109 protein-coding genes and 2 tRNA genes (1 of these 111 only partly in view) are annotated in these 110697 nt (G+C 71.8%); 67 read left to right on the plus strand and 44 right to left on the minus strand.

The features are described 5' to 3' along the window. From QE401_RS22955 to QE401_RS03840, 5 genes are all read right to left on the minus strand, one after another. The coding region (locus QE401_RS22955) for a universal stress protein (protein ID WP_373461417.1) at positions 1–234 on the minus strand (234 nt) is incomplete at its 3' end. Continuing rightward, positions 155–793, minus strand: a complete 639-nt coding sequence (locus QE401_RS03825; protein WP_307136944.1) for an LbetaH domain-containing protein — start codon at positions 791–793, stop codon at positions 155–157. The genes QE401_RS03825 and QE401_RS22955, both read right to left, overlap by 80 nt. Before the next feature lie 91 nt (positions 794–884). Continuing rightward, positions 885–1124, minus strand: a complete 240-nt coding sequence (locus QE401_RS03830; RefSeq protein ID WP_307136945.1) for a DUF3072 domain-containing protein — start codon at positions 1122–1124, stop codon at positions 885–887. 96 nt (positions 1125–1220) lie between these two features. Next, positions 1221–1760 (minus strand): biotin transporter BioY, encoded by a 540-nt coding sequence (locus QE401_RS03835; protein ID WP_307136946.1) that lies wholly within the window; start codon positions 1758–1760, stop codon positions 1221–1223. After that, on the minus strand, positions 1757–2881 hold the full coding sequence (locus QE401_RS03840) for an A/G-specific adenine glycosylase (protein ID WP_307136947.1): 1125 nt from the start codon (positions 2879–2881) through the stop codon (positions 1757–1759). The genes QE401_RS03835 and QE401_RS03840 overlap by 4 nt, the downstream gene beginning before the upstream one ends. Positions 2882–2883: 2 nt before the next feature. Here QE401_RS03840 and QE401_RS03845 point away from each other — a divergent pair, with 2 nt between their 5' ends. Next, a complete protein-coding gene (locus QE401_RS03845) occupies positions 2884–3456 on the plus strand; it encodes a DUF721 domain-containing protein (protein ID WP_307136948.1) in 573 nt (190 codons plus the stop codon). Here the strand turns inward: QE401_RS03845 and QE401_RS03850 are convergent. After that, positions 3453–4217 (minus strand): SDR family oxidoreductase, encoded by a 765-nt coding sequence (locus tag QE401_RS03850; RefSeq protein WP_475638068.1) that lies wholly within the window; start codon positions 4215–4217, stop codon positions 3453–3455. The two genes, QE401_RS03845 and QE401_RS03850, sit on opposite strands and share 4 nt — an antisense overlap. A gap of 232 nt (positions 4218–4449) precedes the next feature. Between QE401_RS03850 and QE401_RS03855 the strand changes: the two genes are divergently transcribed. Then, positions 4450–5475: an FHA domain-containing protein gene (locus QE401_RS03855; protein WP_307136950.1), complete on the plus strand. Its 1026-nt coding sequence runs from the start codon at positions 4450–4452 to the stop codon at positions 5473–5475. A gap of 253 nt (positions 5476–5728) precedes the next feature. On the opposite strand, the gene QE401_RS03860 is transcribed toward QE401_RS03855, so the two are convergent. After that, entirely contained in the window at positions 5729–7003 is a 1275-nt protein-coding gene (locus tag QE401_RS03860) for a solute carrier family 23 protein (RefSeq protein ID WP_307136951.1), read from the minus strand. A 515-nt stretch (positions 7004–7518) separates the two neighbouring features. Here QE401_RS03860 and QE401_RS03865 point away from each other — a divergent pair. From QE401_RS03865 to metW, 10 genes are all read left to right on the plus strand, one after another. After that, on the plus strand, positions 7519–8127 hold the full coding sequence (locus QE401_RS03865; protein ID WP_307136952.1) for a DsbA family protein: 609 nt from the start codon (positions 7519–7521) through the stop codon (positions 8125–8127). Between the two features lie 134 nt (positions 8128–8261). Beyond that, on the plus strand, positions 8262–12260 hold the full coding sequence (locus QE401_RS03870; protein ID WP_475638097.1) for an AAA family ATPase: 3999 nt from the start codon (positions 8262–8264) through the stop codon (positions 12258–12260). A 298-nt stretch (positions 12261–12558) separates the two neighbouring features. Next, the gene (locus QE401_RS03875) at positions 12559–12969 is read left to right on the plus strand and encodes a putative pterin-binding protein (RefSeq protein ID WP_307136954.1); all 411 of its coding nucleotides are present in this window, start codon (positions 12559–12561) and stop codon (positions 12967–12969) included. A 3-nt stretch (positions 12970–12972) separates the two neighbouring features. Continuing rightward, positions 12973–15621: a putative bifunctional diguanylate cyclase/phosphodiesterase gene (locus QE401_RS03880; protein ID WP_307136955.1), complete on the plus strand. Its 2649-nt coding sequence runs from the start codon at positions 12973–12975 to the stop codon at positions 15619–15621. Positions 15622–15687: 66 nt separating this feature from the next. Continuing rightward, positions 15688–15996, plus strand: coding sequence for an AtpZ/AtpI family protein (locus QE401_RS03885; RefSeq protein WP_271135949.1), 309 nt, complete (start codon positions 15688–15690; stop codon positions 15994–15996). A gap of 22 nt (positions 15997–16018) precedes the next feature. Next, positions 16019–16774 carry a F0F1 ATP synthase subunit A gene (locus QE401_RS03890; protein ID WP_307136956.1) on the plus strand — a complete coding sequence of 252 codons (756 nt, stop codon included), beginning with the start codon at positions 16019–16021 and terminating at the stop codon, positions 16772–16774. 85 nt (positions 16775–16859) lie between these two features. Then, positions 16860–17087 (plus strand): ATP synthase subunit C family protein, encoded by a 228-nt coding sequence (locus tag QE401_RS03895; protein WP_007434456.1) that lies wholly within the window; start codon positions 16860–16862, stop codon positions 17085–17087. 71 nt (positions 17088–17158) lie between these two features. After that, a complete protein-coding gene (locus QE401_RS03900) occupies positions 17159–17773 on the plus strand; it encodes a F0F1 ATP synthase subunit B family protein (RefSeq protein ID WP_307136957.1) in 615 nt (204 codons plus the stop codon). A 23-nt stretch (positions 17774–17796) separates the two neighbouring features. Next, positions 17797–18303, plus strand: a complete 507-nt coding sequence (locus QE401_RS03905; RefSeq protein WP_307136958.1) for a F0F1 ATP synthase subunit B family protein — start codon at positions 17797–17799, stop codon at positions 18301–18303. 220 nt (positions 18304–18523) lie between these two features. Continuing rightward, on the plus strand, positions 18524–19123 hold the full coding sequence (gene metW / locus QE401_RS03910) for a methionine biosynthesis protein MetW (RefSeq protein ID WP_307140178.1): 600 nt from the start codon (positions 18524–18526) through the stop codon (positions 19121–19123). 57 nt (positions 19124–19180) lie between these two features. On the opposite strand, the gene QE401_RS03915 is transcribed toward metW, so the two are convergent. After that, positions 19181–20287 carry a DSD1 family PLP-dependent enzyme gene (locus tag QE401_RS03915; RefSeq protein ID WP_307136959.1) on the minus strand — a complete coding sequence of 369 codons (1107 nt, stop codon included), beginning with the start codon at positions 20285–20287 and terminating at the stop codon, positions 19181–19183. A gap of 109 nt (positions 20288–20396) precedes the next feature. On the opposite strand from QE401_RS03915, the gene QE401_RS03920 reads away from it, so the two are divergent. Together QE401_RS03920 and QE401_RS03925 are read left to right on the plus strand one after the other, a co-directional pair. Continuing rightward, a complete protein-coding gene (locus QE401_RS03920; RefSeq protein ID WP_307136960.1) occupies positions 20397–21296 on the plus strand; it encodes a DMT family transporter in 900 nt (299 codons plus the stop codon). Positions 21297–21424: 128 nt separating this feature from the next. Beyond that, the gene (locus QE401_RS03925; protein WP_307136961.1) at positions 21425–21793 is read left to right on the plus strand and encodes a hypothetical protein; all 369 of its coding nucleotides are present in this window, start codon (positions 21425–21427) and stop codon (positions 21791–21793) included. Positions 21794–21906: 113 nt separating this feature from the next. Here the strand turns inward: QE401_RS03925 and pgmG are convergent, their stop codons facing one another. From pgmG to QE401_RS03955, 6 genes are all read right to left on the minus strand, one after another. Next, positions 21907–23319 carry a phosphoglucomutase/phosphomannomutase PgmG gene (gene pgmG / locus QE401_RS03930; protein WP_307136962.1) on the minus strand — a complete coding sequence of 471 codons (1413 nt, stop codon included), beginning with the start codon at positions 23317–23319 and terminating at the stop codon, positions 21907–21909. 155 nt (positions 23320–23474) lie between these two features. Beyond that, positions 23475–24344: a UTP--glucose-1-phosphate uridylyltransferase GalU gene (gene galU, locus QE401_RS03935; RefSeq protein ID WP_307136963.1), complete on the minus strand. Its 870-nt coding sequence runs from the start codon at positions 24342–24344 to the stop codon at positions 23475–23477. 134 nt (positions 24345–24478) lie between these two features. After that, on the minus strand, positions 24479–25177 hold the full coding sequence (locus QE401_RS03940; protein ID WP_307136964.1) for a J domain-containing protein: 699 nt from the start codon (positions 25175–25177) through the stop codon (positions 24479–24481). Between the two features lie 9 nt (positions 25178–25186). Beyond that, on the minus strand, positions 25187–25888 hold the full coding sequence (locus tag QE401_RS03945) for a vWA domain-containing protein (RefSeq protein ID WP_307136965.1): 702 nt from the start codon (positions 25886–25888) through the stop codon (positions 25187–25189). 147 nt (positions 25889–26035) lie between these two features. Beyond that, entirely contained in the window at positions 26036–28297 is a 2262-nt protein-coding gene (locus QE401_RS03950) for an NADP-dependent malic enzyme (RefSeq protein WP_307136966.1), read from the minus strand. A 90-nt stretch (positions 28298–28387) separates the two neighbouring features. Further along, positions 28388–28470 (minus strand) — tRNA-Leu (locus QE401_RS03955). 110 nt (positions 28471–28580) lie between these two features. Here QE401_RS03955 and lipB point away from each other — a divergent pair. The 3 genes from lipB to QE401_RS03970 all read left to right on the plus strand — a co-directional run bounded on the left by lipB (position 28581) and on the right by QE401_RS03970 (position 32194). Beyond that, positions 28581–29315 carry a lipoyl(octanoyl) transferase LipB gene (gene lipB, locus QE401_RS03960; RefSeq protein WP_307136967.1) on the plus strand — a complete coding sequence of 245 codons (735 nt, stop codon included), beginning with the start codon at positions 28581–28583 and terminating at the stop codon, positions 29313–29315. Positions 29316–29420: 105 nt separating this feature from the next. Then, on the plus strand, positions 29421–30500 hold the full coding sequence (locus QE401_RS03965) for an Ldh family oxidoreductase (RefSeq protein WP_307136968.1): 1080 nt from the start codon (positions 29421–29423) through the stop codon (positions 30498–30500). 140 nt (positions 30501–30640) lie between these two features. After that, positions 30641–32194 carry a UxaA family hydrolase gene (locus QE401_RS03970; protein WP_307136969.1) on the plus strand — a complete coding sequence of 518 codons (1554 nt, stop codon included), beginning with the start codon at positions 30641–30643 and terminating at the stop codon, positions 32192–32194. Between the two features lie 203 nt (positions 32195–32397). Here the strand turns inward: QE401_RS03970 and QE401_RS03975 are convergent, their stop codons facing one another. Beyond that, the gene (locus QE401_RS03975; RefSeq protein WP_307136970.1) at positions 32398–33147 is read right to left on the minus strand and encodes an alpha/beta fold hydrolase; all 750 of its coding nucleotides are present in this window, start codon (positions 33145–33147) and stop codon (positions 32398–32400) included. Beyond that, positions 33144–34301 carry a fumarylacetoacetate hydrolase family protein gene (locus QE401_RS03980; protein ID WP_307136971.1) on the minus strand — a complete coding sequence of 386 codons (1158 nt, stop codon included), beginning with the start codon at positions 34299–34301 and terminating at the stop codon, positions 33144–33146. The genes QE401_RS03975 and QE401_RS03980 overlap by 4 nt, the downstream gene beginning before the upstream one ends. Before the next feature lie 122 nt (positions 34302–34423). Here QE401_RS03980 and QE401_RS03985 point away from each other — a divergent pair, with 122 nt between their 5' ends. The 5 genes from QE401_RS03985 (at position 34424) to QE401_RS04005 (ending at position 39650) form a co-directional block, all read left to right on the plus strand. After that, positions 34424–35755, plus strand: a complete 1332-nt coding sequence (locus tag QE401_RS03985; protein WP_307136972.1) for an ABC transporter substrate-binding protein — start codon at positions 34424–34426, stop codon at positions 35753–35755. Then, a complete protein-coding gene (locus QE401_RS03990) occupies positions 35755–36678 on the plus strand; it encodes a carbohydrate ABC transporter permease (RefSeq protein ID WP_307136973.1) in 924 nt (307 codons plus the stop codon). The genes QE401_RS03985 and QE401_RS03990 overlap by 1 nt, the downstream gene beginning before the upstream one ends. Then, the gene (locus tag QE401_RS03995; RefSeq protein WP_307136974.1) at positions 36675–37493 is read left to right on the plus strand and encodes a carbohydrate ABC transporter permease; all 819 of its coding nucleotides are present in this window, start codon (positions 36675–36677) and stop codon (positions 37491–37493) included. The genes QE401_RS03990 and QE401_RS03995 overlap by 4 nt, the downstream gene beginning before the upstream one ends. 115 nt (positions 37494–37608) lie before the next feature. Then, the gene (locus QE401_RS04000; protein ID WP_307136975.1) at positions 37609–38742 is read left to right on the plus strand and encodes a glycosyltransferase family 4 protein; all 1134 of its coding nucleotides are present in this window, start codon (positions 37609–37611) and stop codon (positions 38740–38742) included. After that, positions 38739–39650, plus strand: coding sequence for a glycosyltransferase family 9 protein (locus tag QE401_RS04005; protein ID WP_307136976.1), 912 nt, complete (start codon positions 38739–38741; stop codon positions 39648–39650). The genes QE401_RS04000 and QE401_RS04005 overlap by 4 nt, the downstream gene beginning before the upstream one ends. A gap of 125 nt (positions 39651–39775) precedes the next feature. On the opposite strand, the gene QE401_RS04010 is transcribed toward QE401_RS04005, so the two are convergent. Further along, the gene (locus tag QE401_RS04010; RefSeq protein WP_307136977.1) at positions 39776–40228 is read right to left on the minus strand and encodes an Lrp/AsnC family transcriptional regulator; all 453 of its coding nucleotides are present in this window, start codon (positions 40226–40228) and stop codon (positions 39776–39778) included. Between the two features lie 170 nt (positions 40229–40398). Between QE401_RS04010 and QE401_RS04015 the strand changes: the two genes are divergently transcribed. The 3 genes from QE401_RS04015 (at position 40399) to QE401_RS04025 (ending at position 42920) form a co-directional block, all read left to right on the plus strand. Continuing rightward, positions 40399–41022: a glutathione S-transferase N-terminal domain-containing protein gene (locus QE401_RS04015; RefSeq protein ID WP_307136978.1), complete on the plus strand. Its 624-nt coding sequence runs from the start codon at positions 40399–40401 to the stop codon at positions 41020–41022. Next, positions 41012–41401: a hypothetical protein gene (locus QE401_RS04020; protein WP_307136979.1), complete on the plus strand. Its 390-nt coding sequence runs from the start codon at positions 41012–41014 to the stop codon at positions 41399–41401. The genes QE401_RS04015 and QE401_RS04020 overlap by 11 nt, the downstream gene beginning before the upstream one ends. 115 nt (positions 41402–41516) lie before the next feature. After that, positions 41517–42920 carry a M20/M25/M40 family metallo-hydrolase gene (locus QE401_RS04025; RefSeq protein WP_307136980.1) on the plus strand — a complete coding sequence of 468 codons (1404 nt, stop codon included), beginning with the start codon at positions 41517–41519 and terminating at the stop codon, positions 42918–42920. A 127-nt stretch (positions 42921–43047) separates the two neighbouring features. Here QE401_RS04025 and QE401_RS04030 read toward each other — a convergent pair whose 3' ends face one another. Beyond that, positions 43048–43485 (minus strand): cupin domain-containing protein, encoded by a 438-nt coding sequence (locus QE401_RS04030; RefSeq protein ID WP_307136981.1) that lies wholly within the window; start codon positions 43483–43485, stop codon positions 43048–43050. A gap of 97 nt (positions 43486–43582) precedes the next feature. Next, entirely contained in the window at positions 43583–44458 is an 876-nt protein-coding gene (locus QE401_RS04035) for a LysR family transcriptional regulator (protein ID WP_307136982.1), read from the minus strand. Between the two features lie 98 nt (positions 44459–44556). Between QE401_RS04035 and bla the strand changes: the two genes are divergently transcribed. Beyond that, positions 44557–45447: a class A beta-lactamase gene (gene bla / locus QE401_RS04040; RefSeq protein WP_307136983.1), complete on the plus strand. Its 891-nt coding sequence runs from the start codon at positions 44557–44559 to the stop codon at positions 45445–45447. Positions 45448–45454: 7 nt separating this feature from the next. Here the strand turns inward: bla and QE401_RS04045 are convergent, their stop codons facing one another. Both QE401_RS04045 and QE401_RS04050 read right to left on the minus strand, forming a co-directional pair. Beyond that, entirely contained in the window at positions 45455–46651 is a 1197-nt protein-coding gene (locus QE401_RS04045; protein ID WP_307136984.1) for a PP2C family protein-serine/threonine phosphatase, read from the minus strand. Continuing rightward, entirely contained in the window at positions 46648–48294 is a 1647-nt protein-coding gene (locus QE401_RS04050; protein ID WP_307136985.1) for a methyl-accepting chemotaxis protein, read from the minus strand. Before QE401_RS04050 ends, QE401_RS04045 begins: the two co-directional genes overlap by 4 nt. 222 nt (positions 48295–48516) lie before the next feature. Between QE401_RS04050 and QE401_RS04055 the strand changes: the two genes are divergently transcribed. The 4 genes from QE401_RS04055 (at position 48517) to QE401_RS04070 (ending at position 52422) form a co-directional block, all read left to right on the plus strand. Then, a complete protein-coding gene (locus QE401_RS04055; RefSeq protein WP_307136986.1) occupies positions 48517–49224 on the plus strand; it encodes an RraA family protein in 708 nt (235 codons plus the stop codon). A 2-nt stretch (positions 49225–49226) separates the two neighbouring features. Further along, the gene (locus tag QE401_RS04060; RefSeq protein WP_307136987.1) at positions 49227–49691 is read left to right on the plus strand and encodes a hypothetical protein; all 465 of its coding nucleotides are present in this window, start codon (positions 49227–49229) and stop codon (positions 49689–49691) included. A gap of 4 nt (positions 49692–49695) precedes the next feature. Next, complete coding sequence (locus QE401_RS04065) at positions 49696–50142, plus strand: thioesterase family protein (RefSeq protein ID WP_307136988.1); 447 nt, start codon at positions 49696–49698, stop codon at positions 50140–50142. Between the two features lie 84 nt (positions 50143–50226). Beyond that, positions 50227–52422, plus strand: coding sequence for a putative bifunctional diguanylate cyclase/phosphodiesterase (locus QE401_RS04070; protein ID WP_307136989.1), 2196 nt, complete (start codon positions 50227–50229; stop codon positions 52420–52422). Positions 52423–52520: 98 nt separating this feature from the next. Here the strand turns inward: QE401_RS04070 and QE401_RS04075 are convergent, their stop codons facing one another. After that, entirely contained in the window at positions 52521–54674 is a 2154-nt protein-coding gene (locus tag QE401_RS04075; protein ID WP_307136990.1) for an anthranilate synthase component I, read from the minus strand. A gap of 606 nt (positions 54675–55280) precedes the next feature. Here QE401_RS04075 and ffh point away from each other — a divergent pair. The 16 genes from ffh (at position 55281) to QE401_RS04155 (ending at position 70301) form a co-directional block, all read left to right on the plus strand. Further along, positions 55281–56666, plus strand: a complete 1386-nt coding sequence (ffh, locus tag QE401_RS04080; RefSeq protein ID WP_307136991.1) for a signal recognition particle protein — start codon at positions 55281–55283, stop codon at positions 56664–56666. Positions 56667–56697: 31 nt separating this feature from the next. Further along, positions 56698–57039: a 30S ribosomal protein S16 gene (gene rpsP / locus QE401_RS04085; RefSeq protein ID WP_307136992.1), complete on the plus strand. Its 342-nt coding sequence runs from the start codon at positions 56698–56700 to the stop codon at positions 57037–57039. A gap of 20 nt (positions 57040–57059) precedes the next feature. After that, complete coding sequence (gene rimM / locus QE401_RS04090; RefSeq protein WP_307136993.1) at positions 57060–57689, plus strand: ribosome maturation factor RimM; 630 nt, start codon at positions 57060–57062, stop codon at positions 57687–57689. Next, positions 57686–58420: a tRNA (guanosine(37)-N1)-methyltransferase TrmD gene (gene trmD / locus QE401_RS04095; protein WP_307136994.1), complete on the plus strand. Its 735-nt coding sequence runs from the start codon at positions 57686–57688 to the stop codon at positions 58418–58420. The genes rimM and trmD overlap by 4 nt, the downstream gene beginning before the upstream one ends. A 47-nt stretch (positions 58421–58467) precedes the next feature. Then, entirely contained in the window at positions 58468–58839 is a 372-nt protein-coding gene (gene rplS / locus QE401_RS04100; protein WP_307136995.1) for a 50S ribosomal protein L19, read from the plus strand. A 316-nt stretch (positions 58840–59155) separates the two neighbouring features. Beyond that, entirely contained in the window at positions 59156–60583 is a 1428-nt protein-coding gene (leuC, locus tag QE401_RS04105) for a 3-isopropylmalate dehydratase large subunit (protein WP_307136996.1), read from the plus strand. A gap of 13 nt (positions 60584–60596) precedes the next feature. After that, on the plus strand, positions 60597–61208 hold the full coding sequence (gene leuD, locus QE401_RS04110; RefSeq protein ID WP_307136997.1) for a 3-isopropylmalate dehydratase small subunit: 612 nt from the start codon (positions 60597–60599) through the stop codon (positions 61206–61208). 42 nt (positions 61209–61250) lie between these two features. Next, entirely contained in the window at positions 61251–62363 is a 1113-nt protein-coding gene (leuB, locus tag QE401_RS04115) for a 3-isopropylmalate dehydrogenase (RefSeq protein ID WP_307136998.1), read from the plus strand. Between the two features lie 343 nt (positions 62364–62706). Beyond that, positions 62707–62783: transfer RNA gene (locus QE401_RS04120), tRNA-Arg, on the plus strand. A 348-nt stretch (positions 62784–63131) separates the two neighbouring features. Continuing rightward, positions 63132–65033, plus strand: coding sequence for a ribonucleoside-diphosphate reductase subunit alpha (locus QE401_RS04125; RefSeq protein ID WP_307136999.1), 1902 nt, complete (start codon positions 63132–63134; stop codon positions 65031–65033). A 43-nt stretch (positions 65034–65076) separates the two neighbouring features. After that, entirely contained in the window at positions 65077–65793 is a 717-nt protein-coding gene (locus QE401_RS04130; RefSeq protein ID WP_307137000.1) for a hypothetical protein, read from the plus strand. A gap of 401 nt (positions 65794–66194) precedes the next feature. After that, positions 66195–67226: a ribonucleotide-diphosphate reductase subunit beta gene (locus QE401_RS04135; RefSeq protein WP_307137001.1), complete on the plus strand. Its 1032-nt coding sequence runs from the start codon at positions 66195–66197 to the stop codon at positions 67224–67226. 108 nt (positions 67227–67334) lie between these two features. Next, complete coding sequence (locus QE401_RS04140; protein WP_307137002.1) at positions 67335–68015, plus strand: SCO family protein; 681 nt, start codon at positions 67335–67337, stop codon at positions 68013–68015. A 168-nt stretch (positions 68016–68183) separates the two neighbouring features. Further along, positions 68184–68480 carry a hypothetical protein gene (locus QE401_RS04145; protein ID WP_307137003.1) on the plus strand — a complete coding sequence of 99 codons (297 nt, stop codon included), beginning with the start codon at positions 68184–68186 and terminating at the stop codon, positions 68478–68480. Between the two features lie 184 nt (positions 68481–68664). Next, entirely contained in the window at positions 68665–69300 is a 636-nt protein-coding gene (locus QE401_RS04150; RefSeq protein ID WP_307137004.1) for a peroxiredoxin, read from the plus strand. After that, positions 69300–70301, plus strand: a complete 1002-nt coding sequence (locus QE401_RS04155; protein WP_307137005.1) for a cysteine synthase A — start codon at positions 69300–69302, stop codon at positions 70299–70301. Before QE401_RS04150 ends, QE401_RS04155 begins: the two co-directional genes overlap by 1 nt. Before the next feature lie 30 nt (positions 70302–70331). Here the strand turns inward: QE401_RS04155 and QE401_RS04160 are convergent, their stop codons facing one another. Beyond that, positions 70332–71720 (minus strand): tetratricopeptide repeat protein, encoded by a 1389-nt coding sequence (locus QE401_RS04160; protein WP_307137006.1) that lies wholly within the window; start codon positions 71718–71720, stop codon positions 70332–70334. Between the two features lie 180 nt (positions 71721–71900). On the opposite strand from QE401_RS04160, the gene QE401_RS04165 reads away from it, so the two are divergent. Beyond that, a complete protein-coding gene (locus QE401_RS04165; RefSeq protein WP_307137007.1) occupies positions 71901–73442 on the plus strand; it encodes an acetolactate synthase large subunit in 1542 nt (513 codons plus the stop codon). A 911-nt stretch (positions 73443–74353) separates the two neighbouring features. Then, on the plus strand, positions 74354–74659 hold the full coding sequence (locus QE401_RS04170; RefSeq protein ID WP_307137008.1) for a YciI family protein: 306 nt from the start codon (positions 74354–74356) through the stop codon (positions 74657–74659). An 11-nt stretch (positions 74660–74670) separates the two neighbouring features. On the opposite strand, the gene QE401_RS04175 is transcribed toward QE401_RS04170, so the two are convergent. Then, a complete protein-coding gene (locus QE401_RS04175) occupies positions 74671–75519 on the minus strand; it encodes a hypothetical protein (protein WP_307137009.1) in 849 nt (282 codons plus the stop codon). Between the two features lie 171 nt (positions 75520–75690). Between QE401_RS04175 and QE401_RS04180 the strand changes: the two genes are divergently transcribed. Then, positions 75691–76314 carry a hypothetical protein gene (locus tag QE401_RS04180; RefSeq protein WP_307137010.1) on the plus strand — a complete coding sequence of 208 codons (624 nt, stop codon included), beginning with the start codon at positions 75691–75693 and terminating at the stop codon, positions 76312–76314. A 169-nt stretch (positions 76315–76483) separates the two neighbouring features. Beyond that, the gene (locus QE401_RS04185; RefSeq protein WP_307137011.1) at positions 76484–77422 is read left to right on the plus strand and encodes an FkbM family methyltransferase; all 939 of its coding nucleotides are present in this window, start codon (positions 76484–76486) and stop codon (positions 77420–77422) included. 43 nt (positions 77423–77465) lie between these two features. Here the strand turns inward: QE401_RS04185 and QE401_RS04190 are convergent, their stop codons facing one another. The 4 genes from QE401_RS04190 to QE401_RS04205 form a co-directional block, all read right to left on the minus strand. Beyond that, positions 77466–78044 (minus strand): histidine phosphatase family protein, encoded by a 579-nt coding sequence (locus QE401_RS04190; protein WP_307137012.1) that lies wholly within the window; start codon positions 78042–78044, stop codon positions 77466–77468. Next, entirely contained in the window at positions 78044–78664 is a 621-nt protein-coding gene (locus QE401_RS04195) for a glutathione S-transferase family protein (RefSeq protein WP_307137013.1), read from the minus strand. Before QE401_RS04195 ends, QE401_RS04190 begins: the two co-directional genes overlap by 1 nt. Before the next feature lie 207 nt (positions 78665–78871). Next, on the minus strand, positions 78872–79342 hold the full coding sequence (locus QE401_RS04200; RefSeq protein WP_307137014.1) for a GNAT family N-acetyltransferase: 471 nt from the start codon (positions 79340–79342) through the stop codon (positions 78872–78874). A 10-nt stretch (positions 79343–79352) separates the two neighbouring features. Next, complete coding sequence (locus QE401_RS04205) at positions 79353–80285, minus strand: ribose-phosphate pyrophosphokinase (RefSeq protein ID WP_307137015.1); 933 nt, start codon at positions 80283–80285, stop codon at positions 79353–79355. 199 nt (positions 80286–80484) lie between these two features. On the opposite strand from QE401_RS04205, the gene QE401_RS04210 reads away from it, so the two are divergent. Together QE401_RS04210 and zigA are read left to right on the plus strand one after the other, a co-directional pair. Continuing rightward, the gene (locus QE401_RS04210) at positions 80485–81120 is read left to right on the plus strand and encodes a DUF1826 domain-containing protein (RefSeq protein WP_307137016.1); all 636 of its coding nucleotides are present in this window, start codon (positions 80485–80487) and stop codon (positions 81118–81120) included. Then, positions 81117–82319 carry a zinc metallochaperone GTPase ZigA gene (gene zigA, locus QE401_RS04215; protein ID WP_307137017.1) on the plus strand — a complete coding sequence of 401 codons (1203 nt, stop codon included), beginning with the start codon at positions 81117–81119 and terminating at the stop codon, positions 82317–82319. The genes QE401_RS04210 and zigA overlap by 4 nt, the downstream gene beginning before the upstream one ends. Positions 82320–82428: 109 nt before the next feature. Here the strand turns inward: zigA and QE401_RS04220 are convergent, their stop codons facing one another. The 5 genes from QE401_RS04220 to rfaD all read right to left on the minus strand — a co-directional run bounded on the left by QE401_RS04220 (position 82429) and on the right by rfaD (position 87189). Continuing rightward, positions 82429–83433 carry a hypothetical protein gene (locus QE401_RS04220; protein WP_307137018.1) on the minus strand — a complete coding sequence of 335 codons (1005 nt, stop codon included), beginning with the start codon at positions 83431–83433 and terminating at the stop codon, positions 82429–82431. Between the two features lie 75 nt (positions 83434–83508). Then, positions 83509–84291 carry a peptidoglycan editing factor PgeF gene (pgeF, locus tag QE401_RS04225; RefSeq protein WP_307137019.1) on the minus strand — a complete coding sequence of 261 codons (783 nt, stop codon included), beginning with the start codon at positions 84289–84291 and terminating at the stop codon, positions 83509–83511. Then, positions 84288–85289, minus strand: coding sequence for a class I SAM-dependent methyltransferase (locus QE401_RS04230; RefSeq protein ID WP_307137020.1), 1002 nt, complete (start codon positions 85287–85289; stop codon positions 84288–84290). Before QE401_RS04230 ends, pgeF begins: the two co-directional genes overlap by 4 nt. A 97-nt stretch (positions 85290–85386) precedes the next feature. Beyond that, on the minus strand, positions 85387–86184 hold the full coding sequence (gene lgt, locus QE401_RS04235) for a prolipoprotein diacylglyceryl transferase (RefSeq protein WP_307137021.1): 798 nt from the start codon (positions 86182–86184) through the stop codon (positions 85387–85389). Positions 86185–86196: 12 nt separating this feature from the next. Then, a complete protein-coding gene (gene rfaD / locus QE401_RS04240) occupies positions 86197–87189 on the minus strand; it encodes an ADP-glyceromanno-heptose 6-epimerase (RefSeq protein WP_307137022.1) in 993 nt (330 codons plus the stop codon). 117 nt (positions 87190–87306) lie between these two features. Between rfaD and QE401_RS04245 the strand changes: the two genes are divergently transcribed. Then, on the plus strand, positions 87307–87633 hold the full coding sequence (locus QE401_RS04245; RefSeq protein WP_307137023.1) for an accessory factor UbiK family protein: 327 nt from the start codon (positions 87307–87309) through the stop codon (positions 87631–87633). Between the two features lie 91 nt (positions 87634–87724). Here QE401_RS04245 and QE401_RS04250 read toward each other — a convergent pair whose 3' ends face one another. Together QE401_RS04250 and purB are read right to left on the minus strand one after the other, a co-directional pair. After that, positions 87725–88072 carry a hypothetical protein gene (locus QE401_RS04250; RefSeq protein WP_307137024.1) on the minus strand — a complete coding sequence of 116 codons (348 nt, stop codon included), beginning with the start codon at positions 88070–88072 and terminating at the stop codon, positions 87725–87727. 138 nt (positions 88073–88210) lie between these two features. Further along, positions 88211–89548, minus strand: coding sequence for an adenylosuccinate lyase (gene purB / locus QE401_RS04255; RefSeq protein WP_307137025.1), 1338 nt, complete (start codon positions 89546–89548; stop codon positions 88211–88213). Positions 89549–89749: 201 nt separating this feature from the next. Here purB and QE401_RS04260 point away from each other — a divergent pair, with 201 nt between their 5' ends. From QE401_RS04260 to QE401_RS04270, 3 genes are all read left to right on the plus strand, one after another. Beyond that, on the plus strand, positions 89750–90400 hold the full coding sequence (locus QE401_RS04260) for a TerC family protein (RefSeq protein WP_307137026.1): 651 nt from the start codon (positions 89750–89752) through the stop codon (positions 90398–90400). A 236-nt stretch (positions 90401–90636) separates the two neighbouring features. Beyond that, complete coding sequence (locus tag QE401_RS04265) at positions 90637–91266, plus strand: YjbE family putative metal transport protein (RefSeq protein WP_307137027.1); 630 nt, start codon at positions 90637–90639, stop codon at positions 91264–91266. Then, positions 91263–91919, plus strand: a complete 657-nt coding sequence (locus QE401_RS04270) for a hypothetical protein (protein ID WP_307137028.1) — start codon at positions 91263–91265, stop codon at positions 91917–91919. The genes QE401_RS04265 and QE401_RS04270 overlap by 4 nt, the downstream gene beginning before the upstream one ends. Before the next feature lie 74 nt (positions 91920–91993). Here QE401_RS04270 and QE401_RS04275 read toward each other — a convergent pair whose 3' ends face one another. From QE401_RS04275 to QE401_RS04290, 4 genes are all read right to left on the minus strand, one after another. Continuing rightward, positions 91994–92401 (minus strand): hypothetical protein, encoded by a 408-nt coding sequence (locus QE401_RS04275; RefSeq protein ID WP_307137029.1) that lies wholly within the window; start codon positions 92399–92401, stop codon positions 91994–91996. A 4-nt stretch (positions 92402–92405) separates the two neighbouring features. Continuing rightward, positions 92406–93398: a GTP 3',8-cyclase MoaA gene (gene moaA, locus QE401_RS04280; RefSeq protein WP_307137030.1), complete on the minus strand. Its 993-nt coding sequence runs from the start codon at positions 93396–93398 to the stop codon at positions 92406–92408. Between the two features lie 128 nt (positions 93399–93526). After that, positions 93527–94282, minus strand: a complete 756-nt coding sequence (locus tag QE401_RS04285) for a sulfite exporter TauE/SafE family protein (protein WP_307137031.1) — start codon at positions 94280–94282, stop codon at positions 93527–93529. Continuing rightward, positions 94279–94500 (minus strand): DUF3553 domain-containing protein, encoded by a 222-nt coding sequence (locus QE401_RS04290; RefSeq protein WP_475638069.1) that lies wholly within the window; start codon positions 94498–94500, stop codon positions 94279–94281. The genes QE401_RS04285 and QE401_RS04290 overlap by 4 nt, the downstream gene beginning before the upstream one ends. 218 nt (positions 94501–94718) lie before the next feature. Between QE401_RS04290 and QE401_RS04295 the strand changes: the two genes are divergently transcribed. The 6 genes from QE401_RS04295 to QE401_RS04320 all read left to right on the plus strand — a co-directional run bounded on the left by QE401_RS04295 (position 94719) and on the right by QE401_RS04320 (position 101069). After that, positions 94719–95336, plus strand: a complete 618-nt coding sequence (locus QE401_RS04295; protein WP_307137032.1) for a histidine phosphotransferase family protein — start codon at positions 94719–94721, stop codon at positions 95334–95336. Positions 95337–95450: 114 nt separating this feature from the next. Further along, a complete protein-coding gene (locus QE401_RS04300; protein WP_307137033.1) occupies positions 95451–98132 on the plus strand; it encodes a hybrid sensor histidine kinase/response regulator in 2682 nt (893 codons plus the stop codon). Positions 98133–98142: 10 nt separating this feature from the next. Continuing rightward, a complete protein-coding gene (locus QE401_RS04305; RefSeq protein WP_307137034.1) occupies positions 98143–98637 on the plus strand; it encodes a chemotaxis protein CheW in 495 nt (164 codons plus the stop codon). A 13-nt stretch (positions 98638–98650) separates the two neighbouring features. Continuing rightward, positions 98651–99043 (plus strand): response regulator, encoded by a 393-nt coding sequence (locus QE401_RS04310; protein WP_307137035.1) that lies wholly within the window; start codon positions 98651–98653, stop codon positions 99041–99043. Further along, positions 99040–100266: a protein-glutamate methylesterase/protein-glutamine glutaminase gene (locus QE401_RS04315; RefSeq protein WP_307137036.1), complete on the plus strand. Its 1227-nt coding sequence runs from the start codon at positions 99040–99042 to the stop codon at positions 100264–100266. The genes QE401_RS04310 and QE401_RS04315 overlap by 4 nt, the downstream gene beginning before the upstream one ends. Next, positions 100263–101069 carry a CheR family methyltransferase gene (locus tag QE401_RS04320; protein ID WP_307137037.1) on the plus strand — a complete coding sequence of 269 codons (807 nt, stop codon included), beginning with the start codon at positions 100263–100265 and terminating at the stop codon, positions 101067–101069. Before QE401_RS04315 ends, QE401_RS04320 begins: the two co-directional genes overlap by 4 nt. 63 nt (positions 101070–101132) lie before the next feature. Here QE401_RS04320 and ctrA read toward each other — a convergent pair whose 3' ends face one another. The 4 genes from ctrA to QE401_RS04340 all read right to left on the minus strand — a co-directional run bounded on the left by ctrA (position 101133) and on the right by QE401_RS04340 (position 104762). Continuing rightward, positions 101133–101891 carry a response regulator transcription factor CtrA gene (ctrA, locus tag QE401_RS04325; RefSeq protein ID WP_307137038.1) on the minus strand — a complete coding sequence of 253 codons (759 nt, stop codon included), beginning with the start codon at positions 101889–101891 and terminating at the stop codon, positions 101133–101135. Positions 101892–102163: 272 nt separating this feature from the next. Continuing rightward, positions 102164–102277 carry a DUF2474 family protein gene (locus QE401_RS04330; RefSeq protein WP_307137039.1) on the minus strand — a complete coding sequence of 38 codons (114 nt, stop codon included), beginning with the start codon at positions 102275–102277 and terminating at the stop codon, positions 102164–102166. Continuing rightward, positions 102277–103341, minus strand: coding sequence for a cytochrome d ubiquinol oxidase subunit II (cydB, locus tag QE401_RS04335; protein WP_307137040.1), 1065 nt, complete (start codon positions 103339–103341; stop codon positions 102277–102279). Before cydB ends, QE401_RS04330 begins: the two co-directional genes overlap by 1 nt. Positions 103342–103352: 11 nt before the next feature. Continuing rightward, the gene (locus QE401_RS04340) at positions 103353–104762 is read right to left on the minus strand and encodes a cytochrome ubiquinol oxidase subunit I (RefSeq protein ID WP_307137041.1); all 1410 of its coding nucleotides are present in this window, start codon (positions 104760–104762) and stop codon (positions 103353–103355) included. Between the two features lie 246 nt (positions 104763–105008). Here QE401_RS04340 and QE401_RS04345 point away from each other — a divergent pair, with 246 nt between their 5' ends. From QE401_RS04345 to QE401_RS04365, 5 genes are all read left to right on the plus strand, one after another. Next, a complete protein-coding gene (locus QE401_RS04345) occupies positions 105009–105785 on the plus strand; it encodes an SDR family NAD(P)-dependent oxidoreductase (protein WP_307137042.1) in 777 nt (258 codons plus the stop codon). A 246-nt stretch (positions 105786–106031) separates the two neighbouring features. Next, a complete protein-coding gene (locus tag QE401_RS04350; protein WP_307137043.1) occupies positions 106032–106553 on the plus strand; it encodes a histidinol dehydrogenase in 522 nt (173 codons plus the stop codon). After that, a complete protein-coding gene (gene hisD / locus QE401_RS04355; RefSeq protein ID WP_307137044.1) occupies positions 106504–107319 on the plus strand; it encodes a histidinol dehydrogenase in 816 nt (271 codons plus the stop codon). Before QE401_RS04350 ends, hisD begins: the two co-directional genes overlap by 50 nt. Positions 107320–107329: 10 nt before the next feature. Beyond that, positions 107330–108331 carry a LacI family DNA-binding transcriptional regulator gene (locus QE401_RS04360; protein WP_307137045.1) on the plus strand — a complete coding sequence of 334 codons (1002 nt, stop codon included), beginning with the start codon at positions 107330–107332 and terminating at the stop codon, positions 108329–108331. 113 nt (positions 108332–108444) lie between these two features. After that, the gene (locus QE401_RS04365; protein ID WP_307137046.1) at positions 108445–110544 is read left to right on the plus strand and encodes a methyl-accepting chemotaxis protein; all 2100 of its coding nucleotides are present in this window, start codon (positions 108445–108447) and stop codon (positions 110542–110544) included. A gap of 42 nt (positions 110545–110586) precedes the next feature. Here the strand turns inward: QE401_RS04365 and QE401_RS04370 are convergent, their stop codons facing one another. Continuing rightward, a protein-coding gene (locus tag QE401_RS04370; RefSeq protein WP_307137047.1) for a GntP family permease crosses the window boundary here: on the minus strand, positions 110587–110697 show its end. It continues 1275 nt past the right edge of the window; the window shows 111 of its 1386 coding nt (coding positions 1276–1386); its start codon lies off the right edge, out of view; the stop codon is at positions 110587–110589.

Raw genomic sequence — 110697 nt, forward strand, 5'->3', positions numbered from 1 at the left:
GTCCAGCACCACGGCCGCGGTCAGCTGGGCGCCGCTGCGCCGGGCCAGGGCGATCGCCAGCTCGGCCGCGGCGGCGGCGCCCGGCGTGTCGTCCAGCGCGACCAGGATGCTGCGGATCATCGGCGCGGTCCCCCCTGCGATTGCGGGCGGGATGCTACACCGGGTCGTGCCGGCGGCAGAACTCCTCGGCCGAGAGGCGGCGGATGTCGGGCAGCGCCGCGCGCAGCCGCTCATCGCTCCACTGCCACCAGGCGATGCGCTTCAGCGCCGCCTGGATCTCGGGCGGGAAGCGGTAGCGCAGCACACGGCCGGGATTGCCGACCACGATGGCATAGTCCGGCACATCCTTGGTGACGACCGCGCCGGCACCGATGGCGGCGCCGATTCCCACCGTGACGCCGGGCAGGATGATGGCGCCATGCCCCACCCAGGCATCGGCGCCGAGCGTCACCGGCCTGGAGCGGCGCCAGTCGAAGAAGCCCGCCTCGTCCTCGCCCAGGCCATAGGCGCTGGCGCGATAGGTGAAATGGCTGAGCGCCACGCGGTCCAGCGGGTGGTTGCCGGGGTTGATGCGCACCTGCGCGGCGATCGAGCAGAAGGGCCCGATCTCCGTGTAGATGATGTCCGAGTCGTTCACGACATAGGCGTAGTCGCCCATGCTGGACTCGGCGATGCGCGTGCGTGCGCCGACCTCGTTGAAGCGGCCGAAGCGGCAATCGCGCACGCGGGCGCTGGGGTCGATGAAGGGCGCGTCGCTCAGCTGCTTGCGCGCGCTGTCGGGATCCTGGTGCATGGCCCGCCGGGTGCCATGCCAGGGCTACCGCAGGATGACGCTTCCGTGCCGGATCCATGACGTTCCGGCGCGGGGCGGGGCGAGGGCGCGATCAGTGATCCTTGCCGCGCCCGGTCTTCTCCTGCAGCTCGTCGATGCGGCGGGAGGCCTCGGCCTTGGTCAGCGCGGGGTCGAAGGCCTCGCCCGCCTCCTGGCACAGCGTCTTCAGGTAGCTGGCCTGGGCACCGGTCATGCTTTCCTCGCCGGTGGTCCACTCGGCGGGGTCCTTGACCGTGTTGTTCGGCAACTCAGCTTCGGGGGCGGCGTCGCTTTTCTGGCGCGGATCGGCCATGGCGGTGTCTCCTCTGCGGCCGTTCACGGCCTGTTCCAGGGAGAGAACCGCGCCGGGCGGCGCAGGTTGCGCCGCCCGGGTCTCGTCAGGAAACGCTCAGCCGCGGCGGGCGGCGCGCAGCGTGGCGAGCGCCAGCGCGGTCTTCACCGCGGTGCCGGGGATGAACAGCACGAAGCCCACCATCAGCGCCTTCTCCAGGCCGGTGAAGGTGGACAGCCACAGCACGCCGGGGACAAACATCGCCAGATGCGCGCCCAGCAGCACCGCGCCCTGGCGCAGCAGGCCCTGGCGCGGGGTGAAGCCGGCCAGCCAGGCGGAGAGGATGAAGCCCAGCAGGAAGCCCGCCGTCGGGCCCATCAGCGCGGCCGGGCCGGCGGCGCCGCCGGCGAAGACCGGCAGGCCCATCGCGCCCTCGGCCAGATAGGCCAGCATGGTGGCGGCACCCAGCGCCGGGCCGCCCAGCGCGCCGATCACCAGCACCACCAGCGATTGCAGCGTCGCCGGCACCGGCCACATCGGCACGGTGATCTGCGCGGCGGCGGCCATGGCGGCCGAGCCCAGCAGGGCGAGCGCGGCGAAGGTCAGGCCGCGGCGGAGCAGCCCAGGGCGGGCGCGGGTGGCGGTCAGGTGCATCATGCGAGGCGTCCCGGAGTCGGAGTTTTGGCGGCGCCCCGGGCTGGGGCGTCACCCGCGCGGCTTGCCACGACGCCGGCGGCTTCGGCAAGCGCCAGCAGCCGCTGCATGGCCCCGGGCAGGGCGGCGGCGGCGGCCTCCGGCGCCAGCCACTCCCCCTCGGCATTCAGCCCGGAAGGGGCGGTCGCGGTGTAGAGCGCCATGCGCAGCTCGAAATGGGTGAAGCCATGCCGCGCCTCGCCCGGCAGGCGGCGCCAGGGCAGGATGGCCGGGGCGTGGGCGAGCGCCTCCTCCTCCGCCCAGGCCTCCTCCCGCCAGGGCGTGCCGGGCAGGCCCAGCATGCCGCCCAGCAGGCCGGAGGGCGGGCGGCGCCGCAGCAGCAGCCGGCCCTCGCTGTCCAGCAGCAGAAAGTGCACGCCCTGCTTCACCGGGCGGGCGCGTTTCGGCGCCTTGCGCGGCAGGCTCTCCGCGATGCCCTGGCGCTGCCCGAGGCACTCGGCCCGCCAGGGGCAGAGCGCGCAGGCCGGGTTGCGCGGCGTGCAGATCGTGGCGCCCAGATCGAACAGCGCCTGCACGAAATCCGCCGGCCGCGCCGCCGCTTCCTGCTGCCGCATCCACCCTTGGGCCAGCGCGGCCAGGCGCGGCCGGGCGCCGGGCAGCGCCTCCTCCACCGCGGCGATGCGCGCCGTCACCCGCTCCACATTGCCATCCAGCGGCACCACGGCGCGGCCGAAGGCGATGGCCGCCACCGAGGCCGCCGTATAGGCGCCGATGCCGGGCAGGGCGCGCAGCCCCTCCACCGTGTCGGGGAAGCCGCCGCGCGCCGCCACCGCCTGGGCGCAGGCATGCAGATTGCGGGCGCGGGCATAATAGCCGAGCCCCGCCCATTCCTCGGCCACCTCCGCCCAGGGGGCGGCGGCCAGCGCCTCCACGCTGGGGAAGCGCGCCAGGAAACGCCGCCAGCGCGGCGTGACCGCGGCCACCGTCGTCTGCTGCAGCATGACTTCGGAGAGCCAGATGCGGTAGGGATCACGCGCGGCCTCGCGCCAGGGCAGGGCGCGGCGGTGGCGATCATACCATTCGAGCAGGGCCTGGGCCCTGGGCAGGGGAGCGGGAGCGAGCACGGGTGCAGAAAGAGGACGAAGCGCGCCGCGGATCAACCCCGCGAATCGCCGGCGCCGCGCCGGAAGCGAAGACCGATGCACCGAAACCCGCCCCAGGCGCCGCCCCCGGCCGGGCCGGCGAATGGCGCGCCGATCTGGGCCTGCGCCCGGTCTCCGCCCTGCTGCCACGGCTGACGCGGCCGGTCTTCCGCAAGCGCAGCCCGGCGGCGGCGCATCTGATCTCCGACTGGGCGGAGATCGTCGGCCCCGTGCTGGCGGCGCAGAGCGTGCCGCAGAAATTCTCCGCCGGCACGCTGACGCTCGGCTGCTCCGGCCCGGTGGCGATGGAGCTGCAATATCTGGAGCCGCAGCTGGTCGCCAAGATCAACACGGCGCTCGGCCAGAAGCTGGTCAACCGCATCCGTCTGGTGCAGGTGAAGCTGCCCGCCGCCGCCGCCCGCAAGCCGGCCCGCAAGCCCGCCCCCGCTCTGCCGCCGCAGCTCGCCGAGAAGCTGGAGCGCATCGCCGACCCCGACCTGCGCGCCGCGCTGGCCCGGCTGGGGCAGGGGGTCTATCGCGGCAAGCGGGCGGGCTAGCCCGCCAGCCAGCCGCCATCGACCAGGATCTCGCTGCCCGTGGTGAAGCTGCTGGCGTCGCTGGCCAGGAACAGCGCTGCCTCCGCCACCTCCTCCGGCCGGCCGAGCCGCCCCATCGGATGCCGCGCGATCGACGCCGCGCGCGGCACGGCCGGGTCCGCATGGCGGGCGAAGCTGCGCGCCAGCAGCGGCGTCTCGATGGCGCCGGGCAGGATGGCGTTGACCCTGATGCCCTCGGCCGCGAATTCCAGCGCCATGCTGCGCGTCAGGCTGAGAATGGCGCCCTTGGCGGCGATATAGGCGCTGTTGCCGCGCCCGCCCGCCCGCGCCAGCTGCGACGACACGGTGATGATCGAGCCGCTGCCCTGCGCCCGCATCGAGGGCAGCACCGCCCGCGCCCACAGCCAGGTGCCGCCGAGATTGGCGCGCAGCACGGCATCCCAATCCTCCGGCGTCGTGCTCAGCGCCGTGCCGCCCGTGGAGAACCCGGCCGCCGTCATCAGCACATCCACCCGGCCCCAGCGCGCCAGCACCGCCGCCGCATCCGCCTCCGCCGCGCCCGGCGCGCCGACATCGGAGGCGAAGACCATCACCTCCGCCCCCTCGGCCGACAGGGCGGCGGACGCCGCCTCCAGCGCCGCCGGATCGCGATCCACCAGCGCCAGCCGCGCCCCCTCCCGCGCGAACAGATGCGCACTGGCCAGGCCGATGCCGGAGGCACCGCCAGTGATCACGGCCACGCGGTTGGATAGCTTCATCATCAGCCCCCGAAACAAAGAGGCGTATCAAAGCAAAGATCCGGGGGAATGAATTCCCCCGGACCCCCATCTTTTTTCTGTCAGGCTGCCGCCATCCGGTGGAGAGGCGGGACGCTGCACTGGGCCGGAGAGGGCCGGTGCCATGTGGCGATGCTCATATGAACCCCGACCAGCCGTCTTCAGGACGTTCCAAGACATCGACTAGTATGGCGCGGCATGGCAGGGGCGCCTGAAGATGGGCCGTTTTCTCAGTGTCGGGTGCCGCGAACGGCTGTTCCTGCTCTCCCTCGGATTGGCAGCGCTGGCGCTCGCTGGCTGTGGCGGGGCCACGGATGCTGCCAGCACCTCCATGCCGCCGCAAAGCCAGGAGTCACGCTGCAGCTTCACGAGCGATGTCGAACTCCACGATGGAGCCTTTCAGGCTGCCGATGACAGTCTTGTCGCCGCAGCCGTGCGCCAGATGCACGCACTCGGCTCGGGCAGAATCTCCATCGGCACGCAGTTGCTGCCCGCAGACGACCGCACCCAGGCGCGCAGCTTTGCGGACCGCGTTAAAGCACAAATCGAGGGGCTAGGCGTTCCGCCAGAGCATATTCTTGTCAATGTACGAAATTTCGTGGGTCGCGATCGGATCATAACCCTCTATACGTGCTCTTCTGTGATGTATTTCGCGACTGAGAAGCGGGGGCCGGATTCTCCTGACTTTCGGGCGCCGATCCGTGTTGCTGGGCAACGCTTTGCCATTCCGCTGCGCTACATGAGCGCGGCCTATTGGCACGACATCCCAATCAGTGACCGGCGTGATACAGATTCTGTCAGTCTCAGGGTGCGCTGGCCAGGTTTCGGCGATATGCTGCCGCCAAAGCCTCCTCTGTGCGACACGCCCGGCGAGAACGTCGAAGGCTGCACCTATCTCATCCCCGTAGAGATCCTTCGCACCTCGATCCCCGCCGATGCCGTGGACCCCTGGCGCTACCGTCCGGAGCCCGGCTACGGCGCAGGCGAGGCGTATTACGGTGACGCCCGAATTCTCTGCACCTGGTTCGAGGTGCCGGGCGAGGGCCGAGGCGGACGTGCTGCCGCGCCGCGGATTTACGGGGGCGGCTCCTGCTCCGTCCATGCGCCGTCCATCGCGCCAGCGCGCATTCGGATGATCGTACCGCGGCAGCTGATCCACCAACGCTGGGAGATCGCGCGGACTGTGGCTGATTTTGTTCTTTCTTTTGCCGTTGCGCCGGCAGGGGCCAGCGCGGCCCCTTGAGAGAGGGCGGTCGCTGTCGCCCGATGCCTTTGCCCTCTGTCTCGCCCGTCGCCCCATGATCATGAAGCTTCAGACAGCCGCCGTCTGGTGGAGAGGCGGACACCACCCTGGGCCGGAGAGACCCGGCGCAGTGCAGCACCCGCCGTATTGGCCCTGACCGGCAGCCGACAGAAAAACGGGACACGACACTGGGCCGGAGCAACCCGCCCCAGTGCAACACCCGTCGTCTGAGCCCTGACCGGCAGCAGAAAGATTAACGGCGGAGGCCGAGGAGTTGGTAGAGGCCGATGGCGGCGACCGTCGCGGTGCCGATGCCGCCGATGGCGAAGCCGCCGATGTTCACCGTCAGGTCGCCGGCGCCGGCGATCAGGGTGACGCCCACGGTCAGCAGGTTGCGCGGGTCGGAGAAATCGACCTTGTTGTCGACCCAGATGCGCGCCATCGCGGCGGCGATCAGGCCGAAGACGGCGACCGCCAGCCCGCCCAGCACCGGGCCCGGCACGGTCTGCAACACCGCGCCGAATTTCGGCGAGAAGCCGAGCAGGATGGCGAACAGCGCCGCCACCACGAAGATCAGCGTGGAATAGACCCGCGTCATCGCCATGACGCCGATATTCTCGACATAGGTGGTGACACCCGTGCCGCCGCCGCTGCCGGCCAGCATGGTGGCGACGCCATCGCCCAGGAAGGCGCGGCCCATCCAGCGGTCCAGGCTCTTGCCGGTCATGGCGCCGACCGCCTTGATGTGGCCGAGATTCTCGGCGACCAGGATGATGGCGACCGGGGCGATCAGCAGCATCGCCCCCCCCTCGAAGCGCGGCGCCACGAAGTTCGGCAGGCCGAACCAGGGGGCGGCGGCGATGCCGGAGAAGTCGATCGCCGGGCCCATGCCGAAGCCATTGGCCATCACCAGGTAGAGCAGATAGCCGATGACCGTGCCGGCCAGGATCGAGATCCGGCGCAGCGCCGGCGGCGCGTAGCAGGCCAGCAGCGCGACGGAGAGCAGCGTCGCCAGCCCCACCGTGGTGACAAAGCCGCTGCCCTGCACGCCGCGCGCCGCGACGGGCGCCAGGTTCAGCCCGATCGCCGCCCCCACCGCGCCGGTGACGACGGGGGGCATCAGCTTCTCGATCCAGCCGGTGCCGGTGGCCATGACGATCAGCCCGATCACCGCGTAGAGCGCGCCGGCGGCGATGATGCCCCCCAGGGCGCCCGCGATGTTCGCGTTCGGCCCGCTGCCCGGATAGGCGGTGTAGGCCACCACCACGGCGATGAAGGCGAAGCTCGACCCCAGATAGCTCGGCACCCGGCCGCCGGTGAGGAAGAAGAAGATCAGCGTGCCGATGCCGGAGAACAGGATGGCGATGTTGGGGTCGAAGCCCATCAGCAGCGGGCCGAGGATGGTGGCGCCCGACATGGCGACCACATGCTGCAGCCCCATGGCGATGGTCGCGCCGGCGGGCAGGCGCTCCTCGGGGCCCACCACGGGGCCGCGCGCGAGCGTCCAGGCGGGGAACAGGCGGGCCATCGGCCTCTCCTTGATTGTCGTGTGGTCTGGCGTTGCCGCGGCTTTCCGCCAAAGCCGTGCCCCGTGCAAGCTTGCGTGAAGGGGGAGCAGCATTTCGCCCGCCGAACGTGGCAGGCTGGCCATGGCGGGGGAGGGGGGCACCGGCCCGTGGCAGAGCCCATCCTCCGCGGCTGCCTGGCCGCAGCGGCGTGTCCAGGTTGGGGCCAGGGGCGCCCTGCGTGGCGCTTGGCCTGCCGTCCCGGCCTCGCTCCTCATGGCCCCTGCGGCGCAGAGTGAGGCACGCCGGGCCCTGCGCCTGGCCGGCCGCCAGCGGCGGCCGGCGCCGGAAAAAAGTCCTGGCCGGCTGCCAGCGGCAGCCGGCGCTGAAAGAAAAGAAAGAAAGAGAAACAGGGAATGGACAGGGGGTGGGGGAGGCGGCATCTGCGGTGCAGCAACCGGGAATCGCGGCCGGGCGGGTTTCGCGCTAGAAGGCGCGCGACCGGCGGTCTTTCCCGCCAACCCTCCGAGGAGGTCTCATGTCGCTTTCCCGTCGCACCCTGCTGATGGCGCCTGCCGTGCTGGCCCCGGCGCTGGTCCTGCCCTCCCTGGCGCGGGCGCAGGACACCGATCCGCGCCTGGGCGAGCGCTCGGCCGGGCAGGAGGATGCGAAGGTGGTGGTGGAGTATTTCTCCCTCACCTGCTCGCATTGCGCCGCCTTCCACAAGGAGACCTGGCCGCGGGTGAAGCAGGAGCTGGTGGCGACCGGCAAGCTGCGCATGGTGTGGCGCGATTTCCCGCTGGACCAGCTGGCCCTGGCCGCCGCCCAGGTGGCGCGCGCCCTGCCGGCCGAGCGCTATGAGGGCTTCATCGGTGCGCTGCTGGGCAGCCAGGATCGCTGGGCCTTCAACCGCAATGGCGACCCGGTGGCGGAGATCGCCAAGGTGGCCGCCCTGGCCGGCATGAGCCGCGCCCAGGTGGACGCCGCCATCGCCGATGAGGGCCTGCGCCGCGGCATCCTGGAGAGCCGGCTGCGCGGCCAGCAGCAGCACAATGTGAACTCCACCCCGACCTTCGTCTTCGGCAACCGCGCCGTGCCCGGCGCGCTGCCCTTCGACCGCTTCGCCGCCGAGGCCGCGGCCAGTTGAGCGATCGGACCGAGGAGGCGGGCGGCCAGCTGCCGCCCGTCGCGGAGACCCCGGACGGCGCCACGCCGCCCGGGAATGAGAGTGAGGACACCGCCCGCGACGCCGCCGCCGAGGCCGCGGCGCGCGAGGCGGCCTTGCGCGCCGTGCTGGTGCGGCTGCGCATCGCCGGCTTCAAATCCTTCGCCGAGCCCACCACGCTGGAAGTGCTGCCGGGCCTGACCGGCATTGTCGGCCCGAATGGCTGCGGCAAGTCCAATGTCGTCGAGGCGCTGCGCTGGGCGATGGGCGAGACCAATGCGCGCGCCATGCGCGGCGGCGAGATGGATGATGTCATCTTCGCCGGCACCGCGCACCGGCCGGGGCGCAACCAGGCCGAGGTGACGCTGCTGCTGGAGGAGGCCTTCGGCCTGGCCCCGCCGCCCAACCAGTCGGCGGCCGAGCTGGAGATCACCCGCCGCATCGTGCGCGGCGAGGGCACCGGCTTCCGCATCAATGGCCGCGAGGCGCGCGGGCGCGACGTGCAGACCCTGTTCGCCGATATTGGCAGCGGCGCGCGCTCCTCCGCCATGGTCAGCCAGGGCAAGGTGGCGGCGCTGATCGCCGCCAGGCCGGAGGAGCGGCGCCAGGTGCTGGAGGAGGCGGCCGGCATCGCCGGATTGCGCGCCCGCAAGCACGAGGCCGAGCTGAAGCTGCGCCAGGCCGAGGCCAATCTGACCCGCGCCGAGGATCTGAAGGGCCAGCTGGATGTGCAGCGCCAGTCGCTGCAGCGCCAGGCGCGGCAGGCGGCGCGCTACCGCAACCTCTCCGGCCTGACCCGCCAGGCCGAGTCCGAATTCTTCTCTCTGTTGGTGGCGCGGGCGGAGCGGGATCTGCTGGCGGCGCGCGAGGGCTTCGCCACCGCCCGCGCCGCCACCCAGGCCGCCGAGCAGGCGGCCACCGCGGCCGCCACCCGCGCCTTCACCGCCGAGCGCGCCCTGCCGGCGCCGCGCGAGGCCGAGGCCGAGGCGCGCACCGCGCTGGAGCGCCGCCGCGTCGAGCAGGAGGGGCTGGAGGCCGAGGAGCGCCGCGCCCGCGCCGCCCTGGCCGAGGCCGAGGCGCGGCTGGCCCAGCTGAAGGACGATCTCGGCCACGCCACAAGGCTGGTCGAGGACGCCGCCGCCGCCGAAGGCAGGCTGGCCGGCGAGGCCGCCACGCTGGAGGAGTTTTTGTCGGTCCTGCCGGCGCGGCAGCAGGAGGCCGGCGAGGCGGCCGAGCGCGAGGAGCAGGCCGCCGCCAAGGCCGAGGCCGAGGCCGATGCCGCCGCCGCCCGCGCCGCCGAGGCCGCCGCCGAGCAGACCCGCCTGACCGGCGAGGCCGAGGCCGCGCGCGGCCGCGCCGCCCGGCTGGCCGAATCGCTCGCCCGGCTGGAGGCGCAGCGGAAGGAGGCCGAGGCCGGCATCCTCCCCGCCGAGGCGCTGCGCGAGGCCGAGTCCAGCCGCATCGCCGCCGAGGCGGCCCTGGAAGAAAGCCGCGCGGCGCTGGAACGGGAGGAGGCCGCGCGGGCGGCGGCGCAGGAGGCGCATGCCAGTGCCCGCCGCGCCGCCAGCGAGGCCGAGGCCGCGCGCAGCCGCGCCGAGGCCGAGGCCCGCAGCGCCCAGAATCGCGCCCGCCAGCTGGCCGAGCAGCGCGACCGCCTGGCGCGCGAGCGCGACGCCGCCCTGGCCGAGCGCCCAGACCCGGCCGCGCTGGAAGCCGCCCGTGCGGCGGTGGCGTCGGCCGAATCCGGCCTGGCCACCGCGCGGCAAGGACTGGCCGAGGCCGAGGCGGCGCGCGCCGCCTCGGCCTCGGCGCATGCCGCCGCCCGCGCCGCCGCCGGCACCGCCGAGGCCGCCCGCGCCCGCGCCGAGGCCGAGCGCCAGGGCCTGGCCGCGCTGCTGCGCCCGCGCGAGAAGGCCGCCGCCGCCCCGGTGCTGGACGCCATCACCGTGCCGCCCGGGCTGGAGGCGGCGCTGGGCGTCGCGCTGGGCGAGGCGCTGGACAGCCCGGCGGACGCCGCCGCGCCGCGCCATTGGCGCGGCCTGCCGCCGCTGGAGGTCTCTCTGTCGCTGCCGGAAGGCGCCCGGCCGCTGGAAGGGCTGGTGACCGCTCCGCCCGAGCTGGCCCGCGCCCTGGCCCGTATCGGGCTGGTCGAGGATGAGGCGGCGGGCGAGGCGCTGCTGCCGGCGCTGCTGCCCGGGCAATGCCTGGTCTCGCGCGGCGGCGCGCTGTGGCGCTGGGATGGGCATTGCCAGAAGGCCGGCGCCCCCAGCCCCGGCGCGGTGCGGCTGGAGCAGCGCAACCGGCTGCGCGCCGCCGAGCGCGCGCTGGACCAGGCGCAGGGCCAGGCGCGCGAGGCGGCGAGCGCCGCCGAGGCCGCGCGCGGCGAGGAGCAGCGCGCCGGCGCCGCCGAGGCCGCCGCCCGCCAGGCGCGCGGCCAGGCCGAGGGCGCCCTGGCGCGGGCGCGCGAGGCCGAGGCGAAGCTGGCGGCGACCGAGGCGCGCGCCGAATCCCGCCTCGCCGCCATCGGCCCGCAGCTGGAGCGGCTGCAGGCCGAGCACGCGGCCGCCGCCACCGCCCTGGCCGAGGCCGAGGCGGCCCTGGCCGGGTTGCCGGATGCCGCCGCCGCCCGCGCCGCGCGCGACGCCGCCGCCCGCCAGGAAGCCGCCGCGCAATCCGCCGAGGCCGCCGCCCGCGAGGCCCGCCGCCGGGCCGAGGCGGCGCTGGCCGCCGCGCGCGCGGCCGAGGCGAGCCTGGCCAGCCGCGCCGCCCAGGCGGAAAGCCGGCTCGCCGCGCTGGCGCCGCAGCTGGAGAATGCGCGCTCCGAGGCCATTCAGGCCGCCGAGCTGGCGCGCCAGGCGGAGGCCGCCCTGGCCCAGGCCCCCGATCTGGCCGCGGCGCGGGCGGCGGTGGAGGCGGCCCGTGCGGGGCTGGCCGCCCGCCGCGCCGCCGCCGCCGCCGCGCGCGATGCCGCCGCCGCGCTCACCGCCGAGGCCGCGCGCGCCACCGCCCGGCTGCAGGCGATCGCCGCCGAGCGGGCCTCCTGGTCCGAACGGCGCGAGGGCGCCGCCGCGCGTCTAGAGGAATTGTCGCGCCGCGCCGCCGAGGCGGAGGCCGCGCGCGAGGCCGCCGCCGCCGCGCCGGAGGAGGCCGCCGCCCGCCGCGCCGCCGCCGCCCGCATCCTGGCCGAGGCCGAGGCGCTGCATGCGGCGGCGGCCGGTGCGCTGCGCGCCGCCGAGGCCGAGGATCGCGCCGCCACCGAGGCGCGCCGCCAGGCCGACGCCGCCTTCGCCGCCGCGCGCGAGGCGCAGCTGCGCGCCGAGGCGCAGGCGCAAGGCGCGGAGGCCGCCGCCGGCACCGTCGCCGCCCGGCTGATGGAAAGGCTGGGCGAGAACCCCGAACTGCCCGCCCCGCCCGAGGACCTCTCCGACGCCGCCGAGGAGCGGGCGCGGAAGAAGGCCGAGCGGCTGGCGCGGGAGCGCGAGGAGATGGGCCCGGTCAATCTCCGCGCCGAGCAGGAAATGGCCGAGGTGGAGGAGCGGATCGGCTCGATCGACCGCGACCGCGACGAGATCGCCGCCGCCATCGCCAAGCTGCGCGGCTCGATCGGGCATCTGAACCGCGAGGGGCGGGAGCGGCTGCGCGCCGTGTTCGACCGCATCGATGCCGAGTTCCGCGCTTTGTTCGGCCGGCTGTTCGGCGGCGGGCGGGCGCATCTGGCGCTGGTCGGCAGCGACGACCCGCTGGAGGCGGGGCTCGAGATCTATGCCGAGCCGCCGGGCAAGAAGCTGGCGACGCTGTCGCTGCTCTCGGGCGGCGAGCAGGCGCTGACCGCGCTGTCGCTGATCTTCGCCATCTTCCGCTGCCAGCCCGCCCCCGTCTGCGTGCTGGACGAGGTGGACGCGCCGCTGGACGACGCCAATGTCGAGCGGCTCTGCGGCCTGCTGGAGGCGATGGCGGCGGAGGCGGGCACCCGCTTCCTGGTGGTCACCCACCACCCGCTGACCATGGCGCGCATGCACCGCCTCTATGGCGTGACGATGCAGGAGCGCGGCGTCAGCCGCTTGCTCTCGGTGGATCTGGGCGCGGCGGTGGAGATGGTCGAAGGGGGCGCTTAACAAAGCATTCAGATTGCCCCCCTTAATGCCGGGCCCTGGGTGCGCTAGGACCGAAGCTGCAGCTGGAGGAGAGGGGATGCGGCGTCGGGACAGCCTGGGGTTGTGTCTCGCCCTGGGGGCTGCCAGTGTAACGGGCGAATGGCTGGGCCGGGCGGAAGCCGGGCAGGTCGCGGGCGACACCGCCCGGGCAGGATCCGGTGGCCCGGAAGGGACGGCGCCGGTTGCGGGTGCGCCGGTTGCGGGTGCGCCGGGCCAGGATGCGCCGGGCCAGGCCGCACCCGACGGGGCGGCGGCGCCGGTGGTGCTCCGGGTCGGCGGGCTGATCGACCTGCCGCCGCATGGCGAGGCCGGCTTCACCCTGGCGGCGCTGGAGGCGCTCGGCATGCGGCGTTTGCGCACCACCACTCCCTGGACCCGCGGGGTGCAGGAATTCGGTGGCGTCACCCTGGCCAGCCTGATGCAGGCGGTGCGGCCGCGCGGCGCCCGGCTGCGGCTGGAGGCGATCAACCTGTTCCGCGCCGAGCTGCCGCTCGAGGATGCCTGGCAGCGCGGCGCCTTCCTGGCCACGCGGCAGGACGGGGCGCCGATGCGCATCCGCGACCGCGGGCCGGTCTGGCTGATCTATCCCTGGTCGGCGCGGCCGGAGCTCGACATCAGCACCTATCATGAGCGCGCGGTCTGGCAGCTGCGCCGGATCGAGGTGGTCTGAGCCATGCCGGCGCCGGACGCGGCCAGACCGCCCTTCCTGCGCCGTCTGGGGCGTCTGCTGCGCGGGCGGGAGCGGCGGCTGCAGCTCGGCCTGGCGGCGGCGGCGCTGATCTTCTTCGTCTCGCTCGGCTATTCCATGCTGCAGGCGCGCGGCCAGTACCGGCTGGAGGCGCGCATGCAGCGCAGCGGGCTGTGGATGGCCAGCCACGCCGCCATCGAGGCGGCGCGCTTCGAGGCGGCGCTGCATCGCCGCCAGGCCGGCGGGCTGGACGATGCCGGGCTGCGCGAGCAGTTCGAGGTGCTCTACAGCCGCATCCTGCTGCTGCGCGGCACCGACCGGCCCGAGGAATACGCCCAGATCGAGCGGCTGCGCGCCGCCACGCCCGAGCTGCTGCGCACCATGACAGTGATGGAGGAGGGGGTGGCCCGGCTGCTGGCCGGCCAGGCGGAGGCGCTGCCGCCGCTTCTGGCGCGGCTCGGCGCGCTGCAGGACCAGCTGCGCGAGGCCAACCGCCAGCTGCATCTGGAGCGCAACCACGCCGCCAGCGAGGCGGTGTCGGGCATGCGCAGCCTGACCTGGAGCTTCATCGCCTCCGGCATCGGGCTGGTGCTCTCGGCCGGGCTGCTGATGGGGCTGCTGGTGCTGGAATCGCGCCGCGCCCGCGCCGCCAAGCGCCATGCCGAGGCCGCGGCCGAGCGCCAGGCGGAGACCGAGCGCACGCTGCGCGCGCTGATCGACAGCCTGCCGGCGATGATCAGCGCCTTCGACCGCGAGGGCCGCTTCCTGTTCATGAACGAGGCGCATGCCCGCTTCCATGGCCCCGCCGCCCAGGCGGTGCCGGCCGGCGAGCAGGCGCGGCTGGCCCAGGCGCTGGCCAGCGCCGGGCCGCTGCCCTTCCAGGAGCGCACCCTGCGCGATGCCGAGGGGCGGGAGCGCACCCTGCTCTCCACCGCCGTCGCGGTGCCGGGCTTCTCCGCCGCCGACGCGGTTTCGGCACTCCCCGCCGCTGGCGCGGCGCCGGGGCTCTCCGCCGCTGGCGCGGCGCGGGGGCTCTCCGCCACTGGCGCGGCGCGGGGCGGGCGCGGCGCCGGGCGGGTGGTGTTCATCGGCCTCGACATCTCGGACCGCAAGGCGGCCGAGGAGCGGATGCGCCATCTGGCCGAGCACGACCCGCTGACCGACCTGCCCAACCGGCTGCTCTTCGGCCTGCGGCTGAACGCCGCCCTGGCCAAGGCGCGGGCCGGGCACAGCGCCGGCTTCGCGCTGCACTGCCTGGATATCGACCGCTTCAAGTCGGTCAATGACCGGCTGGGCCACCCGGTGGGCGACCGGCTGCTGGTGGCGGCGGTGGAGCGCATCCGCTCCTGCCTGCGCCGCGCCGACACGCTGGCGCGCATCGGCGGCGACGAATTCGCGGTGATCCAGGCCGATGTCAGCGGCCCGCAGGACGTCACCACCCTGGCGGCGCGGCTGGTGAAGGTGATGCAGGCCCCGTTCCGCATCGATGGCAGCCTGATCGAATCCGGCCTCAGCATCGGCAGCGCCATCGGGATTGTGCATGGCGGCCACGCCGAGCTGCTGCAGCAGCGCGCCGATGTGGCGCTGTACCGCGCCAAGGCGGAGGGGCGCAGCGGCGCCGTGCTGTTCGACCCCAGCATGGAGACGGCGCTGCAGCAGCGGCGCGAGATGGAGGGCGAGCTGCGCCGCGGCCTGGAGGCCGGGGAGCTGCACCTGCTCTACCAGCCGAAATTCTGCATCGCCAGCGGCCGGCCGATCGGCTGCGAGGCGCTGCTGCGCTGGGACCATGCCGGGCGCGGCGCCATCCCGCCGGCGCTGTTCGTGCCGGTGGCCGAGGAGGCGGGCATGGCGGCGACACTCGGCCGCTATGTGCTGCGCGCCGCCTGCACCCAGGCGCTGCGCTGGCGCGAGGCCGGGCTGGCCATGCCGGTGGCGGTCAATCTCTCGGCCATGCTGTTCGCCTCCGACCAGGCGGTGGCGCTGGTGCGCGAGGCGTTGGCCGAGAGCGGCCTGCCGCCCGACCTGCTGGAGATCGAGCTGACCGAGGGCGTGTTCATCCGCAATGCCGAGGCGGCGCGCGCCGCGCTGCAGGCGCTGCACCAGCTGGGGGTGCGGGTGGCGCTGGATGATTTCGGCACCGGCTATTCCTCGCTGGCCTATCTGCAGCGCCTGCCCTTCGACGTGCTGAAGATCGACCGCGCCTTCGTGCGCGACCTGACGGCGCCGGAGCACAACAGCATCCGCATCGTCGAGACCATCCTGCGCCTGGCGCATGGCCTGGGCGCCACGGTGGTGGCCGAGGGGGTAGAGACGCCCGAGCAGCTCTCGGCGCTGCGCCGGCTGGGCTGCGACGCGGTGCAGGGCTTCCTGCTGGGCCGGCCGATGCCGCCCGAGGCGATGGCGGCGCTGGCGCGCGGCGCCGGGGTGGAGCCATTGCGCGGCGCCGGGGTGGAGCCGTTGCGCGGCGCCGGGGCGGAGCCGCTGCGCCACGCCGGTGGCGAGGCCGCGGCCGCCCCCGGGGCGAAGGCGGGGGCGGAGGCGGGGGCGGAGGTCGGCGCGGAGAGCGCGGCAGGGACCGGCGGCGCGGCGCCGGAGGCCGGCGCCCGGGCGTGCTGCGATGCGCCACGCACTTGACACTCCATGAACGCCCCCTTACGAGCCGTCCAGCCTTCCGGCGGGGGGACCGCAACGGGAGCAAGGGTGAACGAACGCGACGATTTCGATGCGCGCCTGCGCGAGGCCCGGCAACGCCGCGGCCTGGACAAGGGCGCCGATGACGCTGCCGGAGGCGGCCCTGGCGGGCTGCCCGGGGGCGCGTTGCGGATCGGCCTGCGGGCGGGGATCGAGGTGGTGTCGGCCCTCATCGCGGGGGCGGGGATCGGCTGGCTCCTTGACCGCTGGCTCGGCAGTTTTCCCTGGCTCTTCCTGGTCTTCTTCGTGGTGGGTGGTGCCGCGGGGGTGCTGAACGTCTACCGACTGTTCAGCCCCCGGCGCGGCGCGCGCAGTTAGCACCGGATACGGGAGAGCCGCAGTGGCCGCCGAAGGCAAGACGATCGACGCGCTGAGCCAGTTCGAGCTGACGCACGCCTTCGGGCCGATTGGCGCGGCGGTGAACTTCACCCAGTCCAACGCCCATATGCTGGCCGCCTGCGTGGTGATCGTGCTGATCATGGCGATGGGCATGGCCCCGCGCGCCGTGGTGCCGGGCCGCTTCCAGGCCCTGGCCGAGACCTTCTACGAATTCGTCGAGAACCTGGTCACCGGCCAGGTGGGGCATGAGGGGAAGCGCTACTTCCCCTTCGTCTTCGCCCTGTTCATGTTCGTGCTGTTCGGCAACGTGATCGGCCTGCTGCCCTACGCCTTCACCTACACCAGCCACATCGCCGTCACCTTCGGCCTGGCCTTCCTGGTGTTCCTGGTGACGACGATCGTGGCGCTCACGCTGCACGGCAAGAAGTTCTTCGGCTACTTCTTCCCCGAGGGCGCGCCGCTCTGGCTCGCGCCCATCATCGTGCCGGTCGAGGTGGTGTCCTACCTCTCCCGTCCGATCAGCCTCTCGGTCCGTCTGTTCGCCAACATGGTCGCCGGCCACGTGCTGCTGAAGGTGTTCGCCACCTTCGTCGTGCTGCTGGGCGGCCTCGGCATCGTCGGGCCCGTCGTCGCGGCGCTGCCGCTGACGGTCAACGTGCTCCTGGTGGGGTTCGAGCTCCTGGTCGCCTTCCTGCAGGCCTATGTGTTCGCCATCCTGACCAGCATCTACCTGCACGACGCGGTGCACCTGCACTGACGGGGTCAGTCCCCACAAGGGGGCCACGTCTTTCCAGGACCCGCGTCTGGCGGATCAACATCAGATCAGCGAAGGGAATCTTCTGATGGAACTCGTGCTTGCTGCTAAGGCCATTGGTGCCGGCATCGCCGTCCTCGCCCTGTTCGGCGTGGGCCTGGCCCTCGGCAACATCTTCTCGACGCTGATCGCCTCGGTTGCCCGCAACCCGGCCTCGCGCGACACCGTCTTCCCGATCGGCATCCTGGGCTTCGCCCTGACGGAAGCCGTGGCGCTGTTCGCGCTGCTGATCGCCTTCCTGATCCTGTTCACCTGATCCCGGCTGGCGCGCGGGCCCGTCCCGCGCGCCATCGGATTGTCGGCCCGCCAGCTGGAGGGCCGAGCAGGATGAGCAGCCCGAGGACGCAGATGATGAAGCCCGGAAACACCCTCACCGCCCGGCTGGCGCTCGCCACGCTGGCGATGGCCGCCTCCACCACCGCCGCCTCCGCGGCCGAGGGCATGCCGCAGCTCGACTTCGGCAACCCGCTGATGCTGGCGCAGGTGGTCTGGCTGCTGATCATCTTCGGCGTCTTCTACTACGTGCTGTCCAGCATCGTGCTGCCGCGCGCCGCCTCCGTGCTGGAGGAGCGCCGCAGCCGCATCGAGGGTGACCTCGACGCCGCCCGCGCCGCCAAGGCCGAGGCCGATGCCGCCATGGCCGCACACCAGGCCGCGACCGCCAAGGCGCGCGCCGAGAGCCAGGCCGCCATCACCGCCGCCACCGAGGCCGCCCAGGCCGATGTCGCCGCCCGCAGCGCGGCGCTGAACGAGCGGCTGAACCAGCAGATCGCGAGCGCCGAGGCGCGCATCGCCGCCGCCCGCGACGCCGCCATGGGCGCGCTGCGCGAGGTGGCCACCGACACCGCCAACGCGCTGGTGCAGCGCCTGACCGGCAGCAGCAACGAGGCCGCCGTGTCCGCCGCCGTCCAGCGTGAGCTGGCCGCGCAGGGCAAGGCATAAGAGCCGGGCGAGAGGAGGGCAGCATGCACCACTACGAGCATTTCTGGCTGGACCCGAAATTCTGGGTCGCCGTCTCCTTCGTCATCTTCGTCGTCCTGCTGGGCCGCACGATGTGGGCCAAGGCGACCGAGGCGCTGGACGCCCGCGCCAACAAGATCCGCGCCGAGCTGGATGAGGCCGCGCGGCTGCGCGCCGAGGCCGAGGCGATGCGCCGCCAGGCCGAGGCCGACCGCGCCGCCGCCGCCGCCGAGGCCGAGGCCATGATCGCCCGCGCCAAGGCCGAGGCCGAGCGCCTTGCCGCCGCCGCGGCCGCCGATGCCGAGGCCTCCGCCAAGCGCCGCGAGCGCATGGCGATGGACCGCATCGCCGCCGCCGAGGCCGGCGCCGTGGCCGAGGTCCGCCAGGCCGCCGCCAGCATCGCCGCCAGCGCCGCGCGGGAGGTGATCGCCACCACCCTCGACGCCACCGGCGACGCGAAGCTGATCGACCAGGCGATCTCCGACCTGCCGCGCGCGCTGCGCGCCGCCTGATACCGCCTTCTCCAGGCCGGGATGAGCAGCGGGGGCCCTTGGGCCCCCGTTCGCGTTTTGCCTGCGCGCCAGCGTGGGACTAAAGGGGGAAGCAAGGGCGGGGGAAAGCCTTCCCCCGCGCCCCCTTCTTCTCTTCCAGGTCCGGCGGGCGCTGCCCGCCGGCGGGTCAGGAAACACCGTGCCCGATACCCACGCCCCGGTCCGCTACGTCGCCAAGAACATGCGCCTCGATCTGCGGCTGATCGCGGAAATGATCGCGCCCGGCACCCGCGTTCTCGATATCGGCTGCGGCGATGGCGCGCTGCTGGAACATCTGGAGCGCGAGAAGCACGCCGATGCCCGCGGCATCGAGATCGACATGGACCAGGCCACCGCGGCCGTCGCCCAGGGGCTGGCGGTGATCCATGGCGATGCCGACAACGACCTGGCCTTCTACCCCGACGGGGCGTTCGACTATGTGGTGCTGTCGCGCACGCTGCACGCGGTGGAACGCCCGCGCGAGGTGCTGCGGCAGATGCTGCGCATCGGCCGGCACGCCATCGTCTCCTTCCCCAATTTCGGCCATTGGGAGGTGCGGATGAAGCTGCTGCTGACCGGCCGCATGCCGATGACCGAGACCTGGGGCCGCCCCTGGCACGAGACGCCCAACATCCACCCCTGCACCATCCTGGATTTCTTCGACCTCTGCGCCGGCGATGGCTACCGGGTGGAGCAGTGGCTGGCCGTCGATGAGCGCGGCCTGCGCGCGCCCTGGAAGCGCTCGGTGCGGCTGGCGAACCTGTTCGGCGAGCAGGCGCTGTTCATGCTGACGAAGGGCTGAAGGCGGGTGCCGAACTGAAGGCGGGGTCCGGGGGGACCCTGTCCCCCCGGCCTTCCCTTACTGCATCGCGCCCCGCGCGGTGATCGGCCACAGGCATTCCACCCGCCCGTTGCGCACGCCCACGAACCAGTCATAGCGGTCGATGGTCGGGTCGCAATGGCCGGGCACCAGGCGCAGCTTCTCGCCCAGCTTCGGCGCCGGCCCGTCCTCGGCCAGCAGATTGCCATGCTCGTCCGAGGCGCCGGCATAGCGCAGCCCGGGCCGCTGCCAGACCTTGGGGAAGCCCGAATCGGTCGGCGCCGCCTTGTGCCCGGCATCCAGCACGGCGAAGCCCTGGCGCGGCGCGCTCATCACCTGGGCCAGCACAAACAGCGCATGGCGGAAGGGCGGGGCGTCCTCATTGGCGGCGTAATCCGCATCCATGAAGGCGTAGGAGCCGGCCTGCACCTCGTTGTAGACGCCGCTCGCCGCCTCATGCGGGAAGGTGCCGGTGCCGGCGCCGCCCACGATGGCGCAGGCCAGGCCCTGCTGGCGCAGCTGCTCGACGCTGCGGCGGGTCTGCCCGATGGCGGCTTCGATGGCAGCGGCGCGGCCCTCCGGGCTGCGGATATGCTGGGCGCTGCCGTGATAGGCCTGCAGCCCGCCGAAGATCAGATGCGGGCTGGCGGCGATGCGGCTTGCCAGCGCCACCGCCTCCGGCCCCGGCGCCACGCCGCAGCGGCCGGCGCCGACATCGATCTCCACCAGCACCGTGGCGCGCTGGCCGGCGGCCTCGGCCGCCTGCTCGATCAGCGCGACGCCGGCGGCATCATCGGCGCAGAGCGCCACCTTGCTGATGGCCGACAGCGCCAGCAGCCGGGCCAGCTTGCGCGGCGAGACCACCTCGTTCGAGACCAGGATGTCCGGCACGCCGCCCCAGGCGAGCGCCTCGGCCTCGGCCACCTTCTGCACGCATTGCCCGACCGCGCCGCGGCGCATCTGCTGCAGCGCGACCACCGGGGATTTGTGCGTCTTGGCATGGGCCCTGAGCTTCGCCCCCGTCGGCGCCAGGAAGGCCGCCATGGCGTCCAGATTGGCCTCGAAGGCGTCGAGGTCGAGGATCAGCGCCGGGGTGTCCACCTCCTCCTCGCGCATGCCGGGCTCGGCGGGGGGGCGTTGCAGCATGAGGCGGCCTTTCCTGCACGGCAGCGATGCCGAATTGTCACCATTCCCACCCTGGCGAGGGCGGCCCTGCTGCGTCACATGCGGCGCTGCACGACTTTTCGGGCTTCTCATGGACCGCACCTCGCCGCAAGGCATCCTGCTGGCCTTCCTGGCCTATGCCGCCTATGCGGTGAGCGACGCCTCGGTGAAGCTGCTGCATGGCAGCCTCAGCGCCTATGAGGCGGTGTTCTTCGGCGCGCTGTCCGGCGTGGTGGCGCTGCCCTTCCTGAAATCCCGCGGCGAGAGCTATCTGGGCATCTTCCGCGCCCGCAATGGCTGGATGTGGCTGGTGCGCGCCGCCGCGGCGCTGACCGGCAGCCTGGGCAGCGTCACCGCCTTCACCCATCTCTCGATGGCCGAGGCCTTCTGCCTGTTGTTCCTGATGCCGAGCTTCGTGACGCTGCTCTCCGTGCTGTTCCTGAAGGAGCCGGTGGGCTGGCGGCGCTGGTGCGCGGTGATCCTGGGCTTCGTCGGTGTGCTGATCGTGCTGCGGCCCGGCTTCCGCGAACTGAATATCGGCCATGTCGGCGCCGTGGTGGGCGGGCTGTCGGGGGCCGTCACGGTGGTGATGATGCGCGCCTATGGCCGCAGCGAGACGCGGCTGTCGCTCTATGGCGCCGGGCTGATCGGGCCGATTGTCGGCTGCGGCCTGCTGATGCTCCCGGATTTCGTCTGGCCGACGCCGATGCAATGGGTCTGGGTGCTGGGCTATGGGCTGCTGGCGGCGCTGGCCAATATCCTGGTCATGCTGGCCTCGCAGCGCATCCCGGCCAGCCTGGTGGCGCCGGCGCAGTACAGCCAGATGCTGTGGGCGATCGGCTTCGGCTATTGGGTGTTCGGCGACCATCTGGAGCCGATCATGGCGCTGGGCGTCGCCATCATCATCCTGTCGGGCGTGATGACCTTCCTGCGGGAGAAGGTGCGCAAGCCGAAGGGCTGGGCGCGGGCGCCGGCGGTGCATCCGCAATAGGGCGCAGGGGGGCCTTCGGGCCGGTGATGCGGCCTTGGTCGCCCGGGCTGCGGCACTGGCGTGGAAGCCCGCTTCCTGCCTCCTGATTCTCCCCTTATCGTTGCACCAGAGCCGGATGGAGCCGGGGGATGCGCAGGGGTCTTTCCGTCGCGGCAATCATCATCGGCGGTGTCGGTATGCTACCGCTCATCCCGGTGCTGCTGCTGCAGACGCCGCTCTATGCCTATGTGCCGGAATTCGTTTTCTTCCGCATCGAGCACTATCGGGCGCTCGCGGGGGTTTTCTTCCTGCTGGTGGCGCCGTGCCTGCTGCTGGCGGGCCTCATCCTGCTTCAGCCGAATGACAGGCGCCGCTGGCTGGTGATGATCTGGGCCGTGGGGGTTTGCGCCGTGACGGCGCCGTTCGGCATCGGGTTGATGCTCTGCATCCCCGTCCTGATCTGCGTGCTTCTGCCGATCATGCTGCGGTTCCGCGCCAGCGGCGCGGCCTCGGATTGACCGCCCGGTCAGCCCGACCCTGGCTGGCCTCGCCAGCCCCCTGATCGCGGGGGCCGGGGGGATCGTATCCCCCCGGCGGGTGTCCAGGGGGCAGCGCCCCCTGGCCAGGTCTCTCAGTGCCCCGCATTCTCCCCCGAGAAATCCGGGGCTTCCAGGCCGGACGCGGTCACCTGCTCCGCCAGCAGCGCCTTCAGCCGCTCCAGCCCGGCCTCGGTCTTGGCCTCGGCGCGGGCGACCAGCACGGCCTGGGTGTTGGAGGCGCGCAGCAGCCACCAGCCATCCTCGGTCAGCACGCGCACGCCATCGACATCCTGCACATTGGCGCCCGACTGGGCGAGGCGCTGCTTCACCTCCTGGATGACGCCGAACTTGCGCTCATCCGGGCAGTCGAAGCGCAGCTCGGGGGTGTTGATGACCTTGGGCAGGGCGTCGCGCATGGCGGCCAGCGACTGGTCGGCGCGGGCCACGATGCCGAGCAGGCGCACGGCGCCGTAGAGCGCGTCGTCGAAGCCGTACCATTTGTCGGCGAAGAAGATGTGGCCCGACATCTCGCCGGCCAGCGGCGACTTGGTCTCGGCCATCTTGGCCTTGATCAGGGAGTGGCCGGTCTTCCACATCAGCGGCGTGCCGCCGGCGGCGGCGACCTCGTCGAACAGCACCTGGCTGGCCTTGACGTCGGCGATGATGGTGCCGCCCGGATGCGCCTTCAGCACGTCGCGCGCCAGCACCACCAGCAGCTGGTCGCCGAACAGCATGTTGCCCTCGCCATCGACGGCGCCGATGCGGTCGGCGTCGCCATCGAAGGCGATGCCGAGATCGGCGCCCTCTTCCTTCACCCGCGCGATGATCTGGGCGAGGTTCTTGAGGACGGTCGGGTCCGGATGGTGGTTCGGGAAATTGCCGTCGATCTCGCCATTGATGACGCTGTGCTGGCCGGGCAGCTTCTGCACCAGGCGCTGGGTGATCTCGGCGCCGGAGCCATTGCCCGGATCCCAGACCACCTTCAGGGCGCGGTCGCCGCCATCATAATCCTGCACCAGCCGGGCGAGGTAGGCGTCGGAGACATCGACCTTGGTCGAGCTGCCGGAGGCCTCGGGCACCACATCGCCCTCGGCGGCCATGCGGCCGATCTCCTGGATCTGCTGGCCGAAGAAGGGCTTCTTGCCCAGCATCATCTTGAAGCCGTTGTAGTCCGGCGGGTTGTGGCTGCCGGTGACCATGACGGCGCCATCGGCGCCCAGCTCATAGGCGGCGAAGTAGAGCATCGGCGTCGGGCCGCAGCCGATGCGCGCGACCTCGAGGCCGCAGGCGACGAGGCCGGCGACCAGCTGCGCCTCCAGCTCGGGCGAGGAGAGGCGGCCATCATAGCCGACCGCGACCTTCTTGCCGCCCTGGCGCGCGACGATGCTGCCGAAGCAGCGGCCGATGGCGAAGGCGTCCGCGCCGGAGAGGGTTTTGCCCACCACGCCGCGGATGTCGTATTCGCGCAGCGAGGTGGCGTGGAAGCTGTGGCGGAAGGCGGTCATCCGGGGATCCTTGTCAGGGACGTCCGAGGGAAGGGCGGGCCAGGACGGCGAGGATTGATGCAGAACGGCGCGGCCTGTCCGGGCCGCGCCATCGCGAAGGGCCGGTCACACGGCCGGGCGGCCGGGCGTGGCGGGTCGCCGCCACGCCGCGCGCCTCAGACGTATTTCGGCAGGAAGTCGTGCACCGCCTGGGCGATGTCCGGGCGCTGCAGGGCGAAGGCGATCTGCGCCTCGAGGAAGCCGACCTTGTCGCCGCAATCGAAGCGGCGGCCCTCATAGCGCAGGCCGTGGAAGGGCTGGGTGCCGATCAGCTTGGCCATGGCGTCGGTCAGCTGCACCTCGCCACCGGCGCCCTTTTCCATCATCGCCAGGAAGGGCAGCACCTCGGGCATCAGCACGTAGCGGCCGATGACGGTGAGGTTGGAGGGGGCGTCCTCCGGCTTCGGCTTCTCCACCAGGCCCTTGACCGAGACCAGCTTGCCCTTGTCCTCGGCCACGTCCAGCACGCCATACTTGTTGACGCGCTCCATCGGGACTTCCTCGATGGCCACGACATTGCCGCCGGTCTCGTAATAGGCCTCGGCCAGCTGCTGGGTGCAGGAGGTCTTGCACAGCATCAGGTCGTCGGGCAGCAGGATGGCGAAGGGGTCGTCGCCGATGAAGGAGCGGGCGCACCAGATGGCGTGGCCGAGGCCCATGGGGACCTGCTGGCGCACCGTGGTGATGCTGCCCGGCATCTGCGCCTGGCGGCGGAGATCCTCCAGGATGTCGAGCTTGCCGCGCTCCTGCAGGGTGCGCTCCAGCTCATAGGCCACGTCGAAATGCTCGACGATCGCGGTCTTGCCGCGGCCGGTGACGAAGCAGAACTGGTCGATGCCGGCGGCGCGCGCCTCTTCCACCGCGTACTGGATCAGCGGCTTGTCGACGACCGGCAGCATCTCCTTGGCCAGCGCCTTGGTGGCGGGCAGGAATCGCGTGCCCAGGCCGGCGACCGGCAGCACGGCCTTCTTCAGGGGTTTCGTCACTCAGCAGGTCCTCCTGGCTGGGGTCGCATCATCAGGCCACCCGGAAGCGGCGGAACTAAGGCTGTCCTGACGGAGAGCATTGCCACGCCGTTAACGGTTGGGCAATTGATCGGCCCGAGCCAAAACGATGAACTTCACCCGAGCAGAAGATCGCGCGCCCGGTTCAGTTGCGCCGCGAGCTCGGCATTTCCGCCATGGTCGGGATGGGCGTGCCGCATCAGCCGCCGATGCGCCGCCCGGATTTCGTCCGGTGAGGCGCCTTCGGCCAGGCCGAGCAGGGCGAGTGCGGCGGCGCGGTCCATCGGCGCGTCGTCCGCGGCGGGGGGCGGCGTCGCGCGCCAGCCGGGATGGGCGCGGTCCAGCCAGGCTTCCAGCAGCGGCAGGCTCTCGGCATCGGCGGCCTGGCAATCAGCCAGCAATTCCAGCAGCGCGGGCAGGTCCAGCTCGGCCAGTTCGCGCCCGGTGAAGCGGCCGCGCTTCACCCGGCCGGAGAGGGTGCCGCTGGCATGGTCGAGGCGCATCGCCAGGGTGGGCGTTTCGAGCGTGCTGGTCTGCGGCGGCGGCGCGCGCATCTGCCGTGCGTTGCGCCAGCGCCGCCACAGCGCATGCGCGGCGGGCGCCAGGATCAGCAGCAGGGGCGCGGCCTGGACCAGCCGCCCGGCGATCGCCAGCAGCGGCACCAGGGCCAGGGTCAGCAGCACCAGCAACCCGCCCAGCACAACCATCAGCACGCCGCCATAGCGCCGAACCTGGGCGGTGCTGGCGCTGACAAAAAGATGCGCCAGCAGGCCGAGCAGCAGCAGCAGGCCGACGATGCCGAGCAGCCAGGGCATGGCGCGGCCTCAGCGCGCCGGGGGAGGGAGCTGGGCCAGCAGGCTGCGCGCTGCCGGGCCGGGCAGGCGGGACAGCGCCGCATGGCCGCCGGCGGCATAGACGGCCACCGCGCGCAGCAGCTCCGCCAGGCGCGCCGCGCTGCCGGGGCCGAGGCTGTGATGCGCGCCGCCCGAGAGCTGGGCGATCTGGCGGAAGGTGGCGGTCGCGGCCGGATCCTCGCCTTCCTGGAAGACAAAGACCGGCACCTGGCGCAGGCCGAGCTGGCCGGCGGCGTGACAGAGCGGGTCGGGTGCCTCCTCCATCGCGTCGCCGACGAAGACCAGGGCGGCCAGCCGCTCCTTCGCCGCCTGGGCGAGGGCGTGGTGCAGCAGCGCGCCGATCTGCGTCATGCCGCCGAGGCAGGTGATGCCGGCCATGCGGCGGGCCAGCTCCGCGCCATCCTCCAGGAAGGGGGTGGCGGCGAATTCCGCATGGCCGCGATAGTAGGCGAGCTGGATGGCCAGGCCGCCATGCGACGCGGCGGCCAGGAACATCTCGGCCTGGAGCTGGCAGGCGCGGTCCCAGCTGGGCTGGCGGCTGGCCGTGGCGTCGATGCCGAAGACCAGCCGGGCCGGGCGATGCGCCGTGGTGCGCAGCGCCGGCACCGCCTCCACCTGCTGGAGGAAGGCGGCGATCGCGCCGGTGGTGGGTCGGGCCGGTGGTTGCGCCATGCGGGGAAGATGGCCCCGCAGGGGCGCGATGTCACCGCCCCGGGGCAGCGGAAGGCCGCCCCCGCACCACCCGTGCCGCTTCCGGCCTGCCGCGTCCCACTTGGAAACGGGACGGCGGCAGCCCGAAAGAAATACAGCCCGAAAGAATCAAGCCTGGGCGGAGGCGAGGGCGGTCAGGTTGGCGATGCCGCGCGCGGTCACGCTCGGCACCAGGACGTGGATCGGCTTGTTCATGCCGAGCAGGATCGGGCCGAGCTGCAGCCCGTCCGCCGCCGCCTTCACCAGGTTGTAGGCGATGTTGGCGGAATCGAGGTTCGGCATGACCAGGAGGTTGGCCGAATCGGTCAGCCGGCTGTCATGCACCGCCTTGTCGCGGATGGCGGGGACGAGCGCCGCATCGGCATGCATCTCCCCATCCACTTCCAGATCGGGGGCGGCGGCCTGGATCAGGCGCAGCGCCTCGCGCATCTTGCGGGCCGACGGCGCCTGGGAGGCGCCGAAGGAGGAGTGCGAGAGCAGCCCGACCTTGGGCACCATGCCGAAGCCGCGCACCTGCTCGGCCGCCAGCAGCGTCATCTCGGCCACCTGCTCGGCGGTCGGGTCGACCAGCAGATGGGTGTCGACGAAGAACAGCGTGCCGGCCGGCAGGATGACGCCGGTCAGCGCATAGACGCGGTTGACGTCGGCGCGCTTGCCGATGACGTCGAAGGCCTGGTGCCAGTGGCGCATCCACTCGCCCTGGCCGCCGACGATGGCGGCGTCCACCTGGCCGGTCTCCAGCAGCAGGGCGGCGGCGACCGTCGGGCGGGTGCGGACGAAGCGGGCGCAGGCATCGGGCGGCACGCCGCGGCGATTGACCTTGGCGCGGTACAGCTCGACCAGCGGGCCGAACACCTCCTTGTCCTGCTCGGGGTCGAGCAGGCGCACGCTCTCCTCCAGGTCCATGCGCAGGCCCATGGCCTTCACCTTGGCCTCGATGACGTGGCGGCGGCCGATCAGCACCGGCTCGGCCATGCCGTCATCCAGCACGGACTGCACGGCGCGCAGCACGCGCTCATCCTCGCCCTCGCCGTAAGCCACGCGCTTCGGCGCCTTGCGGGCGGCGTGGATGACCGGGCGCATCAGATCGCCCGAGCGGTAGACAAAGCGCTCCAGCGTCTCGCGATAGGCGGCGAAATCGGTGATGGGGCGGGTGGCGACGCCGGAATCCATCGCCGCCCGCGCCACGGCCGGGGCGATCTCCAGGATCAGCCGCGGGTCGAAGGGCTTGGGGATGATGTATTCGGGGCCGAAGACCGGGGCATGGCCGCCATAGGCCGCCGCCACCACCTCGGAGGCCTCGATGCGCGCCAGCCGGGCGATGGCCTCGACGGCGGCGACCTTCATCGCCTCGTTGATGGTGGTGGCGCCGGCATCGAGGGCGCCGCGGAAGATGAAGGGGAAGCAGAGGACGTTGTTGACCTGGTTCGGGTAGTCCGACCGGCCGGTGGCCACGATGGCGTCGGGGCGCGCGGCGCGCACCGCCTCGGGCAGGATCTCGGGCTCGGGGTTGGCCAGCGCCAGCACCAGCGGGCGCGGGGCGAGCTTGGGCAGCCATTCCGGCTTCAGCACGCGCGGCGCGGAGAGGCCGAGGAAGACATCGGCGCCGGGCAGCGCGTCCTCCAGCGTGCGCGCCTCGGTCTCGCGCGCGTAGCGGTCCTTGTAGGGGTCCATCAGCTCGGTGCGGCCGACATAGACCACACCCTTGATGTCGGTGACGGTGATGTTCTCGCGCTTCGCGCCCATCGCCACCAGCAGGTCGAGGCAGGCCAGCGCCGCGGCGCCGCCGCCCGAGGTGACGATGCGCGCCTCGGCCAGCGTCTTGCCCTGCAGCAGCAGCCCGTTGCGCACGGCGGCGGCGACGATGATGGCGGTGCCATGCTGGTCGTCATGGAAGACCGGGATCTTCATCCGCTCGCGCAGCGTCTGCTCGATGATGAAGCACTCGGGGGCCTTGATGTCCTCGAGGTTGATCGCGCCGAAGGAGGGTTCGAGCACCGCGACCGCGTCGATGAATTTCTGCGGGTCGCGCTCTTCCACTTCCAGATCGATGGAATCGATGCCGGCGAATTTCTTGAAGAGGACCGCCTTGCCTTCCATCACCGGCTTGGACGCCAGCGCGCCGATGGCGCCGAGGCCGAGCACGGCGGTGCCATTGGTGATGACCGCGACCATGTTGCCGCGGGTGGTCATGTCATAGGCGGCGCGGGGGTCCTCGGCGATCGCCTCGCAGGCGGCCGCGACACCGGGCGAATAGGCCAGCGCCAGGTCGCGCTGGGTGGCCATGCGCTTGGTGGCCTCGACGCTCAGCTTCCCGGGGCGGGGCAGCCGGTGATAGTCGAGAGCGGCTTTGCGAAAATCCTCGTCCATTGGCACCTCCGTGCCCCGGACGATGACGGAGCCGGTGGCGGGCCACAAGGGACCTGGACCGGATGGCAAGCGGGGCGATTAGGGAAAATATGCGGCCAAGAAGATTCGAACTTCCACGGGGTTGCCCCCACCAGCACCTCAAGCTGACGCGTCTACCATTCCGCCATGGCCGCACAATGGTCATATCGACAGGGTCGGGCGTATAGCCGATGCGGCCCGGCCCGGCAACGCCCCGTGGCGAAGTTCCGGTGGATATTTCGCCGGGATGTGCCATCTCCGCCGCATGACGACCCAAGACCTGCCCGCCCCCGCCGACACCCCCGCCGCCGCGCCGCCGCCGGAATGGCGCGTGGCCGAGGGGCTGACCGACTACCCGGCGGCGCTGGCCGAGATGCGCGCCCGGATCGAGGCGATCCGCGCCGGCCAGGCGGCGGAGCGGATCTGGCTGGTCGAGCACCCGCCCACCTACACCGCCGGCACCTCCTCGACGCCCGAGGGGCTGGTCGATCCGCGCTTCCCGGTGTTCCAGGCCGGGCGCGGCGGGCAATGGACCTATCACGGCCCCGGCCAGCGCACCGCCTATGTCATGCTGGACCTGAACCGGAAGCACGGGCCCGTGCCGGCGCGCGACATCCGCGCCTATGTGCACGGGCTGGAGGAATGGGTGATCCGCGCCCTCGACCGCTTCAACATCCGCGGCGAGCGGCGCGAGGGGCGCGTCGGCATCTGGGTCGCCGATGGCGGGCGGGAGGACAAGATCGCCGCCATCGGCGTGCGGGTGACGCGCTGGGTCACCTGGCATGGCATCGCCATCAATCTGGAGCCGGACCTGTCGCATTTCGCCGGCATCATCCCCTGCGGCATCCGCCAGCACGGGGTGACCAGCCTGTGGAAGCTCGGCGTCACCGCCACGATGGAGGAGCTGGACAGCGCGCTGAAGGGCGCCTGGGGCGAGGTGTTCGAGACCCCTGCGCCCGAGGAAGCGGTGGCCGAGGCGGCGCTGCGCGGCGCCGTCTGACGGGCGGCTCCGGGGCAAGGCAGGGCGGTTTTCGCGGTCCCGCGAATTGCCCTCCCCCTCCACCCGTGGGATCATCCGACGAGTTGGAGGAAAGGAGAGCCGGGAATGGCCGCTGCTGCCCCGCCGCGCTTTGACGCGACCGCCCTGCAGGATTCCGCCGCCGCGCTGTTCCGCGCCGCCGGTGCCCCGGCCGACAAGGCCGCGGTGATGGCCGAGGTGCTGGTCGAGTCGGATCTGATGGGCCATGTGACGCATGGCCTCGGCCTGCTGCCCAAATATCTCGAGGATATCGAGGCCGGGCGCATGGCGCTGGAGGGCGAGCCCGAGATCATCGCCGACCGCGGCGCCTGCCTGACCTGGGATGGCCGCGCCCTGCCGGGCGGCTGGCTGACCATGCGGGCGCTGGATCTCGCCATGGAGCGGGTGAAGACCCATGGCACCGTCTCCATCGCCATCGGCAACAGCCACCATATCGGGTGCCTCGCCGTCTATCCGGCGCGGGCGGCGGAGCGCGGCCTGGTCTGCCTGCTCTACAGCAGCGCCCCCGGCTCGGCGAGCGTGGCGCCCTTCGGCGCCCGGCAGGGCGTGTTCTCGCCCAACCCCTTCGCCGCCGGCTTCCCGACCGGGGAGGTGCCGGTGGTGACCGATATCAGCGCCTCCATCACCACCAACAATATGAGCCAGCGCCTGGTGCGGCGCGGCGAGCGCTTCCCGCAGCAATGGCTGCTGGAGCAGGACGGCACGCCGACCGACGACCCGGCGGCCATCACCCGTGGCGGCACCATCCTGCCGGCGGGCGGGCTGGACCATGGCCAGAAGGGCTATGGCTGGGCGCTGGTGACCGAGGCGCTGACCCAGGGCCTGTCCGGTCATGGCCGGGTGGACAAGCCGGCCGGCATGCTGGCCAGCGTCTTCCTGCAGGTGATCGACCCGGAGGCCTTCGCCGGGCTCGATGCCTTCACCCGCCAGACCGGCCACACCACCGCGGCCTGCCGCGCCGCAGCACCCCGCCCCGGAATGCCGCCGGTGCGGCTGCCCGGCCAGAAGGGGCTGTCGCTGCGCGAGACGGCGCTGCGCGACGGCGTCACCCTGGCCCCTGGCATCATCGAGGCGATGCAGCCTTTGGCCGAACGCCTCGGCGTCACCCTGCCGCGGCCCCTGGCGGCCGAACCCGCCACGGCCTGACACGCGACCGGCCGGCGGCGCAGACCCCCCTGCCGGGAGGGTGCCGCCGGTCCAAACACCCCTGAACAGGGGCGCCCGCCGCCGGACGTCACGGCGCCCGACGGGCCAACCGAAAAAAAGAACGTCCAGGACCCTGCCCCATGTCGCTGATCGATCTGTCCGCCAAGCGCCTGAACGGCCCCGTCATCCGCCTGCATCCGGACGACAATGTCGTGGTCGCCCGCATCCCCGTGGAGGCCGGCACGGTCATCCCGGGCGAGAACATCATCGCCCGCGAGGCGGTGCCGGCCGGCTACAAGCTGGCCACCCGCGCGCTGCGCAAGGGCGAGCCGGTGCTGAAATACAACGTCACCATCGGCTTCGCCGCCGAGGATCTGCCGGCCGGCACCATGCTGCACGGCCACAACATCGCCTTCACCGAATTCGACCGCGACTACGCCATCGGCCAGGACTACCGCCCGCTGGAAATGGTGCCGGAGGCCGAGCGCGCCACCTTCCAGGGCATTGTCCGCCCGGATGGCCAGGTGGCGACGCGCAACTTCATCGGCATCGTCTCCACCGTGAACTGCTCGGCGACCGTGGTGCAGTCCATCGCCGACCATTTCACGGCGGAGCGGCTGGCGGAATTCCCCAATGTCGATGGCGTCGCCGCCTTCACCCACCAGACCGGCTGCGGCATGGAGCTGTCGGGCGAGCCGATGCAGCTGCTGCGCCGCACGCTGGCCGGCTATATCCGCCACCCCAACATCCATTCCGTGCTGGTGATCGGCCTGGGCTGCGAGCGCAACCAGATCGCCGGGCTGATGGAGGAGCAGGGGCTGCAGGCCGGGCCGAAGCTGCGCCACTACAGCATGCAGGAGATGGGCGGCACCCGGAAGAGCATCGAGGCCGGCATCGCCATGGTGCGTGAGCTGCTGGCGGACGCCAACGCCGTGACGCGCCAGACCGTGCCGGCCAGCCACATCAAGGTCGGGCTGCAATGCGGCGGCTCGGACGGCTTCTCCTCGATCACCGCCAACCCGGCGCTGGGCCACGCCATGGACATCCTGACGCGGCATGGCGGCACCGCCATCCTGTCGGAGACGCCCGAAATCTATGGCGTCGAGCACACCCTGACCCGCCGCGCCGCCAGCCAGGCGGTGGGCGAGAAGCTGATCGAGCGCATCCGCTGGTGGAAGGATGTCTACACCCCCGGCCGCGACACGCAGATCAATGGCGTGGTCAGCCCCGGCAACCAGGCCGGCGGCCTGGCCAACATCTTCGAGAAGTCGCTGGGCTCCTCGATGAAGGGCGGCACCGGGCCGCTGATGGAGGTCTATCGCTACGCCGAGAAGGTGACGCAGCCGGGCTTCGTCTTCATGGACAGCCCGGGCTTCGACCCGGTCTCGGCCACCGGCCAGGTGGCGGGCGGGGCGAACATCATCTGCTTCACCACCGGCCGCGGCTCGATGTTCGGCTGCAAGCCGGCGCCGTCGATCAAGCTCGCCACCAACACGCCCATGTACCGCCGGCTGGAGGAGGACATGGACATCAATTGCGGCGAGATCCTCGACGGCACCAAAAGCCTGCAGGAGATGGGGCAGGCGATCTTCGAGCAGATCCTGCGGGTGGCCTCGGGCGAGCGCAGCAAGAGCGAGGAGCTGGGCCTCGGGCGCCATGAATTCGCGCCCTGGAATATCGGCATCACCGGCTGAGGCGGCGCGGCGCGGCGGGGAGGGGGAGCCCCTTCCCGCCGGGATATTTAAGGGCCATTGCGGGCTTGAGGGGGCTTTGCCCCCTCAAACTCCCCCAGCAGGGGACAGGGTCCCCTGCACCCGCCATCCGTTGAAGACGTCAGACAAATGGACTTCCAAAGGCCTCAGGCCTTTGCTCGCTGGCGGCATTGTCAAACAGCGCCTTACAGGAACTCGGCCAGCGTCTCCGTCAACAGCGCCAGCTCCTCGGGCTCGGCCAGGCGGTGCTGGCCGGTCTTGACCAGGGTGATGCGCAGATCCCCGGTCGTCAGCGTGGCGGCGATGTCGGCGGCGGTGCCCCACGGCACCTCGGCATCGCGCATGCCCTGCAGCAGCCGCACCCGGCCAGCGAATTCCAGCGGCCGGTCCAGCACGCTCTGCCGGTCGCCATCCTCGATCAGCTTCCGGGTGATCGGCACCGGCGGGCCATAGGGGCTGTCCAGCCACAGCACGCCCTCCCGCATCAGCGTCTCGCGCTGCACATCGGAGAAGGCGGGCCACATCAGCCGCCGGGTGAAATCCGGCGCCGCGGCGATGCCGAGGAAGCCGCGCACCCGCTCGGGGAAGCGCCGCAGCATCAGCATGGAGATCCAGCCGCCCATCGAGGAGCCGACCAGCAGCAGCTCCCCCTCGGTCAGCCGCTCCAGCACGGTGGCCGCGTCACCGGCCCATTCGCCGATGCAGCCTTCCTCGAACACCCCGCCGCTCGCGCCATGGCCGGAATAGTCGAAGCGCAGGAAGGACTGGCCGCGCGCCGCGCAGGCATCGCGCAGCGCGATCGCCTTGCTCCCCTCCATGTCGGAGCGGAAGCCGGCCAGGAACACGACGGTGGGGCCGCGCCCGGGCAGCCGCGCCCAGGCCAGCTCGGTGCCATCGCCGCGATCCAGGCGGCCGGTCTCTTCCTTCAGGCTCATGCGGTCAACAATCCTCGTCTGGCAAGATTGGCCATCAGCGCGCCCAGGCCGAAGCGCCAGGGCGGGCAGGCATCGGTGCGGTCCACGACATTGGCCAGCGCGCCGAGGCGCGGGCTGGCGATGCGCACCGTATCGCCGATATGGTGGGTGAAGCCCATCCCCGCCGCGTCGCGATCCTTGGACGGCGAGAAGGGCGTGCCGAGGAAGAAGGCGGCGCCATCCGGATATTGGTGGTGCGGGTTGACCAGCTGGCCCACCAGCTCCGCCGGGTCGCGGCTGATGCTGCCGACCGCGCCGCGCTCGGAGAGCGAGAAGCCATCCGTGCCGGTGATGTCGAGGGTGATCTCGGCGCGGCGGATGTCTTCCAGGGTGAAGCCGGCATCGAACAGCCGGATCGCCGGGCCGATGGCGCAGGCGGCGTTGTTGTCCTTGGCGCGGCCGAGCAGCAGGGCGGAGCGGCCCTCGACATCGCGCAGGTTCACATCGTTGCCGAGGGCTGCGCCGAGGATCCGCCCCTCGCCATTGACCGCCAGCACCACCTCCGGCTCCGGATTGTTCCAGGCGCTGCCGGGATGGATGCCGATGCGCGCGCCCGAGCCCACGGCGGAGAGCGGCTGGCCCTTGGTGAAGATCTCCGCATCCGGGCCGATGCCGACCTCCAGATACTGGCTCCACCAGCCGCGCGCGATCAGGTTTTCTTTCAGTCGCATCGCCTCGGGGCTGCCGGGGCGGAGCGCGGTCAGGTCCTCGCCGATGATGGCGCGGAACTCGGCGCGCACCCCTTCGGCCTGGGTGGCGTCGCCGCGGCAGCGCTCCTCGATCACCCGCTCGATCATCGAGCGCACATAGGTCACGCCGCAGGCCTTCAGCGCCTGCAGGTCGAAAGGCGCCAGCAGGGTGAGGGGGCCGCTGCCCGCCAGCAGCGCCTCGACCTGAAGCTCGATCGGCCGGCCGCGCTCGGCGATGGCGCCCACCGGGTCCGGCGCGTTCAGCCAGGCGCTGGCGGTGGCGAAGGCGGGGGTCATGTCGTAGACGCGGCCGCCGGCCAGCGCCAGCACCAGCGGGCCCTGCTTCCCCTCGGCGCGCAGCGCGAAATGCCCCTCGCGCCAATCCTGCGGGAGAGCGGTTGGCAATCCATCCTCGGTCCGGCTCATGCGCGGCGTTCCCTTTTTCCCGGCCTCTGTCCTAGCGCCTTCCGTTCCGGCTTGCCATCCGCCGGCCGGCGGTGGAACGATAACGTCACACCCGGCGCAGTCCGGGGATGGAGGACAACGGTATGGTGAAGATCTCGCGGCGCAGCGCCCTGCGCCTGGGCGCCGGCGTGCTGGCGGCGCCCGCGCTGGTCCAGCGCGTGGGTGCCCAGCAGGCCTTCGACTGGCAGCGCTTCAAGGGCGAGAAGGTCGAGGTCAGCCTGACGGCCAATCCGCGCTCCGCCCTGCTGGTGCAGCACCAGCGGGAATTCGAGGAGCTGACCGGCATCAAGGTCGGCGCCGAGCAGATCCCCGAGCAGCAGCACCGCCAGAAATTCGCCATCGAATTCGCCTCCGGCCGGCCCTCCTTCGACGTGGTCGGCATCAGCCTGCACGTCAACAAGCGCCAGGTCGGCCGCGCCCGCTGGTGCGCCGACGTCAAGCCGCTGATCCAGGACGCGTCGATGACGGCGCCGGATTTCGACTTCGGCGATTTCGGGGAAGGAGCGGTGGCCTATTCCACCCAGTCGGATGGCCGCATGGACACGCTGCCGGAATTCACCGACTACTTCATCCTCTACTACAACAAGGATCTTCTGGCGGCGAAGAACATCGCCGTGCCGAAGACCTTCGACGAGCTCTACACGGCGGCGCGCGCGCTGACCGACCCCTCGAAGCAGCAATACGGCTTCGTCGGAAGGGGGCTGCGCAACGCCAATGTGGTGCTGTGGTCCTCCTTCCTGCTCGGCACCCGGCAGCGCGACACGGTCAGCGCCGAGATGAAGCTGCTGACCGACACGCCGGACGCGATCTGGGCCACCGAGATGTACCAGAAGCTGATGCGCGATTGCGCGCCGCCCGGCAATGTCGGCTTCAACTGGAATGAGTGCCAGACCACCTTCATGCAGGGCCGCGCCGCCTTCTGGATCGATGGCGTGGGCTTCGCCGCGCCGCTCGAGGACCGCACCCGCTCGCGCGTCGCCGGCAAGGTAGGCTATGCGGTGGTGCCGGCGGGTCCCGCGCATCATCATTGCTGCCTGTTCGGCACCGGCTTCGGCATCAGCGAGCAGAGCCGCCGCCGCGGCGCCGCCTGGCTCTATGTGCAATGGGCGACGGGCAAGCAGAACCAGCTGCGCTACCTGACCAGCGGCGCCGGCGCGCCGGCCCGCAGCAGCCCCTTCCGCAACGAGGAGGCGATCGCCTCCAGCCGCTTCCCGCGCGAATTCTTCACCACTCTGATCGAGAGCGCGCGCATCGCCCGCCCCGGCCTGCCGGAGATCGTGCCGGTCACCGAGTTCCGCGACACAATCGGCACCGCGCTCACCAACACCATCGGCGGCGCCGACCCGGCCACCGAGCTGAAGCGCGCCACCGACGCCTTCCGCCCGGTGCTGGAGCAGTCGGAGCGCGCCACCTGATGGGCAATGCCACCGCGGCCCTGCCCGGCGGCAGGGCGGCGGCGGGCACCACCCGCCGCCGCAACTACGCCCGCAACTATGTGTGGTTCATCGTGCCGGCCGGGCTGGTGGTGCTGGCCGTCATCCTCTTCCCCTGGGCCTTCACCCTGTTCATGTCGGCGCATGACTGGAAGATCGGCGGCGGCCACGCCTATGTCGGGCTCGACAATTACCGCAAGCTGTTCACCGATGAGCGCTTCCTCTGGTCGGTCGCGCGCACTCTCTACTTCACCGCGCTGGCGGTGGTGCTGCCGATGGTGCTCGGCGTCGCCGCGGCGCTGGTGTTCAACCGCAACTTCCCGCTGCGCGGCCTGGCGCGCACCATCTTCATCCTGCCGATGATGGCGACCCCCGTCGCCGTCGCCCTGGTCTGGACCATGATGTTCCACCCGCAGCTCGGCGTGCTGAACTGGATCCTGATGCAGTTCGGCATCCCGCCCAGCATGTGGATCTATGACGCGAAGACCGTCATCCCGACCCTGGTGATGGTCGAGGTCTGGCACTGGACGCCGCTGGTCATGCTGATCGTGCTCGGCGGCCTCGCCTCCCTGCCGCAGGACCCCTATGAGGCGGCGAAGATCGACGGCGCCAGCCCCTGGCAGAGCTTCCGCCACATCACCCTGCCGCTGCTGATGCCCTTCATCGTCGTGGCCCTCATCATCCGCGCCATCGACGCGCTGAAGGCCTTCGACACCATCTACGTCATCACCCAGGGCGGCCCCGGTACCAGCAGCGAGACCATCAACATCTTCCTCTACCTGCAGGGCTTCGCCTACTACAACATGGGCTATGCCAGCGCGGTGGTGGTGGTGTTCTTCCTGCTGATCGTCTCGCTCGCGGGGCTGCTGCTCTGGACCCGCAACCGGGTGAAGGACGCGCTATGACCCGCGCCCTCGAAAAGCTGGGCTTCGGCCTCGCGGTGCTGCTGCTGATCTCGCCCGGCGCGATGGTCTTCCTCTGGATGCTGTCCCTCTCCCTGAAGACCGAGCTGGACAACACCGACTGGCCGCCCGTCTTCATCCCCAACCCGGTGGTGTGGGACAATTTCCTGGCGGTGTTCGAGCGGAACGACTTCCTGCTCTACACCTGGAACAGCATCATCGTCTCCTTCACCGCCACCGGGCTGGCCATCCTGATCGGCGTGCCCGCCGGCTACGGCATCGCCAAGATGCGCGCCACGCGGGCGGCCATGCTCATCCTCATCGCCCGCATCACCCCGGGCCTGTCCTACCTCATCCCGCTCTTCCTGCTGTTCCAGTGGCTGGGGCTGACCGGCACGCTGACGCCCATCATCATCACCCACCTGGTCATCACCGTGCCCATCACCGTCTGGGTGATGATCGGCTTCTTCGAAGGCCTGCCCGCCGAGCTGGAGGAGGCCGCCCTGGTCGACGGCGCCAATATCTGGCAGGCCTTCCGCCACGTGGCCTTCCCGCTGGCCAGGCCGGGCATCACGGTCGCGGTGATCCTCTCCTTCATCTTCTCCTGGAACAACTTCATCTTCGCCATGGTCCTGGCCGGGCGCGAAACCCGCACCCTGCCCGTGGCCGTGAACAACATGCTGACCTTCGAGCAGATCTCCTGGGGGCCGCTCGCCGCCGCCGCCCTGCTGGTGACCCTGCCGGTGCTGCTGCTCACCCTGCTGGCGCAGAAGCAGATCATCGCCGGGCTCACCGCGGGGGGCGTGAAGGGGGGATAAAACAGGAAGAAAACCGGGGGAACTGAGTTCCCCCGGGCCCCCGCATCTGCGGCCCTTTCCAGGGCAGCGCCGATGCGGGCTGGTCAGGAACGGGGCGCGCCGGTAAGCGGGGGGCATGTCCGACCGGCCCGCCATCCTGCAGCTCCTGCCCGCCCTGAACAGCGGCGGCGTCGAACGCGGCACCCTGGAAATCGCCGAGGCCCAGGCCCTGGCCGGCTACCGCCCCATCGTCGCCTCCGCCGGCGGCCGGCTGGTGCCGGCGCTGGAAGCCCTCGGCGCCCGCCACGTCACCCTGCCGCTCGACCGCAAGACACCCTGGGCCATCCTGGCCAATGCCGCCGCCCTGCAGCGCCTGGTGGCCGAGCACGGCATCGCCCTGATCCATGCCCGCAGCCGTGGCCCGGCCTGGTCCGGCCTGCGCGCCGCCCGCGCCGCCGGCCTGCCCTTCGTCACCACCTATCACGGCACCTACAACGAGAACTTCCTCGGCAAGCGCCTCTACAACTCGGTCATGGCGCGCGGCGACCGTGTCATCGCCATCAGCCGCTTCATCGCCGAGCTGGTGCAGGCCCGCCACCACACCGACGCTGGTCGCATCCGCATCATCCCGCGCGGCGTCGACCCGCGCGTCTTCGACCCCGCCATGGTGGCGCCCGGGCGTGTGGCGAAGCTGCGCGCCGCCTGGGGCGTGCCGCAGGACCGCCCCGTGCTGCTGCTGCCCGCCCGCATCAGCCGCTGGAAGGGGCAGGAGGTGGCGCTGCAGGCGCTCGCCCGCCTGCCCGCGCCGCGCCCCTTCCTGATCCTGGCCGGCGAGACCGGCCGCGGCGCCTATGCGGCCGAGCTGCGCCAGCGCACCCAGTCGCTCGGCCTCGGCGCCGATGTCATCCTGCCCGGCCATGCCGAGGACATGCCCGCCGCCCTGCTGCTGGCCGATCTGGTGCTGCACGCCTCGACCGATGCCGAGGCCTTCGGCCGCTCGGTGGTGGAGGCCCAGGCCATGGCGCGCCCGGTCATCGCCGCCGATCTCGGCGCCCCGCGTGAGACGGTGGAGGAAGGCGTCACCGGCTGGCGAGTGCCGCCCGGCGATGCGGATGCGCTCGCCGCCGCCATCGCCCGCGCTTTGGCCTTGCCGGCCGAGGCGCGCGCGGCCCTCGGCGCCCGCGCCCAGGCCGTGGTGCGGCTGCGCTACACCACCGCCGCGATGCAGGAGGCGACCATCGCCGTCTATCGGGAGCTGCTCGGCGCATGAGGCGCATCCTGGTCATCAAGCTGGCGGCGCTCGGCGACGTCGTGCAGGCCTTCGGCCCCTTCGCCGCCATCCGCGCGCATCACCCGGGTGCCGAGATCACCCTGCTGACCACGCCGCCCTTTGCCGGGCTGCTGCGCCGCGCCCCCTGGTTCGACCGCATCTGGGCCGATGGCCGCCCCGCCTGGACCGACCTGCCTGCCGTGGCGCGCCTGGCCTGGCGCCTGCGCCGCGCCGGCTTCGACCGGGTCTATGATCTGCAGACCTCCTCGCGCTCCTCGCGCTACCGGCTGTTCACCGGGCCGCGCCCGGAATGGTCGGGCATCGCCCGCGGCGCCAGCCACCCGCACGCCAACCCGGCACGCGATTCCCTGCACACGCTGGAACGCCAGCGCGAGCAGCTGCAGGCCGCCGGCATCACCGCCTTCCCGGATCCGGCGCTGGACTGGCTGGAGGAGGACCTCTCCCCCCTGGGCCTGCCGCCACGCTTCGGGCTGCTGGTGCCCGGCGCCTCGCCGGGGCGCCCGGCCAAGCGCTGGCCGGTGGAGCACTTCGCGCAGCTCGCCTCTCGCCTGGACCTGCCGGTGGCCATCCTGGGCGGCCCCGCCGAGCGGCCCCTGGCCGAGGCCATCCGCGCCGCATCCCCCGCCGCCATCGACCTGACCGGCCGCACCAGCCTGGGCCAGATCGGCGCCCTGGCGCGGCGTGCCGAATTCGCCCTGGGCAATGACACCGGCCCGACCCATCTGCTGGCCGCCACCGGCTGCCCGACGCTCAGCCTGTTCGGGCCGGACAGCGACCCGGCCCTGGCCGCGCCGCGCGGGCCCAGGGCCGCGGTGCTGCGGCGGGTGCCGTTCGAGAGCCTGTCGCCGGACGAGGTTCTCCAGCGGCTGGAGAAGCTAAGGCATTGAGAATCTTCTTTTTCTGAAGAAAAAGAAGCAAAAAGACTTTTCCAGGCTGCCGCCGTCTCCCGTCCCGGCGGGACGCCAAACTGACAGAAGTTTTTTGGTTCTTTTTTTCAAAAAAGAACGAAGACTCACGGCAGCGGTGAGATCGTCCGCTTCAGGCAGCGCAGCGTGAAGGCCGTGCGGGTGTGGCGTACCCCGGGCAGGCGGTAGAGCTTCTCGCGCAGCAGCGCCTCATACCCCGCCGTGCCGCCGACCGCCGCCTTGATCAGGTAGTCGTATTCGCCGGTGGTCAGGTGGCATTCCAGCACTTCGGGCATGTCCTGCACCGCCTGCTCGAAGCGGGCCAGCGCCGTCTCGTCATGCTTCTCCACCATGATCTCGACGAAGACCGTGTCCGGCAGGCCGAGCTGCGCCTGGTCCAGCAGCGCCACATAGCCCTGGATGATGCCCGCCTGCTCCAGCCGCCGCACCCGCGTCCAGCAGGGGGAGGGGGAGAGGCCGACCTGCTCGGCCAGCTCGGCATTGGTCAGGCGCGCATTGCGCGCCAGCGCCCGCAAGATGCGGCGATCCGTCTGGTCCATGAACCTCCCCTTGCCCGATGCCACCCCCTGCTGGGGCGTGGCAATAATTTGGCCATTTTCCTGAGGCGATAAACCTCTGGACCAGGCTCTACAACCTGGACGTGAACGCCACGCTGGAAGATCGATGCGGTTCCGTGTATCTTCACGGTATCGGGAGGGAAGAACCCGGCATGCGCCTGCATGGCTACCGCCACTGCGCCGCGACCACGCGGGTCCGGATCGCCCTGTCCCTGAAGGGGGTGGAGACGGTCTCGGTCACCCTGCGCGATCCGCCTTGCAGCCCGCTGATGCTGGCCACCGCGCCGCAGGGCGGCCTGCTGCCGGTGCTGGAGCTGCCGGATGGCCAGGTGCTGCGCCAGTCGCTGGCCATCCTCGAATGGCTTGAGGAGATGTGGCCGAGCCCGCCGCTGCTGCCGCCCGACCCGATGACCCGCGCCCGGGTGCGCGCCTTCGCCCTGGCGCTGACCGCCGATATGGAACCGCTCTACAGCCCGCGCGTGCTGGAGCGGCTGCGCGGCACCGGCGCCTCGGAAGGCGAGGCCCAGCTCTGGGGCCGCCGCGCCATCGCCGAGGGGCTGGAAGCCTGCGAGGCGCTGCTCGACCATGGCGGGGAAGGGCCCTTCTGCTTCGGCGCCGAGCCGGGCCTGGCCGATATCTGCCTGGTGCCCCAGCTGCAGGAGGCGCGGCGCTTCGGCGTCGCCCTCGGTTTCCCGCGCCTGCTGGCGGCCGAGGCCGCCAGCCTGACCCTGCCCGCCTTCCAGGCGACCCAGCCCGAGGTGATCCATGCGTCGTGACAGCGCCTGCCTCAGGATCCTGCTCTGCGCCCTGGCGCCGCTCTGCCTGCCGGCCGGCGCCATGGCCCAGCTGCGCAGCGTGACCGTGCCGGCCGAATCCGGCGTGGTGGTGCCGCCGCGCGGCCAGGCGCAGCCGCGCCTGGTGGCCCCCCCCACCGCCCGCGCCGCGGCGCCCCAGGCCGCCGCCGCCGAGGCGGCGGAAGGCCCCGCCCCGGTGCAGCTGCCGGCCGGTGGCACCGGCCTGGCCGGGCCGCTCGGCGCCGTGCTGCCGCTGGCGGCGGCCGCGCTGCTGGGTGGCAGCCTGGCCGGCGGCGGCAGCGGCGGCGGTGGCGCCACCGCCACGACCACCGGCCTGGCCCCGGCCCGCACCAGCCGCTGAGCCGCGCGGCGCTCCGCCCGGCAGGGCCCAAGGCAGGACGTTGACGCGCCGCCCCGCTGGGGCCAATGCCTGTCTCCCAGGGCGCGGCATCGCCGCGACAGCAGGGGAGACGGCCATGGCCAGTCGCGAGGGCGCGCTGCGGCGCGCGGGGGAATTCTTCGACCAGGGTGGCTATGCCGCGCTGCTGGGCCAGATGGTGGGCATCGCCTCCACCTCTCAGGAGGAGCGCCACGCGGCCGAGCTGCCGCGCTACCTGGACGGGCTGATCCGCCCCTGGCTGGAGCGCATGGGCTTCAGCGTCTCCCTGCACGACAATCCCGAGCCCGGCTTCGGCCCGATCCTGATGGCCAGCCGCATCGAGGACCCGTCTTTGCCGACTGCGCTGCTCTACGGCCATGGCGACACCGTCGCCGGGCTGGACGCGCAGTGGAGCGAGGGGCTGTCGCCCTGGGTGCTGACCGATCGCGGCGATCGCTGGTATGGCCGTGGCACCGCCGACAACAAAGGCCAGCACGGCATCAACCTGGCGGCGCTGGAGGCCGTGCTGGCCGAGCGTGGCGGCCGGCTCGGCGCCAATGTGAAGCTGGTGCTGGAAATGGCCGAGGAGCGCGGCAGCAAGGGGCTGCGCGCCTTCGTCGCCGCCCATGCCGAGGAACTGGCGGCCGATGCGCTGATCGCCTCCGACGGGCCGCGCGTCATGCCGGAGGTGCCGACCATCGCCACCGGCACGCGCGGCACCTGGCATTGCGACCTGGTGGTGAAGCTGCGCGAGGGCGGGGTGCATTCCGGCCATTGGGGCGGGCTGACCACCGACCCGGCGGTGGTGCTGGCGCATGCGCTCTCCACCATCATGGACCGCAACGGCAAGATCCTGGTGCGCGACTGGCTGCCGGCCGGCGGCAGCGTGCCGGCGGCGGTGAAGGCGGTGCTGCAGGGCTGCCCGGTGGGCGGCGGCGACGGCGCCGCCACCATCGACGAGGCCTGGGGCGAGCCCGGCCTGACCGCGGCCGAGAAGATCTATGGCTGGAACAGCTTCATCGTGCTGGCGATGGAAAGCGGCGTGCCGTCCAACCCGGTGAACGCGGTGGCGCCCTGGGCCAAGGCCCATTGCCAGATCCGCTACACGGTGGACAGCGACCCGGCGCAGTTCGAGGGTGCGCTGCGCCGCCATCTGGACGCGCATGGGCTGCAGGTCGTGGCGATCGAGAACGCCTTCGTCCGCATGCCGGCCAGCCGCACCGCGCCGGACCACCCCTGGGTGCGCTGGGCGCAGGCCAGCATGGAGCGCAGCCTGGGCCGCAAGGTGCAGATCATCCCGAACAGCAGCGGCGGCCTGCCGGGCGACGTCTTCGTCGACCATCTGGGCGTGCCGCTGGTCTGGGTGCCGCACAGCTACAATGGCTGCAAGCAGCACGGCCCGGATGAGCATCTGCTGAAGGCGCCGGCGCGCGAGGGCATCCTGGCCTTCGCCGGCTTCTGGTGGGATCTGGGCGAGCCCGGCCTGCCCGCGCGCCGCTGATCTTTCTTTCGGTTTGGGCGGGGTGGGCATGGCCCGCCCCGCCCGGCGCCGCCGGTTGGCCCGGCACCGCGCCGGAGGCCCGGCGCCTGGGCACCGGGTTCCCGGGCGCCCCCCCGGCGGCAGCTTCCTAGTGCTGCAGCTCGGTGTTGCCGCCGCCGCCTTCGGTCTGGTCGATCACCAGCAGGCGCACGTTCTCCTCGCCCAGCGTCTCGCCCCAATGCCAGTGGTCGAGCATCTCCACCACCACATCGCCGGCCTTGTATTCCCAGCGCCGCCCCTCCGGCGTCGCCACCAGCAGCCGGCCTTCCATCACATAGGCGATGCGCTGCTGCGGATGGCGGTGCACCGGCAGCCGGGCGCCGGGCGGGATGTCGTAGGTGGTGATCACCAGCGTGCCGTCGCGCTGCGGGAAGCGCAGCGGCTGGCCGAGCGCGGTGGCGCTGCCGCGATAGATCTCCACCACCTTCGCCACCGGCGGGGCGGCGGGCGGGGTGGGCGGCGGCGTGGCGCAGGCGGCGGCGAGCAGCGCGGCCAGCACGGCGAGGCCGCTTGGGGCAAGGCGCATTCGGGGCGTTCCTCCGGCCGGTTGCGTCCGGCCATGCCTCAGCATGCCCGGTTTCGCGGCGCCTGGCCCGCCCGATCCAGGGCCCCGGCGCCGATTCTCAGCCCTGCGACTCCTCCAGCAGCCAGAACTGGAAGGCGCGCAGCGCCGGCCCCGGCGGGCGGGAGCGCAGCCAGCTCAGCCAATAGGCGCCGAGCGACAATTCGGCGGCGAAGGGCCGCAGCAGCCGCCCCTCCGCCAGCTCGCGCGGGAAGAGCCGCAGCGGCAGCAGCGCGACCCCCGCGCCCTGCGCCGCCGCCTCGGCCAGCACCAGGGAGGAATCGGCGATCATGCCGCGCGGCGGCGGGCAGGGCAGGTCGAGCGACGCGAACCAGCGCGGCCATTCATCGGCGCGGTAGGAGCGCAGCAGCACCTCGCCCGCCAGATCCTCCGGCCGGCGCAGCCGCGCCGCCACGCCGGGGGCGCAGGCGGGGGAGAGGGGCGCGCTGAACAGCCGCACCGCCTCCGTCCCGTGCCAGGCGCCATCGCCGAAGCGGATGGCGCAATCCAGCCCCTCGCCGGCCAGGTCGACGCGGTTGTTGTTGGTCAGCAGCCGCAGATCGATGAAGGGATGCGCCTGCCGGAAGCGCTCCAGCCGCGGCAGCAGCCAGCCCACCGCCAGGCTGCCCACCACGCCGACCGTCAGCACCTCGCGCACCTGCCCGGCCTCGAAGCGGTCCAGGCTGCGGCCGATGCGGCGGAAGCCCTCGGCGATCTCGGGCAGCAGCGCCGCCCCCTCATCGGTCAGCGCCAGGCCGCGCGGCAGCCGGCGGAACAGCGCGACCCCCAAATTTTCCTCAAGGCTCTTCACCTGATGGCTAATGGCGGCCTGGGTGACATGCAGCTCCAGCCCGGCCTTGGTGAAGCTCAGATGGCGCGCCGAAGCCTCGAAGGCGCGGAGCGCGTTCAGCGGAAGATGGCTGCGCATGCCGTTCATGCCCAAATTTTCCTGGGGTTTCGCCGCAAATCTCCCCGTTTGTCGAGGGGGCATCGCCCCGCCATGGTGCCGCCCGGAACGATACGGGAGACACCGCCATGACCCAACGCCGCCATCTGCTGCAGGGCCTCGCCCTCGGCGCCACGCTGTGGACCGCCATGCCCTGGCGCGCCGCCCTGGCCGCGCCCGACGCCACGGAGTTCGGCCGCCGCATGGCGGAGATCGAGGCGCGCAGCGGCGGCCGCCTCGGCGTCGCGCTGCTCGACACCGGCAGCAATTTCCGCGCCGGGCACCGCGCCGGGGAGCGCTTCCCGATGGCCTCCACCTTCAAGCTGCTGCTGGCCGGCGCCGTGCTGCGCCGGGTGGATGAGGGGAAGGAGCGGCTGGACCGCGTCATCCGCTTCACCCGCGACGATCTGGTGCCGCATGCCCCGGTGACCGGCCCGGCCGCCGGCGGGCCCGGCCTGACGGTCGCCGCCCTGTGCGAGGCGACGGTGACGCTGAGCGACAATCCGGCGGCCAATCTGCTGCTGGACACGGTCGGCGGCCCGGCCGGGCTCACCGCCTTCCTGCGCGGGCTGGGCGACGCCACCACGCGCCTCGACCGCACGGAGCCGGCGCTGAACGAAGGCCGCCCCGGCGACCCGCGCGACACCACCACGCCCGATTCCATGGCCTTCCTGATCCGCGCTTTGACGCTGGGCGATGCGCTGCAGCCGGCCTCGCGCGAGCGGCTGATGGGCTGGCTGCTGGGCAACCGCACCGGCGATGCGCAGCTCCGCGCCGGGCTGCCGCAGGGCTGGCGCGCCGCCGAGAAGACCGGCAGCAGCCCCTCGGCCGGCATCGCCAATGATGTGGGGCTGCTGCTGCCGCCCGGCCGCGCGCCGGTGCTGCTGGTGGCCTATCTCACCGAGGCCCGCATCGCCGCCGCCGAGCGCCCGGCGCTGCTGGCCGAGGTGGCGCGGGCGGCGGTGCGGGCGCTGGGCTGAGGCCGCCTCAGCTGCGCCGCAGCACCAGCACGGTGATGTCGTCGGCCTGCGGCGCGCCGGCGACGAAACCCTCCACCGCGCGCAGCACCGCCTCGACCACCGCGACCGGGGCGGCGCTGGCCTGCGGCGCCAGCGCCGCCTCCAGCCGCTCGCGCCCGAAGAAATTTTCTCCGGAATCCTCGGCCTCGGTCACGCCGTCGCTGAACAGCAGCAGCCCTTCGCCCGGCGCCAGGGCGAGCGGGTCGGAGCCATAGGGGTAGCCCTCCATCGCGCCCATCGGCGGCTGCCGGGTCAGGCCTGTGAGCGGCGCGATGCCACCGGCGGAGAGGCGGTAGGGCGCCTCATGCCCGGCGACGCAGATGCGGCCCTCGCCGGTGGCGGCATCGATGACGGCCAGCGCGATGGTGACGAAGGTCTGGCTCTCATTGTCGCGGGCCAGATCGTCATTGGCATGGGCGATGATGGCCGCCGGGTCCGGCCGTTCGCCGCCCGCCGAAAGAAGCGTGGCGGCAGCGCGGATCAGGCCGAGGCTGCGCGCCATGGTCAGCCCAGCCGGCGCGCCCTTGCCGGCGACATCGGCCACGGTGATCAGCAGCAATCCGGGCGCGATGCGGAAGGCGTCGTAGAGATCGCCGCCCACCTGCCGCGCCGGCACCATGGCGGCGCAGAGATCGAGCCCGGCCGGGGCGATGGCCGCGAAATCCCGCGGCACCAGGGAGAGCTGCGCGGCGCGCGCGCTTTCCAGCTCCGCCTCCAGCAGCGCCAGGCGCTGGTCGGCCAGGTCGCGCAGCCGCTTCTTCTCCAGCACCGCGCCGAGGCGGGCGCGCAGCAGCGGCAGGTCGAAGGATTTCGGCAGGTAATCCTCGGCGCCCAGCTCGATGCAGCGGACGATCTTGGCCATCTCGGTCAGCGCCGAGATGACGATCACCGGCGGCGCCGCGCCGCGCGCCGCGTGCAGCTGCTCCAGCACCGCGATGCCGTCGAGCCTGGGCATCTCCAGATCCAGCAGCACCACGTCGAAGCGCTGCCGCTCGATCGCGGCCAGCCCCTGCTCGCCATCCTCGGCCATGGTGATGTTGGTGTAGCCGAGCTCGCCCAGGCGGCGCTTCAGCATCAGCCGGTTGAAGCTGCTGTCATCGACCACCAGCAGCGCGACATCGGTGCTGGCGGCGGCGGCCTCGGCGGCGGGGGCAGTGTCGCTCACGCGCCGCGCCCCGCCATGCTCTCGACCGCGCTCTGCGTCTCGGAAGCCAGCTTCGCCAGGTCGATCATGGTCACGGTGATCTCCTCCGCCGCCGTCGCGTTGGACTGGCCGATGCGGGTCAGGGTGCCCACCCGGGCATGGATGTCGGTGACGGTCGCCTGCTGCTGTTCCATGGCGACGGCGATGGCGCCGGACAGGCGCGCGCCCTCGGCCACCAGCCGCTCCAGCGCGTCCATGTCCTCGCCGACCGCGGCGGCGGTGCCGCTGCCCTCGCGCGTGCGGCGGCCGGCCACCAGCACGACATCGGCGATCTCCTGCGCCAGCTGCTCGCTGCTGGCGGCCAGCGCGCGCACCTCCTCGGCCACCACGGCGAGGCCACGGCCATGCTCGCCGGCGCGCGCCGCCTCGATCGCCGCGTTGATCGCCAGGATGTTGGTCTGCGTCGCGATCTTCGAGATGGTGCCGGCGATGCGCGTCACCCGCTCGGTGTCGTCGCTCACCGCGTCGACCAGCCCGATCAGGCTGCGCACCTTGGTCAGGTTGGCGTCGAGCAGCGCCTTGGCGTCCTGCGCCCGGTCGCTGGAGAGCGCGGTGGAGCGCACCACGTCGCGGATCGCCTCGGCGGTCTGCGACAGCGCGTCGGCCACCTGGCGCAGCTCGGCCAGCTGGGTCATGGCGCCGTCGCTGACCTGGCCGATGGCGTCCGAGGCCTGGGTGGTGGCGATGGCGGTACGCCGCGCATTCTCCGCCGCCTGGTCGGTCAGGGTGTGGGTGGCCACCAGGCTCTGCTTGAACACCACCACGGCGCGCGCCATGCCGCCCAGCTGGTCGGAGCGCCCGGTCTCCGGCACCTCGGCCGCCAGGTCGCCGCGCGCCAGCGCCTCCATGGCGCGGGCGATGCGCGACAGCGGCCGCGCGATCAGCGAGACCAGCACCAGCAGGATCAGCCCCGAGCCGGCGAGGCCCAGCAGCGTCGCCACCAGCACGACACGTCGCGCCTGGGCGGCGAGCTCCCGCGCCTCGGCCAGCGACTGGTCGCCGCGCTTCTGCACATAGTCCCGCGCCGCATTGGCGATGCGGGTATAGGTGGTCATGTAGTCCAGCCATTCCTCGTGCAGCGGGCCGAAGCGGTCGCGCTGCCGGCCGGCGAAGGCGGCGCGCACCTGCTCCACCAGCTCCGGCATGCGGCCGGCCATGTCGCGGCCGCCGCCCATCAGGATCGGGTCCAGGCTCTGGCCCAGCAGCGTGTCGACGCGGGCGAAGCTGCGCAGGATCTGCTCGCCGCCGCGCACCATGCGCGGCGCCGCCGGCACCGGCTGCAGCACGCCGGCGATGACGCTGGCGAAGCCGGCCGAGAAATCGGCCACATGCTGGGTCAGCTCGTCCACCGCCGCATCGGCCTCGCGGTCGCGCACGCCGATCTGCTCGATGAAGTCGGATTGCCGCTGGTCGGTGACCAGCGCCGTGCCGCTGAGCAGCAGCACCACCGCCAGCATCAGCGCCGCCACCAGCGCGGCGCGGGTGCCGATTCGGCCGAACCAGGCGGGCAGCCGGGCCCGCCGCGCGCCGCCCTGCGGCGGGCCGCCGCGCAGGCTGGCCGCCTGCGGCGGGTCGGGAAGGGGGGCGGGCGGGGTCGCGGACATGGGGCTCCGGAGGCTACGCGCGCCACGCTACCGCCGGACATCCCCCGCCGCCAACCCCGCCTGGCCGCTCGGACCCCGGGGCGGCGGCCGGGCGAGGCCTGCCAGGGGCTGCGGAAGGTCCGTTCCGGACCCGTGCCGGTCGCCGGTTTGACGCGCGGGCCCCGGGCTGGCGATGCTGGCCGCGCAACGAGCCGGAAACCGGCCGGGAGCGAGGAGACCGCCATGGATGCCTATCCCTTCACCGCCGCCGATCTGGAAGCGCTGCGGGCCTATGACACGCCGACCATCTGCAACGCGCTGGAGCTGGTGGCGCCGGAGCGGCGCGGCCATGGCTACACGCTGCGCCCGCTGGTGGCGGCCGAGCCGGGGCTGAAGCCGATCTGCGGCCTGGCCCGCACCGGCACCATCCGCGCCGCCGCCCCCTCCGGCCGCCCGGCCGCCGAGGACCATGCGGTGCGCGTCGGCTGGTACGAATACGTCGCGGCCAGCGCCATGCCGAGCATCGTGGTGCTGCAGGATCTGGACGACACGCCGGGCTATGGCGCCTTCTGGGGCGAGGTGCATTCGGCCGTGCACCAGGCGCTGGGCGCGCAGGGCTGCGTCACCAACGGCTCCTTCCGCGACATCGACGCGCTGGCGCCGGGCTTCCAGATCCTGGGCGGGGTGGTGAACCCGAGCCACGCCTATGTTCACATGGTCGCCTATGGCCAGGAGGTGTCGGTTCATGGCATGGCCTGCCGGCATGACGCCGTGGTGCATGCCGACCGGCATGGCGCGGTGGTCATCCCGCATGCGGCGGTTCGCCAGCTGCTGCCCGCCATCGAGCTTGGCGCGCGGCGCGAGAAGGTGATCCTCGATCTGTGCCGGTCCGACCGTTTTTCCGTGGCGGCGCTGAAGGAGGCGCTGTCGCGTTCGCAGGAGATCCATTGAGCATGCGCCCAGCCACCCCTTGCCGCCTTGCCCACCGCCGCCCGGCGCGCCCCGCCCTGATGGGGGCCGCCCTGTTCGGGGTGGCGCTGCTGGCCCTCTCCGCCGCGCCCGTGGGTGCGGCGCGGGCGCAGGAGGATGGCTGGGCGCGCTTCCTGCCGCAGATCGCCCCCGGCATCGCCGCCTGCCTGGAAGGGGTCGAGGGCGGTGTCGCCACCGCGGCGCTGCCGCTCGGCGGCAACCGGGCGCTGGTGCGGCTGACCCGCGGCGATGGCGAGCGGCTGGAATGCACCGCCTCGCTGGGCGCGGCCGGCGAGCGCGCGCGGCGCGAGCGCAGCGTGCCGGTGGGGGCGGCGCCGCCGCTGCCGGGCGAGGATGCGCAGCGGTTGAGCCTGGGCGCCCGCTGCCCCGGCGCGCGGCCGGTGCCGGAGGCGCCGGGGCTGTTCGTCAACCTGCCGGGCTGCCGCTGAGCCGATGCCGGCGCGCCACGCCCTGGGCCCCGTCCGCCCGGAATGGGTCGACCATTACGGCCATATGAACCTCGCCTATTACGTCGTGGCCTTCGACCTGGCGACGGATGCGCTGTGGCCGGGCCTCGGCCTCGGCGAGGCGTTCCGGGCGCAGGGCCTCGGCACCTTCGCCGCCGAGAGCTGGGTGGGCTACCGGCGCGAGGTGCGAGAGGGCATGCCGCTCGCCGCCAGCAGCGAGGTGCTGGCGCATGACGAGAAGCGGCTGCTGCTGCGCCACCGCCTGTTCCAGGCCGAGGAGGGGTGGGAGAGCGCGGAGACCGAGCTGCTCTTCCTCTGCGTCGATCTGCAGCGGCGCAAGGTGGCGCCCTGGCCGGAGGCGGTGCGCGCCGCCTTCGCCGCGGCGCCCGGCGGGGCGCCGGCGCGGCGTCTCACCCTGCGCCGCACGGATTGAGGAAAAATTGACGCTCCGGCGTCACCGCTTCACCTTTCGGCAAGAGTCGGCCGTCTAAAGCAGGCGGGTCCCCCGGAACCGACGATGCACCGCCGTCTCCTGACCTATCCGCTCCGCCGCCCTGGGCCGCCCGATCCGGCGCCGGACCTGCCGCGCGGGGCGGGGCAGCGCCAGGCCGATCGGCCGCCCGCCCGGCCGCCGGCCGCGGCACCGGTGGCGGCGCCGGAAGGGCCGCCGCCCGCCGCCGCGCCGCCCTGGGAGGGGGACGGGCCGCTCGACCGGCTGAAGACCGCGCTCTGGGTCTATGACATCGACCGCTGCCGCATCCCCTGGGCCAATCCGGCGGCGCTGCGGCTGTGGCGGGCGGACAGCATGGCGGAGCTCGCGGCGCGCGATCTCGGCCGCGACATGTCGCCGGCCGTCGCCCGCCGGCTGCGCCAGTACCAGGAGGATTTCATCCGCCTGGACACCAGCTTCACCGAGCTCTGGACCGTCTATCCGCGCGGCGAGCCGCGCAGCCTGCAGGTCGCCTATCGCGGGCTGCGCCTGGCCGATGGCCGCATGGCCATGCTGTGCGAGACGGTCGATGATTTCGCCGCCGGCGCCGAGACGCTGCGCAGCATCGAGGCGCTGGTCCACACCTCGGTGATGATCGCGCTCTACGCGGCGGATGGGCAGATCCTCTACCGCAACCCGGCGGCGCGCGCCGCCCTGCCGGGCTGCGGCACCAGCTTCGGCAACCGCTTCGTCGATGCCGGGCAGCACGCCGATTTCTGCGCCCTGGTCGAGCGCGAGGGCGAGGGGCGGGCGGTGGTGCGCATGCGCACCGCGCGCGGCACGCGCTGGCACGAGGTGACGCTGCGCCGCTGCCACGACCCGGCCACCGGCCAGCCCGCCTGGCTGGTCAGCGAGGTCGATGTCTCCGAGCTGAAGGAGGCCGAGCGCAAGGCGGATTTCCTGGCCAGCCATGATGTGCTGACCGGCCTGCCCAACCGCGCCTCGCTGCACCCGGCCTTCGCCCGGCTGCGCGAGGGCGGCGGCGTCGCGCTGATGTTCATCGACCTCGACGGCTTCAAGCATGTCAACGACGCCTTCGGCCATCCGGTGGGCGACCGGCTGCTGGTCGAGGTGGCGCGCCGCCTGCGCGCCCTGCTGCGCGCCGAGGATGAGGTGCTGCGCCTGGGCGGCGACGAATTCCTGCTGCTGCTGCGCCGCCAGGACCAGCCGGGCGAGGTGGAAAGCGTCGCCGAGCGGCTGCGCGAGGCGCTCTCCCTGCCGATCGAGATCGCCGGCCAGCGCCTGCAGGTGACGCCCAGCATCGGCATCAGCCTCTGCCCCGAGCATGGCACCGATGTGGACGAGCTGGCCAAGCGCGCCGATCTCGCGCTCTACGTCGCCAAGGCCGCCGGGCGCGATGGCTGGTGCTACTTCGCGCCCGAGATGGACCACCGCGCGCGCGAGCGCCACACGCTGGAGGCCGAGCTGCGTCAGGCGCTGCAGCAGGGCGAGTTCGAGCTCTACTACCAGCCGCGCCTCTGCGTGCGCAGCGGAAGGCTGCGCGGGGCGGAGGCGCTGCTGCGCTGGAACCATCCGCGGCTCGGCCGCATCACGCCGGACCGCTTCATCGGCCTGTGCGAGGAGACCGGGCTGATCATCCCGCTCGGCCGCTGGGTGCTGGGGGCGGCGGCGCGGCAGCAGCGCGCCTGGGCCGCGCGCGGCCTGTACCTGTCCGTCTCGGTCAACATCTCGCCGCGGCAGTTCCGCGACCCGGATTTCCTGCCCGGCATCACCCGGCTGGTGCGCGACACCGGCTGCGACCCGCGCCAGCTGGAGCTGGAGATCACCGAGAGCACGCTGATGGGCGACGACCTGGCGACGCTGGAGCTGCTGATGGCGCTGCGCGGCCAGGGCTTCCGCCTGTCGATCGACGATTTCGGCACCGGCTATTCCAACCTCGCCTATCTGCAGCGCTATCCCGTCGACAGCCTGAAGATCGACCGCTCCTTCCTGGCCGGGCTGGAGACCGAGCGGCCGATCGCCGCCCTGGTCATCGCCATGGGAAGGCTGTTGAAGGTCAATCTGGTGGCCGAAGGGGTGGAGACCCAGGCGCAGCTCGACTGGCTGCGCGCCCAGGGCTGCGAGGAGTATCAGGGTTTCCTGTGCAGCCCGCCCTTGCCGGTGCCGGCCATGACGGCGCTGCTGCAGGCGGAGGCCGAGGCCACCGCCCGCCCCTCCGGCTATCCGCTGGACCGCCCGGCGCTGCGCCGCCAGGCCGGCTGAGCGGCCGGCGGGGCGGGTCTCGCCGCCCCGCCCCCTTCGTCCGCGCGGCTTACGCCGCGGCGTCTCCGCGCGGCTTAGGCCGGGCCCTTCCGCGCGGCTTACGCCGCGACGCTGGCGCGCAGCGTGCGCAGCGCGCCCTCGATCAGCGGCATGCCGATGCGGCCCGGATCGGTCATCAGCGATTCGGGGTGGAACTGCACCGCCGCCAGCGGCAGCGCGCGATGCTCCACCGCCATGATGACCCCATCCTCGGTCTCCGCCGTCGACAGCAGCTCCGCCGGCAGGGCGACGCGGCGGGCATGCAGCGAATGGTAGCGGCCCACCGTGAATTCCTCCGGCAGATGGCCGAGCAGCCGCCCGCCGGTGCGGCGGATCAGCGAGGGCTTGCCGTGCATCGGCTGCGCCAGCACGTCCAGCGCCCCGCCGAAATGCTCGACCAGCCCCTGCAGCCCAAGGCAGACGCCGAAGGCCGGCAGGCCGCGCTTCAGCAGCAACTCGATCGTCTCCGACATGGCGAAGTCGGACGGCTTGCCCGGGCCGGGGGAGAGCAGCACCAGATCGGCCGGCGCACCCTCGGCCAGGGCGGCGCGGGCCAGCTCGGGGCGCAGCGTGCGCACCTCCGCCCCGGTCGCCCGGACATAATTGGCGAGCGTGTGGACAAAGCTGTCCTCATGGTCGACCAGCAGCACGCGGGTGCCGCTGGCCGGCCGCGCCTCGGCCGCGGGCGCCGCCGCCTGGGGGGCGCCGGCGCCGCGGATGGCGGCGAACATGGCGCTGGCCTTCAGATGGCACTCCGCCTCCTCCGAGGCCGGGTCGCTGTCATGCAGCAGGGTGGCGCCGGCGCGCACCTCGGCCACGCCCTCCTTCAGCCGGATGGTGCGCAGCGTCAGCCCGGTGTTCATGTTGCCGTCGAAGGTGATGCGCCCGATGGCGCCGCCATACCAGCGGCGGGCCGAACGCTCCTCCGCCTCGACATGGCGGATCGCCCAGGTCTTGGGCGCGCCGGTCACCGTCACCGCCCAGGCATGCGAGAGGAACCCGTCCAGCGCGTCGCGCTCCGGCAGCAGCGTGCCCTCCACATGGTCCACCGTGTGGATCAGGCGGGAATACATTTCGATCTGCCGCCGGCCGATCACCTTGACCGAGCCGGGCACGCAGACGCGCGACTTGTCGTTGCGGTCCACATCCGTGCACATGGTCAGCTCGCTCTCCTCCTTGGCGGAGTTGAGCAGGGTGCGGATATTGGCCGCATCCTCCAGCGCGTCGCGGCCGCGCTTGATGGTGCCGCTGATCGGGCAGGTCTCGATGCGGCTGCCCTCGACCCGGACGAACATCTCCGGGCTGGCCGCCACCAGGAACTCGCCCTCGCCCAGATTCATCAGCGCGCCATAGGGGGAGGGGTTCACCCGCCGCAGCCGGTCGAACAGCGCGCTCGGCGCGTCGGGGCACAGCGTGGCGAAGGTCTGGCCCAGCACCACCTCGAACAGGTCGCCGCGGGCGAAGGCGTCGCGGGCGCGCTCCACCATGGCGGCGTATTCGCCGGGGCCGTAATCGCTCGCCGGCGGCGCGATGCCGGTGCCGGGGCGGTAGCCATCCGCCGGCGTCTCGCGCGGCAGCCCCTCGGTGCCCTGTCCGCCCACGGTGAAGTCGTAGCGGTGCAGCGTGGCGGCGCCGCGCAGATGGTCCACCACCAGGATCTCATCCGGCAGGAACAGCACCAGGTCGCGCTGGTCCGCCCCGCGCGGCAGGCGCAGCGTCATCGGCTCGAACTGGAACACCAGATCGTAGCCGAAGGCGCCATACAGGCCGAGATGCGCATCCTCCGGGCTGGCGAACAGGTCGCGCAGCACCCGCAGCACCGAGAAGACGGAAGGCAGCCGCGACCGCTCCTCCTCCGGCAGCCGCTCGGTCGGCGTCCGCACGGTCAAGGCAATGCGCTCCGGCCCCGCCTCGAAGCTGGCCAGCTCCGGCATCGGCCGCAGCGCCTCGGCCATCGCCGGCAGCAGCAGCGCGCCGCGGGCGTTCAGCGCCTGGATCGCCATCTCCCGCCCGCGCGCGGTGATCATCACCGGCGGATCGGCAAAGCCCATATCCCAGCGGGTGTAGCGGCCCGGGAACTCGAAGGAGGAGGAGAGCAGCACCCCGCGCTGCTGGTCCAGCCGCCGGGCCAGCACATCGCGCGCGCCGGGATAATCGGTGTCGGCGCTGGATCGGTGGATGGTCAGGCCACCCTGGGTCTGGAAACTCAGCATTCTCGCGCTCCGGGCTTTGCGGTCGCCTCAGAGATCCGGGGGGAGGGAGAGTGCAGAATAAAGGCCGCCCGGATATCCGAGGCGGCCTGAGGATCAGTGAACTACGCTGGCCGCCTTTTTACAGGGGCCACCACCAGCTTTGGAACGGGTTGAGCGTGTTCATGAGGGGAGGCTAATCGGCCTTTCAGACAAAGGCAACAGAATAAGCTTGGGTCAGGTCGGGGGAATGAATTCCCCCGAGCCCCCATCTTTTTCTGTCAGGCTGCCGCCATCCCCCGACCAGGCGGGCCGCCCCACTGGGCCGGAGCGCACCCTGCCCGTGCAGCACCGCCCGTCCCGGCCCTGACCGGCAGCGGACAGAAAAACGCCACGCTGGGCCGGAGCGCACCCTGCCCGTGCAGCACCCGCCGTCCCGGCCATGACCGGCAGCCGGCAAAAAGACTTGCAAGGAGGGGGGGGGAGGGGTATGTCGCGGCTCCGGCTTTGTCCGGATTTTTGGTCGGCGCCTCCCGGAGAGGCCCGGCTCCGTCGCTCCCCGAAGGCTCGGGCAGCGGCGCGTTTTGTTATGGGCGGGGCTCAACCCGCAGGAAAGGAAGACGACCGCCGATGTTCGAGGCGCTGTCGGGCAAGTTGAACGGGGTTTTCGACCGGCTGCGCCGCCGCGGCGCGCTGACCGAGGACAACGTGAACGAGGCGCTGCGGGAAGTCCGCATCGCGCTGCTCGAGGCCGATGTCGCGCTGCCGGTGGTCAAGGACCTGGTCAACAAGGTGCGCGAGCGCGCCGTGGGCCAGGAGGTCATCCGCTCCGTCTCCCCCGCCCAGCAGGTCATTAAGATCGTCAATGACTGCCTGGTCGAGGCGCTGGGCGGTGGCGAGGGGGTCGAGCAGACCCCCGGGCTGAACCTGAACGCGGCGGCCCCGGTCGCCATCCTGATGATCGGCCTGCAGGGCTCGGGCAAGACCACCACCTCGGGCAAGATCGCGCTGCGGCTGCGCGGGCGGGACAAGAAGAAGGTCCTGCTGGCCAGCCTCGACGTGCACCGCCCGGCGGCCCAGCTGCAGCTGGAGACGCTGGCGAAGCAGGCGGGCGTCGCCTCCCTGCCGATCATCCCGGGCCAGACCCCGCTGCAGATCGCGGCGCGTGCCATGCAGGTGGCGCGCGGCGAGCTGTATGACGTGGTGATCCTCGACACCGCCGGCCGCCTCTCGATCGACGAGGCGCTGATGGCCGAGGTGGCCGAGGTCAAGGCCGCCACGAAGCCGCATGAGAGCCTGCTGGTCGTCGATGCGATGACCGGCCAGGACGCGGTGAACACCGCCCGCATCTTCAATGAGCGCGTCGGCCTGACCGGCATCGTCATGACCCGCGTCGATGGCGATGCCCGCGGTGGCGCGGCGCTGTCGATGCGCGCGGTGACCGGCGCGCCGATCAAGCTGCTGGGCGCCGGCGAGAAGCTGGACGCGCTCGAGGATTTCCACCCCGACCGCATCGCCGGCCGCATCCTCGGCATGGGCGACATCGTCTCCCTCGTCGAGCGCGCCGCCGAGACGATCGACAAGGCGGAGGCGGAGAAACTCGCCGCGAAGATGCAGAAGGGTCAGTTCGACCTGGAGGACTACGCGGCGCAGCTGAAGCAGATCGGCAAGATGGGCTCGCTCTCCGGCATTCTCGGCATGCTGCCGGGGGTGGGCAAGCTGAAGTCCCAGCTCGAGGACGCCAATCTCGACAACACCATCCTGAAGCGCCAGGCCGCCATCATCGGCAGCATGACGCCGAAGGAGCGCCGCAACCCCGAGATCCTGAAGGCGAGCCGTAAGAAGCGCATCGCCGCCGGCTCGGGCACCACGGTGCAGGATGTCAACCGGCTGCTGAAGCAGTTCGACGACATGTCCGCGATGATGAAGCGGATGAACAAGCTCGGCCAGAAGGGGCTGATGCGCGGCGGTTTGGGCGCGCTTCTCCCCGGAGCCGGGGGCAAGCGCCCCTTCTGAACAACCGAATCACCAAGCTAAGGAAGCCACTATGGGCCTGAAGATCCGCCTCGCGCGCGCCGGTGCCAAGAAGCGCCCCTACTACCACATCGTGGTGGCCGACAGCCGTTCGCCGCGCGACGGCCGCTTCATCGAGAAGGTCGGCAGCTACAACCCGATGCTGCCCGCCGACCATGCCGAGCGCATCCGCCTGTTCGACGAGCGCATCAAGCATTGGCTGCAGCACGGCGCCGTCGCCACCGACCGCGTCGCCAAGTTCCTCGGCAAGGCCGAGCTGGCGCCGATGCCGGTGTTCCGCGAGCAGCCGAAGCAGTCCGCGCCGAAGAAGAAGGCGCAGGAGCGCGCCGCCGCGGCCGCCGCCGCCGCGGGCTGATCCGGCACCGCTGAACGCCCATGCCCGCGCAGCGCATCCTGGTGGGGGAGATCGGACGGCCGCACGGTGTGCGCGGCATCGTCCGCATCAACGCCTTCACCACCGACCCGGCCGCCATCGCCGGCTATGGCCCGCTCTCGGATGAGAGCGGCGGTCGGCGCTTCGTGCTGCAATGGCTGGGCAATGGCCTGGCCCGCATCGACGGCATCGCCGACCGCGACGCCGCCGCCCGCCTGACCGGCACGCGCCTCTATGTCGAGCGCGACCGCCTGCCCGCGACGGAGGAGGAGGAGTTCTACCTCGCCGACCTGATCGGGCTCGCGGTGCGCGATGGCAGCGGGGCGACGCTGGGCAGCGTGCGCAGCGTGGAGGATTACGGCGCCGGTTCCTACCTCACCGTCATCGACGGCGAGGGGCGGGAGCTGCTGCTGCCCTTCACCCGCGCCGTGGTGCCCGTGGTGTCCATCGCCGAGGGCTATCTGGTGGCCGAGCCGCCGGAAGCCGTGGTGGTGCCGCCGCAGCCCGGCGAGGCCGAGATGGAGGCCACCCTGCCCGAGACGCCGCTGGCCGAGCCGGTGCGCGCCCTGCCGCGCCGGCAGGATGCGCCGAAGCGCACCGGCCCGCGCGGCGTGCGCGGAGGTGCCGCGTGACCTGGCATGCCACTGCCCTGACGCTGTTCCCGGAGATGTTTCCGGGCACGCTCGGCCTGTCCCTGGCCGGGCGCGCGCTGCGCGAGGGCAAGTGGCGCCTGGATGCGAAGCAGATCCGCGACTTCGCGGCCGACAAGCACCGGACGGTGGACGACACCCCCTGCGGGGGGGGCGCCGGCATGGTGATGCGGCCCGATGTGGTGGACGCCGCCTGCGCCGCCGCTTTGGCGGAGGGGCCCGAGCGTCCGCTGGTCTATCTCACCCCGCGCGGCCGCCTGCTGGACCAGGCGCTGGTGCGGGAGCTGTCGGCCGGGCCGGGGGTCATCCTCGTCTGCGGCCGCTATGAGGGGCTGGACCAGCGGGTGATCGAGGCGCGCGCCATGCGCGAGGTCTCGGTCGGCGATTTCGTGCTCTCGGGCGGGGAGCCGGCGGCGCTGCTGCTGCTCGACGCCTGCGTGCGGCTGCTGCCGGGGGTGATGGGCGGGGCGGACAGCGCGGAGGAGGAGAGCTTCTCCGACCCGCGCGGTGCGCTGCTGGAATACCCGCACTACACCCGCCCGGTGCAGTGGCAGGGCCGCGCGGTGCCGGAGGTTCTGCTCTCCGGCCACCATGCGGCGGTGGCGAAGTGGCGGCGAGAGATGGCGGAGGCGGCGACGCGCGAGCGGCGGCCCGACCTCTGGGCCCGGCAGGCCGGGCACCAGGCCAGAACACAGGCCAAGTCACAGGATTGAACGGGCGGCCCGCGCCGCCTAAACGGATTGTCGAGAGGACCACAACAATGAACCTGCTGCAGCAGTTCGACGCCGAGCAGCTTGCCCGTCTGGCCCAGGCCCGCGCCGTGCCGGAGTTTTCCGCCGGCGACACCGTCCGCGTGATGGTGAAGGTCGTCGAGGGCGAGCGCACCCGCACCCAGGCCTATGAGGGCGTGGTGATCGCGCGCTCCAACAAGGGCCTGCACAGCAACTTCACGGTGCGCAAGCTCTCCTACGGCGAGGGCGTGGAGCGCGTCTTCCCGCTCTACTCCCCGAACGTGGCCGAGATCGCCGTGCTGCGCCGCGGCAAGGTGCGTCGCGCCAAGCTGTACTACCTGCGTGGCCGCACCGGTAAGTCGGCGCGCATCGCCGAGCGCACGGTCACCAACAAGGAGTGAGGCAAGCGGCAGGGGGTCCGCCCCCTGCCACCGCCTCGGCCCCCGGGGGGTGACCCCCGGGATGCGCCCCTCTTCGGGGTGGACAGGTCAGAAGCGCGCCGGGCGCGCTTGACCGGAGGGCAGCCGCATCCAAACATGGAGGCGTTGCCAGAACCGGAGGATATCCGGGGGATGCCTCCCCCCGCGATCCGAGCCGGACGGGGTTCCGGGGGATGCCTCCCTCCGTGACGCCAACGCGACCTCCGGGTGGCGGTGGGCCCCCTTCCTGCCCCAGCGCCACACGGGTGATGTTCCATCTGCCACGAGGAATCGCCCCATGTCGGCCCCGATCGCGGACAGCAAGCCGCGCACGCTCTACGACAAGATCTTCGACGCCCATCTGGTCGAGACGCTTCCGGACGGGACCGCGCTTCTCTACATCGACCGGCACCTCGTGCATGAAGTGACCAGCCCGCAGGCCTTCGAGGGGCTGCGCATGGCGAAGCGCCCGGTGCGCCGGCCGGACGGCACCATGGCGGTGGTCGACCACAACATCGCCACCGACGCCTCGCGCTACACCGGCATCGACGACCCGGAGAGCCGCACCCAGGTCGACACGCTGGAGAAGAACGTCAAGGAGTTCGGCGTTCCCTACATCCCGCTGACCGATGCCCGTCAGGGCATCGTGCATGTCATCGGGCCGGAGCAGGGGCTCTCCCTGCCGGGCATGACCATCGTCTGCGGCGACAGCCACACCTCGACCCATGGCGCGCTGGGCGCGCTGGCCTTCGGCATCGGCACCTCCGAGGTCGAGCATGTGCTGGCGACCCAGACCCTGCTGCAGAAGCGCGCCAAGAATATGCGCGTGACGGTGGAAGGCCCACTGCCCCCCGGCTGCACCGCCAAGGACATCGTGCTGGCCATCATCGGCAAGATCGGCACCGCCGGCGGCAATGGCCATGTCATCGAATATGCCGGCAGCACCATCCGGGCGCTGGACATGGCCGGGCGCTTCTCGGTCTGCAACATGTCGATCGAGGCGGGGGCGCGGGCCGGCATGATCGCCCCGGACCAGACCACCTTCGACTATGTGAAGGGCCGCCCCTACGCCCCCCAGGGCGAGGCCTTCGACCGCGCGGTCGCCTGGTGGAGCACCCTGCCCACCGATGAAGGCGCGCATTTCGACAAGGAGGTGTTCCTGGACGCGGCCGAGATCGTGCCGATGGTCTCCTGGGGCACCAGCCCGGAGGATGTGCTGCCGATCACCGGCACCGTGCCCGACCCCGAAGCGGCCGCCGATGAGGCGCGCCGCGCCCAGCTGCGCCGCATGGTCGAGTATATGGGCCTGACCCCGGGCCAGAAGCTGACCGAGCTGCCGGTCGATGTCGTCTTCATCGGCTCCTGCACCAACAGCCGGATCGAGGACATGCGCGCCGCCGCCGCCATCGCCAAGGGCCGCCGCGTGGCGCCCGGCGTGCGCGCCATGGTGGTGCCGGGCTCCGGCCTGGTGAAGCAGCAGGCCGAGCGCGAGGGGCTGGACGCGGTCTTCAAGGAAGCCGGCTTCGAATGGCGCGAGGCCGGCTGCTCCATGTGCCTCGGCATGAACCCGGACAAGCTGACCCCGGGGCAGCGCTGCGCCTCGACCAGCAACCGCAATTTCGAGGGGCGCCAGGGCCCGGGGGGGCGGACGCATCTCTGCTCGCCGGCCATGGCGGCGGCGGCGGCCATCACCGGCCGGCTGACCGATGTGCGCGAGATCGCCTGAGGGAGACGGGACCATGGACGCCTTCACCACGCTCACCGGCATCGCCGCCCCGCTGCCCATGGCGAATGTCGACACCGACAAGATCATCCCGGCGCGCTTCCTCAAGACCATCGCGCGCACCGGTCTCGGCAAGTCGCTGTTTGCCAATCTCCGCTACCGGGAGGATGGCAGCGAGAACCCGGATTTCGTGCTGAACCAGGAGCCCTATCGCCGGGCCGAGGTGCTGATCGCGCATGAGAATTTCGGCTGCGGCTCCTCGCGCGAGCACGCGCCCTGGGCGCTGCTGGATTTCGGCATACGCTGCGTCATCGCCCCCGATTTCGCCGACATCTTCCACAACAACAGCTTCAAGAACGGCATCCTGCCGGTCCGCCTGCCGCGCGAGGTGTGCGACCAGCTGATGGAGGATGCGAAGCTCGGTGCCAATGCGCGGATCACCATCGACCTGGAGCGCCAGGTGGTGGTGCGCCCGAATGGCGAGGAGATCGCCTTCGAGATCGACCCGCTGCGCCGGCACCTGCTGCTGAACGGCCTGGACGATATCGGCCAGACCATGCAGCGTGCGCCCGCCATCGACGGATTCGAGGCGCAGCAGCGCGCGGCGCAGCCCTGGCTCTATCGCTGAGCATCCGGGGCTGACAGGACCAAGAGGGGAAAGACGAGAGACATGACGGCGAATAAGAGGCTGCTGGTTCTGCCCGGCGACGGCATCGGGCCCGAGGTGATGCGCGAGGTGCGGCGCGTCATCGAATGGATGGACCGGCGCCGGCATGTCTCCTTCGCGCTGGAGGAGGGCCAGGTGGGCGGCGCCGCGCTCGACGCCACCGGCTCCCCCTGCCCGGATGCGACGGTGGAGCGGGCCCTGGCGGCGGATGCCGTGCTGTTCGGCTCGGTGGGCGGCCCGAAATGGGACTCCCTGCCCTTCGACAAGCGCCCGGAGCTCGGCATCCTGCGGCTGCGCAAGGAGCTCGGGCTGTTCGCCAATCTCCGCCCGGCGCTCGTCCTGGAGCCGCTGGTCGATGCCTCCAGCCTGAAGCCGGATGTGGTGCGCGGCCTCGACCTGATGATCGTGCGCGAGAGCACCGGCGGCATCTATTTCGGTGAGCCGCGCGGCGTCGAGACCCTGCCCAATGGCAAGCGCCGCGGCACCGACACCGAGGTCTATACCGAGGACGAGATCGCCCGCGTGGCGCGCGTGGCGCTCGACCTGGCGCAGAAGCGCACCGGCAAGCTGACCAGCGTCGACAAGGCCAATGTCATGCAGTCCGGCCGCCTCTGGCGCGCCGTGGTGAACGAGGTCGCCAAGGCCGAGTTCCCGGATGTGCAGCTGTCGCACATGTATGCCGACAATTGCGCCATGCAGCTCTGCGCCCGGCCGAAGCAGTTCGACGTCATCCTGGCCAGCAACATTTTTGGCGATCTGCTGTCCGACCTGGCGGCGGCCGCCACCGGCTCGCTGGGCATGCTGCCCTCGGCGACGCTCGGCGCGCAGGATGCCTCGGGCCGGCGCCACGCGCTGTATGAGCCGATCCATGGCTCGGCGCCCGACATCGCCGGCAAGGGCATCGCCAATCCCTGCGCCCAGCTGCTCTCCTTCGCCATGCTGCTGCGCTGGTCCTTCGGCATGGAGGAGGATGCGAAGCTGGTCGAGACGGCGGTGGAGAAGGTGCTGGCCGGGGGCCTGCGCACCGCCGACATCATGGGCCCCGGCACCGCCCGCGTCGGCACCAGCGTGATGGGCGACGCCATCCTGCGCGAGCTGGACAAGCTGGCGGCCTGATCCGGCGCCGCCATTTGCCAGGGGCGGGCAGGGGGTCCCTCGGCCCCGCCCCCTGGCCCTGAAGAGCCCGCCCGGCCCCCGCCGCGGCGGGCTTTTTGCGTCCTGGCGGGCAAGGCGTGCCGGGCGGCGGGCGGGCCATGCCGGCAACCGGCCGGACACCGCCATCGGAACTTCGCCCCGCCCAGGGCCTCGCGCGGCCCGGCCGAAGGGAGCGCGCCATGGCCCCGGGCGCCGGGCGGCCCTGGCGCGGGCCTGGCCATTTCGCAGGCGGATTTTACGGAAAAAAGTCGCGCCCCCCTGTTGCGTCCCCCCGCGCCGGCGGTTATCACCCGGCCACTGGCGAGCGCCCGTAGCTCAGCTGGATAGAGCACCAGACTACGAATCTGGGGGTCAGAGGTTCGAATCCTTTCGGGCGCGCCAGTTATCTCACCGCAAGGCAGGAGCCGGGGTCTTCCCCCAGGCTCCTTTTTTGTTGCCCGGGCCGGGGTGCCGCGGGGCCGGGGCGGAAGAGGCGATTCTCCCGGGTTGCGGCCATGCCGCGGGGCAGAAATCTCGCGCCGGTGATGCCTCAGAGCCCGCGGTGGATAACCCCCGCATCCCCAGGATTTTCCCAGAGTCGCGGCCCGAAGCGCCTGTGAACGGAACGCCTGTAAAGCAAATTCTTGGGGTTCCCCCTGCATCCGACCCACCAGATATGGGTTGAAGCGCCGGGCAGGGCGGTGCAAATCTCCCCGCCGCAGCCCACACCGATATCAGGGATTCTTCGCCGTGCTCGATGCCGTTCACCTTGCCGATGACATCCAGCTCGCAGGGCATGGCCAGGTGCGCGTGGACCGCTCCCGCGACGCGCTCCTGACCGATTTCGGCAAGGCCACCCTCGACGACCGCTACCTGATGCCGGGCGAGTCCTACCAGGACCTCTTCGCCCGCGTGGCCTCGGCCTATTCGGATGACAGCGCCCACGCCCAGCGCATCTACGACTACATCAGCAAGCTGTGGTTCATGCCGGCGACCCCGGTGCTGTCGAATGGCGGCACCACCCGCGGCCTGCCGATCTCCTGCTTTCTGAACGAGGCCAATGACAGCCTGGATGGCATCGTCGGCCTGTGGAACGAGAATGTCTGGCTGGCCTCCAAGGGCGGCGGCATCGGCTCCTACTGGGGCAATCTCCGCTCGATCGGCGAGAAGGTCGGGCAGAATGGCAAGACCTCGGGCATCATCCCCTTCATCCGGGTGATGGACAGCCTGACGCTGGCCATCTCCCAGGGCTCGCTGCGCCGTGGCTCGGCCGCCGTCTACCTGCCCGTCTCGCATCCCGAGATCGAGGAATTCATCGACATGCGCCGCCCGACCGGCGGCGACCCGAACCGCAAGGCGCTGAACCTGCATCACGGCATCCTGGTGCCGGACGCCTTCATGCGCGCGGTGGAGGCCGATGAGGAATGGGCGCTGACCTCGCCCAAGGATGGCGCGGTCATCCGCAAGATCTCGGCCCGCTCGCTCTGGATCCGCATCCTGATGGCGCGCATCGAGCAGGGCGAGCCGTACATCATCTTCTCCGACCATGTGAACCGCGCGCGGCCGGAGCATCAGAAGCTGGCCGGGCTGGAGGTGAAGACCTCCAATCTCTGCTCCGAGATCACCCTGCCGACGGGGCGCGACCAGCATGGCCAGGAGCGCACCGCGGTGTGCTGCCTCTCCTCCCTGAACCTCGAGACCTGGTTCGAGTGGAAGGATGAGAAGCAGTTCATCCCCGATGTGATGCGCTTCCTCGACAACGTCCTGCAGGGCTTCATCGACGACGCGCCGGACAGCATGGCGCGCGCCAAGTACAGCGCCATGCGCGAGCGCTCGGTCGGCCTCGGCGTGATGGGTTTTCATTCGTTTCTGCAGGCGCAGAACGTGCCCTTCGAGAGCGTCATCGCCAAGGTCTGGAACAAGCGGATGTTCAAGCACATCCGCGAGCAGGCCGATGTGGCCAGCCGCCTGCTGGCCGAGGAGCGCGGGCCCTGCCCGGACGCCGCCGAATACGGCTTCATGGAGCGCTTCTCGAACAAGATGGCGATCGCGCCCACGGCGTCGATCTCGATCATCTGCGGCGGCGCCTCGCCGGGCATCGAGCCGATCGCGGCCAATGTCTACAACCACAAGACGCTGTCCGGCTCCTTCATCGTGCGCAACCCGTATCTGAAGAAGGTGCTGGCCAAGTATGGCCGCGACGATGACGAGACATGGACGACGATCACCGTCAACAAGGGCTCGGTCAGCCACCTGGACTTCCTGGACGAGCAGGAGAAGGCCGTCTTCAAGACCGCCTTCGAGCTGGACCAGCGCTGGGTGGTGGAGCATGCGGCCGACCGCACGCCCTATATCTGCCAGAGCCAGTCGGTGAACCTGTTCCTGCCGGCCGATGTCCACAAGCGCGACCTGCACCAGATCCACTACCAGGCGTGGAAGAAGGGCGTGAAGTCGCTCTATTACTGCCGCAGCCTGTCGATCCAGCGCGCCGACGCGATCAGCGAGAAGGTCGCGGTGCAGCCGGAGCTGGGCTTCGCCGCCGCCACCAGCGTCGACGCCGTGCTGCCGGTGCCGCCCGCCCCGCGGGTGCGCGCCGTGGCGGGCGAGGGCGACAACGGCACCAATTACGAGGAATGCCTGGCCTGCCAGTAGGCCGGCCATTGGGCCGGCCGATGCGGCCGCGCCGGGACGGGCCTTGCCGCCCGTCCTGCGCTGGCTGATGCGGCCTGTCCTCGGCGCGCGCTGGCTGCGCTGGGTTGGCATCGCCGCCGGGCTCGGCCTTGTCCTGTCCCTGCCGGTCTATTCGCTGGGGCTGAGCCTGGCGCTGTGGCTGGCCAGTGCGCTTCTGATCGGCCTTGCGGGGCGCCATCGCCTCGCCCATGCCTGCCTGGTGTTGCTGGTCGGTGCCGGTGTGCTCTGGGCCGCCTTCGGCACCACCACCGGCTATTTCTGGCTGAACCGCGCGCGGCTGGAGGCGCTGCTGGCCGAGATCGCCGCGCTGCCTGCCATCACCTCGCTCGAGCTCGGGCAGGAGGGTGAATGGGTGACGCCGGAGGGCGAGCGGCGGCGCTATGACAGCTACCGCTTCCTCAACGGCCAGGCGGTGACGCAGCATCGCCGGCAGGTGGCGCCCGGGGCGGCGCAGCCCGTGCGGCTCGAGGCCGAGATGCTGCGCGCGCTGGGCGTGCCGCCGCCGCGCCATGCGGCGTTGCGGGCGGCGCTGCAGCGCCTGTCGCTGTCCGGCTTCGATCGCGGGCCGCAGGGCGAGGTGGTGCTGAACCAGCCGAGCCCGGGCGGCACGCCCTGGGTCGCCGGGCTGCTGCACCGCCCGGCGGACGGGCCGCCTGCGGCCGAGCGGGTGATGGAGCAATATCCGCTGGCGCCACGCTGGTACTGGGTGCTGCGCGGCTGAGGCTGCACTCTGCCTGAAATCAACATGTTGCGGTATTTCTGCTGAGCGACATCCATATCTTGTGGATGGCGGCGGGAATCTGCTGCGGCCTTCCTTGCGCCGGCCAGGGCGCCCCCATATGGTGGCGGCCATCCAGCAAGGCGGAGTTTTTGCCGTGAGAGAGCGAATCCGACAGCAGGCCAGGGCCCGTTCCCTTCCGCCTCTCCGGGCCGCTCCGCTAGGCTCCGCCCGCCGCTGATCCACCCGCTCTGCCGTCCCGGCAGGCGGGCCGCCCAACCGCCAGGGGCCTGCCCCTGAAAGCCGCGCCAGGATCCTGCCCGGATCCGGCCACCCCTTTCCATGGTTCCGCCCCGCGGCGCGCCCGCCGCGGCGGGGCCATGCCCGATCGCCGGAGAGTCCCGATGTCCGACACCGCCGCGCCCGAGAAGATGGACCTTCTCACCGCCAACCCGGTCTACAAGCCCTTCCGCTACCCTTGGGCCTATGATGCCTGGATGACGCAGCAGCGCGTCCATTGGCTGCCGGAAGAGGTGCCGATGGCGGATGACGTCAAGGACTGGCAGAAGAACCTGACCGAGGCCGAGCGCAACCTGCTCACCCAGATCTTCCGCTTCTTCACCCAGGCGGATGTCGAGGTGAACAACTGCTACATGAAGCATTACAGCCAGGTCTTCAAACCGACCGAAGTGCTGATGATGCTGTCGGCCTTCTCGAATATCGAGACGATCCACATCGCCGCCTATTCGCATCTCCTCGACACCATCGGGATGCCTGAGACCGAGTATCAGGCCTTCCTGAAGTACAAGGAGATGAAGGACAAGTACGACTACATGCAGTCCTTCTCGGTCGAGAACAAGACCGAGATCGCCAAGACACTGGCCGCCTTCGGCGCCTTCACCGAGGGGCTGCAGCTCTTCGCCTCCTTCGCCATCCTGATGAACTTCCCCCGGTTCAACAAGATGAAGGGCATGGGCCAGATCGTCTCCTGGTCGGTGCGCGACGAGACGCTGCACTGCCTCTCCGTCATCCGGCTGTTCCGCACCTTCGTGCAGGAGAACCCGGAGATCTGGACCGAGCAGCTGAAGGCCGATCTGGTGGAGATCTGCACCACCATCGTCGAGCATGAGGACGCCTTCATCGACCTGGCCTTCGAGCTGGGGGGCGTGCAGGGCATGGAGCCGGACGATGTGAAGCAGTATATCCGCTTCATCGCCGATCGCCGCCTGCAGCAGCTGGGCCTCGAGCCGCATTACGGCACCGAGAAGAACCCGCTGCCCTGGCTGGACGAGATCCTGAACGCCGTCGAGCACATGAACTTCTTCGAGGGCCGCGCGACCGAGTATTCCAAGGCCTCGACCGCCGGCACCTGGGAAGAGGCCTTCGCCGACGGCGTCTTCGCCGACAAGCAGCCGGAAGGCCAGATCTTCCGCTGAGCCGCCCAGGGGGAGAAAGGGGCGGGGGAGGGGACGCCTCCCCCTCCCTCCCGGCGCGGCCGGCCGCCCCCTCTCCCCAGCGGCGGCGGATGCGGCTACATGGGCCTCATGCAACGCCTCGTCCGCGCCCTCGTCCTGCTCCTCATCCTCGGCCTCGGCGCCCTCTGGGGTCTCGCCTGGTTCGGCCGGCAGCCGGGCGAGGAGCTGGGCGACGCCTTCCTCCGCCAGGTCGCCCGGATCACCGGGCAGGAGACGCCGGTGCCGGTCTCGGCCGGCGGCGTGCAGCTGCCGCAGGGGGTCACGCTGGGCGGGCCCTTCACCCTGGTGAACCAGGAGGGCCGCACCGTCACCCAGGCGGATTTCCAGGGCCAGCTGCTGGTGGCCTATTTCGGCTTCACCTTCTGCCCCGATGTCTGCCCGACCGAGCTGGGCAACATCACCTCCGCCATGGAGCTGCTGACGCCGGAGCAGCAGGCCCGCGTCACACCCACCTTCTTCACCATCGACCCCGAGCGCGACACGCCGGAGCAGATGAAGCTCTATGTCGGCAATTTCCATCCCCGCATGGTGGGGCTGACCGGCACGCCCGAGCAGGTGGCTGAGGCGGCGCGCCGCTTCCGCGTCTACTACAACAAGGTGCAGCGGCCGGAGATGTCGGAGTATCTGATGGACCACTCCTCCTACATCTACCTGATCGGCCGCGACGGGCGCGTCGTCACCCTGCTGCGCCCGAACAGCAGCCCGGAAGCGATCGCCGAGGCGGTGCGCGGCCAGCTTGCCGCCCGCTGAGACGCGTCCCGGCCGCCGCACCCACAGCCCGGCTTGCGTTAAAAAAGAGAGCGTGTTCACGGATCTGTGCAGAACGTCTCCACTCGGTTAGGTTGGACAGCCCTGGGCCGGGGCGGAGCATCATGCTCCGCCTGACCGGGTGATTCTGCGCCGGGAGCGAGGAGTGGCATGAGCATGGCGGAAGATTGGTCCGAGGTCCGACCGGCCCCGGAAGCGGTGCGCCCCGCCCCGGCGGTGGCAGCGCCCCGCCACACGCGGCGCCTGTCCGACAAGATCCTGATCGCCTTCCACCAGGCCTGCGACCAGGGCGATTTCGAAGTGGCCGAGGAGCTGCTGCGCATCCTGGAGACCATGGTGACGCGCCGCCCGGCCTCGCCCGACACCAACCGCCGCAAGAACATGGAGACGCTGGTGGCGGCGCATGAGCGGCTCTGGCTGCTGCGCCACCCGCAGGCGGGCAATTGAGGCGCGGCCGGGGCCTCCCACCCGGCCCCGGCTTTAATCACGCAACGGTGCGGTGTTTTTCCCGCGCCAGCCCGGCAGGGCCGCAGGCGGGCAGCGTGGCGGCCGAAAGGCCCCGCTGCCGCCTGCCATTGACATACGATGCGGAATCGCGATTTCCTTCCTGGCAACAGCCAGGAGGAGTGCCATGACCATCCAGCTCGGGCAGATCGCCCCGGATTTCACGGCCGAGACCACCGCGGGCCGCATCCGCTTCCATGACTGGGCCGGCGAGTCCTGGGTGGTGTTCTTCAGCCACCCCAAGGACTTCACCCCCGTCTGCACCACCGAGCTCGGCGAGGCCGCGCGGCTGAAGCCCGAATTCGACAAGCGCGGCACCAAGATCATCGGCCTCTCGGTCGATGCGCTGGACCGCCATGCCGGCTGGGAGGCGGATATCGCCGAGACCCAGGGCTCCTCGGTGAACTTCCCGATGATCGCCGACCAGGATCGCAAGGTCTCCGAGCTCTACGGCATGATCCACCCCGAGGCCGATCCCTCGGTCACGGTGCGGGTGGTCTATGTCATCGACCCCGCGAAGAAGGTGCGGCTGTCGCTGACCTATCCGCCCTCCACGGGGCGCAACTTCGCCGAGATCCTGCGCGTGCTGGACAGCCTGCAGCTGACCGACAAGCACAAGGTGGCGACGCCGGTGAACTGGCAGCCCGGCCAGCGCGCCATCATCGTGCCCTCCGTCTCGGACGAGCAGGCGAAGGAGCGGTTCCCGCAGGGCTGGGAGGCCCAGAAGCCCTATCTGCGCTGGGTGGAGCTGAAGGACTCCTGATGTCGGCCAGCATCGCCGATGGCTTCTGGGGGGCGGTGGGCAACACCCCCCTCATCCGGCTGAAGCGCGCCTCCGAGGAGACCGGCTGCGAGATCCTGGGCAAGGCCGAGTTCATGAACCCGGGCGGCTCGGTGAAGGACCGGGCCGCGCTCGGCATCCTGCAGGATGCGGTGGAGCGCGGCCAGCTCACCCCCGGCCAGCCCGGCACGGTGGTCGAGGGCACGGCCGGCAACACCGGCATCGGCCTGGCGCTGGCCGCCAATGCGCGCGGCTGGAAGAGTGTCATCGTGGTGCCGGAGACGCAGAGCCGCGAGAAGCTGGATTTCCTGCGCATGATCGGCGCCGATCTGCGGCTGGTGCCGGCCAGGCCCTTCGCCGACCCGGGCAATTACGTCCATGTCTCCCGCCGGCTGGCGGAGGAGCTGGGCGCGGTCTGGGCCAACCAGTTCGACAATCAGGCCAATGCCCGCGCGCATGAGCAGACCACGGGCCCGGAGATCTGGGCGCAGACGGCGGGGCGGATCGACGCCTTCACCTGCGCCTGCGGCACCGGCGGCACGCTGGCCGGCATCGCCCGTGCGCTGAAGGCGCGGAGCGAGAAGGTCCGCATCGTGCTGGCCGACCCCGAGGGCAGCGCGCTGGCCCCCTGGGTCACCCGCGGCGAGGTCAAGGCGACGCCGGGCAACTCGATCACCGAGGGCATCGGCCAGGCGGCGCGGGTGCCGGGCAATCTGCAGGGCGCGCCGATCGACGCGGCCGAGACCATCCCGGATGCCGAGGCGCTGCGCTGGGTGTTTTCCCTGCTGGTGGAGGAAGGCCTGTCGGTGGGCGGCAGCGCCGGGCTGAATGTCGCCGCCGCCGTGCGGGTGGCCAGGGCGCTGGGGCCGGGGCACACCGTGGTCACCATCCTCTGCGATGGCGGGGCGCGCTACCAGTCCAAGCTGTTCAATCCGGACTTCCTGCGGGAGAAGGGGCTGCCCGTGCCGGGCTGGCTGGCCTGAAGGGCCAGGGCCGGGGTGCCAGCCCCGGCCTCATCCCGGCCCGCCGGCCGGCGGCGTCGCCAGCGCCTGCTCGATCTGCTTCAGCAGCCTGCGGTAATCGCCGCGCGGGCTGCGGCGCAGCGCCGCCCGGGCCTGCGGCAGCGCCTCCCGCCAGCGGCCGAGCCCGGCCAGGGCCCGCGCCACCAGATGCAGCGCCTTGCCCGATTCCGGGTCCACGCGCAGCGCCTGCTGCCCGGTGGCGAGCGACTCCTCCAGCCGGCCCAGCCGCCATTGCAGCCCGCCCAGGAACAGCCAGTGGTCCAGCTTGCCCGGCTCCGCCGCCGCCAGGCGGTGGGCAACGGCCAGCGCCGCCTCGGCCTGGCCATCCTGCTCCAGGATCTCGGCCTGCAGCCGGTGATAGCCGATATTCGGGGCATCGAGCCGCAGCGCCGTGCCGATCGCCTGCAGCGCCTCGGCGGCCTGCCCCTGTTGCCGCAGCGCCCGCGCCAGGGCGTGGTGCAGCGCGGCGTCGCGCGGCTGCAGCGCCACCGCCTGGCGCAGCTCGGCCAGCCCGGCCTCGGCCTCGCCGAGCTGCCCCAGCGCCTCGCCCAGCTGCCGGCGCAGCCCGGCATGGGCGGGGCGCAGCGCCACCGCCTCCGCCAGCAGCCGCCGCGCCACGGCCCAGCGGCCGCGCTGGCCCAGCGCCTGCGCCAGGTTGGACAGGTAGGAATAGGATTGCCGCCGCTGCGCCCCCCAATGGCGCGGCGGCAGAAGGTCCTGCTCGATGAAATCCAGGATGGTGCGCTTCAGCACCCGCATCTCGGCCAGGATGGCGATGGTCGGGTGGCCGAACCAGCGCTGCCGGATCAGATGGCCCTGCGGCAGATGCGGCGCGATCTCGCGCTCCACATAGACGCGGTCAAAGCGGCTGCAGGGGTCGTAGGTGATCAGATGCGGCCCCGGCGCGCGCGCCAGCATCGGCGCCAGCCTTCCATGCCGGAAGCGGATGCCCTTGCGCAGCGTGTCGCGGTTGACGACATGGCGGCGGTATTCCGGGTCGATCGAGGCCAGCGGCGAGAAGGCGATGATCCGCGCCCCGACCGCGCCCGCGAAATAGGCCGCCGCATAGGCGCCCATGCTGGCGCCATAGGTGTAGAGGCGCGGATAGCGCCGCGGCAGCCCGTCCACGATGCGGGCGAGATCCTCCGCCGCCAGGTCCTGGTACCAATTGTCATGCGTCTTGCGCACCGCCAGCACGTCATAGCCGGCGCCGATCAGGAACTCCTCGCCGAAGCCCAGCGTGTCCGCGCTGTCCTCATTGTACATGGCGTCGAAGGTGATGACGAGGACGGGGGAATCCCGGTGCGGCGTGCGCTGGTAATAGACCCGGCTGTGCTCCGCCTGGTGAAGTCGCTCTCTCGGCACCCGTGATCCGTCCATGCTCCTGGCCCCATTATGGGCGGCGGCCGGGGCAGCGTCCATCGAGCCGCGCCGGGGCGGCCGCGCACAAGCGCGCGGGCATTTATCTGCACGCCGCATCGCCAGGCGATACCCATGACCTTGGCCGCGCGCCGCTTTGGCGGCAGGCTCGGCGGCCGAGACCGTGAGGGAGAGACGCCGGTGAACGGAGCCGAAAGCCTTGTGCACACCCTGCTGAAGAGCGGGGTCGACACCTGTTTCGCCAATCCCGGCACCAGCGAGATGCATTTCGTCGCCGCGCTGGACCGGATTCCCGGCATGCGCTGCGTGCTGGGGCTGCAGGAGAACATCGTCACCGGCATGGCCGATGGCTATTGGCGCATGGCGGAGAAGCCGGCGGCCACCCTGCTGCATTGCGGCCCCGGCCTGGCGAACGGCCTGGCCAACCTGCACAATGCCCGCCGCGCCCGCAGCGGCATCGTCAATGTCGTGGGCGACCAGGCGACCTATCACCGCCCCTATGACGCGCAGCTGACCGCCGACACCGAGGGCTGGGCCCGCCCGGTCTCCGCCTGGGTGCGCACCGCGACCGATGCGAAGCGCGTCGGCGCCGATGCCGCCGTGGCGGTGCAGGCGGCGCGCACCGCGCCGGGGCAGATCGCCACCCTGATCCTGCCCGCCGACACCGCCTGGAACGAGGGCGGCGCCCCGGCCGAGGCGCTGCCGGTGCCGGCCATCCCCGCGCCCGACCCGCATGCGGTGCGTGTTGCCGCCCGCACGCTGCGCGAGAAGAAGAACGTGCTGATCCTGCTGGGCGGCATGGCGCTGCGCGGCGAGGCCCAGGCGCTGGCCTGGCGCATCGCCCAGGCCACCGGCCAGAAGGTGCTGGCCGAGATGTCCAACGCCCGCGTCGAGCGCGGCCGCGGCCGGCTGCAGCTGGAGCGCGTGCCCTATCCCGTCGACATGGCGATCGACGCGCTGAAGGGCTTCGAGCACCTGATCCTGGTCAACGCCAAGGCGCCGGTCGGCTTCTTCGCCTATCCGAACAAGCCCAGCATCCACTACCCCGAGACCGCCTCGGTGCATGTCCTCTCCCGCTACGAGGAGGACGGGCTGGCCGCGCTGCGCGCCCTGGTGGATGAGCTCGGCGCCCCCGAGGCCGCCATCCCCGACCCCGGCCCGCGCCCCGAGGTCGGCAAGGGCGCCCCGACGCCGGAGGGCCTGGCCCGCACCGTGGCGGCGCTGATCCCGGAGGGCGGCATCGTCGCCGATGAGAGCGTCTCCTTCGGCCGCGGCTTCTACAAGGAGACCCATGCGGCGCCGCCGCATGACTGGCTGCACATCACCGGTGGCGCCATCGGCTGCGGCATGCCGCTGGCCACCGGCGCCGCGATCGGCGCCGGCGGGCAGCGCCGCGTCATCAACCTGCAGGCCGACGGCTCCGGCATGTACACGCTGCAGGCGCTGTGGACCCAGGCGCGGGAGCGCCTGCCGGTGACCACCATCGTGCTGGCCAACCGCAAATACCAGATCCTGCTGGGCGAGTATCAGGGTGTCGGCGCCAATCCGGGCCCGACGGCGATGAGCATGCTCGACCTCGGCAATCCTGACCTCGACTGGTGCAAGCTGGCCGGCGGCATGGGGGTGGAGGCCGCCCGCGCCACCACGCTGGAGCAATGCGCCGACCTGCTGGCGCAATCCTGCAGCCACCAGGCCCCCTTCCTCATCGAACTCATGATCTAGTCTTTCGGCGGCCAGTCAGGGCCGGGACGGGAGGCGCCGCACGGCACCCCTCCGCTCCGGCCTTTTCTTTCGGCCGCCGGTCAGGGCCGGGACGGGGGGTGCTGCACGGCACCCCTCCGCTCCGGCCCTTTCTTTCGGCTGCCGGTCAGGGCCGGGACGGGAGGTGCTGCACGGCACCCCTCCGCTCCGGCTTTTTTTTCGGCTGCCGGTCAGGGCCGGGACGGGAGGTGCTGCACGGCACCCCTCCGCTCCGGCTTTTTTTTCGGCTGCCGGTCAGGGCCGGGACGAGGGGCGCTGCATGGCATCCTGCCGCTCCGGCCCCGCCGGCCAGGGGACGCTGGGCCGCCGCGTCCCGCCTGGCCGGGAGATGGCGGCAGCCTGACAAAAAAACGCTGGGGTGGCCGGCCGCTCTGGGCAGCGCGGCCCCCGACCCTATCCCTATGTTTCCAAGGGAGATTCCCGCCTCCGCCGCGTCCCGCCTCCCCACCGGACGGCGGCAGCCCGAAAAAAGAGGACGGCACAGGTCCGAAAACGATTGACGGGCGGAGGGGGCTGCTATTAATTGCGAATAACTCGCAGTTGCAGCGAGCCCAGACGGAAACGCGGTTCACTACCGTCCCACCGCGTTCCCGGATCCCGCATTCTCCCCGGGTTCCGTCTGGTCTCGACAGCAGCGGGAACCGGTCATGGCCTGCAGGGGAGGCCAGGACCGGGAGCGGGCCGGGGGATCGGATGTCGCGAACCATCCGATCAGCCGCGCGGCACCTGAAGGGGGACGCCGCCGGTAGACTGATTTTGCACGCGGGCAGGGCGTGCAAACCCCGGCCCGCGCCCCCTTCCTCCGGGAAGGGCTGGCGCGGACCCGTCGCTCGGCTAGGCTCGGCCAGCCAGAAGCAACGGAGGAAACCCCCATGCCCTACATCATCGAGACCTTCGACAGGCCGGACAGCCTGGCGCTGCGCCAGGCGACGCGCGCCGAGCATCTGGCATGGCTGGATTCGCAGGTTCAGCTTCTGCTGGCCTGTGGCGCCAAGCTGAAGGATGACGGCAGCGATGCCGGCGGCGGCGTCTACATCATCGATGTCGAGACGCGCGAGGCCGCCGAGGCCTTCATCGCCGCCGATCCCTTCAGCAAGGCCGGGCTGTTCGAGCGGGTGCAGGTCACCCGCTGGCGCAAGGCCTATTTCGACCGGCAATCGCATCTGCCGCCGCGCTGAGCGGCGCGGCGTCAGGCCGCCGCGCCGGGCTGCGGCTGCGGCGGCCGGTCCGGGCTGAGGCGCGCCTGCAGCGCCAGGGCGCGCTGCTGCAGCCGGGCCGCCAGGGCGTCATGCCCATGCGCCGCCGCCAGCTCCGCCAGCCGGCGATACCAGGTGACCGAGCCGCGCCGCCGCCGGCGCAGCAAATGCCGCAGCCCGGGCGCGTCGCCGGCCTCGAGCGGCGCCAGCACCTCCTGCAGCCGCCCGCCGAACAGCACGGAGACGCGCTGCGCCAGGAAGGGCGCCGCGACGATGCGGGTGCCGAGCGCCGCCAACGCCGCCGCATGGCCGCGCTCCGGCGCGTCCCAGGGGTCGAGCACGGCGGCCGACCAGGAAGGCAGGTCGCGCCGGTGGATCCACATGTCGGGATGCAGGGCAGGGCGGTGGAAACTGGCCAGCCGCGTCTCCCAGGGGGCGATGTCGGGGGCTATGGAGTATTGCGGACCGATCGCCAGCGCCCGTTGCAGGCCGAGCCGCCGGCCATGCTTCAGCACGGCGAAACCGCCCATGCCAAGCCCATAGCCGAGCCGCACCGGCCGCCCCAGCGCCGCCACCGCCGCCGCGGCGCGCGCCATGGAGGGGGTCGGGTACCAGTTCGGCCGCTTCGCCACGAAGCCCAGCGTGTCGAGGTCGAGCCGCGCCGCCTGCTCCTGGTTCCAGAACAGCTGGCCCTCCGCCAGTTTCTGCCGGCCGGCGAAGCTGACCAGCGTGCAGGCCGAGCCGCCCGGGCGGTGCAGCACCTGGATCTCGTCATCCTCATAGACAACCGCCGGGGGCGGGGCGGCGGGGGCGGGCGGGGCGGTCATGACAAGGGCCAGCATAGCGGTTTCCGGCGCGTCGGGGCAGGGCGGGCGGCGCCGGGGGGCGGGGTTCCGGCAGGGCAGGCCAGGCGGGCCGCCCGGCCGGGCCGGGCCTGACAGCTCCGCCAGGGCAGCAACCCCCTGCGGCGGCCGCGGTTTTCCCTGCACGACACGAACAGAGGAAAAACCGCCATGCGCGCGACGACCACGCTGATGCTGCTGGCCGTGACGATGGGCCCGGCCGCCGCCCTGGCGCAGAGCGCCGACCCCGCGCCGCGCCGCGACGGGGCCGAGACCAGCCTGCAGAACAACGCCGCCACCCGGGCGCTGGACCGCGCCGCCGGCACCAATGTCTCCGGCGCCTATCCGGAGCAGGCGGACGGCACGGCGCAGAACCCGCCCGGCACCGCCGCCACCCGCGCCCTCGACCGCGCCGCCGGCACCAACCTGTCGGGCGCCTATCCGCAGAATGCCGACGGCACCCGCAACAACCCGCCCGGCACGGCGGCGGAGCGCGCGGTGGGCGCCCAGGCGCAGAACAGCACGGGTGGCGGCAGCAGCCCGGGCGCCGGGCCGCAGGGCACCACCGGCGGCACCGCCGGCACGCTGCGCGGCTCCGAGGCGCAGAGCGGCAGCGGCAACAACAGCGGCCTGCACAACAGCACGCCGCATCCGAATGCCGGCAATTCCGCCCAGGTGCCGCAGAGCCAGCACAACCAGGCCCCTGGCCCTTCCTCCAACAGCCCGACCGAGGGGCCCTCGCTGGAGCAGCGCACCGTGCGGCCCGACCAGCGCCCCGACCAGACCCCGCGCTGAGGCGCGGTCTGGCCACTGAGCGGGGGGGCGGCGGGCCTTGTGGGTCCGCCGCCCTTTGTCATGCCCCTGCCGTTGCGGCCGCGTTGCGAAGTCCCGTGCTTCCCCCCTAGCATCGCCGCGGCGCCACCGGCCGCAGGGCGTGGCCGGCGCGCCCTTCCGGGGGTGGATGATGGTCGAGGACGAGCAGGTGGATCGGATCGCGCAGCTGGAGGAGCGGCTCGACCGCATGGAGGCGCTGCTGACCCGCAAGCTGGACCGGATGACCCAGCGGCTGGAGGAGATCGGCACCACGCTGCAGAACCGCACCGCCCGGCTGGTGCATGCCCAGGCGGTCTATCTGGGCGACCACACGGCGCTGACCTTCCTGGAAAGCGGCCAGCGCATCTATGTCGACACGCTGAGCCGCGACATCGGCGTGCATCTGCTGGCCCAGGGGCGGTGGGAGAGCCAGACCATGGCGCTGTTCCGCCGGCTGGTGCGGCCGGGCGACCATGTGCTGGATATCGGCGCCAATCACGGGATCTACGCGCTGCAGGCGGCGCAGGCGACCGGCCCCACCGGCCAGGTGCACGCCTTCGAGCCGAATCCGCGCCTGGCGGAGCTGGCCGCCGCCTCGCTCGCCGCCAATGCCTATAGCTGGGCCAAGCTGCATCCGGTGGCAGTGGGCGACGTGCCGGGCGAGGCGGAGCTGACCTTCAACCCGAAAAGCGCCGGCGGCGGCAACATCCATCCCGGCCGCGGCCCCGCCAAGGCGGAGCGGCTGATGGTGAAGATGGTCGCGCTGGACCAGTTCTTCCCCGACCCCTCCTTCCATGTCGACGTCATCAAGATGGATATCGAGGGCTATGAGGGCCGCGCGCTGCGCGGCATGGCGGGGCTGCTGGAGCGTTCGCCAGATCTGCGCATGATCATGGAATTCTCGCCGGCGCTGCTGGCGCGGGGCGGGGTGAAGGCGCCGGAGGTGGCGGCGCAACTGCAGGCGCTCGGCCTGCAGGTGTGGAAGATCGACGGGCGCGGCCAGCTGGAGGCGCGCAGCTGGGACTGGGTGGCCGGCGCCGAGACCGGCCTGACCAACCTGCTGGTGGCGCGCGAGGCGCCCGCCGCCTGAGCCGCAGCCGGCGCCGCCCGGCCGGGGCGGCGCCGCGCGGCGTTCAGTCCAGTGCCAGCGGCTCGAAGCGCCAGGCGGTCTCGCCCGGGGCGGGCGGCGTCACCCACATCGGCAGGGCGTTGGGGGTGCGGACATTGGCCGGCAGCCCGGCCTCCGCCCGGAAGGCGCGCCACAGCGCGCCATGCGCCACCACCAGCACCGGCCCCGGCTGCTCCAGGCAGAAATTGATCGCGCCCACCGTGCGGGCGCGCAGCTCGGAGAAGCTTTCGGCGCCCTCGGGGGTGAAGCGGCCCTCGACCCAGTCGTCGAACCAGCCGGCCATGGGCTGGCCTTCCTGCACGCCGAAGGAGACCTCGCGCAGCGCGTCATGGATCGCGACCTCGCGCCCCAGCAGGCGGGCCGCCGCCTCCGCCGTGTGGCGGGCGCGGCTGAGCGGGGAGGCGATGATGGTCGCGATCTCGCGGCCCGCCAGGGCGCGGGCCGCCCGCTCCGCCTGGGCGATGCCGACCTCGTTCAGCGGGATGTCGACATTGCCCTGGGACAGGCCGCGCGCATTCCAGTCCGTCTCGCCATGGCGGAGGAACCAGAAGGGCTTGCGGGTGAGCGGGGCGGCCGCGGCCATCAGGCCAGACCCTCGCTGGCCATGGCGCGCTGCACCGCGGGGCGGGCCAGCATGCGCTCGAAATGCGCCTGCACCTTGGGCGGCAGCTTCATGGCCATGCGCTTCGCCGCCCAGAACTCCACGAAGAACAGCGCCGAATCGGCGATGGAATAGCCCGAGGCCAGCGCCCAGTCGCCGCCCTGCCATTGCTGGTCCACGGTGGCGAAGCCCTTGGCCGCCAGATCCCAGCCCTGCTGCTTCACCGCCGCGTGGTCGGCCTCGCTGGGGGCGAAGCGGGCCTGGTTGAACAGGCGGGAAAAGCCCTGCGGGTGGATGGTGCCGGTGGCGTAGTCGACGATCTCCAGCGCCCGCGCCTGGCCCTCGGCATCGGCCGGGAGCAGCTTGGCGCCGGGGTTGGTCGAGGCCAGCCAGAAGGCGATGGCGGTGTACTGCGTCAGCACCGAGCCATCGTCGCGCACCAGGGTGGGCACCTTGCCCTTGGGGTTCAGCGCCTGGAATTCCGGCGTCTGCAGCGCACCCTCCTTGATGGGGGAGCGCACCGCCTCGAAGGGCTTGCCGATCTCTTCCAGCAGGACATGAATGCCGAGCGAGCAGGCGCCGGGCGAGTAGTAGAGCTTCATGGCGTTGTCCCAATCTCCAGGCCGGATGGCCGTCGGGGAGGGAGGATCGACGCGCGGCAGGAGGCGTGCAAGCCCTTCCAGAAGGGTTCTTTTTTGGAAAAAAGAACCAAAAAACTTTTGTCCGTTGGCGTCCCGCCTCAGGCCATAAGCGGGACGCTAAACTGAAAAAGTCTTTTTGCTTCTTTTTCTTCAGAAAAAGAAGATGACTTAGATTTTCTTGATCATCTCATGCGCATAATGCGCGAAGCCGAAGCGCTTGTAGGTCGCTTCCGCCCCGTCATTCCCCGCCAGAACCCCGATCAGCAGGCGCTTCAGCCCGCGCGCCTTGGTCAGGCGCTCGGCCTCCGCCAGCAAGGCGCGGCCGATTCCGTGGCCGCGATGGCTCTCGCGCACGAAGAGATCGGCGACATAGCCATGCTCGCGCTCGGCCACGAAGGGCAGATGCTGGCCGAAGGTCAGGAACAGATGCCCGACCACGGCGCCATCCGCCTCCGCCACCACGGCGTGGCCCTGGCTGTCGGCGATGCGGCCCAGCACATGGTCCAGCGTCTCGCGCGCGCCCTCCTCATCGGTGCGGCGGTCGCCGGCGATGGCGTGCTCGAAGCGGTTCAGGCCGAGGGTCTGCGCGAGCAGGGCCTCCCGGTCCGCATCCCGGGCGGGACGGATCAGGAAGCCCATGCGCGGATCCTCAGTTGAACAGGGTGGAGACCGAGCTTTCCTCGGAGATGCGGCGCACCGCCTCGGCCAGCAGCGGCGCGATGGTCAGCTGCCGGATGTTGGAGGAGACGCGCACCGCCTCGGTCGCCTGGATGCTGTCGGTGACCACCATCTGCTCGATCGGCGCGGCGCCGATGCGGGCCACGGCGCCGCCCGAGAACACGCCATGGGTGACGTAGACCGAGGCCGAGCGGGCGCCGTTCTTCAGCAGCGCCTCGGCCGCGTTGCACAGCGTGCCGCCGGAATCGACGATGTCGTCGACCAGGATGCAGTCGCGGCCCTCGACATCGCCGATGACGTTCATCACCTCGGAGACGCCGGCGCGCGGGCGGCGCTTGTCGATGATGGCGAGGTCGGTGTGCAGCCGCGCGGCGATGGCGCGGGCGCGGACGACGCCGCCGACATCGGGGGAGACGACCATCAGGTCGCGGCCCTTGTAGCGCTCCAGGATGTCGCGGGCGAAGAGCGGGGCCGCGAACAGGTTGTCGACGGGGATGTCGAAGAAGCCCTGGATCTGGCCGGCATGCAGGTCGAGGGTCAGCACGCGGTCGGCGCCGGCCTCGGTGATCAGATTGGCCACCAGCTTGGCGGAGATCGGCGTGCGCGGGCCGGACTTACGGTCCTGGCGGGCATAGCCGAAATAGGGAATGACCGCGGTGATGCGCCGCGCCGAGCTGCGCTTCAGCGCATCCAGCGTGATCAGCAGCTCCATCAGATTGTCATTCGCCGGGTAGGAGGTGCTCTGCACCACGAACACATCCTCGCCGCGGATGTTCTCGTGGATCTCCACGAAGACTTCCATGTCGGCGAAGCGGCGGATGGAGGCCTGCGTCAGCGGCAGGTTCAGCGCGGCGGCCACCGCCTCGGCGAGGGGGCGGTTGCTGTTGCAGGCGACGATCTTCATGGAGGCGGCATCTCCGGGCAGCGGGACCCTGGGCGAAGTCGGGCTGGGCAAAAACCGCCCGGCGGGAACGCGCGCGTGGTAGCAACGTGACGGTGGTATGTCCATCGTGCAGCACCACCAGGGCCATGCGGCGGCCGCGATTCCGGCCTGCGGTGACGCGCCGCTTGCGGATAATGATACCTTATAACATAACATTTGTATGGTTCTGCTGAGCGAAGCCTGGCTGGCGCCGCCACCGCTTGGCCCCTGCGTGATCGCCGGGGCCTGGCCGGATGCGCTGATGGAAATCCTGCGGCCGGAGGCGCAACTCGCCCTCTGGCCGCGCCCCCTGCCGCCGCCGCTGCGGCGCGAGGCCGCTACCCTGGCCGCGCATCCCTTCGAGGTGCTGGCCGAGGCGGCGCCCGAGGAATTGGCGCGGCGCCTGGGCGAGGCCCTGCCAAGGGCGGCGCCCGCGCTGCTGCACGACATCCACGCTTTGGCGCTGGTCTTCGCCGGCATCGCCGGGGTGGCGCGGCTGCGGCTGCGGCTGGAGTCGCAGGCGGCGCCGGCTTGCCCACGCTTCCATGCCGATGCGGTCGGGCTGCGCCTGCTCTGCACCTATCACGGGCCGGGCACGCAATGGCTGGCCCTGCCCGGCGGCGCCCGCGCCGCGCGCGCCCTGCCCGAGCCGCCCCCGCCGCCCGAGCAGGCGGCGGCCGGCACCGTGCTGCTGATGAAGGGGGAGGGCCATCCCGGCCAGGCCGGGCGCGGCCTGATCCACCGCTCGCCCCCCGCCGCGGCGGGCGGGCGGCTGCTGCTCTGCCTCGACGAACCGGGAAGGAATCCCTTGCCATGACCCTGGCCGCCGATGCCCGGCTGCCCGTCACCGTGCTGTCCGGCTTCCTCGGCGCCGGCAAGACGACGCTGCTGAACCATATCCTGGCCAACCGGGAGGGGCGGCGCGTCGCCGTCATCGTCAACGACATGTCGGAGGTGAATATCGACGCCGCCCTGGTGGAGCAGGGCGGCCGCCTGTCGCGCACCGAGGAAAAGCTGGTGGAGATGACCAATGGCTGCATCTGCTGCACCTTGCGCGAGGACCTGATGCAGGAGGTGGCCAGGCTGGCCGCCGAGGGGCGCTTCGATGCGCTGCTGATCGAGAGCACCGGCATCGCCGAGCCCATGCCGGTCGCCGCCACCTTCGATTTCCGCGACGAGGACGGGCATTCGCTGTCCGACCTGGCGCGGCTCGACACCATGGTGACGGTGGTCGATGCCAGCGCCTTCCCGCGCGACTATGCCAGCGCCGAGTCCCTTCGCCAGCGCGGCGAGGTGGCGGGGCCGGAGGATGGCCGCCTGCTGGTCGACCTGCTGGTGGAGCAGGTGGAATTCGCCGACATCCTGGTGCTGAACAAGCTGGACCTGGTGCCACCCGGGGGCCGCGCCCAGGCCATCGCCCTGCTGCGCGCGCTGAACTCCAGGGCCGAGATCGTCGAGGCCGAGCAGGGCCGGGTGCCATTGGAGAAAGTGCTGGGCACCGGCCGCTTCGACTTCGCCCGCGCCAGCCAGGCCGCCGGCTGGGCGCAGGCGCTGTCCGGGGAGCATCTGCCGGAATCCGAGGAATTCGGCCTGTCGAGCTTCGTCTGGCGCGCCCGCCGGCCCCTGCACCCGGCGCGCTTCAAGGCCTTCATCGAAAGCGACCTGCCCGGCGTGGTGCGCGCCAAGGGTTTCTTCTGGCTGGCCAGCCGGATGGAGTGGGCGGGGTCCTGGCAGCTGGCCGGCAGCGTCGGCCGGCACGAGGCCGCCGGCTTCTGGTGGGCGGCGGTGGGCCCGGAGCGCTGGCCGGACGACCCGGACTGGCGCGCCGGCGTCAGGCGCCTGTGGCAGGAGCCCTGGGGCGACCGCCGGCAGGAGCTGGTCTTCATCGGCATCGGCCTGGAGGAGGCGGCGCTGCGCCGCCAGCTCGATGCCTGCCTGCTCACCGAGGCCGAGTTGCGCCAGGGGCCACGCTTCTGGGCCCGGCTGCCGGATCCGTTCCCGGCCTGGTCGCGCTAGCGGCCGGCCCGGCCGCCCGCCCGGCGGGGCGGGCAGACCGTCAGGAGGGCGGCGCCGTCGCCTGGCGCCCAAAGGCCCGGCGGGGCGGCGCCCGCCCGGGCAGCTGGCGTCAGCGCGGCCGCGCGGCCGCCGGCGCCGCGCCGGGGCGGCCGGCGCCCGGCTGGGCCGCCGGCTGCGCCGCGCCCGCTGGGGAAGCTCCCGCCTGCGGCAGGGTCGGCGGCGGCTCGCCGGGCGCCGCCTCGGGCGGCTGCACGGCGTTGCGGATCACCTCCTGGATGCCATTCGCCGCCTGCTCGGCCGCGACATAGGCGACATCGCCCCACAGCCCGTTCAGCGTGCCGCGCGGCACCTCGTTGATTTGCACCACCCGGCCCAGCTCGAAGCCGTCGCGGCGGGTGACGATCCATTGCAGCTCGATGCGCTGGGTGTTGTTGGGCTGGCTCACCGCCTCCACCACGCCTTGCACCGCATAGGTGGCGCCATCCGCCTGGTCCTGCGGCAGGTAGCCGAGGCGGTTCAGATGGTCGCGCATCCGCTCATTCAGGCTGCGATTGCCGTCGCCCGGCGCGCCGCGCACCCCGGCCAGCCGGATGCGCAGCGGCCCCTGGCCGGCCAGCGCGCGCGGGTCGCTCGCCTTGCGGGCGGCCTCCACCTGCTCCAGCAGCTTGGCCACCGCCGGGGCGTCGCGCTGCGCGACCTCCTTGAACAGCGCGTCATCCTCCTGGCCCCAGCCGCGCAGCGGCACCGGGCGGCCCTCGGCCTCGCCCAGCACGGTGCCATCGGCATCCAGCAGGGCGTAGCGCGGCACCACGCTCTCGCCGCGCCGCTCGGCGGTCACCCGCAGCGGCCAGTCCAGCGGCCAGGGGGTGGGCACGGCCACTGCCGGCACCTCGGCCACCCGCAGCGAATCGGCCAGGCTGTCGGCGAAGCGCTCCGCCCCGGCATCGGTCAGCAGGGCCTGGGCGGGATAGGCGATGGCGATCCGGTAGGCCGGGGGCTGGGCCAGGCGCCGGGCATCGCCGCCCGGATTGCCCCAGAAGGGATAGACGCTGCCGCAGGCGGACAGCGCCAGCAGCAGCAGGGCCGGCAGCAGCCGGCGCGCGCGGTCAGACAAGGGCAAAACAGGACACCAGCAAGGTCAGCATCATCAGCACGAGCAGCATCACCATATAGGGCATGGCCCGCGCCCTCAGCCGGATGGCGGAAGGGGCAGGGCGATGGCAGAAAGCTGGTGCCCGATCGGCCCTTCGCCATTCACGGTGCGGCGACGATGGCTGAAGAAGCGCGCCGGATCCGCATAGGTGTCGAGCGGCAGCACGCCGACCCGCCCGGCGCCGGCTGCCTTCAGCCGCGCCGCGCAATAGCCCGGCAGGTCGAACTGCCAATGCCCCTCGCGCTTGCCGTCGCCGAAGAAGCGGGCATCGGTCGCGTCGCGCGCCAGCACCGCGTCGCGCAGATCGGCGCCGACCTCGTAGGAATCCTGGCGGATGCAGGGGCCGACCACGGCGGCGATGCCGGCGCGGGTGGCGCCCAGCGCCTCCATGGCCTCCAGCGTCGCCTCCAGCACCCCCGCCACCGCGCCGCGCCAGCCGGCATGGGCGGCGCCCACCACCCCGGCGGCCGCGTCGGCGAACAGCACCGGCGCGCAATCGGCGGTGACGATGCCGAGCGGCAGGCCCGGCCGGTTGGTCACCAGCGCATCGGCCTGCGGCCGCGCCTCCTGCGGCACCGGCTCGGTCAGCGTCGCGACCGCCGCGCCATGCACCTGGTGCGCGCCGGACAGGGCCGCCTCCGGCAGCCCCAGCGCCCGCATCGCGCGCGCCCGGTTGGTGGCGACGGCCTGCGGCTCGTCCTGGCCGGAGAGCGAGCAGTTCAGCGTGGCGAAGCCGCCGCGCGACACCCCGCCGCGGCGGGTGAAGAAGCCATGCGGCAGGGTGATCAGCGGCGCGGCGGAGATGTATTCGGCGGTCATGCGGTCTCGAACCCCGGCAGGGTGGGCAGGGCAGGGTGGCAAAGCGCCAGCGCCTTGAACAGCCGCCCCATCCCTTCCGGGGCGATCAGGCGCTGCGCGGCGGAAAGCTGCATCCCGGCGCCGGACGGCCGGGCGCGCGCCAGCATCGCCGCGCGCGTCACCAGACCCAGCGATTGCAGGAAGATACCCTGCGGCACCGGCCCCTGGGCGGTGGCGCCGGCGGCGATGCCGGCCTCGGCCACCGCCTGGAAATCGACATGCGCGGTGATGTCCGCCGCCCCCGGCGCGCCCAGCGGATCGGCCGCGCCATGCGCGCTGAGCGCCTGCAGCGAATCGCCGAAGCCGCTGCGGGCGGGTCCGTAATCGACGAACAGCGCCGCGCCGCCCTGCGCCGCCAGCCGGGCGCCGAGATGCGCGGCGAGGACGCGGGCCGGCTCGCACACCTCCTGGATGGCACCCTCCGGCGCGCCGCCGGGCAAAGGCGGGGCATCGTCGGAAACAGGCACCGGAACAAAAGCGCCGGCCTCGACATGCCGCTCCAGCCAGGCGCCGCCCCGGCGCTCGAACTGGCGGATCGGCAGCGCGTCCAGGAACTCATTCGCCAGCACCAGCGCCGGGCCGGGGGGGAGGTCCTCCACCCGGTCATGCCAGACCGGCTCGGCCCCGGCCAGAAGCTCGGCCTGCCGGGCGCGCAGCGCCGGGCTCTGCTCCACCAGATGCAGCCGCAGCGCGGCGCGGAAATCGGGGACCACCTGCGCGATCGCCCGCAGCGCATCCGCCATCAGCGTGCCGCGCCCGGGGCCGAGCTCCACCAGCAGGACCGGGGCAGGCTTGCCCATCACCTGCCAGGCGATCGCGGCCCAGAGCCCCAGGCACTCGCCAAAGGCCTGGCTGATCTCCGGGGCGGTGATGAAATCGCCCCGCGCGCCGAACGGGTCGCGGCCGGCATAATAGGCCGCCGCCGCGCGGGCCATGAAATGATCCAGGCGCTCGGGCATCAGAAGCCGAAAAGGCCGGGGGAATGAATTCCCCCGGACCCCCTTCTTCTTTCTGTCAGGGCCGGGCGCCGCTGGCGCCCGGCGGCGTGGGCATCCCTCATGCGGGGCGGGGGCGGGCCATGGCCATCAGCGCCACGCCCACCAGCACCATCGGGATCGACAGCAGCTGCCCCATCGTCGCGCCGCCCCACAGGAAGCCCAGCTGCGCATCCGGCTGGCGGAACACCTCGCCAATGATGCGCGCCACGCCATAGCCGGCCAGGAAGGCGCCGGCGACAAAGCCCTCGCGCTCCCGCAAGGCCGGGATGCGCACCAGCACCTGCAGCAGGATGAACAGGCAGAGCCCCTCCATCGCCGCCTGGTAGAGCTGGCTGGGATGGCGCGGCTCCGGCCCGCCATGCGGGAAGACCATCGCCCAGGGCACGTCGGTCACCCGGCCCCACAGCTCGCCATTGATGAAATTGGCCAGCCGCCCGAAGAACAGCCCGACCGGCACCACCGCCGTCAGCCGGTCGCCGAAGCGGCGGATCGACAGCCCCTGGCGGCGGCAGAACAGGATCAGCGCCAGGATCACCCCCGCCGCCCCGCCATGGAAGGACATGCCGCCCTTCCAGACATACAGCGCCTCCCAGGGCGCGCTCAGATAGTGGTCGGGCTGGTAGAACAGCACATAGCCGAGCCGCCCGCCCAGGATGACGCCCAGCACCGCCCAGGTGACGAAATCATCCACCTGCTCGGCGCTGGCGGCCACCGGCGGCAGCGCCGCCAGCCGCCGCATCAGCCGCCAGCCGATCAGGATGCCGGCGATATAGGCCAGCGCGTACCAGCGGATGGCAAACGGCCCGATCTCGACCAGCACCGGGTCGATCGCCGGGAAGGGGATGGCGAAGAACATGGGAGGATGGCCTCAGCGATAGGGGTCGGGCTGGGTCAGGAAGTCCTGCACATAGCGGCGAACCCCATCCTCCAGGCTGGTGGCGCTGCCGGTGAAGCCGGCGGCGCGCAGCCGCTCCATCCGCGCCTGGGTGAAATACTGGTACTTGCCGACCAGATCGACCGGCATCTCGACAAAGGCGATCTCCGGCGTCTTGCCCAGCGCGGCATACAGCGCCCGCGTCAGGTCGAGGAAGCTGCGCGCCGTGCCGGTGCCGACATTGAACAGCCCGCTGACCTGCGGATTGTCCAGCAGCCACAGCATGATCTCGACACAGTCATCGACATGCACGAAGTCGCGCAGCTGCTCGCCATCGGCGATGCCCTCGCGGTCCGACCTGAACAGGGTGGCCGGCGCGCCGGTCAGGATCTGGCGGAATTTGTGCAGCACCACGCTGCTCATGCGGCCCTTGTGGTGCTCATTCGGCCCATAGACGTTGAAGAATTTCAGCCCGGCCCATTGCGGCGGCGCCGCCTGGCCGCGCGCCAGCAGATCGGCGATGCGCCGGTCCGTCGCATGCTTGGACCAGCCATAGAGGTTCAGCGGCCGCAGCTTCGCCAGCGCCGCGGGGCTGGCATCGTCATCGAACCCCTCCGCCCCGTCGCCATAGGTCGCGGCCGAGGAGGCATAGACCAGCCGCACCCCGTGCTTGGCGCACCAGTCGAACAGGGCCAGCGTCAGGGAGAGGTTGCTCTCCGCCACCAGATCGCCATCGCGCACCGTGGTGTCGCTGATGGCGCCCAGATGCAGGATCGCCTCCGGCTTCGGCTGGGTCTCGAGCCAGGCCCAGAGCTTCTCCGGCGGCAGGATGCCGGCGATGCCGTGATGCGCCAGGTTGCGCCATTTCTCCCGCCCCGGGTCGCCGGCCCGCAGCCGGTCGCACACCATCACCTCGGCACCGCGCGCGCACAGCGCCGCGACGAGGTTGGAGCCGATGAAACCGGCACCGCCAGTGACCAGATACATGCGTGAGACCTTCCGCGAGCATCGCGGGCGGGAGGGATGGTCGCCCGCCGGGCCGGCCGGGTATAGGCGGCTGGCGCGGCGGCGGGCAAGTTGCGCCGCTATTGGAGGGTAGAGCAGATGGATACCGGGTCCGAGGGCGGCAACAACCGCCGTGGCCGCTTCTTCGACGACCTGGCCGGCATGGCCGGGGGCGCCTTCTCGGTGATGGCCGGGCTGCGCGCCGAGGTCGAATCGATGGCGAAGTCGCAGGTCGAGACGATGGTGCAGAAGCTGGAGCTGGTGCGCCGCGAGGATCTCGACGCCGCGCTCGAGGTCGCCCGCCGCGCCCGCGAGGAGAGCACCGCGCTCGCCACCCGCGTCGCCGCGCTGGAGGCGAAGCTGGCCGAGGCCGAGGCGAAGCAGGCCAGGGCGGCCGAGGAAGACCGCCCCGGCAAGCCGGTCTGAGCGTCGAGGCCCAGCCCGGCGTCACCGCCGGGCGGCGGCCCCCGGAAACGCGACGCCCCCCGGACCGTCAGGGCCGGAGGGCGGCAGCGCCTCAGTAGCCGTAATAGACCGGCGGCGGCGGGCGGTAATAGACCGGCGGCGGCGGCGGCCGGTAGTAGCGCGGCGGCGGCCGGTAATAGGCGCGCGGCGGCGGCCCGTAATAATAGCGGCGCGGCGGCGGGCCGTAATAATGCCGGTGGTGCGGGCGGTGATAGTGCCGGCGGCGCCAATGGTCATGGACCAGCAGCAGCTCGGCCGCATCGGCCTGGGCGCCCCCGGGCGTCACGCCCTGGATCGCCGGGATCACCCGCGCCGCGGCGGGGGCGGGAGACGCCGCCAGGCCCAGCATCAGGCCGGTGGCGGCCATCCCGAGCACGGCAAGCTTGCGGAAGCCGGGCATGGTTCGGTTCCTCCTCGACATGGCCACAACATGGCCAGCGCGTAAGGCGGAACCGTGGCAAGGGCCGGGCGGCTTCATGGCCGCCCGTCACGGCTGCGTGTGCCCCGGGGCAGGGACCGCCCGCCCCGGGGCGGCGCGTCAGGCGGCGCCGAAGACGCGGGCGAACACCGTCTCGACATGGCGGAAATCGCGCTGCGGGTCGATCGCCGCATCCAGCCCGGCGGCGTCCAGCTTGCCCGCCACCTCCTCATCGGCCAGCAGATTGTCGCGGAAGCTGAGCGCGTCCGGCTTGCCGAGCTTCGTCCAGGTCGCCATGGCGGCGCGCTGCACGGCGCGATAGGCGCCCTCACGCGACAGCCCGGCCTGGGTCAGCGCCAGCAGCACCTTCTGGCTGTGCACCACCCCGCCCAGGCTCTCCAGATTCTCGGTCATCCGCTCCGGATAGACGGTGAGCTTCTCCATCATCCCGGCGGCGCGCATCAGCGCGAAATCGAGCGCGATGGTGGCGTCCGGGCCGATCACCCGCTCCACCGAGGAATGGCTGATGTCGCGCTCATGCCACAGCGCCACATTCTCCAGCGCCGGCATGGCATAGCCGCGCACCAGCCGGGCCAGGCCGGTCAGGTTCTCGCTCAGCACCGGGTTGCGCTTGTGCGGCATGGCGGAGGACCCCTTCTGGCCGGGGTGGAAATATTCCTCCGCCTCCCGCACCTCGGAGCGCTGCAGGTGCCGCACCTCGGTCGCCAGCCGCTCGACGGCGGAGGCGACGACGGCCAGCGCGCAGAAATAGGCGGCGTGGCGGTCGCGCGGGATCACCTGGGTGGAGACCGGCTCCACCGCCAGGCCGAGCCTGGCGGCCACGAATTCCTCGACCCTGGGGTCGACACTCGCAAAAGTGCCGACGGGGCCGGAGATGGCGCAGGTGGCGACCTCGGCGCGGGCGGCGACCAGCCGCGCGCGGCAGCGGGCGAATTCGGCGTAGTGGCCGGCCAGCTTCAGGCCGAAGGTGGTGGGCTCGGCATGGATGCCGTGGCTGCGGCCGATGGTCGGCGTGTATTTGTGCTCCAGCGCGCGCGCCTGCAGCGCCGCCAGCAGCCGGTCCAGATCGGCGATCAGCAGGTCGGCGGCGCGCACCATCTGCACCGAGAGGCAGGTGTCCAGCACGTCGGAGCTGGTCATGCCCTGGTGCATGAAGCGGGCCTCGGGGCCGATGCCCTCGCCCAGCCAGGTCAGGAAGGCGATGACGTCGTGGCGCGTCTCGCGCTCGATCTCGTCGATGCGGTCCAGATCGGCCTGGGAGATGCCGGCGGCGCGCGGCTCGCCCTTCTCGCGGATCACGCGGGCGGCCTCGGCCGGGATGGTGCCGAGCTGCCCCATCGCCTCGGCCGCCAGCGCCTCGATCTCGAACCAGATGCGGAAGCGCGCCTCGGGCGACCAGATCGCGGCCATTTCGGGGCGGGTATAGCGCGGCACCATGGCGCGTCTCTCCTGGCAAAGGGGGGGCAGGCGGGGGCGGCCGCCGGGCGGCCGGGGATCGCCCGGGGAATGGCCGCCAGGCCCGGCCGCGTCAACCGGCCGCACATGGCAAAATAGTCATGTCCCCGACATGAGTGTTGTGCAATGTCAGATGCGGTTCTATGCGCCGGGGTCTCGCGACCGGGAAGGGATAACGGGTCCATGGATTTTTCGGCTCTGATGCCGGAGCTGATCGCGCTGGGGCAGGTCCTGCTGATCGACCTGGTGCTGGCTGGCGACAATGCGATCGTGGTCGGCATGGCCGCCGCCGGCCTGCCGGCCGAGCAGCGCCGCAAGGCGATCTTCTGGGGCATCGCCGCTGCGACGATCATGCGCATCGGCTTCGCCGCCATCACCACGCAGCTGCTTGCCATCGTCGGCCTGACCTTCGCCGGCGGCGTGCTGCTGCTGTGGGTCTGCTACAAGATGTTCCGCGAGCTGCAGCGCGGCCACCAGCCCGAGGTGACCGAGGCCGAGCTGGAGCAGGCGGCGCAGGCCCCTGGCCAGCGCAAGACGCTGCGCGGCGCCATCATCCAGATCCTGGTGGCCGACGTGTCGATGAGCCTGGACAACGTCCTGGCGGTCGCCGGCGCGGCCAAGGACCATCTCTGGGTGCTGGTCGTCGGCCTGGCCATCTCCGTGGTGCTGATGGGCGTCGCCGCCACCTTCATCGCCAAGCTGCTGGAGCGGCACCGCTGGATCGCCTGGGTCGGCCTGCTGGTCATCCTCTATGTGGCGGTCGAGATGATCTGGAAGGGCGGTGGCGAGGTGCTGCCCTATCTCGGCCTGGGCGGCAGCGCCCAGCCCGGCTGAGCCGGCGCGAATCCGGACGGATTGCAGCGGGCCGCCCCCAGGGGCGGCCCGTTTTGCATGGGCGGATGGCAAGCTGATACCGCATCTGATGAAATTTACGTAATGGTGGGGACCGGTCCCCTGGGCCTTCCGCGACCCCCCGCGGCTTGACGCTGCGGCGCTGCGCCCCGAGCGTGCGGCCACCCCGCAGGCCGTGCCGGGCGGCGCCGCGGGGCCTCAGTGCGGGACCAGAATTCATGGAAAACCTGACCGGCATGATCGGGCCACTGGCCGAGATCATCTGGCTGAACGTCATCTTGTCCGGGGACAATGCGGTGGTGATCGGGCTGGCCGCCGCCGGCCTGCCGCCGCATCAGCGCAGCCGCGCCGTGCTGTTCGGCGTCATCGCCGCGGCGGTGCTGCGCATCGTCTTCTCCATCTTCGCGACGCTGCTGCTGGCGCTGTGGTGGGTCGATCTGGTGGGCGGCCTGGCGCTGCTCTACATCGCCTGGAGCTTCTTCCGCGAGCTGCGCAAGGGCGGCGACGACGCCGCCGAGGGCGGCGAGCCGGCGCAGGAGAAGACCCTGCTGCAGGCGCTGTGGCAGATCATCCTGGCCGATGTGTCGATGAGCCTGGACAACGTCCTGGCGGTGGCCGGGGTGGCGCGCTCCAACCTGACGCTGCTGATCGTGGGCCTCGGTATTTCCATCGTGATGATGGGCCTGGCGGGCGGGCTGCTGGCGAAGCTGCTGGATCGCTACAAGATCATCGCCTATGTGGGCGTCGCGCTGATTGCCTATATCGGCTTGGAATTGCTGTGGGAGGGCCTGGTTATGGCGAACACGACACTGCATCTGGGGCTGCCCCTGCCGGAGGCGGCGCATTGAGGGGGGGCGGGCTCGGCCTGCTGCTGGCCCTGGGCGCGGGCGGCCTGCTGGCCGGCTGCGTGCAGGATCCGGCGCGGCAGGCCGCGACCGCCGCCGCCGCCCAGGCTGCGCTGCGGCCCAGCCTGGACGCGACCCTGGCCCGGCTGCCGGAACAGGCGGCGGGCTTCACCCGCGGCATGACCACCGACATGGAGGCCAGCCAGCCCGGCCAGGGCCGCGCCGTGGATTACTCCACCCTGGCGCGGCCGGGGGTCGCGGCGCGGGCCGCCATCGCCTCGGTGCTGGTCTATGATCAGGGCCAGCCGCCGCTGCGCCCCGACACGCCGGACAGCGCCATCACGCCGCGGCTGGATGAGGGCGTGGCCGAGGCCACCGGCCCGGCGCCCGGCCGCCGCATGACCGAATCCGGCCGCCATGTGCTGGCGGTGCCGGGCGGCGCGCCGATGCAATGCGCCGTGCTGGAAGGCACCTATGGCCGCACCGCCATGTGGCAGCAGGTCTGCGTCGGCGTCGCCGCCGGGCGCTACCTGAAGGTCTTCGTCGCCGTTCCGGCCCGCCAGAAGGCGCTGCTGACCGAGATGGACGCCGATCTCTTCACCCAGACCATCGCCCAGGCGGCGCGGGGCAATGCGGTGACCACCGCCGCCAACTGACGCGGCGGCGGAGCGACGCAAAAAGGGCCGGGGAATGGCTTCCCCGGCCCTTTCCGTATCGGCAAGGCCCGCGCTCAGCGCTGGCGCGGCCAGTCCAACTTCGGCTCGGCGCGGCGGGCCTGCGGCTCCGGCCAGGCGGCCGGCGGCGGTACCGGCGGGCTCACCCGCGGCGCGTCGCGCGGCACGGCCGGGCCGCGCGCCACCAGCGAGGGCGGCTCGGCCCATTCATCGCCGGGCGGCGCGGCGGGGCGGCGGGCCAGGGCCGGCTCCTGCAGCCGCAGGGCGATCTCGCGCAGCTCGGCCTGGATCTCGTCCAGCTGCACCTCCAGCGCCTCCAGCCGCGCCTTCACCCCGAAGACGCTGAAGGGCATCAGCAGGAAGGCGGCGGCGCAGAGCAGGCCCAGCAGCAGCAGCAGCAGCCCGGTCCATTCCGGCATGCCGGGGATGGAGAGGGAGGCCACGATATTGCGCACACCATCCATGGGTTCAGCCGCCTGTCACGCTCATATGGCGCGGCACCGCGGGGCGGTTGCTGCGCCGGTCGATGACGAAGTCATGGCCCTTCGGCTTGCGGGCGATGGCCGCCTCGATCGCCGCGCGCAGACCCTCCTCGTCGACCGAAGGGTCGCGGAGGACGGCGCGCAGATCCGCCGCATCCTCCTGGCCCAGGCACATATACAGGGTTCCGGTGCAGGTGAGGCGGACGCGGTTGCAGCTTTCGCAGAAATTATGGGTCATCGGCGTGATGAAGCCGAGCCGCTGCCCCGTCTCCCGGATGGTCATGTAGCGGGCCGGGCCGCCGGTGGCGTAGTCGGTCTCCTCCAGCGTCCAGGTCTCGCGCAGCCGGCGGCGCACCAGGGAGAGGGGGAGGTACTGGTCGGTGCGGTCCTCGTTCACCTCGCCCATCGGCATGGTCTCGATCAGCGTCAGGTCGAAGCCATGCTCGCCGCACCAGGCGATCATGCGGTCGAATTCCTGCTCGTTCACGCCCTTCATGGCCACGGCGTTGATCTTGATCGCCAGCCCGGCGGCCTTGGCGGCGAAGATGCCGTCCAGCGTCTTGCCGATCTCCCCCCAGCGGGTCAGCGCCTTGAAGGTCGCCGGATCCAGCGAATCGAGCGAGACGTTCAGCCGCCGCACCCCGGCGGCATAGAGCCCCTCGGCATGCTTGGCGAGCTGGGTGCCGTTGGTGGTGAGGGTGAGCTCCTTCAGCGCGCCCGGGCCGATGCGGGCGCCCAGATTGCGCACCAGCGACATCACGTCGCGCCGCACCAGCGGCTCGCCCCCGGTCAGCCGGATCCGCTCGACGCCGAGGCCGATGAAGGCGCCGCAGAGGCGCTCCAGCTCCTCCAGCGAGAGGATCTGCGCCTTGGGCAGGAAGGTCATGTCCTCCGCCATGCAATAGACGCAGCGGAGGTCGCACCGGTCGGTCACGGAGACCCGCAGATAACTGATCCGCCGGCCGAACGGGTCGATCATGCGGCAACATCCTGTGCAAGAGGGGCCCCTGTATTTGGGCCGCGCCACCCCGGCCGCGCAAGGGGCCGCGGCCCGCGCCGGCCGCAGGGAAGACGTGTTCCGGCCTCGGGGGCGGGGGGGGGGCGGGCTCAGGCCAGCAGGGCGAAGCCGCCGGCGCCGACCAGGGCCAGCAGCGCCAGGCGGCGATACCAGCCGATCGGGATGACATGGAACAGCCGCGCGCCCACCGGCACGGCGGCCAGCAGCAGCGGCAGCATCACCGCGACCAGCAGCAGCACCGGCCAGCCCACCAGCCCGCCCCAGAGCGGCGGGATGACGGCCACGATGCCGATCAGCCCGAAATACAGGATCAGGTTGGCGCGGTGCTGCGCCGCCGCCTCAGGCCCCGAGAGCAGATAGAGGATGACCGGCGGCCCGGACATGCCGGTGGCGCCCTTCAGCAGCCCCGACACGGTGCCGACCGCCAGGTTCAGCCCCAGCGGCCGCTGCCCGTGATAGCGCCAGGGCGACATCAGCAGCAGGCCGAAGACCAGCACGAACAGCCCGATGGCGCGGCGCAGCGTGCCGCCATCGGCCACGAACAGGATGTAGGCGCCGAGCGGGGTGGCCAGGATGGCGGCGCCGCCGATCGAGAAGATCACCCGCCGGTTGGCCTGGGCGAAGGCGCGCGGCAGCAGATAGGCGGAGACGAACAGCTCCATCAGCAGCATCACCGGCACGCCGATGCGCGGCCCCCAGAGGGTGGAATAGACCGGGGCCAGCAGGATGGCGGTGCCGAAGCCGGAATAGCCGCGCATCAGCCCGGCGATCAGCGTCGCCGCGGCGGCGACCAGCAGCGGGCCGCCCTGCAGCAGCGCCAGCGCCGCGTCGAAGCCGCCGCTCACGGCGCTTCCACCACCTCGAGCGCCACCTGGGCGGCGTTGATCAGCAGCTTGCCGGCATGCTCGAAATTCACCGTCACGCGCGGGCCGGCGACCGATTGGACCTGGCCCAGCCCCCAATCGGGGCGGTCGGGGTGGCGCACCAGCTGGCCAGGCTCGAGGGAGAAGGACATGCCGCCAGGGTGGCCGCTGCCGCGCCGCGCCGCCAGGAGGTCACGCAAGGCTGGACTATCACGGAAGCGTGAGAATAGCCTTGCGACCACGTTAACCCGATCCGCATCCGGCAAGGCTAGGCCTGCGCTGCGGGCCCGCCCCGCGCGCGGTGGCCGGGCCGCCGCCGGATGGCCCCGGGCTCGGGCCGGGAGCCGGGGTGGCGAGGGCGCCGCGCGGCCGCGCCATGGGGGCGCGGCCCGGCCGGCGGGCCGTCAGGAGGTCGTCGATGGAGCAGGATGCGGCGCTGGCGCAGGATCTCTGCGCGCGTCTGTGCCATGATCTGGTGGGGCCGCTCGGCACCGTCGCCGGCGCGATCGACCTGCTGGGCGAGGATCCGGAAGCCGCCGAGCTGGCGCGCGACGCCGCCGCGGTGCTGCGCCGCCGGCTGAAATTCTGGCGCGCCGCCTGCGGCGCTGGCACCGGCCCGCTCTCGGTGCAGGAGGCGCTGACGCTGCTCGACGGCATGCCCGCCGGCGGCCGCGCCGTGCTGCGCCCCGAGGGCCTGGCCGAGGCCGAGGTGCTGGGCGCCCCCGAGGCGCAGCTGCTGCTGGCCGCCGCCATGCTGGCCGGGGAGGCGCTGCCGCGTGGCGGCACGGTGCGGCTGCTGCGCCATCCGGGCGGCGGGCTGGCGGTGCTGCCGGAAGGGCGCGGCGCCGCCTGGCCCGCGGCGCTGGCCGCCGTGCTGACCGGCGAGGCCGAGCCCGGCCCGCGCACCGTGCTGGCGGCGATGCTGGGCAGGCTGGCGGCCCAGGCCGAGTGGGAGGTAATGCTGCTGCCGCCCGGCGAAGGCCCGGCCAGCCCGGGCGAGGCCGCCGCCGCCCTGCTGCTGGCACCCCGCGCCTGAGGCGCGGCGGCGCCCGCGCCGGCGCCGCGAGGCGTCACCACATGGCACCTGCCTTTACCCTTTCTTCGCGCTCCTCGCTCCAGTTTGCGGAACCGCCAGCCGCCGGGGAATGCGATGGACGACCTTCTTGCAGACTTCCTGACCGAAACGAATGAGGGGCTGGCGTCGCTCGACGTGGCGCTGCTGAAGCTGGAGAAGGCGCCGGACGACAAGCCGACCCTGTCGGAAATCTTCCGCAGCGTGCACACCATCAAGGGCACCTGCGGCTTCCTCGGCCTGTCGCGGCTGGAGAAGGTGGCGCATGCCGCCGAGAATGTGCTCGGCAAGTATCGCGACGGCTCGCTGAAGGTGACGCCCGAGGGCATCACCCTGATCCTCTCCGCGATCGACTGCCTGAAGACCATCGTCGCCGGGCTGGAAGCCTCGGGCAGCGAGCCGCAGGGCGACGACACCCGGCTGATCGCGGCGCTGGACGCCGCCTGGCGCGGCGAGATGCCGGTCGCGCCCGGGGCCGCCCCGGCGGCCGCCGCCCCCGCCGCCGAAGCGCCGCCGGCCGCCGGCACGCTGGCGGTCGATCCCTTCGCCGAGCCGGCCGCCGAGGCCGCTGCGCCCGCCACGGCGCCGGAGCCGGTGGCCGAGGCGCCATCCCTGCCGACCCCGCCGCCGCCGCCCGTGGTGAACGCCGCCGCCGAGACCGAGGCCGCGCCGGCCGCCGCCGCCGCCGCGCCGGCCGGCGGCGGGGGCGCCGCGCCGCCGCAGACCATCCGCGTCGCGGTCGATGTGCTGGAAGACCTGATGACGCTGGTGAGCGAGCTGGTGCTGACCCGCAACCAGCTGCTGCAGCTGGTGCGTGCGCGCAGCGACGCGGCGCTGACCGTGCCGCTGCAGCGCCTCTCCCACATCACCTCCGAGCTGCAGGAAGGGGTGATGAAGACCCGCATGCAGCCGATCGGCAATGCCTGGCAGAAGCTGCCGCGCATCGTGCGCGACCTGGCGAACGAGCTGGGCAAGAAGATCGAGCTGGTGATGAAGGGCGCCGAGACCGAGCTGGACCGGCAGGTGCTGGAGCTGATCAAGGACCCGCTGACGCATATGGTGCGCAACAGCGGCGATCACGGGCTGGAGACGCCCGAGCAGCGCCGCGCCGCCGGCAAGCCCGAGCTCGGGCGGGTGATGCTGAACGCCTATCACGAGGGCGGCCACATCATCATCGAGATCGGCGATGATGGCCGCGGCCTGTCGGTCGAGAAGATCAAGGCCAAGGTGCTGAGCCAGGGGCTGGCGACCGAGGCCGAGATCGCCGGGATGAGCGAGCGGGAGGTGCAGCACTTCATCTTCCGCGCCGGCTTCTCCACCGCCGCCGCCATCACCTCGGTCTCCGGCCGCGGCGTCGGCATGGATGTGGTGAAGACCAATGTGGAGAAGATCGGCGGCACCATCGACCTGCGCTCGGTCGAGGGCAAGGGCACGACCTTCTTCATCAAGATCCCGCTGACGCTGGCCATTGTCTCGGCGCTGATCGTCGAGGCCGGCGGCGAGCGCTTCGCCATCCCGCAGATCGGCGTGGTCGAGCTGGTGCGCGCCGGCGGCAGCAGCGAGGGCGCGCAGATCGAGCGCATCCATGCGACGCCGGTGATGCGGCTGCGCGACAAGCTGCTGCCGCTGGTCTCGCTGTCGCGGCTGCTGCAGCTGGACAGCCGGGCGGAGGATGCCAAGCCGGATGAGGGCTTCGTGGTCGTCACCCAGGTCGGCGCCAATGTCTTCGGCATCATCGTCGACAAGGTGTTCGACACCGAGGAGATCGTGGTCAAGCCGGTGGCGCCGATCCTGCGCCATGTGACGATGTTCAGCGGCAACACCATCCTGGGCGATGGCAGCGTCATCATGATCCTCGACCCCAACGGCATCGCCCGCGCCACGGGGGTGGGCGCCGACGGGCCGAGCGAGGATGCGACGCGCGGCCCCGAGGGCCTGCGCGGCCAGCGCTCCTCGGAGCGCACGGCGCTGCTGCTGTTCCGCGCCGGCGACGACACGCCGAAGGCGGTGCCGCTCGGCCTGGTCGCGCGGCTGGAGGATCTGCCGGCCGAGAGCATCGAGCATTCCGGCGGCAAGACGCTGGTGCAGTATCGCGGCAAGCTGATGCCGCTGATCCCGATGTCGCCGAGCTGGATGCCGCCCGAGCCGGGACGCCGCCAGGCGGTGCTGGTGTTCAACGACCGCGACCGCAGCATGGGGCTGATGGTGGATGCCATCCTCGACGTGATCGAGGAGCATCTGATGGTCGAGGGCACCAGCGAGCTGTCGGGCTATCTCGGCAGCGCGGTGATCGGCGGCAAGGTGACGGATGTCATGGATTGCGCCTGGTGGCTGCGCCAGGCCGGCGATGACTGGTTTCGCCCGCCCAGCATGACGCAGGCGACCAAGCGTGTGCTGCTGGTCGAGGACAGCGCCTTCTTCCGCCACCTGCTGGTGCCGGGGCTGACCGCCGCGGGCTATGAGGTGGTGGCGGTGGATACCGGGCTGCAGGCGCTGCAGCTGCGCGACCAGGGCGCGATGTTCGACATCATCATCTCCGACATCGAGATGCCGGAGCTGGACGGGATGGGCCTGGCGCGCGCCGTGCGCGCCGAGGGCGGCTGGCGCCATGTGCCGATGATCGCGCTGAGCGGCCGCGTCGATCCGGAGCAGGTGCGCATCGCGCACGAGGCCGGCTTCATCGAATACATCGGCAAGTCGGATCGCGACGCGCTGCTGGCCTCGCTGCAGCAGCACATGCCGCTGCCGGCGACGCTCTGAGGAGGGGATGATGCAGACACAGATGCGAACCGGCGGCACCGCCCCATCCCGTCCCGCCGTGGCCGGGCTGGGCGACAGCGCGGCGGAGATGTTCCTGACGTTGACGGTGGCGGGCCAGCTCTGCGGCGTGCCGGTGCTGGCGGTGCGCGACATCCTGTCCTCCCAGGCGATCACGCGGGTACCGCTGGCGCCGCGCGAGGTGGCGGGCAGCCTCAATCTGCGCGGCCGCATCGTCACCGCGATCGATCTGCGGCGGCGGCTCGGCCTGCCGGAGCGCGCCGCCAATGCGGGGCCGCCGATGAGCGTGGTCGTCGAGCAGGGCGGCGAACTCTACAGCCTGCTGTCGGATTCGGTGGGCGAGGTGGTGCCGCTGCCGGGGGATGGCTTCGCCGGCAATCCGCCGACGCTGGATCCGGTCTGGCGCGACGTGTCGCGCGGCGTGCACCGCCAGGATGAGCGGCTGCTGATCGTTCTCGATGTGGATCGCATTCTGGCGATCGGTTGAAGGAGAGGGTGTGATGGACGAGGCGCTGACCTGCCTGGTGGTCGATGACAGCCGCGTCGTGCGCAAGGCCGCGCGTCGCATCCTGGAGCGGCACGGCTTCACCGTGACCGAGGCGGAGGATGGCCAGCAGGCGCTGCATGCCTGCCGCGCCGCGCTGCCGCGCCTGGTGCTGCTGGACTGGAACATGCCGGTGATGGACGGGCTGGAATTCCTCAAGGCGGCGCGGGCGGAGTTCGGCCCGGACGAGCCGGTGATCATGCTCTGCACCACCGAGAGCGAGTTCGACCGCATCGTCATGGCGCTGGGCGCCGGCGCGCAGGAATACATCATGAAGCCGTTCGACGACGCCATCATGACCGGCAAGCTGGTGCAGCTGGGCTTCGTGGCGGAAGAAGCCGAGCCGTGACGCTGGCGCTGCCCGACCGGGCGGCGCAGGCGGACCGGCCGGTGCGCGTGATGCTGTGCGATGACAGCCCCACCGTCCGCTCCGCCTTCGCGCGCATCCTGGAATCGGATCCGGCGGTGCAGGTGGTGGCGCGGGTGGGCGATGGCCAGCAGGCGCTGGACACGCTGCACACCCTGCCTCGCGAGACCCGGCCGCAGGTGATGCTGCTGGATCTCGAAATGCCGGTGATGGATGGCATGACGGCGCTGCCGCTGCTGCTGAAGGCGCAGCCCTCGCTCGCCGTGATCGTCGCCAGCGCGCTGACCCAGCGCGGGGCGGAGGTCACCATGGCGGCGATGCGCGCCGGCGCCGCCGATTACGTCCCCAAGCCCAGGGCGGCGGAGGGCGGGATGAGCGATCCCGGCTTCCGTGCCGAGCTGCTGGCCAAGGTGAAAGGCTGGGCGCGCATGCGGGCGCCACCGACACAGATCCCGGGCGCGGTGTCGCCCCCTGCGCCGCCCAGGCCCGGGCTGCGCGCGCCCTCGCCGTTGGCGGGGGGCGTGCCGGTGGGCATGACGGCCGGCGGGCCGGCGGGGCTGGCGGCGGCGGCGCCGCAGCGTGCCCTGGCGGGGGCGGGGAAGAAGCCGCGGCTGCTGGCCATCGGTTCCTCCACCGGCGGGCCGCAGGCGCTGGCCGGCTTCGTCCGGCGCCTGACCACGCCGCTGCCGGTGCCGATCGTCATCGTGCAGCACATGCCGGCCGGCTTCACCGCCATGCTGGCCGATCACCTCTCCCGCCTGGGCGGGCCGCAGGCGGCCGAGGCGAAGGAGGGCGAGGCGCTGCTGCCGGGGCGCATCTATGTGGCGCCGGGCGACCGGCATCTGCTGGTGGAGGCGGCGGCGGCCGGGCTGCAGGCCCGGCTGACCATGGATCCGCCCGAGAATTTCTGCCGCCCCGCCGTGGACCCGATGCTGCGCAGCGCCGCCAAGGCCTGCGAGGGGCGGGTCCTGGCCGTCATCCTCACCGGGATGGGGCAGGACGGCATGCTGGGCTGCAAGGCGGTGGCCGCCGCCGGCGGCATGGTGCTGGCCCAGGACGAGGCTTCCAGCGTGGTCTGGGGCATGCCGGGGGCGGTGGCGAAGGCGGGGCTGGCGCAGGCGCTGCTGCCGCCGGAACAGCTGGCCGACAAGGTTTTGGCGCAATTCGGAACGGCGGGCCTGTCCTCCGCCGGAGGGGTGGCATGAACGCGGATAGTTTCGCCTCGATCGCGGCGCTGGTGAAGGCGCGCTCCGGCATCGTCCTGACGCCGGACAAGGAATACATGCTGGATACGCGCCTGGCGCCGATCCTGAAGCAGGAGGGCATTGCCAGCCTGGATCTGCTGGCCATCCGGCTGAAGGATGCGCGGGCGGAGACGCTGGCGCGCGCGGTGACGGAGGCGCTGACCACCAATGAAAGCAGCTTCTTCCGCGACGGCAAGCCCTTCGACCATCTGAAGCGGCTGCTGCCGAAGCTGCAGACGGCGCGGCCGCCGGGGCACAAATTCCGCATCTGGTCGGCCGCCTGCTCGACCGGGCAGGAGGCCTATTCCATCTCCATGGTGCTGCGCGAGGCCGGCATCCGCGAGGCCGAGATCTATGGCAGCGACCTGTCGCGCGAGGTGGTGGAGCGGGCGCGCGACGGCGTCTTCACCCAGTTCGAGGTGCAGCGCGGCCTGCCGGTGCAGATGCTGGTGAAGTACTTCAAGCAGGAAAGCGGCAAATGGCGCGTGGCGCCCGAGCTGCGCGCCATGGCGCGGTTCGAGGAGCGCAACCTGCTGGGCGACCACCGGCAGCTCGGCCGGTTCGACGTGATCTTCTGCCGCAATGTGCTGATCTATTTCGACCCGCCGACCAAGGGCAAGGTGCTGAACGCCCTGGCCGCGCAGCTGGCGCCGGATGGGGTGCTCTATCTCGGCGGCGCGGAGACGGTGCTGGGCCTGACCGACCGGCTGGTGCCGGTGACCGGCGAGCGTGGCGCCTATGCGCTGGCCGGCGCCCATGCCTGACAGGGTGCGGGCCTGATGCGAAAGGGGGGCCGGCGGTTGAGCCGGCCCCCTTTCCGCTGCGCCTCAGGCGACGGGCTGAGGCTGGTTCTGGGGCTGCGGGGCGACGGCCGCCGCCGGCATCTCCGGCACCGGGAAGCGGGCGGACAGGCCGGTCGGGTCGCGCAGCACATAGCCGCGGCCCCAGACGGTGCCGATCAGCTCGCCCGCCCCGGCCTGGGCCAGCTTCTTGCGCAGCTTGCAGATGAAGACATCGATGATCTTCGCCTCGGGCTCGTCGATGCCGCCATAGAGATGGTTCAGGAACACCTCCTTGGTCAGCACCAGGCCCTTGCGCAGCACCAGCAGCTCCAGGATGGCGTATTCCTTGCCGGTCAGGTGCACTTCGCGCTCATTCACCCGCACATCGCGCGAGCCGAGATTGAGCGTCAGCGGCCCGACCGAGAGCGTCGGCTGGCTGAAGCCCTTGGCGCGGCGGATGATGGCCTGGATGCGCGCCATCAGCTCCTGCTGGTCGAAGGGCTTGGTGATGAAGTCGTCGGCGCCCATGCCGAAGGCCTTCACCTTGGCCTGCGGCCGCGACAGGCCGGAGAGGATCAGCACCGGGGTTTCCACGCGGTTGCCGCGCAGCCGGCGGACGACCTCATACCCCTCCATGTCGGGCAGCATGATGTCCAGGATGATGATGTCGTAATCGTAGAGCCCGGCCAGCTCCAGCGCTTCCTCGCCGGTGCCGGCGGTGTCGGCGATCATCGCCGAGGCCTTCAGCATCATCGCGACGCCGCGGGCGGTGGTCAGGTCGTCCTCAACCAGAAGCACACGCATCTCTCGGTCCTCCACAATCCCTGCGTGCATTCTTACCACTTTCGCGAGAGTGGCGAAGCGGTTTTTCACCTTTGAGACGTTTTAATAATCGAGACACAGTTTAAAAAAACGAAAAACCGAGTGCCGAAATCGCCATTTGATGCGACATCGCCGCGGTGGGGTGAAAGAAAACAACGATTTATGGGGATGGCGCGCAATGGCGCCGGACGGGGCGAGGCGCCCTGCAGCGCCTCGCCTCCAGGTTGAGTGCATAACCAGCGGTTGAGGGCTGCTCAGCCCTTCAGGATCCAGCGAATCAGCCCGGCCACCACCGTCAGGCTGGCCACGCCGCCCAGCCAGAGCAGCAGGAACCAGCCCAGCCGCTGCAGCGCCTTGGGCGCCGCCATCAGTGGTAGCCCTCGCCCACCCGCACCTTCCCGCGGAAGATCCAGTAGGTGTAGGCGGTGTAGCCCAGGATGATCGGCAGCAGCACCACCGCCCCCACCAGCAGGAAGGCCAGGGAGGAGGGGGCGGCGGCGGCGTCCCAGATGGTGATGCTGGGCGGCACGATATGCGGCCAGAGGCTGATGCCGAGCCCGGTATAGGACAGGAAGAACCAGCCCAGCGCGTAGAGGAAGGGCGCGCCGTCGCGCCAGCGGAAATGCCGCCCCGTCGGGTCGTGCGCCGCCGCCGCCTCGCGCTCCGCCGTCGCCGGGATGGCGCGGAAGAAGCGCCAGGCGAGGAAGGCCACCAGGATCGGCACCGGCGCGGCGCGCAGCATCCAGGGCATGGCGAACCAGCGCTCGAAAAAGGCCGGCTGCAGGAAGGGCATGATCAGGCTGACCAGGGCGATGGCGCCCAGCGTCGCGATGCCCAGGATGCGCGCCGCGCGGCGCGACTTGGCGGCGATCTCGCCCTCGGTGCGCCAGATCAGCCAGCAGGCGCCGAGCAGCCCATAGCCTACCAGCAGCGCCAGCCCGGTCAGCAGGGAGAAGGGCGTCAGCCAGTCCCACCAGCCGCCGGCATAGGCGCGGTTCTCCACCCGGATGCCCTGCACCACGGCGCCGAGCGCGATGCCCTGGCAGAAGCCCGCCACATAGCTGCCCCAGGAGAAGGCGCGGTCCCACCAGGTCTGCGCCCGCTTCGTCGCCGCCTTGAAGCGCATCTCGAAGGAGACGCCACGGAAGATCAGCGCCAGCAGCATCAGGATCAGCGGCAGGTAGATGGCGGGGAAGATGGTGGCATAAGCCAGCGGGAAGACGGCGAAGAGGCCGGCGCCGCCCATCACCAGCCAGGTCTCGTTGCCGTCCCAGACGGGGGCCACGGAATTGACCATCACGTCGCGCTCATCCTTCTCCCGGAACCAGGGGAAGAGGATGCCGAGGCCGAGATCGAACCCGTCCATCACCACATAGAGGAAGACGGCGGTGGCGATCAGCATCGCCCAGATCAGCGGAAGGTGCTGTTCCATGGTCGTCCTCCTCAGGCGCGATCGGGATGCGCGTGCTGCGCGGCGCCGGGCACGGTGCCGGCGGTGCGGATCGGCTCGTCCTGGCGCGGCCCTTCCTCGGCGGTGTGCGGCGGGTGCGCGAACAGCCGGAACAGGAACCAGATGCCGGCGCCGAAGACGATGAAATAGACCAGGATGAAGGCCAGCAGCGAGGTCGCGACCGCCGGCGCCGCCAGGGGCGAGACGCTGTCCGCCGTGCGCAGCAGGCCATAGACGGTGTAGGGCTGGCGCCCGGCCTCGGTGGTGGTCCAGCCCGCCGTCACCGCGATGAGGCCGGAGGGGCCCATCGCCACCGCCGCGCGCAGGAAAAGCGGCGTGTCATAGAGCCGCCCGCGCCAGCGCAGCAGCAGCGACACCAGCCCCATCGCCGCCATCGCCGTGCCCAGCCCGACCATGATGCGGAAGGCCCAGAACACCAGCGGCACATTGGTCGGCCGCTCCTCGCGCGGGACATCCTTCAGCCCCGGCGTCTCGCCATCCCATTCATGCGTCAGGATCAGCGCGGAGAGGCGCGGGATCTCCAGCCAGACCCGCGTCTCCTCCCGCGCCATGTCGGGCTGGCCGAGCAGGATCAGCGGCGCGCCGCGCTGACGCTCCCAATGCCCCTCCATCGCCGCGACCTTCTGCGGCTGGTGCTGCAGCGTGTTCAGCCCGTGCATGTCGCCGATGACGATCTGCAGCGGTGCGACGATCGCCGCCATCCACATCGCCATGGAGAACATGATGCGCGCCCGCTCATTGCCGCGGTCGTGCAGCACATGCCAGGCGCCGACGGCGCCGACGATGAAGGCGGTGGTCAGATAGGCGCCGGTGACGGTGTGCGCCAGCCGGTAGGGGAAGGAGGCGTTGAAGATGATCGCCCACCAATCCTCCGGCATGAACAGCCCGTTCGGGCCGATGCTGTGGCCGCCCGGCGTGTGCATCCAGCTATTGGCCGAGAGGATCCAGAAGGAGGAGATCAGCGTGCCGATGGCGACCAGCAGTGTCGCCGCGAAATGCAGCTTCTTGCCGACGCGCTCCAGCCCGAACAGCATGATGCCGAGGAAGCCGGCCTCCAGGAAGAAGGCGGTCAGCACCTCATAGCCCAGCAGCGGGCCCAGCACATTGCCGGTGCGGTCGGCGAAGACCGACCAGTTGGTGCCGATCTGGTAGGACATGACGACGCCGGAGACGACGCCCATGGCGAAGGCGATGGCGAAGACCTTCAGCCAGTATTTGAACAGGTCGAGATAGGCGCTCCGCCCGGTGAAGAGCCACAGCCCTTCCAGCACCGCCAGGAAGCTGGCCAGCCCGATGGTGAAGGCCGGGAAGATGAAGTGGAAGGTGATGGTGAAGGCGAACTGGAACCGTGCCAGGTCCAGCGCGCTTGGCAGCATCTCCATGCGGAGCCCCCTTTGCCCGGCGGGCCGCCGGCAAGGGAACGGCGCCGCCCATCGCCCGTCCGGCCGCCACCCTCCCCGGGCTGGCGCCGGCGCGCAGGAAGGCCGGCGGAAGCCTGGCCGCCCCCTTTCCCGCAGCGCTAACCCGCCATGCCGGGTTTCGTTGCAGCCGGGGCCGCACGCCGCGCTTTGCCGGCCGGCCCCGGATCAGTCTAGGAAATCCCCCGACACCGGAGGAAGGAGACGCCCATGAGCGAAGCCATCACCTTGCCGCGCACGCCCTCGCTGCGGCTGGATGGGCGGCGCGCGCTGGTCACCGGGGCGGGGCGGGGCATCGGCCTGGCCGCCGCCGCAGCCCTGGCCGAGGCCGGCGCCCATGTCACCCTGGCCGCGCGCAGCGCCGGCGAGATCGGCGCGGCGGCGGACGCCATCCGCGCCGCTGGCGGCCAGGCCGACACGCTGCAGATCGACGCCGCCGAGCTGCCGGCGGTGAATGCGGCGCTGGCGGCGCGGGAGCCCTATGACATCCTGGTCAACAATGCCGGCACCAACCGCCCCGCGCCCTTCCTGGAGGTGACGGAGGCGGATTTCGACGCGGTGATGGCGCTGAACCTGCGGGCCTGCTTCTTCCTGGCCCAGGCGGTGGCGAAGCGGCTGGTGGAGGCGGGCCGGCCCGGCTCGATCATCCAGCTCTCCTCGCAGATGGGGCATGTCGGCGGGCCGCGCCGCAGCGTCTACTGCGCCAGCAAGCACGCCATGGAGGGCATGACCAAGGCCATGGCGATCGAGCTCGGCCCGCACCGCATCCGGGTGAACACCCTCTGCCCGACCTTCATCGAGACGCCGCTGACCCGGCCCTTCTTCCAGGAGGCCGCCTTCCGCGACTGGGTGCTGGGCAAGATCAAGCTCGGCCGCGTCGGCCAGGTGGAAGACCTGATGGGGGCGGTGCTGTTCCTGGCCTCCGACGCCTCGGCGCTGATGACCGGGAGCGCGCTGCTGGTCGATGGCGGGTGGACAGCGGAGTAAAAAAGGAAAAGTTCTTTTTTGGAAAAAAGAACCAAAAAACTTTTTTCAGCTTGGCGGCCCGCATCGGGCCTGAGGCGGGACGCCAACGGACAAAGTCTTTTTGCTTCTTTTTCTTCAGAAAAAGAAGGCCTTGCTGAAATCCTGCTGAGACCCTTCGCGGGGTCTCCTTGCATACGGATGCAAAGCCGCGCTTGCATCCGTATGCAAACGCCCCCACTCTCCCCGCGAAGCAGAGGAGGGACCGCCATGATCCGCTATCTGAAGAAGGGCGCCGAGGCCGCCGAGACGGCCGAATACGACCGCAAGGTGCGCCAGACGGTCGAGGGCATCCTGGCCGATGTCGAGGCGCGCGGCGACGCCGCGGTGCGCGAGCTCTCGCAGAAATTCGACAAATGGTCGCCGGAGAGCTTCCGCCTCTCGGGGGCCGAGATCCAGGCGCTGATCGACAGCCTGCCCGCGCAGGTGATCGAGGACATCAAATTCGCGCAGAGCCAGATCCGCCGCTTCGCCGAGGTGCAGCGCGCCTCGATGCAGGATGTGGAGGTGGAGACGCTGCCCGGCGTCACGCTCGGCCACAAGCACATCCCCGTCGAGAGCGTCGGCTGCTACATCCCCGGCGGCCGCTACCCGATGGTGGCCAGCGCGCATATGTCGGTGCTGACCGCGAAGGTCGCCGGCGTGCCGCGCGTCATCGCCTGCACCCCGCCGCTGAACGGGCGTGGCGCCGGCCGCGACGGTGGCCGCCATGCACATGGCCGGGGCGGATGAGATTTTTCTCCTTGGCGGCATCCAGGCGGTGGCGGCGATGGCGATCGGCACCGAGACCATCAAGCCGGTGGACATGCTGGTGGGCCCGGGCAACGCCTTCGTGGCCGAGGCCAAGCGCCAGCTCTATGGGCGTGTCGGCATCGACCTTTTCGCCGGCCCGACCGAGACGCTGGTGATCGCCGACGACACGGTGGATGTGGAGATCTGCGCCACCGACCTGCTGGGCCAGGCCGAGCATGGCCCGACCTCGCCCGCCGTGCTGCTGACGACGTCGCAGAAGATCGCCGAGGGCATCGAGGCGGAGATCCAGCGCCAGCTCGCCGTGCTGCCCACCGCCGACATCGCCTCCATCGCCTGGCGCGACCATGGCCAGGTGATCCTCTGCGACACGGAGGAGGAGATGCTGCAGGTGGCGGACGACATCGCCTCCGAGCATGTGCAGGTGATGACGCGCGACCCGCGCTGGTTCCGCGATAACATGCGCAACTATGGCGCGCTGTTCCTTGGCCCCGAGACCAATGTGGCCTATGGCGACAAGGTGATCGGCACCAACCACACCTTGCCCACCAAGAAGGCCGCGCGCTACACGGGCGGGCTCTGGGTCGGCAAGTTCATCAAGACCTGCACCTGGCAGGAGGTGAAGCCCGAGGCCTCGGCGATGATCGGCGAATACTGCTCGCGCCTCTGCGCCATCGAGAATTTCGCCGGGCACAAGGAGCAGGCGGATATCCGCGTGCGGCGCTATGGCGGCAAGAACGCCGCCTGAGGGACCTGCCATGCCGGCGCCGCGCGCCGGCATGGTGACGGCGCGCGACCTGGCGCGGCAGCTCGGCGTGTCGCAATCCATGGTCTCGCGCGCCTTCAGCCCCGGCGCCTCGATCGCGCCGGAGATGCGCGCGCGCATCCTGGAGGCGGCGACCGCGATGGGCTACCGGCCCAACATCATCGCCGCCTCGCTGTCGCGCCGCCGCTCCAGCCTGGTCGGGCTGGTGATGGGCGAGCTGTCCAACCCCTTCTACCCGGCGGTGCTGGAGCAGCTCTCCCAGGCGCTGCAGGCGGCGGGTTTCCAGACCCTGCTGCTGACCGTGCCGCCCGGGCAGGAGGCGGATGCCGCCCTGCCGATGCTGCGGCAATACCATGTCGATGCGGTGGTGGTGACCTCGGCCAGCCTGTCCTCGGCCGGCGCCGCGCATTGGCTGGGCGATGGCCGCGCCGCCCTGCTGTTCAACCGCGCGGGCGGCGAGGACACGCCGCTCGACAGCGTCGCCTGCGACAATGTCGCCGGCGGGCGCATGGCGGCCGAGGCGCTGCTGGAGCGCGGCCGCCGGCATATCGCCTTCGTCGCCGGCCGCGCCGACACCTCGACCAGCCGCGAGCGCGAGGCCGGCTTCTTCGCCGTCTTCGCCGAGCGCGGCCTGCCGCCGCCGCGCCGCATCGAGGCCGGCGGCTACAGCTACGAGGCCGGCCACCGCGCAGCCCTCGCCGCCGGCGATGCGGATGGGCTGTTCTTCGCCAATGACATCCTGGCGCTGGGCGGGCTGGACGCGCTGCGCCACGGGCTCGGCCGGCGCGTGCCGGAGGCGGTGTCGGTGATCGGCTTCGACGATATCCCGATGGCCGCCTGGCCGGCCTATGGCCTGGCGACGCTGCGCCAGCCGGTGGCGGCGATGGTGGCCGCCAGCGTGGCGCTGCTGCGCCAGCGCCTGGCCGGGGAGGCCGGCCCCGCCCCGCACCGCCAGCGCCTGCCGGCCGAGCTGCTGCGCCGCGCCTCGCTCTGAGGGCGCGCGCGGCGCCCCTATGACGCGGCGCGATACACGGTGCGTCAACGCGGCCCATGCCCTGCTGTTGCCGCCCCGCAGGAAGCGGGGCCGCGTCGCCAGGGGCCTGCCGCATGCTGAACCGACTCTCTCTCCGCGCCATCCTCTACGCGGTCATCGGCCTGCTGGCGGCGCTGGCGCTGTCCCAGGCGCTGCTCGGCCTGCGCAGCGCGCTGCAGCAGCGCGACGAGGCCGGGCTGGCGCTGGAGGCGAATGCCACCGCCGACCTGCTGCTGGCGGCCGCCGGCGGCTGGGCGGCGGAGCGCGGCGGCACCGCCATGGCGCTGGGGGCCGAGGCGCCGGCCAGCCCCGAGCGCCGGGCCGCGCTGCAGCAGCAGCGCCGCACCGCCGATGCCGCGCTGGCCGAGGCGCGCGCCCGGCTGCAGGCGACCGGCCAGATGGCCGACCCCGCCATGGCCCGCCACGCGGCCGGGCTGGCGACGGCCGAGGCGGCGGTGGCCGCGCTGCGCCAGCGCGTCGACACCGCCCTGGCACAGCCCCGCGCGGCGCGGGAGACGGCGCTGCCGGCGCAATGGTGGGAGGGCATGCGCGGGCTGATCGAGGCCTCGCAGGCGCTGCGCCTGGCGCAGCGCGGCCAGGGCGACGGCACCGAGGCGCGGCTGGCCGCGCTGCAGGGCCTCAAGCATTTCGTCTGGCTGGCCACCGAATTCCTGGGACGCGAGCGCGGCACCATCGCCGGCCTGCTGGCGCGCGGCGCACCGATCCCGCAGGCGCAGATGGAGGAGCTGGCGACCCATCGCGGCCGGGTGGAGACCGCCTGGGGCATGATCGAGGCGGCGCTGGAGCATGATGGCAGCACGCCGGCGGCGCGCGCCGCGGCCCTGGCGCGGGAGCGGCTGGCGGGCCCCTTCCAGCAGACCCGCCGCGCCATCTACGCCGCCGGCCTGGCCGGCCAGCCCTATCCCGTGGCGGGCGAGCAATGGTGGCAGGAGGCGACGGCGGTGATCGAGGCGCTGCGCGGGCTGAGCGCCGCGGCGGGGGAGGAGGCGGCGCAGCTGGCGGCGGCCGCCTCGGCGGCTGCGACGGCACGGCTGGCCTTCTACCTGACGGGGCTGGCGCTGGCGCTGGCGGTGGCGCTGGGTGCCTGGCTGGCGGTGTCGCGCCGCGTCTCGCGCCCGCTGCTGGCGATGACGGCGGCGATGCGCCGGCTGGCGGAGCGCGACTTCGCCGCCGCCATCCCGGGCGCGGGGCGGCGCGACGAGATCGGCGCCATGGCCGGCGCCGTGCAGGTGTTCCGCCAGAGCATGATCGAGGGGGACCGGCTGGCCGAGGCGCAGCGCGCCGAGCAGGCGCAGAAGGCCGCCCGCGCCGCCCGGGTGGAAGCGCTGGCGCAGGGTTTCGAGCGGGATGCGGGGCAGCTCGTCGCCATGCTGGCGGCCGCGGCGACCGAGCTGCAGAGCACCGCCCAGGCGATGCGCGAGGGCGCCAGCCAGGCGGATGGCCGGGCCGGGGCGGTGGCCAGTTCGGCCTCCGAAGCCAACGCCAATGTGCAGACCGTGGCGGCGGCGGCGGAGCAGCTGGCGGCGTCGGTGACCGAGATCGCCCGGCAGGTGCAGCGCTCCAACACCGTCTCCTCCCGCGCGGCGGAGGATGCGCAGCGCACCGACGCCACGGTGCGCGCGCTCTCGGCCGCGGCGCAGCGCATCGGTGACGTGGTCGGGCTGATCAGCAGCATCGCCGGCCAGACCAATCTGCTGGCGCTGAACGCGACGATCGAGGCGGCGCGGGCCGGGGAGGCCGGCAAGGGCTTCGCCGTGGTGGCGTCCGAGGTGAAGTCGCTGGCCAGCCAGACCGCCCGCGCCACCGAGGAGATCGCGACGCAGATCGGCCAGATCCAGCAGGTGACACAGGAGGCGGTGCTGGCCATCCAGGGCATCGCCGGCACCATCGGCGAGGTCGGCCAGATCACCGGCGCCATCGCCGCGGCGGTGGAGCAGCAGGGTGTGGCGACGCGGGAGATCGCCCGCAATGTGCAGCAGGCGGCGGATGGCACCCGCAGCGTGACGCAGCATGTCGGGGAGGTGTCGCAGCTGGTGGGCGAGACCGGCGGCGCCGCGCAGGATGTGCTGAACGCCGCCGGCGAGCTGTCGCGCCAATCCGAGACGCTGCGCCGGCAGGTGTCGGATTTCCTCTCCGGCCTGAAGGCGGCCTGACGCGGTGGCGGCGGCGCGGGCAGGGCCCCGCGCCGCGCCGTGTCAGAAGGCGCCGACCATGGCGCCGAGCGCGATCACCACGATCAGCGCGGTGACCGGGATCACCAGATTCACCACGAAGATGTCCCCATAGGAGGATTTGTGGGTGAGGCC

This window comes from Pseudoroseomonas cervicalis, assembly GCF_030818485.1.
Taxonomy (GTDB): Bacteria; Pseudomonadota; Alphaproteobacteria; order Acetobacterales; family Acetobacteraceae; genus Pseudoroseomonas; species Pseudoroseomonas cervicalis_A.

Excerpts from the sequence above, each read along its gene's own strand:
- QE401_RS04360 (WP_307137045.1), top strand. The coding sequence starts at position 107,330 with ATGCCGGCGCCGCGCGCCGGCATGGTGACGGCGCGCGACCTGGCGCGG.
- QE401_RS03855 (WP_307136950.1), top strand. The coding sequence starts at position 4,450 with ATGGGCCGTTTTCTCAGTGTCGGGTGCCGCGAACGGCTGTTCCTGCTC.
- QE401_RS04000 (WP_307136975.1), top strand. The coding sequence starts at position 37,609 with ATGTCCGACCGGCCCGCCATCCTGCAGCTCCTGCCCGCCCTGAACAGC.
- ctrA (WP_307137038.1), bottom strand. The coding sequence starts at position 101,891 with ATGCGTGTGCTTCTGGTTGAGGACGACCTGACCACCGCCCGCGGCGTC.
- QE401_RS03985 (WP_307136972.1), top strand. The coding sequence starts at position 34,424 with ATGGTGAAGATCTCGCGGCGCAGCGCCCTGCGCCTGGGCGCCGGCGTG.
- QE401_RS04050 (WP_307136985.1), bottom strand. The coding sequence starts at position 48,294 with ATGTCCGCGACCCCGCCCGCCCCCCTTCCCGACCCGCCGCAGGCGGCC.
- QE401_RS04300 (WP_307137033.1), top strand. The coding sequence starts at position 95,451 with ATGGACGACCTTCTTGCAGACTTCCTGACCGAAACGAATGAGGGGCTG.
- QE401_RS03950 (WP_307136966.1), bottom strand. The coding sequence starts at position 28,297 with ATGGACGAGGATTTTCGCAAAGCCGCTCTCGACTATCACCGGCTGCCC.
- lipB (WP_307136967.1), top strand. The coding sequence starts at position 28,581 with ATGACGACCCAAGACCTGCCCGCCCCCGCCGACACCCCCGCCGCCGCG.
- QE401_RS04160 (WP_307137006.1), bottom strand. The coding sequence starts at position 71,720 with ATGGACGGATCACGGGTGCCGAGAGAGCGACTTCACCAGGCGGAGCAC.
- QE401_RS03915 (WP_307136959.1), bottom strand. The coding sequence starts at position 20,287 with ATGCTGCAACGCCCCCCCGCCGAGCCCGGCATGCGCGAGGAGGAGGTG.
- QE401_RS03990 (WP_307136973.1), top strand. The coding sequence starts at position 35,755 with ATGGGCAATGCCACCGCGGCCCTGCCCGGCGGCAGGGCGGCGGCGGGC.
- QE401_RS04195 (WP_307137013.1), bottom strand. The coding sequence starts at position 78,664 with ATGAAGCTCTACTACTCGCCCGGCGCCTGCTCGCTCGGCATTCATGTC.
- QE401_RS03895 (WP_007434456.1), top strand. The coding sequence starts at position 16,860 with ATGGAACTCGTGCTTGCTGCTAAGGCCATTGGTGCCGGCATCGCCGTC.
- QE401_RS04345 (WP_307137042.1), top strand. The coding sequence starts at position 105,009 with ATGAGCGAAGCCATCACCTTGCCGCGCACGCCCTCGCTGCGGCTGGAT.
- QE401_RS03965 (WP_307136968.1), top strand. The coding sequence starts at position 29,421 with ATGGCCGCTGCTGCCCCGCCGCGCTTTGACGCGACCGCCCTGCAGGAT.
- QE401_RS04010 (WP_307136977.1), bottom strand. The coding sequence starts at position 40,228 with ATGGACCAGACGGATCGCCGCATCTTGCGGGCGCTGGCGCGCAATGCG.
- QE401_RS03995 (WP_307136974.1), top strand. The coding sequence starts at position 36,675 with ATGACCCGCGCCCTCGAAAAGCTGGGCTTCGGCCTCGCGGTGCTGCTG.
- QE401_RS03900 (WP_307136957.1), top strand. The coding sequence starts at position 17,159 with ATGAGCAGCCCGAGGACGCAGATGATGAAGCCCGGAAACACCCTCACC.
- QE401_RS03830 (WP_307136945.1), bottom strand. The coding sequence starts at position 1,124 with ATGGCCGATCCGCGCCAGAAAAGCGACGCCGCCCCCGAAGCTGAGTTG.
- QE401_RS04075 (WP_307136990.1), bottom strand. The coding sequence starts at position 54,674 with ATGCTGAGTTTCCAGACCCAGGGTGGCCTGACCATCCACCGATCCAGC.
- rimM (WP_307136993.1), top strand. The coding sequence starts at position 57,060 with ATGCCCGCGCAGCGCATCCTGGTGGGGGAGATCGGACGGCCGCACGGT.
- QE401_RS04060 (WP_307136987.1), top strand. The coding sequence starts at position 49,227 with ATGCGCCCAGCCACCCCTTGCCGCCTTGCCCACCGCCGCCCGGCGCGC.
- QE401_RS03920 (WP_307136960.1), top strand. The coding sequence starts at position 20,397 with ATGGACCGCACCTCGCCGCAAGGCATCCTGCTGGCCTTCCTGGCCTAT.
- QE401_RS04070 (WP_307136989.1), top strand. The coding sequence starts at position 50,227 with ATGCACCGCCGTCTCCTGACCTATCCGCTCCGCCGCCCTGGGCCGCCC.
- leuD (WP_307136997.1), top strand. The coding sequence starts at position 60,597 with ATGGACGCCTTCACCACGCTCACCGGCATCGCCGCCCCGCTGCCCATG.
- QE401_RS03905 (WP_307136958.1), top strand. The coding sequence starts at position 17,797 with ATGCACCACTACGAGCATTTCTGGCTGGACCCGAAATTCTGGGTCGCC.
- leuC (WP_307136996.1), top strand. The coding sequence starts at position 59,156 with ATGTCGGCCCCGATCGCGGACAGCAAGCCGCGCACGCTCTACGACAAG.
- QE401_RS04065 (WP_307136988.1), top strand. The coding sequence starts at position 49,696 with ATGCCGGCGCGCCACGCCCTGGGCCCCGTCCGCCCGGAATGGGTCGAC.
- QE401_RS04200 (WP_307137014.1), bottom strand. The coding sequence starts at position 79,342 with ATGGGCTTCCTGATCCGTCCCGCCCGGGATGCGGACCGGGAGGCCCTG.
- QE401_RS04175 (WP_307137009.1), bottom strand. The coding sequence starts at position 75,519 with ATGCTGGCCCTTGTCATGACCGCCCCGCCCGCCCCCGCCGCCCCGCCC.
- QE401_RS03925 (WP_307136961.1), top strand. The coding sequence starts at position 21,425 with ATGCGCAGGGGTCTTTCCGTCGCGGCAATCATCATCGGCGGTGTCGGT.
- QE401_RS04180 (WP_307137010.1), top strand. The coding sequence starts at position 75,691 with ATGCGCGCGACGACCACGCTGATGCTGCTGGCCGTGACGATGGGCCCG.
- QE401_RS04340 (WP_307137041.1), bottom strand. The coding sequence starts at position 104,762 with ATGGAGATGCTGCCAAGCGCGCTGGACCTGGCACGGTTCCAGTTCGCC.
- QE401_RS04310 (WP_307137035.1), top strand. The coding sequence starts at position 98,651 with ATGGACGAGGCGCTGACCTGCCTGGTGGTCGATGACAGCCGCGTCGTG.
- QE401_RS03945 (WP_307136965.1), bottom strand. The coding sequence starts at position 25,888 with ATGGCGCAACCACCGGCCCGACCCACCACCGGCGCGATCGCCGCCTTC.
- QE401_RS04230 (WP_307137020.1), bottom strand. The coding sequence starts at position 85,289 with ATGCCCGAGCGCCTGGATCATTTCATGGCCCGCGCGGCGGCGGCCTAT.
- QE401_RS04250 (WP_307137024.1), bottom strand. The coding sequence starts at position 88,072 with ATGCCCGGCTTCCGCAAGCTTGCCGTGCTCGGGATGGCCGCCACCGGC.
- QE401_RS04320 (WP_307137037.1), top strand. The coding sequence starts at position 100,263 with ATGAACGCGGATAGTTTCGCCTCGATCGCGGCGCTGGTGAAGGCGCGC.
- QE401_RS04210 (WP_307137016.1), top strand. The coding sequence starts at position 80,485 with ATGGTTCTGCTGAGCGAAGCCTGGCTGGCGCCGCCACCGCTTGGCCCC.
- QE401_RS03975 (WP_307136970.1), bottom strand. The coding sequence starts at position 33,147 with ATGAGCCTGAAGGAAGAGACCGGCCGCCTGGATCGCGGCGATGGCACC.
- pgeF (WP_307137019.1), bottom strand. The coding sequence starts at position 84,291 with ATGACCGCCGAATACATCTCCGCCGCGCCGCTGATCACCCTGCCGCAT.
- QE401_RS04330 (WP_307137039.1), bottom strand. The coding sequence starts at position 102,277 with ATGGCGGCGCCCAAGGCGCTGCAGCGGCTGGGCTGGTTCCTGCTGCTC.
- QE401_RS04260 (WP_307137026.1), top strand. The coding sequence starts at position 89,750 with ATGGATTTTTCGGCTCTGATGCCGGAGCTGATCGCGCTGGGGCAGGTC.
- QE401_RS03860 (WP_307136951.1), bottom strand. The coding sequence starts at position 7,003 with ATGGCCCGCCTGTTCCCCGCCTGGACGCTCGCGCGCGGCCCCGTGGTG.
- QE401_RS04150 (WP_307137004.1), top strand. The coding sequence starts at position 68,665 with ATGACCATCCAGCTCGGGCAGATCGCCCCGGATTTCACGGCCGAGACC.
- QE401_RS04015 (WP_307136978.1), top strand. The coding sequence starts at position 40,399 with ATGCGCCTGCATGGCTACCGCCACTGCGCCGCGACCACGCGGGTCCGG.
- QE401_RS04365 (WP_307137046.1), top strand. The coding sequence starts at position 108,445 with ATGCTGAACCGACTCTCTCTCCGCGCCATCCTCTACGCGGTCATCGGC.
- bla (WP_307136983.1), top strand. The coding sequence starts at position 44,557 with ATGACCCAACGCCGCCATCTGCTGCAGGGCCTCGCCCTCGGCGCCACG.
- QE401_RS04350 (WP_307137043.1), top strand. The coding sequence starts at position 106,032 with ATGATCCGCTATCTGAAGAAGGGCGCCGAGGCCGCCGAGACGGCCGAA.
- QE401_RS04035 (WP_307136982.1), bottom strand. The coding sequence starts at position 44,458 with ATGAACGGCATGCGCAGCCATCTTCCGCTGAACGCGCTCCGCGCCTTC.
- QE401_RS04170 (WP_307137008.1), top strand. The coding sequence starts at position 74,354 with ATGCCCTACATCATCGAGACCTTCGACAGGCCGGACAGCCTGGCGCTG.
- QE401_RS04020 (WP_307136979.1), top strand. The coding sequence starts at position 41,012 with ATGCGTCGTGACAGCGCCTGCCTCAGGATCCTGCTCTGCGCCCTGGCG.
- QE401_RS04005 (WP_307136976.1), top strand. The coding sequence starts at position 38,739 with ATGAGGCGCATCCTGGTCATCAAGCTGGCGGCGCTCGGCGACGTCGTG.
- QE401_RS03825 (WP_307136944.1), bottom strand. The coding sequence starts at position 793 with ATGCACCAGGATCCCGACAGCGCGCGCAAGCAGCTGAGCGACGCGCCC.
- QE401_RS04185 (WP_307137011.1), top strand. The coding sequence starts at position 76,484 with ATGGTCGAGGACGAGCAGGTGGATCGGATCGCGCAGCTGGAGGAGCGG.
- QE401_RS04155 (WP_307137005.1), top strand. The coding sequence starts at position 69,300 with ATGTCGGCCAGCATCGCCGATGGCTTCTGGGGGGCGGTGGGCAACACC.
- QE401_RS03940 (WP_307136964.1), bottom strand. The coding sequence starts at position 25,177 with ATGCCCTGGCTGCTCGGCATCGTCGGCCTGCTGCTGCTGCTCGGCCTG.
- QE401_RS03970 (WP_307136969.1), top strand. The coding sequence starts at position 30,641 with ATGTCGCTGATCGATCTGTCCGCCAAGCGCCTGAACGGCCCCGTCATC.
- QE401_RS04205 (WP_307137015.1), bottom strand. The coding sequence starts at position 80,285 with ATGAAGATCGTCGCCTGCAACAGCAACCGCCCCCTCGCCGAGGCGGTG.
- QE401_RS03835 (WP_307136946.1), bottom strand. The coding sequence starts at position 1,760 with ATGATGCACCTGACCGCCACCCGCGCCCGCCCTGGGCTGCTCCGCCGC.
- leuB (WP_307136998.1), top strand. The coding sequence starts at position 61,251 with ATGACGGCGAATAAGAGGCTGCTGGTTCTGCCCGGCGACGGCATCGGG.
- purB (WP_307137025.1), bottom strand. The coding sequence starts at position 89,548 with ATGGTGCCGCGCTATACCCGCCCCGAAATGGCCGCGATCTGGTCGCCC.
- zigA (WP_307137017.1), top strand. The coding sequence starts at position 81,117 with ATGACCCTGGCCGCCGATGCCCGGCTGCCCGTCACCGTGCTGTCCGGC.
- rplS (WP_307136995.1), top strand. The coding sequence starts at position 58,468 with ATGAACCTGCTGCAGCAGTTCGACGCCGAGCAGCTTGCCCGTCTGGCC.
- QE401_RS04140 (WP_307137002.1), top strand. The coding sequence starts at position 67,335 with ATGCAACGCCTCGTCCGCGCCCTCGTCCTGCTCCTCATCCTCGGCCTC.
- QE401_RS03980 (WP_307136971.1), bottom strand. The coding sequence starts at position 34,301 with ATGAGCCGGACCGAGGATGGATTGCCAACCGCTCTCCCGCAGGATTGG.
- QE401_RS04275 (WP_307137029.1), bottom strand. The coding sequence starts at position 92,401 with ATGGATGGTGTGCGCAATATCGTGGCCTCCCTCTCCATCCCCGGCATG.
- rfaD (WP_307137022.1), bottom strand. The coding sequence starts at position 87,189 with ATGTATCTGGTCACTGGCGGTGCCGGTTTCATCGGCTCCAACCTCGTC.
- QE401_RS04265 (WP_307137027.1), top strand. The coding sequence starts at position 90,637 with ATGGAAAACCTGACCGGCATGATCGGGCCACTGGCCGAGATCATCTGG.
- cydB (WP_307137040.1), bottom strand. The coding sequence starts at position 103,341 with ATGGAACAGCACCTTCCGCTGATCTGGGCGATGCTGATCGCCACCGCC.
- QE401_RS03865 (WP_307136952.1), top strand. The coding sequence starts at position 7,519 with ATGTCGCTTTCCCGTCGCACCCTGCTGATGGCGCCTGCCGTGCTGGCC.
- QE401_RS03850 (WP_475638068.1), bottom strand. The coding sequence starts at position 4,217 with ATGATGAAGCTATCCAACCGCGTGGCCGTGATCACTGGCGGTGCCTCC.
- QE401_RS04145 (WP_307137003.1), top strand. The coding sequence starts at position 68,184 with ATGAGCATGGCGGAAGATTGGTCCGAGGTCCGACCGGCCCCGGAAGCG.
- moaA (WP_307137030.1), bottom strand. The coding sequence starts at position 93,398 with ATGATCGACCCGTTCGGCCGGCGGATCAGTTATCTGCGGGTCTCCGTG.
- lgt (WP_307137021.1), bottom strand. The coding sequence starts at position 86,184 with ATGTTCTTCGCCATCCCCTTCCCGGCGATCGACCCGGTGCTGGTCGAG.
- QE401_RS04295 (WP_307137032.1), top strand. The coding sequence starts at position 94,719 with ATGGAGCAGGATGCGGCGCTGGCGCAGGATCTCTGCGCGCGTCTGTGC.
- QE401_RS04030 (WP_307136981.1), bottom strand. The coding sequence starts at position 43,485 with ATGCGCCTTGCCCCAAGCGGCCTCGCCGTGCTGGCCGCGCTGCTCGCC.
- QE401_RS04135 (WP_307137001.1), top strand. The coding sequence starts at position 66,195 with ATGTCCGACACCGCCGCGCCCGAGAAGATGGACCTTCTCACCGCCAAC.
- metW (WP_307140178.1), top strand. The coding sequence starts at position 18,524 with ATGCGCCTCGATCTGCGGCTGATCGCGGAAATGATCGCGCCCGGCACC.
- QE401_RS04305 (WP_307137034.1), top strand. The coding sequence starts at position 98,143 with ATGCAGACACAGATGCGAACCGGCGGCACCGCCCCATCCCGTCCCGCC.
- ffh (WP_307136991.1), top strand. The coding sequence starts at position 55,281 with ATGTTCGAGGCGCTGTCGGGCAAGTTGAACGGGGTTTTCGACCGGCTG.
- rpsP (WP_307136992.1), top strand. The coding sequence starts at position 56,698 with ATGGGCCTGAAGATCCGCCTCGCGCGCGCCGGTGCCAAGAAGCGCCCC.
- QE401_RS04245 (WP_307137023.1), top strand. The coding sequence starts at position 87,307 with ATGGATACCGGGTCCGAGGGCGGCAACAACCGCCGTGGCCGCTTCTTC.
- pgmG (WP_307136962.1), bottom strand. The coding sequence starts at position 23,319 with ATGACCGCCTTCCGCCACAGCTTCCACGCCACCTCGCTGCGCGAATAC.
- QE401_RS04190 (WP_307137012.1), bottom strand. The coding sequence starts at position 78,044 with ATGGCCGCGGCCGCCCCGCTCACCCGCAAGCCCTTCTGGTTCCTCCGC.
- QE401_RS03880 (WP_307136955.1), top strand. The coding sequence starts at position 12,973 with ATGCCGGCGCCGGACGCGGCCAGACCGCCCTTCCTGCGCCGTCTGGGG.
- QE401_RS04055 (WP_307136986.1), top strand. The coding sequence starts at position 48,517 with ATGGATGCCTATCCCTTCACCGCCGCCGATCTGGAAGCGCTGCGGGCC.
- QE401_RS04025 (WP_307136980.1), top strand. The coding sequence starts at position 41,517 with ATGGCCAGTCGCGAGGGCGCGCTGCGGCGCGCGGGGGAATTCTTCGAC.